A 114970-nucleotide genomic window follows, 5' to 3' on the forward strand; every position below is an offset into this window, starting at 1 on the left:
TTATGTTTGGGGACAATAGCGGTTTGGAACCACCCCTTCCCATCTCGAACAGGGCCGTGAAACGAACTTGCGCCAATGATAGTGTACTCTTCGTATGCGAAAGTAGGTCATCCCCAAGCTCCTTATAAGAAAACCCCGCTAGCAATAGCGGGGTTTTTGCTTTTACAGCGCACAGTGCTTTTACAGTACCTGGCTTTACAACGACCTGCTATCTCAAATACTACAGGCATAAAAAAACCCGGTGCACGCACCGGGCTATCAAAGTCTATTAGGATAAAACATTAAATAGACTGCCATGAAATCTGTGTTGCTGTACTGCTGCTTGCTATTTGCTGTTCTGGTAATGGTCGATCACGCCGCTGCTACAGGTCTAGCCTGCTTGTTACGGCTGTTATGTGAGTCTTCTCCCTCGTTTGCTAGCATGATAAGAAATCCACGCCAAGCTGTCATTGACCCATGTGGGCTATTCAGCAGCCAAGGCGCAGAAAGCTAAGTCGCAGAAGCTGACATGTTAGAATGTCGGCATGGCCAGATATCATGTCTTAATTCCAGGTGCCGGGCATGGCGCACGCATGCAGTCAGAGACACCAAAGCAATATTTAATGCTGAGCGGGAAACCAATCCTGCAACATGCTATCGATATATTCGAAGCCATAGAGCAAATCTCCAGCATTACCATAGTGGTGGCCAAGGATGATGCCTTCTGGCAACCGGCATTGTTGTCGCACTGTAAAAAGACACGCGTTGTCGACTGTGGCGGAGAAACACGCGCCGCCAGTGTACTCAATGGTTTGCAGTCTATGGCTGACACGGTGGCAGCGGCAGACTGGGTATTGGTACACGATGCTGCCAGGCCAGGGATAGATCAGGCTATGATAACGCGCCTGATCAACGCCATTTCTGCAAGTGAAGTAGGCGGGTTGCTGGCACTACCTTTGGCAGATACCTTGAAACGCGCGGATGAACATGGCTTGGTAGACGAGACTATTCCCCGGGTAAAGTTATGGCAGGCACAAACGCCACAGATGTTCCGCCATGCTGAGCTGCAACAGGCATTAAGCACGCACTTGCACCGGCAGCCCACCGATGAGGCACAGGCGATGGAGTGGATGGGGCATCAGCCTAAACTGGTGCTGGGAGATTTGAAGAATATGAAAGTCACTTACCCGCAAGATTTAACTGTGGTGGCTGCATTGATGCAAGCCGTACCAGAGTGAACCTTTAAATCAATTGAGTGAAACAGAAATTATATGACGCCTTTTAGAATCGGCCACGGTTTTGATGTGCACGCGCTGGTCAGTGGCCGCGATTGCATCATCGGTGGCGTACACATCCCGCATCCACTTGGACTGGACGGGCATTCTGATGCCGATGTATTGCTGCATGCCATTTGCGATGCGCTGTTAGGCGCCGCCGCTCTGGGCGATATAGGCAAGCATTTTCCGCCTACAGACATGCGCTACAAAGGCATAGACTCGCGTGAGTTACTGCGCCACGTGGTCGGGCTGCTACAGCAAAAAGGTTTTAGTATAGGCAATGTGGATGCCACCGTTATCTGCGAAGCGCCGCGACTGGGGCCGCATATCCAGAGCATACGCGAGAACATTGCCAGCGACTGTCAGCTGGCTATCGATTTTATTAACGTTAAAGCCACCACCACCGAAAAACTGGGCTTTACCGGCCGTGGCGAAGGCATTGCTGCCGAAGCCGTTGTCCTGATCTATACACAAGTTTAACCATGCGATTGTTTTCCAAGTTTGAGGGCCTGGTCTCTCCGTTTCCGCGCGAAATAATTCAAAACCTGCCTACGCGCTTCTGGCCATTTATGTGGGCCTGTTCATACGGCATGCGCAAGTACATCTTATGCATGACCATACTGACAGCCTGTATCGGTTCTTTTGAAGCCTTGTTATTCGCGCTGATGGGTAAAGTGGTGGATAAGCTGACTGCCATCGCCCCGCAACAGCTGTGGACCACTCACCAGGACACTCTGACCTGGGTGGTCGCTATCCTGATCGGCAGTACCCTGATCATTACGCTGCAAACGCTGATGAAACATCAGACCCTGGCTGGTAACTTTCCCATGCGGCTACGCTGGCAGTTCCATCAGCATATGCTGAACCAGAGTATGGTGTTCTACCAGGATGAGTTTGCCGGGCGCGTGTCGGCCAAGGTCATGCAAACCGCACTGGCGGTGCGTGAGGTTTGGTTCATCCTCGCCGACATCATGGTCTATGTGTTGCTATATTTCACTACCATAGTCACCGTGGTGGGCAGTTTTCATCCGTGGATGGTGCTGCCGTTTCTTGGCTGGCTGCTGTTATATGGCTGTGCACTGCTGTATTTTATCCCCAGGTTAGCCAAGGTCTCGCAACAGCAGGCGGATGCACGGGCACTGATGACCGGGCGTATCACCGATGCCTATACCAATATCTCCACCGTAAAGCTGTTTTCACATGCGGGGCGCGAGGCTGACTATGCCCAGTCTGCCATGCAGGAGTTCCTCAATAGCGTGCACGGACAGATGCGTATGGTCAGCGGCGTAGAGACCATTAACCACTTCCTCAATATGTGCCTGATCATCGCCAGCGGTGGCTTGGTGCTATGGTTATGGTCGCAAAGCCTGGTGGCTGCCGGTGCGGTGGCTGCGGTGATGGCCATGAGCTTACGTCTCAATGGTATTTCGCACTGGGTGATGTGGGAACTGACTTCGCTTTACGAGCAGATAGGTACCGTGCAGGATGGTATCAATACCCTGTCGGTAGAAAACCGCGTGGTAGACACCACCGCGGCGCCTGCACTCGCCGTTCCACGCGGCGAAGTCAGGTTTGACCAGGTAGATTTCGCTTATGAAAAACAGGCGCCGCTGCTGGAAAACTTCAACCTGACCATACAGCCAGGCGAGCGGGTAGGCCTGGTCGGCAGGTCAGGTGCCGGTAAATCCACCATCGTCAATCTGCTGATGCGCTTTTTTGATATCCAGTCCGGCCATATCAAGGTGGACGGACAGTCTATCGCTGCAGTGAAACAGAATTCTTTACGCCAGCAGATAGGCATGGTGACGCAGGATACCTCGTTGCTGCATAGATCGGTGCGCGAGAACATCCTCTATGGCCGCCCTGACGCCACCGAAGAAGATATGATCGCGGCAGCCAGGCGGGCAGAAGCGCATGACTTTATCCAGACCTTGCGCGATGCCAAAGGCCGTACCGGCTACGACGCCCATGTAGGCGAACGCGGCGTGAAGTTGTCCGGCGGCCAGCGCCAACGCATCGCCATTGCCCGCGTCATGCTCAAAAATGCACCTATCCTGGTGCTGGATGAAGCGACCAGTGCGCTGGATTCCGAGGTCGAACAGGCTATTCAACACCATCTGGCACAGTTGATGGAAGGCAAAACCGTGATCGCCATCGCGCACCGACTTTCCACCATCGCTGCCATGGATAAACTGGTGGTGCTGGATAAAGGCCGTATCGTGGAGACCGGCACGCATCATGAGCTGTTGCAGCTCAATGGTATATACGCCAAACTCTGGGCACACCAGAGTGGCGGTTTTCTTGGTGAATAACTGTTTCTGAATCACTCCCGCTGAATCACTGGCGACTCCCCTCCTGCCAATAGCTGTCTAACCTGGCCATGCGCTAACTCATTGATAGTCAAAGCTGTTAATACGGATTTACAACTTTGACTGTCTGTCACATTGCTGCCACTTTTCTGCAATCTGAACTGCTTAATATTGTCATCAATTTTTCATGGAGCAATATTGGATGGCGCATCGTTCAGTCCCAAGCTGTAGCGGCTTTACCTTACTAGAATTATTAGTGGTGATGGTCATCATCGGCTTACTGGCAGGCTATGTCGGCCCCAAATATTTCCAGCAGATAGGCAAGTCTGAAGTAAAAACAGCCAAGGCGCAGATCGCGGCGCTGGAGCAGTCATTAGACCAGTTGCGACTGGATACCGGCCATTACCCGAGCACCGAGCAGGGCTTGAATGCGCTGATGACAAACACCGATAATGATACCCGCTGGAGCGGCCCTTACCTGAAGAAGGGGGTGCCGAATGACCCGTGGGGCAAGCCTTACCAGTACCGCTTTCCCGGCCAGCATGGCGAGTATGACCTGTTCAGCTATGGCAAAGACGGCCAGGCCGGCGGCAGCGACGAGTCACAGGACATTACCAGCTGGTAATTGGCATGCGCTACCAGGCAAAAGTATTGAATGGCTCACTGCTGACTATGGTCGAGCTACAGGCCGACGACGAGCAGGATGCCTATGCCCAATTAAAGTCCAAAGGCCTGCTGGCAGTCTCGCTGCAGCTGGATAAATCCGGCAAAGCGCGTTTGAAAAAAGAGGCTTTTCCGCTGGCCCTGTTCAGCCAGGAGTTACTGGCCTTGTTGCATTCCGGGCTCAACCTGGTCGAAGCGATCGAGGCACTTTCATTACGCCAGGACCATACGCGCACAGTGTTGCAAGCTATCCTGCAATCACTGCAGCAAGGCAAGTCATTCTCTGCCGCGCTGGAGCGTCAGCCCGAGATCTTCCCGCCTTTGTATTTTGCCACCGTCAAAGCCGCCGAGCGGACCGGTGACCTGGGCAATGCCTTGTCGCGCTATATCGCTTATGACAACCAGGTGTCATTGTTAAAGAAAAAAATCGTTAGTGCCTCTATCTACCCCATGTTGCTGATCATCGTCGGCGGCCTGGTGATCGCATTTCTGATGGGCTTTGTGGTGCCCAAATTCAGCAGCGTGTATGAAGGCACAGGCGCCGATCTGCCGTGGATGTCGCAAATGATGTTGCAGTGGGGCACGCTGATCTCGCAACATGGCGAAACCATGCTGGCCATCGTGGTCGGCATGGTCATAGGCCTGGTGGTGTTATTCAAAACCCCGGCCATGCGGCAAGCCATGATCAGGTCCATCTGGCGCATTCCGGCGGTCGGTGCCAAGTTGCAGCTCTACCAGCTGGCACGCTTCTACCGCACTATGGGCATGTTGCTGGCAGGCGGCACGCCGATTATGACGGCGATCGATTCGCTGGGTGGCCTGCTCGATAGCAGCATGGCACTCAGCCTGCAACGGGCGCAAACCATGATCAGCCAGGGGCAGCCGCTGTCGCACGCCTTTAAAACGGCGGGCATGACCACACCGATAGGCGAACGCATGTTGCTGGTCGGCGAGCGCGGCGGCAACGTGGCGCAGATGATGGACAGCATCGCCGGTTTTTATGATGAAGAACTGGCGCGCTGGATAGACTGGTTCACCAAACTATTCGAGCCTTTGCTCATGCTGTTTATCGGCCTGGTCATAGGGGTAGTGGTGCTGCTGCTGTATATGCCTATCTTTGAACTGGCGGGCCAGATCCAATGAACCAGCCTTTACCCAAACACACACCAGCGACGCTGGACGCAGACAGTATCGCCCAGGCGCAAACACTGGCGCAGCAGCAACAGCGCCGCGTCATCGAGGTGCTGGAAGAAGTACTGTCGCTGGACAGTGAGACCCTGGTGCTGCAACTGGGGCAGTTGTTGCATTACCCGGTCGCCAGTATGCGTGAAATGCGCGAGTGGCAGGTGGCATTCGATGTCATCAGCTACAACACGGCCCAGCAAAAGGAATGCCTGGCTTTTTATGATGAGAACCAGGCCCTGATACTGGTATTTGCTGACCCGTTTGATAGACAGCTGGCGTTATGGGCACAACACGCGGTGCAACAGACCTACGCCTGGCGGCTGGCACACCGGCTGGATATCAGCGCCTACCTGGCCGGCGAAGAAGAAACCATGCGCGCCATGGACGGCATGGGCCTGCATGAAGAGCAGGCACAGGAGGGCGAAGAAGAAGTCGTGATGCAGCTTTCGCTGAAATCGATACATGAAGACGCCAACCCTATCATCAAGCTGATCAATTCGACTTTATATGACGCGCTGAAAACCGGCGCCAGCGATATCCACCTGGAATCGCATCCCGGCGGCCTGGCCGTGAAATACCGCATTGATGGCGTCATGGCCAGCATCGCCAACAGCCCGGGGCTGGATAGCGCAGAACAGGCGATCTCGCGTATCAAAGTGATGGCGCAGCTGGATATCGCCGAGCGGCGTATCCCGCAGGATGGCCGTTTCAAAGTGCATGCCATGAACCGCCTAATAGACTTCCGCGTTTCTATCATGCCCAGTGCTTTTGGTGAAGATGCCGTCTTAAGGGTACTGGACCGCAAGGCACTGACTGAACAAGCGCAGGGATTAAGCCTGAAAGCGCTGGGCTTTGACGACGACGTGATCGCCAGATTCAGAAAACTGGCCAGCGAGCCTTACGGTATGGTGCTGGTGACTGGCCCCACCGGTAGCGGTAAAACCACTTCTTTGTATGCGGCGATCTCGGAAGTGAATACCGGTTTTGACAAGATAGTCACCATTGAAGACCCGGTCGAGTACCAGTTGCCAGGCGTATTGCAGATCCCGGTCAATGAGAAGAAAGGCCTGACATTCGCGCGCGGGCTACGCTCTATCCTGCGCCATGACCCTGACAAGATCATGGTCGGCGAGATCCGTGATGCCGAAACCGCACAGATCGCCGTGCAGGCAGCGCTGACCGGTCACCTGGTGTTCTCCACCGTGCACGCCAACAGTGTGCTCGATGTGATAGGCCGCTTTATGCACATGGGGGTAGACCCGTACCACTTTGTGTCTGCCGTCAACGGCATCATTGCGCAGCGACTGGTACGCAGCCTGTGCCCGCATTGCGCAGAACCGTTCGAGCCGGATGACGAGTTATTGCAAGCCTCCGGCCTGACCCCGGCACAGACGATAGGCATGCGCTTTAAACATGCCAAGGGCTGCGGCCATTGCCGCGGTACCGGCTATAAAGGCCGCAAGGCGGTGGCAGAGGTATTGGTGCTCAATGATGAATTGCGCGAAATGATTATTGCGCGTGAGCCTATCCGCCAGTTAAAAGAAGCCGCTGCCAAAAATGGCATGCGAACCATACGCGAAGCGGCCGTCAGCGCTGCCGGCGCCGGTATGACCAGTTTGCAGGAGATCAATCGTGTCACGTTTATTGCCTGATATGTTCAGACAGATACGGTGGTGCGGCCTGACGCGCATATTGGTGACTGCCGACAGCCTGCTGGCCGAGCACTGGCCGGCCGGTATACAAACACGCAAGACCGTGGCCCAGGCACACCTGGAAAGCCCAGAGCCGTTGGCACTGCAGGCCGCCATGGCTGCGCTGATGGCGCAACTGCCAGCCACCGCCTGGCAACGCATAGAAATTTACCTGACAGACCAGCATGTGCACCTCATGCTATTGCCTGCCATACAGGCAAGCGGTCAGGCTTCAGCTTTATCCGGCAGCGAGCGGCTGACCTATGCCCGCGCCATGCTGCTCAATACATATGGCGAGCCCGCAGTGCAATGGCCGTTGCGTATGCAGGATGTGCTGCCCGGCCATGCCTGCCTGCTAGCGACTACGCCGCTGTTGCCAAACATAGCGCTAAAAAACCTGCTGGCGCCGCACAGATATCTGCAACTGTCAGTGCAACCCTATGCCAGCGCACTGTGGGCGCATAGCCGCCTGCCTGACACTGGCACGGTAGTCAGTGCCGAGCCGCATATGCTGCGCTTATTGCAGTTGCAGCAAGGCGAGATCACCCATGTGGCCAGCCTGGTCGCTGAGTTGAGCGATGTGGAGAGCATGGCTGCCTGGTTGTTGCGCGAGCGCACTTTGTTAGGTGTGCAGGCCACGCCCTGTTACTGGCTGGGCGAACCGGCCTGCGAGCCGGTGGCTGCCACAGGGCGGCGGCTGGCACAACATCTGGCAGGCCGGCTGGCCTGCAAAAACCTGTATGCCGCGCACGCCATCACCACCCTTTGGACTGAGGTCGCGCATGTGGCCTGATCCTAACTATCATTTTGAATTTGCTCAGCCCGCGTTTGCCTGGCAAAAGCTGCGCTGGCCAGGTGTATTGCTGTCAGCGCTGTGCGCTGTGCTGGTTTGCACTGCCTGGCATGCGGATGACGAGGTCGAGGCACAGTTGCAGGCCCATGAACAAAGCATTGAACAACGCCTAGCCCAACGCAAGCAGCAACTGCTGCAAGCGCGTGCTGCAGCCAGCCAGTCACAAGCGGCCGTGGCAGCGCAGACCACACCTGCCAGCACCCCGGAACAGCTGGCGCGAAATGCGCATGCGGCGGCACAAAAGAAAGCAGCGATCGCGCTCACGCAGGCGCAGCAAAAACAAGCGCAAACCGTCACCCAGCAATTGAATATCCGCTGGTTTGATTTATTGCAGGCGCTGGAATCCAGGCAGATCAAGGATATCGCCTTGCTACAGCTGTTGCCAGACGCTACGCGCGGGCAATTCACCCTGTCCGGCGAAGCCAAGGATTACACCACCCTGTTGAAATATGTAGGGCAGCTGCAACAAGCGGCGGTGCTGACACAAGTGCATCTGCAAAAGCACCAGGTGATAGAAACGCATCCGCAACGCCCGGTCAGTTTTGAGATACAGGGCGGGTGGCAGCCATGAACCGCCTACGCTTGCCTTCACCCGCCGGGCTGATTTGGCTGGCCAGGCGCAGCGCCTGGTATCTGGGCTGGATCCCTATGCTAGCCAGCTGCCTGCTGCTGGTGGTCTGGCTGTATCTGCTAGCGCAACAACCGGAAAAAACGGCCAGGCTTGCTGCCCTGCAACAAGAACTGCAGCAACTTGCGTTGCCAGCTGACGCTACTGCCAACACCACGCCGCAGCTGAAAAATGCGCTGTTGGCTAAGGCTAAAACGACTGAGCAGGCCAATGAGCCGGTCACGCTGTCTGAGTTGTGGCAACAGCTGCCGGCCAGTAACGAATTATCGCCGCGCATGTTGCAGGTGGCTGCGCTGGCGCAGAAACATCATATCCCGCTCAATGTGGGTGATTATCAATGGCAGGCACATCAGGCCGCCGATACGCCGCAGTCTATACAGCAATTCGATATGCGTTTCACTATCCAGTCCGATTATGTCACCTGCCGCCGCTTTATCAGTGAGGTGCTGCGTCGTTACCCGACCATGGCCCTGACCGCGCTGGAACTGCGCAAGAACGAAACCATGCAGCCGGTGATAGAGGCGACGCTGACATTCTCCATCTTTATCCGCGGCGGGGCTGAGCATGCGTCTTGAAGCAGCCCAGCCACAAAAATCACGGCAGCTACTGTTGTGGGCCAGCCTGCTGCTGACCATGGCACTCGTGTACTGGCAATGGTCAGCCGAGGATGCAGCGGATGAGACCGTGGTGGCTGACAACAGCCTGGCCCAACCTGCCCGGCAACAAAACAATATGCAGTCAGCCGCCGCCACAGTTTCTGAGCCAGCAACCGCCAGCGCACCTGAGCACGCTGCATCTAACCACAACACCCCTGCAGCCGCCCCAGAGACAGGCACACCAGCGTCAGTCACCACTGAGGCAATTACTAGTGTAGTCCTGCCGCGTCAAACACCTGCCAAGGTCAGCCACGCGCTGTTTACCGCACACGAGTGGTTGCCACCGCCACCTAAACCGCAACCGCCGCCACCACCGAAAGCACCACCGCTGCCTTACACCTATGTCGGCAGTCTGCAGGATGTGCCGGAAGGCAATACGGTGATCCTGATGCAGCAGAAAAAAGTGCTGATGCCCAGGCTGAAAAGCCAGGTCACCGCGCAATGGCGGCTGGACAGGGAAGATGAGCAAGCTGTGTATTTCACCTATGTGCCGCTCAACCAGACTGTGGTGTTGAGCAAAGCCAGAACTGCTGCAGCCGGGCTACGCCAGGCCGCGGCGGATACCGAAGACAATATTCCTTTAGAACAATAATTCATGAGTCACTCCAACCATACACCTCTTCGTTCAACCGGTTTATCTGGCCGCTTGCGCACTACAGCCCTGCTGCTGGCGGCGGCCTTTGCGCTGGCTGGCTGCAGCCTGTTCCCGCCCAGGCTTACGGCCACCACGCCCGAGGGTAAAGTACATGAATTGGCCAAACTGGTGGCTGAAAAGCCAGGGGATGTGGAGTTACGCAATCGCTGGTACCGCGAACGCGAACAGGCGATCAATGCCCTCTCTTTCGAGGCGGAAACGGCCAATGCCAAAGGCGATGTTGCAGCAGCGAAACAGATCTATGCGCGCATACTGACGCTGGATGCAAATCATCCCAAGGCACTGGATTATGAGAGAGCGGGCGAGCGCGAGATCATATTGCGCAAGCAACTGGAAGCGGCCAAACAAAAGATGGATCAGCCCAAAGAAGCGCTGAAGATGGTACGCGATATCCTGCTCGAGCAACCGACCAACGAGCAGGCCTTAGCACTGGAAAGACAGCTGATCGCGCTGGAGACCCATGCACGTGCGGCCTTGCCACAATTGCAAACCGGATTAAGCAAACCGGTGACGCTGGAGCTGCGTGACGCCAATATCAAAGTAGTGTTTGAGGCCCTGTCGCGCGCGACCGGCGTGAATTTTATCCTGGATAAGGATATCAAGCCGGAAATGAAAGCCTCGGTATTCCTCAAGAAAATGCCTATAGAAGATGCGATAGACATGGTGCTGACCAGCAACGGCTTGCAGAAAAAAGTGCTGTCGCCCACCAGCCTGCTGGTGTATCCCGCCACCCAGCAAAAGAACAAGGATTACCAGGACCTGCTGATACGCAACTTCTACTTTGCCAATACCAGCGCCAAACAGTGCGCCGACATGTTGCGTACCATACTCAAGATACGTGATGTCTATGTGGATGAGCGCCTGAACATGCTGGTACTGCGGGATAGGCCGGAAGTACTGGCGCTGGCAGAAAAAATGATCAAGGCACAGGACATCGCCGACCCGGAGGTGATGCTGGAGATAGAGGTGATGGAAATCACGCGCGGCAAGCTGACAGACCTGGGTATCATTTACCCTAGCTCACTGACGGTACTCAACAGCCCGCTGACGCTGGAAGCACTGAAAAACCTGAAGTCTTCCGATGTAGGCGTCAGCCCCAACCCCAGCATACGATTCAGGACCACGGACACGGACCTTAACCTGCTTTCCAACCCGCGCATACGCGTCAAGAATAACGAAAAAGCCAAAGTGCTGGTCGGCAACAAGGTGCCGGTGATCACCACCAATACCACGGCCAACGTGGGCTTGTCCGAGAGTGTGTCTTATGTCGATGTCGGCCTGAAACTGGAGGTGGAGCCGCGCATCATGCTGGATGACTTTGTCAGTATCAAAGTCAACCTTGAAGTCAGCTCATTGGGCGAAGCAGTGACCCTGAGCAATAACTCCAGGGTGTTTAACATAGGCACGCGCAATGCCAGCACCATACTGCGGCTCAAACATGGTGAGACGCAGATACTGGCCGGCCTGATCCAGGATTCCGAACGCAAGAATGCAGACAAAGTGCCATTCTTAGGCGAGATCCCCATCCTGGGCAGATTGTTCTCCCGCCATAATGATGAGAAGCAAAAGACCGAGATCGTGCTGGCGATCACGCCTAAAGTGATCAGCAACGTCACCTTGCCGGAAGCGACTTTCTCCGAATACTGGAGCGGCACCGATAGTGTGATCTCTGATAAGCCGCTGCTGAACACCACGCCGCTGGCGCCGCAGACGCGTGGCCAGCAATTGCGTGAGCAGCAGTTACAGCGCCAGCGCGAACTGAATGAACCGATTGAGCCGCCGGTGGTAGAGTCACCTGAAACACCGGTGCCGCCTGAGGCCACTATTCCGGCGCCAGATGCGCTGCCGCCACCGCCCGAGCCGGCCAGTACTTTCCCTTCTTCTAACGTCACCCCTGCGGTGCCTGGCATGTCTAACAATGTCAATGGTGGCAACGTGCAGGAGCAATCACCGACGACCTTGCCATCGCCCAAGGTGATCCCTTAATGCGGCTGATGTCTCGCTACGTGGCAAGGCATAGACGGGCTGTCAGCGTCAGCAGGCGCAGTGGATTCGGCCCTGGATTCACTCCGGGATTCACCTTGGTAGAACTCATGGTTTCGCTGGCTATCATCGCTATCATGGCCAGCGTGGCCACCCCTATGGTGCAAGTCACCTTGCAGCGGCAAAAAGAACAGCAGTTACGTGACAGTCTGCGTGAGATCCGCCGTGCCATCGATGGTTATAAAAAAGCCGCCGATGACGGCCGCATCAAGAAAAATGCCGATGCCAGCGGTTATCCGCCCAATCTGCAGATACTGGCTGAGGGCGTGCAGGATATTAAAGACCCCAAGCGTAAGGTATTGCGTTTTTTGCGCCGGGTGCCGACCGACCCTATGCTCAAAGTTCAGCAGATCGCCGGGGCCAGTGCGGCCATAGGCTGGGGGCTGCGTAGTTATGACAGCCCGCCAGAGTCGCCGCGTTATGGCCAGGATGTTTATGATGTGTATTCCCTGAGTACACAAACCGGAATCAACGGAGTACCGTATGCGCAATGGTAAGTTCAGTGTGGCCAGGCGCATCACCGGTTTCACCCGGGGTTTCAATCTAGGTTTCACCCTGGTGGAATTGCTGGTGGTGCTGTCTATACTGGCGCTGCTGCTGTCGCTGGCAGTGCCGCGTTATTTTGCCGGCGTGCAGCGTGCCAAAGAGCAGGCGCTCAAGCAGCAACTGGCCACCACGCGCAAGGCGCTGGATGAATTTTATTCCGACCAGGGCCAGTATCCCGACACCTTGCAGGAACTGGTAGACAAACGTTACCTGGACAAACTGCCCTTTGATGCGATCGCCGAACGCAATGATACCTGGACCATCACCGCACCGGAGTTACCGCTGGTGGGCGGGGTGTATAGCCTGCATAGCGGCGCCAGCGGCCAGGCGGCGGATGGCAGCTCGTATACGGACTGGTAGCCGGTGCGACGCATAGCTGCACTATCTGTACTGCCGCACACGGCACACGCGCACAGGGCACGCGGATTTTCCTATATAGGCGTGCTGGTGACGCTGGTGATCGCCGCCATAGGCATGCAGGGGGCGGCGGTGATGTGGCAGCAGCAGAGCCAGCGCGCCAATGAAGCCTTGTTGCTGGAGGTGGGTGAGGCGTACCGGCTGGCGATAGGGCGTTATTACGAAGCCACGCCGCAGCCAGTCAAACAGTATCCGGCCACGCTGCTGGAGCTGGTGGAGGATAAGCGCTTGCCGGTGTTGAAACGGCATATACGCAAACTGTATAACGACCCCTTTTATAGCAAACAAGACATGGGCTTAATCGTAAAGAATGGGCGTATCGTCGGCGTGCACAGCCTTTCTTTACAGGTGCCTATCCGCAGTGAGGGGTACCTGGAATTTCAATCAGACTTTAAAGCTGCCAAGCACTATAGAGAGTGGCAGTTTATCTATGCGCCTAACACCCTGGCCGAATTGGAAGAAGCCTGGGCGAAACGCTAGGGAGTGAGATGCTGGTGCAGGGTTAGATGTTAGCGCAGGAAAGCTATTCCAGCGCAGCGCTGTCGTGCGGCAAGCGGCTCTTGAATGCGCGGTAATAGCTCAATACCTTAGGCACATACTGTCGCGTTTCGGCAAACGGTGGCAAGCTGTTTTGCCGTGATTTGACCGCATTCGGCCCGGCATTGTAAGCAGCCAGTGCCAGTGTCACATCGCCTTCAAACAACTCCAGCATGCTTTTCAGGTAGCGTGAACCCCATAAGATCTGCTGGCGTACCGACCATTGTCTGACCGGGATGGCGGAGAGGGTCCTGGCGGTGGCCGGTAGTACCTGCATCAGGCCATAAGCGCCTTTTTTCGATTGCGCCTGCGGATTATAGCCAGACTCGGTGGCGATCACCGCGTGTATCAGCGCCGGGTCTACCTGCGTTGCCTGGGCGACCGCCTGCACTTCAGCCTGATAAGGGATATTGCCGTTCTGCCAGCGCAGTTTAGCGGCTGGCGGCTGGCGACCAGTCAGGTTCACTTCTGGCAGATCGTCATCGCCGGCGACATTGCTGATCACCAGTTCAGACTCGCTGGAATCATCGAGCATAATCTGCTGCGCCAGCTGCCTGACCTCTGCCGCTTCGGCATAGACCATAGCCGGCTGCGCAGCGGCAAGCAGTGTCAGCAGCAGGGGTAGCGTAAGGCGGGTGGACGTGACCATGGCAGCATCATGCCTGGCTTTTATGACAGGCAAAAGACGGGCAGTCTTGCCGGCTAACACGGGGTTGCCGCAGTGGTTCCCTGGCCTGGTCCGCTGTCATCAATTCATCAACTAACTGACATGCGGCAATCATTTTTCTGTCACAAATTCTGCGCAAACTATGCTCCATTTATATAAATGTGATTAACACATGAGCACAACAATAACAGGGACGGATCAGGCCAATGACCAGTGGGGATTGGTGCTGAATGAAGAGCAACGCGTGCTATTTATGGAGGTGATAGAGGAGTCATTGCGTTTGCAGCATAGATCCCACTTCTTTAACTGGCTGCAGCGCGGTTTCCAGTGCCTGATGGCACATGAGGTGGTGATCGTCGGTGTGCGCGGTACAGAGCGGCCTAGTTATGATTACGAGTATCTGACCTCCAGCCGCTATTTCGGTGATACGCAGTTCGACCAGGTCTTGCACGAGGCCGACGGCCTGGTCAGCCAGGCATTCGAGCAGTGGAGCAGACTCGGTATCCCGGTGTTCTACCATACTGAGATCCCCAGCCAGCAAAACAGTCACTTTGCCATAGAGCAGATAGAAGCCGAGCGCATGACTGCTTCAGAGCTCAAGCGCTTTGTCGTGCATGGCTTTGGTAATGAGCATAGCCGCATCGCTACCCTGGTGATGTTCGGCCGCCTGAGTTCTCCCATCAATGCCCAAACCGCGCACCTGCTGGAATTGCTGATGCCGCACCTGCACTGTGCCATTGAAAAAGTCACCGCCAATAAATGCCCGTCCGTGCTTTCTACCCCCGCCCGCAATGGCCGCGTCAAGCCGTTGAGCAAGCGCGAGCTGGAAGTGCTGGAGTGGTTGCAGGCCGGCAAAACCAATTGGGAGATAGGCAGCATCATGGAGATCAGCCCGCTCACCATCAAAAACCATGTGCAAAACATACTCAGAAAGATGGATGTGGAGAATCGTGGCCAGGCCGCGAGCAAAGCACTCAAGATGGGCCTGATCGCACGCAAGCAGTAAGGTTCGTTGTTCTCCTGCATTGTCACCAAAACTTATTCTGCACACCCTTTCCTTTAGTCCGTTAGGACTAGTCTTAAATTCAAAACTGTCATCTTCAGTTTCTACAATAAACGGGATTTTTAGGCATGCCTGCACACGCGAGTGGATTAGGCCCGGGTTGGCTAATCCCAGGTGACTAGTCTAGACGGACTAGGTTTTCAATTCACGCTGTCATGTTGCTACACCATCATGTTTTGGGACGCGATTAAGTCGTTTTTAAAAGCAAGTTTGTAGTTTGTTCTTTTTATTATTTTTGTTAGAAATTTGAGGAGAAGTATATGAAATTTCAATTGAAAGCTTTAGCAATAGCCCTGGCATTATCCGCAACTGTTCCAGCACAAGCTGCTATCAGCCTGGGTAGCAGTGGTGACGGTAGCTTTGTTCTATCAACACTGAACAATGCAAACGGTATTTCTGCCACTTTTGACCTGGGCTTCACCTACAGCCAGTTCGGTGCTTTGGTAGCCAATGCTGACAGCAACGGTGGTTCTTACACCTGGGATCTGACAACCGGTAACTATGCAGATGCATGGAACACTTTCTCATCTATCGCAGTATCTGGTACTTCTAACTGGGCAGTGTTCGCTTCAGACAACGAAGGCGCTCAACGTGGTGCCGCCGCTGTTGGTGCACGTGGTTACTACGTGACAGCAACTGACCTGAACAATGCTGTGACTCAGACTTCAACAGCTGTTAACTCACTGATCAACTTTGACAAGTACCTGTTGAATGCTAACAGCACTGGTAATCACCAGTCTGTTGCTAACGGTGCGAGCACTGCTCCACTGACAGACGCAGGCGGTGCTGGTTCATCTAACGCTTACGGTACTGGCGCAGCTGGCGACGCAGGTGTACGTGCGATCAATCCTTTTGACACTTCAGCTAACTTTTTGCAAACAGTGACTAACGGTGGCAGCACACCTAACACTATCGGTTTCACCGGTAATGCCAATGGTCTGTACTCATTCAAACTGTCTTCAAACGGTTTGCTGACATTCACAACCAGCGTTTCAGCAGTGCCTGAAGCTGACAGCTATGCCATGTTGCTGGCTGGCCTGGGCCTGGTAGGTCTGGTTGCCCGTCGTCGCAAGGCTTAATTAAATACAATTTAAAAACGCCATGAAATGTTGGCCAGCCAAAAGCTGGCCACCTCATCCAAACTTTTACTCAAGGAAGCGAACATGTTAAAACTGAACAAATTGGTTATCGCAATGGCAACTGCTTTTGCAGCTACCTCTGCCTTTGCAGCACCAGTGACTCCAACAGATATCCAGAATGCCGGTGCAAACCTGCAACAAGCCTGGATCACAGGTGCATCAGCACCTAGCTACAACGTATTCCTCGGCTTTGCCAGCAAATGCCAGGACAATACACTGTCAATTTTCCACGCTGGTACTGCAGCTGGTAGCGTACGCCCAGGTTCTAGCTCTGCTGGTAACCACCTGGCTTATGCTTGTGTGATCGCTGGTAAAACTACAGTGCTTTACTTCACTAACCAGGGTGGTTCAGTGAATGCATTCTCACCACACGTTGCCAGCAGCCTGACCGGTGGTACTGTAGTGACTAACCTGAACCGTCTGCAAAACGTTGCGACTGCAACTTGCGCACCGACTGCAACACTGAGCGTGACTACTGCACACCAACCTGCTGCACAGATCTACAAATGTACAGGTGCGACTGTTAATGGTTTCGCTGTGACAGACAACACACCTAAAAAACCAGTAGGCGGTTTCTCTGATGTAGAACCAGCATTGTTCGGTATCGACGTTACAGGTAAAGGTACTGTTGTGAACACTGGCGTGACACAGGTATTCGGTGTATTGGCTTCTGACTCACTGTACCGCGCTTTGCAAGCTCAGCAAAACATCTCTGAATCAAGCACTTTTCTGCCACAGAACGCACCTAACATCACTCGCGCGCAATACGCTGCCCTGATCTCTGACGCTTCTTCAGCCACATGGAAACCATTGTTGCCTAACGATGCTGACGCAGAAGTGATCATTGCACGTCGCGTAGATACTTCAGGTACACAAGCTTCTTCAAACGCTTTCTTCCTGGGCAACCCATGTAACGGTAACCCGGCAACTGGTGGTAGCTTGAACCCAGCTACAGCTGCTGACTCAGCTGAAGGTATCTACACTGTTATCGAAGGTGCAGAAACAGGTAACGTACGTGATGCATTGATCGCTGCTAACGCTGCTGGTAAATATGCTCTGGGTGTAGTTTCACTGGAGAACGCGACTGTTGCCGGTTATCACTATGTAAAACTGGATGGCGTACATCCTGAAACTGGTGCTGCTGTTAACACGACTGACGCTTTCGCACGTTACACCTCTGCACAAGGTAACTATGGCTTCCAGATCGATTTGAAAGCATTCAAGGCCAGCTCTGCTACCGGCTTTGGCGCGACTGTGATCGATGAGATCCTGTCTGGTTTCAACACTGTTGCCTGCTCAGACGTACCACGTGGTCTGTTGCTGAACAACTCTACCTCTGCTTGCGGCGGTACAGCTAACGAAGGTGTTGTTGTGTCTAAAGTGACTCGTCAGGGTAACAACTGCCGTCCTTTGACATCCAAGTTCTAAGATTAAGAAATAAAGTAAATATCGCAGTCAAAAGCTGCAATATCACTTAATAAAAGCACACCCCACCGGGTGTGCTTTTTTGTTTTTCACGCCATTTTTCCGCACCCGCAGCACTGCGAGCGGCCCGTGTCCTCAGGCAGGCTGGCAATAGCCCATTATGGCTAGCAAAAATGGTCAGCGGACTAGTCCGTATTTCATCTTTGTGACACGCGGCTCTTTCAAAATGGCAAGCCGTTATAGAGCGTTTCTGCTTTGAACCCGACTTTGAAAGGTGATGCAATTGTTTCTTCGTGTGCTGTGTATGTTGAGTTGTTTGTGGTGTTTAGCCTTGCACGCGGAAGAGCAGACCCAGCCATCGCCCGAAAAGCTCAATGCCTGGGGTGCGGCTGTCAACGAGCAGGACGCAGCGCAAGCGGCGGATCAGGGCGAGCCATTTAACATCTACGAATATGTGGTGAATGGCAACAGTGTGTTGACAGTCACCCAGATTGAAAAAGCCGTCTACCCGTTTCTAGGTGAAAACCGCTCGATTGATGACGTGGAAAAAGCCCGCAGCGCGCTCGAAAAAGCGTTTCATGACCAAGGTTACCTCACTGTATTCGTCAATATCCCGGAACAGGAAGTCAATGCCGGTGTGGTCAAGCTGGATGTGCTGGAAGGCAAGATCGAAAAGCTGACGGTTGACGGTTCCAGATACTACTCATTAGGCAAGATCAGGCAGAGCGTGACCGAGTTTGCAGAAGGCCACGTTCCGCATTTCCCAACCGTGCAGAAACAGATCGCTTCGGTCAATATCAATGGTGACCGTGTAGTGGCACCAGTACTACGGCCAGGCAAAACACCAGGCATGGTCGAAGTCGATTTAAAAGTGGACGACAAGTTTCCGCTGCATGCCAGCATGGAACTGAATGACAGGTACACGCCTAACACGACAGAAACCCGTCTTTCAGGCAACTTGAGATACGACAATCTGTGGCAGAGCGACCACAGTCTTGGTTTGGGCTTTCAAGTCACTCCGGAAGATACCAATGAAGTAAAAGTGTTTTCGACGACTTATGTGATTCCGCATGACGGTGATTACTGGGCCTTATATGGCGTGGTCTCCAAAAGCGATATCAGTGCTGTTGGCGACTTGAATGTATTAGGTAACGGTAATATTTACGGCCTGCGCTATATCCATCCCATGCCCAGCCCGGTTAAATCGTTTAATCACAATTTAACGCTAGGTGTGGATTACAAGGACTTTGAAGAAAACACCCGCCGTCTCGGTTCCGACCTGGCGAATACGCCGATCACTTACCTGCCTTTCCTGATCGGATACACAGGTAACCTGAACACGCCAGAAAGCAATACCAAGCTTGACTTGAATTTCATATTTTCAACCAAAGCATTGGTCAATGATGAAGACGAGTTTGCACAGAAACGTTTTCTGGGCAGACCTAACTTCTCTTATCTGCGCGGCCAGCTTGAGCATACACAGACCTTGCCTTCGCAATGGCAGCTGTACGGCTCTCTGGGTGGCCAGACCACGGGTGATTCTCTGATCTCTAACGAGCAATACTTTCTGGGCGGGCTGGATACCGTGCGCGGTTTCCTGGAATCCAGCGCGCTTGGCGATACCGGCACCAATGTCACCATGGAACTGCGTACGCCACCGTTACAAAAGTATCTGGCTTCATGGATGAATGAAGTGCGTTTGCTGGCTTTTTATGATTATGGATTTGCAAAAGTGCGCGATCCGATCACGTATGTCAACAATGACGACCTCTCGCAGGTGCAGCGTTACATCTTGTCATCTTATGGGGTAGGCCTGGATATTAAAGCCGCCCATGGTTTATTTATGCGCCTGGATTTTGCGCAGGTGCTGCAATCGCGCTGGACACTGGAAAGCGGACGTACTCATCCCATCAAGCCTATAGGCATGGCTGAAGAAGGTGATACTCGTTTGCATTTCAGAGTGGGTTTTGACTGGTAATCGTATTTTTAATTGAGATAGCTGTTGAGGTGATGACATGAATAAACTGCGTTTTAAACTAGTGTTCAGCAAACGATTAGGCATGTTAGTGCCTATTGCTGAGATTTCACGTACTCACCAAAAAACAGTCACACCTGCTGCCGCTACCACCGCCACAGTCGAACCTGGCGCACAACGTCCTTTCTGGAAGATCTCATCAGGCAGTGCTGCGTTACTGTTCGCTGGCTGTCTGAGCTGGCTGTCTGCGCCAGTCTATGCCATTGATCCTAACACCGTACCAATAAACGGTGTTGTTGTGTCTGGTGCCGGGACTATCAATCCTGCCGGCAATGTCGTAGACGTCATTACCAGAACCAATAATGCGGTCATCCGCTGGGATAGTTTTAATATTGGTTCAAATGCTGCGGTTAACTTCAAAATGCCGGACGCTTCTTCCAGCGTGCTTAACCGGGTGATGGGTAATGGCGCCAGTATCATTAACGGCACATTAACTGCCAATGGCCATGTCTATATTGCTAACCAGAACGGTATTTATTTTGGCGCGGGTGCCCAGGTACATGTAGGCTCTTTAACCGGCCTGACGCTGGATAATCTTGCCAATAATGCGGTTGAGGATATTTATAACCGCGGTATTTTAGCCAACCCCACCGCCCCGGTATTTTCATTTGCTGATGTGGTTGGCGTGATCGATGTTGCCAAGGGTGCCACCATTGAGACTACCAGGGGTGGCCGGGTCATGCTGCTGGCACCGAGTGTCACCAACAGTGGCTTGATCAGAACGCCTGATGGCCAGACCATACTGGCAGCGGGTAAAACCGTCTATTTAAGCAAGGTGGATGACTTTGCCGGTCTGCTGGTCGAAGTCAGCTCAGGCGGTACGGCGACTAATCTGGGTGAGCTGATAGTCGGCAGTGGCAATGCCAGCCTGATCGGTCTGGCTGTCAATCAAAGCGGCAGCATTAAAGCCAACACCACCATACGTGCCAATGGTTCGGTTTTCCTCAAAGCCAAACAGATCACCCAGTTCAATACGCCGCTAACCGATGTATATGGCAAAGTCACGCTAGGTGAAGGCAGCGAAACCAGCGTCACCATAGATAAGAATGACTCTGAGACGGTCAAGAACGCGCAGTCTATCCTGAAATCGAAAGTGGAGATCACCGGCCAGGATATTGATATCGAAGGCAAGATCGTCGCCAATAGCGGTGTGGTGGATGTGCTGGGTAAAAGCAATGTAGGCACCACCTCGCTGTTTTTAGGTGAGCATGCCTCCATAGATGTTTCAGGGGTGGATGCGAACGCACCCATGTCCAGGAACCAGCTGGCGATCCAGCTCTACTCACAACAGCTGAATGATTCGCCAATTTTGCGCGGCGGCGCACTGTTTGGCCAGACACTGTATCTGGATGCACGCAAAGGCACTGGCATCATCAGCCAGGCGGTCATCAATGATGCGCTACTTTCGCAAGAGCGTACCCTTGCTGAGCGCATGGTAGAAGGCGGCAGTATTTCGTTGATAGCCAATAGTGTGGTTGCCAAGTCTGGCTCGGTGCTGGATACCTCATCAGGTACCATCACCTATGCGCCAGGCAACATCCGCGAAAGCCAGCTGTTTTATAACGGCAAGTGGATCAACGCGTCTGATGCTGTTGCTGGCATCGCCTATACCGGAATCAACAACCAGTACAGTATCGAAAGCGCACGCTGGGGTATGACGCGCACCTGGAATCTGAGTGATTCCAGCGGCGGACGTCTGCAGGCGGGATATACCGAGGGTGGTAATGCAGGCTCTGTCAGGGTAGATGCAGACGAGCTGGCTTTCCAGGCGACGGTGCTGGCAAATGTTACGCCAGGGACATTCCAGCGCGGCGATTACGCCAACGTGAGTACGCCGCTGGGCGGCAAATTCACCCTTAATTATGCAGGGACAGGTGCCTTAAACCTGACCAGCAATGTCAACCTGCTGGGCGATGATTTCACCAAGGACTCTGAGCTTAGCACTGAACAAAAACAGCTGAGCGAATTAAACACCTCCATACTCTCAAATGGTGTCAACCGCTTGACCATCAATGCAGTCGCGGCCAAGGTGAATGTACTTGATAGCCTGACTGCAGACCCTAAAGGCGCGCTGGCCATCAGTGCCGTGGGTGGTATCAATGTCAATAAGGATATACATTTTGCCGGCGGCACGATCGCGCTGTCTTCCAACCCGGTCGCCCCAACGGTAGTGGCAGAAGGTGTCAAGATCAGCACGGCAGGCTTGTTCACCAATGACCTGCCAGGCACCCCGGGAGCCATGAGCAGCCCGGTTGCGATAGACGGTGGCAAGATCACGATTTCAGATGGCTTGATTTTAAAAGACAATGCGAAGATCGATGCCAGCGCGGGTGCCTGGATAGCCAATAACGGCCAGGTGAAAATGGGCCATGGCGGCGATGTCGACGTCACGCTTGCTCAAAATCATTTGCCGCAAGGCGCCATCACCTCTTATGGCATGAGCAATGGAGCTACGCAGACCAAGGGCGGGTCACTGACCGTCAATCTGCAGGGGCCTTCAGGCAATAGTGGCGTCACTCAGGTGCAACTGGGCGGCGTGAATCCGCAGGCCGCCAATACCTTGTGGCTGTCCGAATCATTCTTTAAATCCGGTGGCTTCAGCGGCTATGTCATTGATAACCACAACCTGCCATTAGGGTCTATCCTTGTTGGTGATGCAGCCAATAGTGTCGTCACGATTGCGCCACAACAAGCTACCAGGGTGTTAGTGGCTGGCGCACGTGCTCAATCGAATAATGCAAATATTGCCGCATTAACCAATGTCACCACTTTGCCGGATTACGCCAGAGCGCCAACTTCTATCAAGTTGAATGCCGGTGATAAGTTCACATTGAATAGCAATGCCTCGATAGTGACAGATGCACCTACACGGTCAGGTGGCGCCACCGGCGATGTCACTATCAGTTCCAAAGGTCAGATGACCATACTGGGCGATATTATTGCGCCTAGTGCCAATATTCAACTGGCAGTCACCGGCCAGCCTGGTAACGTGAACTTACCAAACGCACAGTTTGATAATACCTTGAGTTTGTTTGTTGGCTCAGACGCAACCATCTCGGCCAAAGCGACCTATACTGCACCACCCTCGGCCGATGGCACCTTGAAAAACAGACAGCTGATCGATGCCGGAAAAATCTCGCTGAAAACAGACAATGGCGTGTTGATACTCAAGGAAGGCAGCAAGATCGATGTGTCGGGGACTTCCGGATTGGTAGATTTGCCCACAGCAACAGGGTATACACGCCAGCAAGTGGATGCCAACGCGGGAACCATCAGCCTGGCTGCCAGAGATGGTATGGCGCTTGATGGTGCGTTAACCGGGCAGGCATCCGGTAACGGCGCGGGGGGTACACTGAATATTACGTTGGGCGGTGTGGATGCGGTGGGTACCGAAGGCAATAGTAACGACCCCTTATACTATCCAGCCGGTCAACGTATATTGACTGTGACTCAGCAGCATGAGGTTTTATCTTCGGCTAATTTGCCAGGCTCATCGGTAAATAACCTGATCGATACCTCTAACCCGCAAAAGCCACTGACCAATGCCGTTGGCAAGGGACAGATTTCTCAGGCACAAATCACAAAAGGTGGTTTTGATAATGTGGGTTTGCGGGTTGACGATGTCGTCGATAATGCGAACAGCGGTATCGTGTTTGCCAATGGCCTGAAGCTGAATGTACCTTCAGCATTGACGCTGGATGCGACAGCCATTAGTGGCGGCGCCAACGTGACTGCTTCAACCATAGTGTTGACCAACAATAACTCCGGCGTGCTGGCCAACCCGGTGGCTGCCAACCAGTCACTGAGCTTCAATGCCGATTTTATAGACGTCATAGGTTCGGTCGCCTTCACCAATATCAACGAACTGCATCTCAACAGCAAGTCGGATATACGCCTGAGTGGCATACGCTCTAAAGTGATCAATACCGGTACCTTATACACGCCGGAGAAGCTGGTCATGGATGCGGCGCAGATCTACCCGGTGACGCAGCATACCTATAACCTCAACCCCACTGGCGCGAACACCTCAATTGAGATCAGAAACAGTGCGCATGCCCAGTCGCAGGTGCCTATGTCGGCACAGGGCACTTTAAACCTGAATGCACAGCAGATCGTGCAGTCTGGCACCTTGCGCGCACCGTTGGGGCAGATCAACCTCAACGCCAGCGACAAGATAGTATTAAGTCCTAACAGTATTACCTCGGTGTCAGCTGAAGGCAGCCTGATCCCATTTGCAGTGACTACCCTGGGCGGCAGCCGTCTGATCCCTGATGCAGGCAGTGTGCAGAGCGATATCGTCTACAACGGCAAGAAGATCACCCTCAACAGTGGCACCATAGATATACAGGACAACGCCAAAGTCGACATTTCCGGGGGCGGCGACACCATGGCCTATGAGTGGATCAAAGGCATAGGCGGTTCGGTAGATATCCTCAATCAAAAGGGTTACTACGCGGTGTTGCCAGGCCTGAATAATCAATATGCGCCCTATGACTTCAACATGCAATCCAGCTCGGATGTCGCACTGGGCCAGGCGGTTTATCTGTCGGGTGGCAATGGCCTGGCGGCGGGTAAATATACCTTGCTGCCAGCGCATTACGCATTATTGCCGGGCGCATTCCTGGTCAGGGCGGATGGTGCGACCTCACAGCCTATCAATACCAGCGTGGCATTGGTGGATGGCTCCATGTCCATGTCTGGTTACCTGACCAAGCTCGACAATACCAGCAGAGGGCAATATGCCAGCTTTAATGTCGTCAATGGCAATGTGTTCTATAACAATGCCAATAGCAAAGACTACAAAGGCCCGGCAGAATACCTGACCACGCGGGGCAATAGCTTTTTCCTCAAACAGGCACAGACCAATAACCAGGCTGTTGCAGAAAGGCCGCTGGATGCCGGGCAGTTATCCATACAGGCCAGCCAGCAATTAAGCCTGAATGGGCAGATTTCAGGCAAGAGTGTCGCCGGTGGTAAAGGGGCGCTGGTCGATATCACTTCCAACCAGATCCAGGTGGTTTCAAATCTGGGCGGTGCAGCGGCGGGTGTATTGCAGCTGAGTGCCGATCAGCTTTCCAATATTGAAGCAGACAGCATCTTGCTGGGCGGTACGCGTCAGTTCAGCGATGGCAAATACGTGGTCACCACCCAGGCTTCTCAAGTGGTGGTCGAGAACGATGCTGACCATGCAGTAGAAAACCAGGAATTGATTTTGACGGCCAAAGACAGCGTGCAGTTGAAAACGGGTGCCGTGATTAAAACGACGCCATCAACCGCCACCAAGGGTAAGGTCGAATTAGCGACCAGTGGCTCAGGCGCACTGCTGGCGGTTTCTGCCAATAATGAACTGGTGCTGACCCGTACCGGTGCTTCTGCCAGCACCGGTGACCTGTCTATCGCCGCCGGTGCCAGTGTAGCGTCCGACTATTCCGCCGTGCTCGATTCGACCAGGAGCTTTGACAAGTCCGGTGATGTGGTTTTAGCTAAAAACGGTATCCTGACGCTGGGTTCTCAGCAGTTTGCACTGGGCACTAACAGCCCGGTGGCCGGCACCAAGATAGATGCGGCTACCTTGCAGGCCTATGGCCAGCTTTCTTCGCTGATACTGAACAGCTATCAGCAGATAGATCTGTATGGCGCACTGGAGTTCGGTACACCACAATTGAACCTGACACTCAACACCACCGGTCTGGCGCATCATGGCGTGGGTGACGTCGTGGTGAACGCGAATACCCTGGTGCTGAAAAACACCCTGGGTAACAGCTTTACGCCTGCGGTGGGTGGCGGTGCGGCGAATCTGGTGTTCAATACCGAGAACACCACTTTCGGCAAAGCCGATCAGGGCTTTAACATCGCCGGCTTTGACCAGGTGGCATTCAATGCCAACCAGCAGGTCAAGTTCAGCGAGAGCGGTGCCCTGAATGTGAATGCCGCCAATACCACCCTGACTTCCGGCGTGGTGACGGCGGATACCGGCGCAAACTATGCCCTGAACGCCAGTGGCCAATTGCAGCTGGCATCCAACAATAAGCCGGTGGCAGAAACCACCGGCCTGGGCGCCAAGCTGACCGTATCCTCTCAGGCAACCACCCTGGATGGCAAGGTTGAACTGCTGGCCGGTCAATTCAAGGCGGTTTCTACCCAGGGCAACCTGGTGGTGGCAGAAAATGCCAATATCAGCACACGGGCGGCGACGGTGCAGTTTGACAAACAGACCGCTAAAACCACCAATGCCGGTGATATCAACCTGGTATCGAATACTGGCAATGTAGAGATCAGGCAGGATGCACTGGTCGATGTATCCGGCGGCGACAAGTCTGGCAATGCGGGTAGTGTGCAGGTCGAGGCCAAACAAGGTCGTTTGCTGGTCGCCGATGGCAGCCTGAAAGGGCAGGCCGCCGCTGGCAATAAAACCGGCTCAGTCAAGCTGGATGTAGCGCAGCTGGATAACTTCAGCGGCGTCAACCAGGCACTGGAAAGTGGTGACTTTAATCAGAGCCGTGATATCCGTGTGCGCAATGGTAATGTCGTGATTGCTGCAGGTGACACGGTCACTGCACAGACATTTACCCTGGGGGTTGATAATGGCAATGCGACCATTGCCGGGCATATCAATGCCGATGGCAATAAAGGTGGCGATGTGGCTATCTATGCCAATGGATTAGTCACGCTGGCGAATACTGCGCAGATCACCGCACGCGGTCAGCAAGCCAACCAGTCTGTTGGTGATCTGCAAACCGGTTCCGGCGGCTCGGTGCTGTTGTCCTCAAACAGCCTGTCGACGACAAATGCTGTTTCTGCTGCCACGGGTGCTGTTATTGATACCAGTGGCTACGATGCCGCAGCGCATGAGCATAAAGGGGTCGATGGCTACGATGGCTCGGTGACGCTCAGGGGCAACCGTGGCACCACAGGCACTGCCAATACCGTGAATGTGGCTTTCAATACCACTGCGGCCATCAAAGGCGCCAGTGAAGTGCGGGTGGAAGGCACACGCAGCTACAACACCCCGAATTTTAATGCGGCCAATATGGCCGGCATGATCGCTGATACCAATAGTTTTTACAATGCGAATACGGGTGCTGGTAATTATTCGGCTACCCAGGATGGCACTGTGGTGAAAGTCTTGCCACATATCGAAGTGCGTAGCAGCAATAGCAATAGCACCAGTGATATGGCAGTCGGGTCAGATGTGAACCTGAGCGCATTTGGCAGCCTGCTGGCCGGGCGTGGCGGTTCACTGACGTTGCGCTCTAATGGCAATCTGGCCATGAACGGGTCACTGAGTGACGGTTTCACTAACGCTTTGAATACGGGTGTGATGCAATCCAACGTACAGACATTCAGTTATAACCTGATTGCGGGTGCCGATTACAGTGCCGCCAATCTGACTGAAACAGTCAATGGTGTCGGCAACTTTAGCCTGGCCAGCAATAAGCTGATCCGCACCGGTGAAGGCGATATCACGATTGCCGCCGGCAACAATATCCAGCTCGATGCCAATGCCAATATTTATACCTTAGGCAAGACGGTTGCCAATCTCGATGGATTCACCCCACCGCCTTCTACCGGCAATGCGCGTAACCGTAACAATATCAATGCCACCGGCAGCTATGTGAATTATGGCGGCAACATCACCCTGTTGGCTGGCCAGGATATCAATGCCGTCACCAGCGGACAGACCGTCAATGAATGGTTGTCGCGCCAGGGTAGCAGCACTGCGGACACCAGCTGGTGGATACGTGCTGACCAGTTCAACCAGGGCGTGGGTGCCCTGGCCGGTGGTGACGTCAATGTCAAAGCGGGCGGCAATGTCAGCAACCTGGGCTTGTCATCTGCCACCAATGCGCAATTTGATACTGCCGGTGCCAATGCCACCAACCAAAGCCTGGTCAATGGCGGTGGCGATATCAATGTGGCAGTGGGCGGCAACCTGACTAACGGTATCTATTACAGTGGCCGTGGTGCTATCAATATCGATGTCGATGGTGCGGTGCAGAAAGTGGGTAACACCGGCACGGTAGTCGCTCTGCAGGATGCCACGGCGACTATCAACGCAGGTACCGGCGCAGTGATAGAGACAGTATTCAACCCTACCTTGTGGATGCAGAATACCAACGTCACTACCGCAGCCAACCTGACATTCTTTAATTCATACACCAGCAACAGTGCGTTCAGCGTGTCATCCCTAGCCGGCAACCTCAGCATAGGCCAGAGTAATCCCGCCAGTTTGAATTACAACACCTTGTTCAATGACACCAACAACTCATTGAACGCGGTGATCGTCAATGACATGGCGGCGGTGCACCCGGGCATAGTCAATGCGACTGCATTCAGTGGCGGCATGAGTGTGAATAAAATGATACTGGTGCCGTCTGCAAAAGGCGCGCTCAACCTGCTGGCGAATCAGAGTATCGTGGCGCCTATCTCTTCAGATGCCAGGGATAACCCGGTGGCGCAGATCCTGATGTCTAACGCCGATGCCAGTGTGTTGAGCATCAACACGCCTTTCACGGGCACGCCTTCAAATAATCTTGAATTGTTCGGTGCGTTAAAAACCAATAATGCCCTGGTTTCCAGCCATGCCAATACGCAGAACATGGCGGTGATAGTCTCCAAAACCGGTGATGTCAACTTGCGCGGTACGCCGCCTGGCTCTATCACTTCGCGTGGTGTGTTTGGCCTGAAAACAGCGATGCCAGCTTATATCTCGGCCGGTAACAACCTGACGTTGAACGCTTCACTCCAGCACAACAACCCTTACGATATCAGTGTGCTGAAAGCAGGTAACGATATCCTGATGGAAGTGAACCAGCCGCTGGCGAAGATCGAGGTCAACGGCCCGGGTGACCTGATCGTCCAGGCTGGCCGCGATATCAACCTCGGTAACTCTGCCGGTATTTTGTCACGCGCCAATAACGTCAACCCCAACCTGCCAGCCAATGGTGCCAATATCATCATGCTGGCCGGGGTCACGGATGACAGTCTGGATCTTGAAGGTTTTGTCGATCAGTATATCAACCCCGAAGGTAGCGGCCCTGCCAATCTCAAAAACAGTGAAGCCTTGGGTGAATACAGGGCGGTCGTGAATCAGGCGGTGGTGAATTTTATGCAAAAGATCACACAAAAAACACTGACGATAGAGGAAGCCATGCCGCTGTTTTTAGCGCTGGACAGCAACAAGCAGGCGCCTTTGGTTTTTGATGTATTCAGTAAAGAAATGACCTTTGCCGTCAAGGATTATGTGCAGACGGTTGATACTGGCCGCGGCGATGCCTTGATCAACCGCTTGTTCCCGTCAAACTATAGTTACAACGGCAACATTTCCATGTATCAAAGCCAGGTGGTGACTGAGCGCGCCGGTAACGTGAGCATCCTGTTACCGGGCGGCGTGCTGAATGCAGGCGTGGCAGCGGATATTACCAACTTGCCGCATGGCATAGGCGTGGTCACTGAGCGCGGCGGTTATATCAATGTTTATGCTGATAAAGGCTTTGAAGTCAATCAGTCCAAGGTGAAATCGCTGTATGGCGGTGATCTGATCGCCTGGGTGAATAACGGCGATATCGATGCCGGACGTGGTTCAAAAACTGCTGTTTCTATCCCTGAGCGCATCATCAATATTGATAATCAGGGCAATGTGGTGGTGGAGGTAAAAGGGGTCGCTTCGGGTAGTGGTTTGGCGACCGAGACTTATGACCCGGATGGCCCGGGCGGCAACCAAACTGCACCTACGGCTGGTAGCGTATATTTAGCAGCACCCAGAGGCGCGCTTGATGCGGGCGAGGCGGGTGTCAAATCGGGAGGTGATTTTTTCGGTGGCGGGCAGGTGATCGTTAACGGCAATAACATCAGTGCCTCAGGTTCCTCAACTATCCCGGTCGCGGATACTGCCAGCCTGGGTGGTGCATTGGCTGGTGTCAGCAGCACCGCGGCTGGCGCCACCAGCGCCATGACTGAAAGCCTGGGCAACCAGTTGGGCAACCAGGAGGTGGCACCTAAAGATCTGCCACCTATAGTGACGGTGAAGACCATACGTTTAGAAGACTAACGGTCTCAAGCTCTAAAGACAAACGCCCACCTATGGTGGGCGTTTGTTTTGCCGCTGCGCCCAGACTAATGGCGCCCGGGTTCAGGGCATCAAGCCGTATCAAATGCCTTGCGCAACTCGGCAATGGCAAACACTTGCGCTTCCCTGGCTTTGGCCACTACATCGGCCATGCCAAAGAACTCATGCACCACACCGGTGTAGTGGCGGTAAGCCACGGGCACGCCATCGCTTTCCAGGCGCTCGGCAAACTCTTTGCCTTCCTCGTACAGCGGGTCTATTTCGGCGGTGATCACCGTGGCCGGCGGCAGGTTGGCCAGTGAGCTGGCTTTGTCGGGCAGCGCATAGGAGCTATAGGCATCCAGCGGCTCGCTATAGTGCTTGAAAAACCAGTTCATCATGGCGGCGTTGAGCGGCTTGGCGTTGGCATTGTCTATATAGGATGAATTGAATACATTGTTGTTCACCAGCGGGTAGATGAGCAGCTGGTGCACAGGCAACGTCACATCTTTATCGCGGGCCATCAATGACACCACCGCTGCCAGGTTGCCACCGGCACTTTCACCGGCCACGGCGATACGCTTGCGGTCACCGTTGAGTTCTTCGGCGTGCGACAGCAGCCACTGGTAGGCAGCAAATGCTTCATTCGGCTGAGTGGGAAACTGGTGTTCAGGGGCCTGATGGTAATCCAGAGACACCACTATGGCCTGCGCACCTTGCGTCAGAGCGATGATAGAACCCTCATAGGTCTTGGTATCGGCGATAACAAAGCCGCCACCATGAAAATAGAGGATGACCGGAAATGGGCCATCACCGACCAGTGGCGTATATACCTGGGCCTGCACACTGCCCAGCGGCCCGCCGGGGATGCTGATGGTGCTGGTGGTGAATAGCTGCGCGCGTGGCGGATGACCGTTGTCCTTCAATATCTTTTTAACCGCATCGGTAGGCGTAGGTTGCTGGCGTGCCTCTTGCGGTGATAGGGTTTCAATCGGCTTGCCGCCCAGTGAGCCCAGTGCATCCAGCACCAGTTGCATATCAGGGTCTGCTTTAGGCGGCTCGCCACCTATGGCTCTTTTGATCGCTTCAACCGGGGCTGAGCCTTCAATGGCAGGAATGATACCGGCTACTTTATTAAGTAAAGGGTCGCTTCTTGAAGTTGTAGTCATGATATGCCTTTCTTGCTAGTGATAACTGAGTGAACCCTTACCTTAGCTGCATAGGTTTGCTGTTCCTATCAGGCATCGCACCAATTTGGTGTAGGACAAGCTTTACCAGCCTGTTTCATGACATATTCAAGCGCAAACCTTTTACCGGCAGGCTTGTGCGTTTGAAATCGCCTGCCGTGACGATCACAAAGCCGCCGGGCTTGATGTATTTGCGCCAGGCGGCATTCACTTGCGCAACTGTCAGCGCCGCAATCGCCTGGTCACGACTGGCGGCCCAGTGCCAGTCCTGGCCGTACTCACGCTGGCGCAGCAACTCATTGACCAGCGCAGTATCATCGCTGCGTTGCTGCGCAAATACATTTTCCAGTAAATCGCGTTTGAAGCGTGCCAGCTCAGTTTCACTGATGCCATCGTTGCCCATGCGCTGCAATTCGTCCGCTATCAGCGCCAGTATCTGTACCCGCTGGTCAGGGGCAAAGCTGGCGGTGATGCACAGATCGGCGGCATTGCCAAAATGCGGCACTTGCAATGTGCCGTCGATGACATAACTGATACCAGCCTGATGGCGCACACGCATCGCCAGCCGACTTTCCATGCCAGTGCCGAAAATATGGGCTGCGGCTGCCAGCGCCAGATAATCGGGGTCACGGTCGCTGAGTGCCAGGCTCTGTTGCATAAACAGCGAGGCCACGCTTTTGCCATCAGCCTGCACATCGAAACGCGCTGGCGCTACCGTCACCGCCGGTGGCGCAGAGGCTACATAAGGCGATAGCTGCGGTTTCTTCCAGTCACCCAGCAACCTTTCCACAGCGCTGTCCAGGCCTGCCGGCACATTGCCAACCGCGACTACTTCGGCCTGATCGGCCGACCAGTGATCCTGGTAAAAGCGTTTGGCATCTGCCAGCGTGGTCGCCCGGATCTCCGCGACAAGTTCTTTAACACTGGGCAAATAGCCAGGATCATCGCGGCCTGCTTTACGTGCCCGGTTGTAGTGCTCGCGCAAGGCCATCTGGCTCAGCACTTCCAGGTTCTGGCGTGCCCCTGTGGTCTCGGCGATGCCACGCTGTTGCGCCCGGTCAAAAGCGTCTGCTGGCAGCCGCGGATGACGTAGTATGTCGGCAGCGATTTCCAGCACTTGCAACAGCGTGTCCTTCTCTGCCTTGATGAACAGGGTGGCCGCCTGCAGATCGCTGTAGAAGATGATGTCCGCCTTGAGCTGCAACAGGCGTTGTTGCAGTTGCTCGCGTGACATGGTCTGGCTGCCTTCTGCCATCAGGTCGGCGATCACACCACTGCCGCGGCGTTGCGGGTAGAGCTGGTGCTGATCACCCCAGCGCAAGCGTATGCCCAGTTGCACCGCTTCGCCGGGGGAGCGTTTGTTCAATGTTGTCAGTACGATGCCAGATGGCAGGCGCTTGCTCAGCGTGCGCCTGGCCAGTTGCTTAGGCAGCGGCTCCAGCAGTTCACCTTGTTCTACTTGCTGCGGCTCTGTGAGTTGATCCAGGCGCGGGTCCAGTGGCGGTGCAGCGGGTATTTCCACCTGTTGCACATGGTTTGCCGGCAGCAAAACGCCCATGGTGCGATTGACCGGGCGCAGGTAGGTGTTACGTACGCGCTGCACATCGGCCAGCGTCACTTTGCTGATTTCCTGCATGATCAGAAAATAAGTGCGCCACTCTGTGCCGCAACCCAGCAGGCGTTTCACCAACAACTCCGGGCTTTTCAGCTCGTCGCGATAGGCCTGCATAGCCGCCGTACGCATGCGCACCAGCGCTGCCTCATCTAAAGCCGACCCTGCATGATCCGGCCTTGCATGGCCTTCGAGCACCGCTAACAGTTTGTGCTCGGTCTGGGCCAGGTCGCTGTCGGGCGCCAGCTGTGCCATGGCAGCGATGCCGCCAGCATCCACTCCGTGCATCAACGACAAGCCAGTAGCGAGTGCCAGTTTTGGCTGCACCAATTGCGTATACAGAGGGCCGCCAGGCTCTGCCTCCAGCATATGGGCCAGCAGCATAAGGGCGGGAATGTCCGGGTGCGTGACCGCTGGGATGTGGTAATACGCCATCAGCATGGGTTTGCCGCCCACGCGCCGCACCACCACCCTGCGCTCACCGTCTTGTGCCGGCTCTACAGTGCCAGGCTGCGGGATAGGCTGTGACGGTGCCTGCAATGGCCCATAGAGAGTGGCGATCTGCCTGAGCGTGGCTTTAGGGTCGAAGCGGCCTGACACTATCAGCGTGGCATTATCCGGCCGGTAAAAGCGCTGGTAGAAAGCCTGCAGACGCGCAATAGACAGCTTTTCAATGTCACTGCTGGCCCCCAGCACATCGTGGCCATAGTTGTGCCACTGATAGGCTGTTGCGGAGACCCGCTTGGATAATAGCCGCGCGGGCTGGTTTTCGCTGAGCTCAAACTCGTTACGCACCACCGTCATTTCCTTGTCCAGCCTGGCCTGGGTAAACAAGGTATTGAGCATGCGGTCTGCTTCCAGCGCCAGGGCGAATTTCAGGGTCGCTGGCTGGGCTTTAAAACGGCTTTGGTAATAGGTGCGGTCAGGAAAAGTAGTGGCGTCGATCTCCATGGCGCGCTGCCTGGTCGCCTCCAGGATATGCGGATGTTTGCGTGTGCCGCTGAACTGCATGTGTTCCAGCACATGCGCTATACCGTACTCTCCGGGTGCTTCATGGCGTGCGCCTACGCGGTAATTGATATGCACTGTCGTGGTGGTCTGTAACTGGTCTGGAAACAATAAGATCTGCAGCCCATTGGCTAAACGGTATTCTTTGATCCCTGCAAATTCACGTATGAATTGCGGCATTTCAGCCTTAGTTGCCCTGACATGTATGGGCGTCATCATGCGCAGGCCCAGGCTAAGGGTAAGAATAAGCAACAAGGCGAGCACCATGCTGGCGCGCAAATACCTGCTGTTGAAACATGCAGTCAGTTTTTTCAGTTTTTTCTTAGTTAAAGCCATGTTCGTTTTCCTGGAGATCGATCACTTGCGTGTGTTTTGGTCAATATGAGTTTCATGCCGCTGAAATAAGGCGACTATATGAACCCAAAATCAGCAACAAAAGCTGACAAAACCCAGCGCGCAGTGATGGCTTGTGCCAAGGCAGCAGAGGGGCTGTTCACGGCATATTCCAGCGCAAGGCTTTAAGCAGCCGCCTGTGGTCGCAATGCCTGTTCAGTCATGCAGTGACTAGTCCTTGGCGCTGGTCATTGACCCGAAACTGTATCAATCGGGCCTGTTTTCAGGCTTTTCCCTAGTCCGACCTACCTAGTGTTGTGGCGGCAAACTTAATAATTCCCCTGCGCTAAATTGATAAATTAATCAGGCTTTTATTCAAGTCAAATACTTGCGGAGTCTGGGAAATGAAAATAAAAAAGTTACAGTGGGTGCTGGCCTTGTCGGGCCTGGTGCAAATGAGCCTGTCAGCACAGGCCGGCGTGGTCATCAGCCAGATCTATGGCGGCCAGGGCAATGTCTACAATCAGGATTATGTGGAGCTGTTCAATAACGGCAGCGCCGCAGTCAATATCGCTGGCTGGTCGGTACAGTACGCCAGCGCTACCGGCACCGGCAATTTTTCTGCCAACGGCGTGACCACTTTGTCTGGTCTGCTGCAACCTGGCCAGTATTACCTGGTGGGTTTGCGCAGCGCGGCCAATGGCTCGTCGCTCACGGCTGACATCAGCAACAATGCCACCGACATGAGCGGCACTAACGGCAAGGTGGTGCTGGTCAACAACAGCAACGGCCTGACCTGTAACGGTAGTTCAGCAGTTTGCAGCCCGGCGCAACTGGCACAGATCGTCGACCTGGTCGGCTACGGCAGCGCCAATTTCTTTGAAGGCGCAGCGGCCCCGGCCATCAATGGCAGCACTGCGCTGTTGAGAAAAAACAATGGCTGCCAGGATAGCAACCAGAACGGCAACGATTTTGCCACCGGCAGCCCTGCACCGCGTAACAGCAGCAGCGCCGTCAATGTGTGCGGCAGCGGGCCGGTGGGCAACCAGCCTATCGTCACTTCCTGCCCGGCAGTCACCTTGCAGGTAGGCGAAGCCGGTTCTGTATTATTGCAGGCCTCAGATGCGGATAGCGTAGTTAATGCCGCAACCTTGCTGGCCACTGCACCCGCAGGCGTGACTTTGAATAACTTTGTTGCCGCCGGCAGCGATGGCCAGTCAGCCATTGCCAGCCTGCAACTGGATGGCAGCCTGCCAGCCGGTAGTTACTCGGTAGATGTGAGGTTTGCCAATAACGAAGCGCAAACCGCGACTTGCAGCGTCAATGTCACGGTGCAGAACAGCAGCATCACCCGTATCTATGATATTCAGGGCAGCGGCCTGGGTGTGGCTTCAACCAGCCCGCTCAATGGCCAGAACGTGACCACCGAAGGTGTGGTCACTGCGGTGTTCCCCGGCCTGAATGGCTACTATATCCAGGACGCCAGCGGCGACGGTAACCCGCTCACTTCAGACGGTATTTTTGTCTACCTGGGTTCTGGCGTGGCACCTACCGTGAGTGTAGGGCAAAAACTGCGTCTTTCCGCCACGGTCACCGAGTTCAACACCATCACCGAGCTGATCAATATCAGCAACGTGCAAGTGTTGAGCAGCAATAATGTCATCCTGCCGACTGATATCAGCCTGCCTGAAGTCACTGAAGGCGATCTGGAAGCCTACGAAGGCATGCTGGTGCGTATCACTACGCCACTCACCGCCTCGCAAAACTACTTCCAGGGCCGTTACGGCCAGGTCACGCTGTCTGCTGAAGGCCGCATGATCAAGCCGACCAATATCCACCCGGCCAACTCAGCGGCTGCGGCACAACTGGCAGATGAGAATGCGCGTCGCCGTCTGGTGCTGGATGATGGCAGCAGTGTGCAAAACCCTAACCCTATCCCGTTTATCGGCGACGACGACACCTTGCGTGCCGGTGATATCGTTGAGAACCTGACCGGGGTGATAGACCATGGCCTGATCACGGCTTCTAACCCGGGCCCACGTGATTACAAACTGCATCCTACCCAGGCAGTGAGCTTCACACGTGAAAACCTGCGCACTGCCACGCCAGCCAGCGTGGGTGGCAATTACAAGGTTGCCAGTTTTAACGTGCTCAACTACTTCACTACCTTTACCAATGGCGCTACCGCCAGTGGCCAGAGCGGCCAGGGCTGCCGTCTGGGTGGCAGCGTGTCTGCCTCTAACTGCCGCGGTGCCAACAACCTGGTCGAGTTCAACCGTCAGCGTAACAAGATCATACGTGCGCTGACTGCTATCAATGCCGATGCCGTCGGCCTGATGGAGATACAGAACAATGGCGCGGTTGCCGCACAAAACCTGGTCGATGGCCTGAATGCGGTCTTGGGTGCCAATACCTATGCCGTGGTAGCTGACCCGGCCACTGGTACCGGTACCGATGCGATCAAGGTGGCGATGATCTACAAGCCAGCCAGATTGACACCGGCAGGGGCGGCACTCTCAGACACCAACAGCATCAATAACCGTCCTACCCTGGCGCAGACTTTCCAGGCGGCCAATGGCGAGAAGTTCTCTGTGCTGGTCAATCACCTCAAGTCCAAGAGCTGCTCTGATGCGGGTGGTGCAGATGCTGACCAGGGCGATGGCCAGGGTTGCTACAACGCACAACGTATCGCCCAGGCTAACCAGCTGGTGCAGTTCATACAAACTGTAAAAAACCAGGCCAATGACCCGGATGTGCTGGTGATAGGTGACCTGAATGCCTACGGTAAGGAACAGCCTGTGCTGGTGCTGGAAAACGCCGGCTTGCAGGACCAGATCGCCCGTTACAACGGCGAGGATGGTTACTCCTACGTGTTTGATGGTGAATCCGGTTACCTGGACCACGCACTGGCAAATGCCGACCTGGCCGCGCAAGTGACAGGCACAGTGCACTGGCATATCAACGCCGATGAGCCGTTCGTCATCGATTACAACACCGAGTTCAAACCGCAAGACCTCTACACAGACTCACCGTACCGTTCTTCTGACCATGACCCGGTGATCGTAGGCCTGCAACTGGTGAAATCGCTGCAAGGCGGCAACCAGCGTGACACCCTGGTCGGTACTGCCGGCGACGACGTGCTGACCGGTGGCATAGGCGCTGACACCCTCACCGGCGGTGCAGGACGTGACCTGTTCGTCTACCAGAGCCTGCGTGACGCCACCGACACCATCACTGACTTTACGCCAACTGAAGACCAGCTGGATATCCGTGAACTGCTGCAAAGCATAGGTTACCAGGGTAATCAACCGTTCGACGATGGCGTAGCGCGCTGGGTCAGCGTCAATGGTGGCACACAGTTGCAGATCACGGCCAAGCCACTGGTGACCTTGAGAGGGGTGACAGCGGCCAGCCTGAATGCGCAGCGCGATGTACGTTGGTAAGCAGCGCGGCTAGCCGCAAATCAATAAGCCGACGTGACCAAAGTATCGCGCCGGCAATCACAGACCATGAAAAAAAGTTGTTATTCAAATTTATCTTGAGAGGATAGAAATCATGAAAAAAATCAGTTTAATCGCAGCCTTGCTGCTGTCTACCCAAGCCAACGCGGCGTTGAATGCCGGTGACATCCTGTTCACCTCATTCAACGCGGATGAAGACGGTCTGTCATTTGTGAGCCTGGTGGATATCGCTGCCAACACCACTATCTACTTCAGCGACAACGAGTGGACCGGCAGTGCCTTCAACACCGGCGAAAGCTATAACCAGTGGGTTTCCAGCAGCGTAGTGACTGCAGGCACAGTGGTACGTTTTGCCGAATATGACAAAACCACCCTGTCAGCTTCTACCGGCGTATTGTCACGCGTTTCAAGCAGCGGTAACAGCAACTGGGGCCTGTCCAACTCAGGTGAGACCGTCTATGCCTATATCGGCACTGGCGCAACTGCACCAACCACCTTCCTTTCTGCCATCACCAACGGTACTTTCGCTGCCCATGGTTCTTTGACCAACACCGGCCTGAGCGCAGGTGTGAACGCCATTGAGCTGACTGCTAAAGCCGGTGCTTCCAGCGAGCCTGACTATGCCGAGTACAACGGCGTGCGCAGCGGCCTGAGCAACTTTGCCGATTACAAGGCGCAAGTCGCCAATGTGAACAACTGGAATGTAGACACAGTTAACAACAGTGTGTCAGCCGGTGTAGTGCCTAACACCACTGCATTCACCATCAGCGCAGTGTCGGCAGTGCCAGAAGCAGACAACGCAGCCATGTTGCTGGCTGGCCTGGGTTTGCTGGGTCTGGTTCGTCGTCGTCAATCACGTTAATACTGAAATGAGTGCCGTGATTTTTTGCGGCACTCCTCATGGAGAAGAGCATGTTTAAACTGAAACAATTAACTGCATGTGTAGCGCTGGCATTCACTGCCGGTGCTGCCTGGGCAGAAGGCGTGACTGTATTGCACGTGGGTGACCAGGAAAGCTGGTTGTTATCTGCACAAGGCAACCTGCGCGATGACGCTGCACAGGCGATTTCTTTTTACGGCGGTGTAGACCGCCTGGCTGCTGTGATCAAAAATGCCGAAACAGCGGCAGTGGCGCAAAACCGCACCGTATTGAAACTGAATGCCGGCGATGCTTTCCTGCCCGGCCCGCGTTTTACTGCCAGCCTGAATAACCTGGCTAACAGCTTTAGCGATGGTGGCCAGGACTATTACGATGCCATCGCCTTGCGTCAGATCGGTTTTGACGCCATGGTGTTCGGTAACCACGAGTTTGACCTCGGCCCGCAAGTGGCTGCCCGTTTTGCCCAGGTATCCGGCAGCACCTACCTTTCCAGCAACCTGAATTTCAACGCGACATCAGAATTCAGCGCCTTGAAAGCCAGCGGCAAAGTCGCCCCTTCTAAAGTCATCACCACTGCCGGCGGCCACAAGATAGGCCTGGTAGGTGCGACTACCCCGTTGTTGCCTAACATCTCTTCGCCAGGTGCGGTGAATGTGATTGGCTATGACGCCAATAATACCGAAGCACAAAACCTGCAGGCACTGATCCCTATCATACAGGCTGAAATCACCCGCCTGCGCAGCGAGCAAGGCGTGACTACCGTGATCCTCATGAGCCACCTGCAAAATGCGGCTAACGAGATCAATGTAGTGGTTCCGGCGCTGACCGGTGTTGACCTGGTGTTGTCCGGTGGCGGCCATGAGTTGATGGTAGACCCTGATGATGCGCTGATCAATGGTGGCGTAGCCGCGACTTTCACCTCACACCCGGTGAATGCAGTGGATGCACATGGCAAGACCGTGCCGGTATTGACCAGCCACTTTGGTAATCGTTATGTCGGCCAGGTGAATTTCAGCATTGATGACAATAACGGCCAGTTTGTGGCGATAGAATCCAGCAAAATGATGCGTGTTACCGGTGCTGCTGCCGATGCAGACCGTGTCGCCAGTGACGCCACCATTAAAGCCCAGGTGATCACGCCGGTGCAGAACTACATTGCTGTGTTGAATGCACAGATCATAGGCACCACCGCAGTGAAGTTGAATGGCCCCACCCACACCACTTGTGCTGCTTTGCCATGCACCTTTGTCGCCGGTGTACGTAACGCTGAAACCGGCCTGGGTGACCTGGTGGCAGATGCGATGCGTTTTGCCGGTAAAACCGAAGTCGCTATCCAGAACAGTGGCGGTATCCGTACCAATATCGCTGCCGCTGGTAATGTGTCTGTCGGTGATACTTTCAATATCCTGCCATTCACCAACCTGGTCAAACGCGCACCTGCAGTGAATGCTACGCAACTGAAAGACCTGCTTGAGCATGGTTATGGCGACACCAGCCCGACTGGCAGAGCCAATGGCCGTTACCCGCAGGTTTCCGGCATGCAAGTGATCTACAACAGTAACAACGTGGCCAGAACCACCAAAGGCACTGGCAACCGCGTGCAACGCGTGGTACTGGATGACGGCACTGTGCTGATAGACAACGGTGTGGTCGTCAACAACACTCGCAGCTTCTCTTTCACCACCATAGACTTCACGGCTGCAGGTGGCGACGGTTTCCCTTTCGCTGCCAACAACGTGGTGTTTGAAGATAGCCCGTTCACCATCACCTACCAGGAAGCCCTGGCCAATTACATCCAGTCACCAAAAGCAGAAGGTGGCCTGGGTAGATTGAGCAATGCCGATGGTGATGAGATCACGGTCAACTACTACGGTCTGGAGAACCAGTACGACAAAGGCGGCCGCCTGATAGACCTGGCCATCGCGACCAGCACCCCTGGCGTGACACGCACTGGCACTGCCAGCCGTGATGTGCTGGTAGGCACTGCTGGTGATGACGTGATCACTGGTGGCCTGGGTGTAGATACGCTGACCGGCGGCGCCGGCAACGACGTATTCGTCTACACCAGCATGCGTGACGCCGGTGACACCATCACCGACTTCACGCCTTATGCCGACAAATTACAACTCAGCGCATTGCTGGCCTCACTGGGTATTTCCGCCAATGTGGCGATCGCACAAGGCTATATCAAGCTGCTGGATGTGACTGGTGGTGTGCAGGTGCAAGTAGATAGCGATGGCGCAGCAGGCCCGGCCGCGGCTAAAACACTGGTCACCCTCAAAGGGCTGACCGCCAAACAAGTGTCTCCTGCGCGTGACTTTATTCTTTAATTTTTGCGACTTATTTTTTAGAAGGAAACTATGATGAAATCTTTGATTAAAAAAGCAGCATTGATCGCACTGTTGAGCAGCGTGTTACCTGCACAAGCGGCTATCCAATCCTGGCAAGTGTCTGGCCAGGTTGATTCCGGCCACTTCAACGGTACCCAGTACAACGGCCAATTCAGCTTTGATGACGCTGGCCTGTTGTCTTCAGGCACCGAACTGCTGAACCTGAGCAGCCTGAACTTTAACTTTGGCGGTAGCCTGTTCAACCTGGGCACACCTGCGCTGGCAGATGCCACTGCCGTATTTCAGGATGGCGTATTTACCGGTATCGAGTGGTCTGTTGATGCGACTAACCCGGCTATCGGCTTCAGCCTGATCACCGGCTGGTCAGATAGCAGCGATGCGTTTTTTGCTTATGACACCCCACTGGGTTTGTCCGGTAGCGGCAACCTGACTTATACATTGTCTGCAGTGCCTGAACCTACCCAATCCAGCCTGGTATTCATGGGCCTGGGTCTGATCGGTTACATTGTGACTCGTCGTCAGTCGAAATAGACATTTTTCTCCAGCCTGCGCAAGCAGGTTTAAATGTGCTTTAAGCCCGGGTTTATCCCGGGTTTTTTATGCGTGATTTGCGGGCAGTGTCAGCGCGCTTGCGAAACGGTTGGTTTATGAGCACATAGTGTGCACCATTCACCCGTCATTCCGGCGGAGGCCGGAAAACGTAGCGTAGCGAAGTTTCGAGGGACGGCCATCCAGGCAGGTTACATGCATAGCTTGGTTGTAATAGGATAAAGATGTAGCGCTTGCTGGAGGGTTTAGTAGGTATTTCTTTGGAAGGTTTAGTGTTTTGTTTCGGCCTTTTATTTCGCCCCTTGGCGAGTGCCTTTTCTTTGCGTGCCCAAAGAAAAGGCACCAAAAGAAAGGGCACCCTAGCATCCGCTTGTTTCCTGCGTTGCTCGTCAACGTGGGCGTCCAACGAAACTCGCCCTGACAAGCCACACAAACCGTGGCTTGTTGCGGAACTCGAACAGACGCTGGCCGACCCCTCCCACGCTGACTGCGCTACTCGGCGCGTCAGATAGGGGACCCGGAAAGGCACTACGCGGTGAATGAGGAGGGTCTTTCTCGAATCATATCCCGCTCGACCAGCGCATAAACAAAACACTGCTGGTAAGCGGGTTGTAATTGGTAGTTCTTCGGATGATTTCACTGTTTTATTTCGCCCCTCGGCGAGTTACTTTTCTTTGCGTGCCCAAAGAAAAGGCACCAAAAGAAAGGGCACCCTAGCATCCGCTTGTTTCCTGCGTTGCTCGTCAGCGTGGGCGTCCAACGAAACTCGCCCTGACAAGCCACACAAAACGTGGCTTGTTGCGGAACTCGAACAGACGCTGGCCGACACCTCCCACGCTGCCTGCGCTACTCGGCGCGTCAGATAGGGGACCCGGAAAGACACTACGCGGTGAGTGAGGTGGGTATTTCTCGAGTCGTATCCCGCTCGACCAGCGAATAAAACAAATCAAAAACCAATACACAGTTGCTAAGCGGCCAGCTGTACATAGTGTTTCACTAATGGCCCATCGTGGTGGTGTTGACTTTGGGCCCCTATCTGACGCGCCGAGTAGCGGAGTCAAAATAAGGAGGAAGGGAGCGACTGTCTGAGTTCCGCGGTGGCCTGCGTAGTGTGCAGGCCGCTAGGGCGAGTTTCGCGACCGCTTATTTTGATGAGCAACGCAGGAAACAAGCGGAAGCTAGGGTGCATTTCTTTTGGTTACGTTTTCTTTGGGCAAGCAAAGAAAAGTAACTCGCCTAGAGGCGAAATAAAATGCTGAAACAGAACACAAAACCATCCAAAGAAATACCTACTAAAACCTCCAGCAAGCGCGACATCTGTACCCTGTTGCAACCAAGCTAAAAATTAACCTTGCCTGGATTCTGGCCTACGCCAGAATGACGAGTTGTGAAAGTGCTCACCATTTGCGCATAAACCAACCATTTCTCATGCGCAGAGCATGCTCTGAACATCTCCAGTTTTAATGATCTAACAGCCCATCAACACTCACCCTAACCACTACATTCTTTTATGAAAATTAAAAAACTAGTCCGCCTAGTCCGTTGTTAATTTCTCTGCCACATTCACTCTATAGACTTGCACCTCGAATTAACTCGACTGCGATGGATATGAAGAAGTCTACCTTTGGTTTAATAGCCAGCCTCTGTTTGATGACCCTTGCTTTACCGGCCAAGGCCGCCTGGAATTCAGACTGGGCCACCCAACAAAAAATCAGCATAGAAACCGCCAGCGTGAAGGAAGCCGTGAACCAGGCGCCGGTGCTGGTACGTTTGCATTCGGGGAATTTCGATTTCACCGGCGCCAATGTCGATGGCTCGGATATCCGCTTTATTGCTGCGGATGACAAGACTGAACTCAAGTTTGCACTTGAAAAATATGATGCGGTGAATGAGCTGGCAGTCGCCTGGGTTGTGTTGCCGCAGTTGTCCTCTGCCAATAAAGACCTGGCTATCAGCCTGTACACCGGTAATGAATCAGGCAAGGCCGCCAGCGACGCACAGGCGCTGAATGACCCTGCGCTGGTGGCACGCTTTGCTTTCTCGGAAAACGCTTTGTTGAAAGACAGCGGCCCCGGCCAGTTGACCGCCAGCGGCAATGCCACCCAGCAAAAAGCCGGTCTGATCGCAGAGAGTGCCGTGCTCAACAATAGTCCGTTGACCATCACCCTGCCAGCCGCGCCGCAATTGGCCAATGGCGCGACCTGGTCAGTGTGGCTGAAAGCGGCCAGCCTGCCGCAAACGGCGACCGTGTTCAAGACTGGCAATATCAGCCTTAACCTCGATGGCAATACCCTGGCCTTGCAGGCTGGTGCTGCCAGCACACGCGGTGGCGAATTGAAACCTGGCCAGTGGCAACATGTGGCGCTGGTATTCCAGGGCGGCCAGGCCATTCTTTATATCAATGGGCAGTCTGTTGCCCAGGTTGCCGCCAGTGATGCACAGGCGGCGGCCAGCCTGACTGTGGGTGAGGCGCTGAGTGCCGAGATCGACGAATTGCAACTGGCAGCTACGGCACGTAGCGCTGCCTGGCTGGGCTTGGTCGCGCAGTCGCAAGGGGCGGATGCCAAGCTGGTAGTGGTGACGCCTGCCGGTGAAAGTGATGCGGAAGAGGGCGGTGAACCCAATTATATGGGCATCCTGATCGACAGCCTGACCGTCGACGCCAAAGTGGTGATAGGCATATTGGCGGTGATGTTCTTTATAAGTGTCTGGGTCATGTTCAGCAAGGCGGTGCTGGTCAGCCGCACGGATAAAGACAATGCTTTGTTCCTGCAACGTTTTCAGAAAGCTTCAGCTGCAGATCTGCTGACACTGGATAAAGCCGGCAATTACCCTAACTCTACCCTGTACGGTTTGTACCAGGCTGGTTTGCGCGAGATCAGAAAGCGGGAGCATGACGGCAAGGTGCAGTTAAGCGGTGCTTCTATCGATGCGATCAAGGCGGCTGTTGATGCCGACCAGGTGCGTGAAACACAGCGTATGAACAGCCTGATGGTGTTGCTGACCATCGCCATCTCCGGTGGCCCTTTCCTGGGTCTGCTGGGTACGGTGGTCGGTGTGATGATCACCTTTGCCGCCATTGCTGCCGCCGGGGACGTCAACGTCAACGCCATTGCGCCTGGTATCGCCGCTGCGTTGCTGGCAACGGTCGCTGGTCTGGCGGTGGCTATCCCGGCCCTGTTTGGTTACAACTATCTGGCCAGCCGTGTCAAAAACATCACCATCGCCATGCAGATCTTTGTCGATGAGTTCATCACCCGCACTGCCGAACTGTACGGTAAGGAATAAGGCAGCGCGATGTCAGAAGGCGTCAAGGAAGAGAACCAGCTTTATGATGAGATCAACATTACGCCCATGCTGGACCTGGCGTATGTGTTGCTGGTGATTTTTATCATCATGACCACCGCTTCAGTACAGGGCGTCAAAGTAGAAATGCCGCATACGGTCAACTCTGCCGCACTGGCCAAGCCGCAAATGCGCGCAATCACCGTCACCAGTGACGGCAGTGTCTACCTCGATGCTTTTCCGGTCGATATGGCACAGCTGGAACAACGCCTGGCCGAATACAAAGGCAATAATCCCGAGCTGCCGGTGGTGCTGAAAGGCGATGCCGCCGCGCATTACGAAAAGATCTCCGAAGTGCTGGAGATCTGCAAACGGCTGGATATCACTGAAGTCGGCCTGGTCACCAAAAAGGTCGTGGAATAAGCATGCAAGTTCAAAACGACGCACAACCCTACGACACCATCAACATCACGCCCATGCTGGACCTGGCGTATGTGCTGCTGGTGATCTTTATCCTGATGACCACGGCAGGCGTGCAGGGGCTGACCATGAATCTGCCCAAGCCTTCCAACAAACCCAGCACCGAGAAACACGACCTCAAGATAGTGCAGGTGCAGCAGGGCGGCACGCTGACTATCAATGGCGTCGGCGTGAACATGGCCGAGCTGGAAACTCAGCTCAACCAGGCCAAGGCCATGGACCCCAAGGTCAATATCATGATCAAGGGCCAGGCACAGGCGCCTTATGCCGGGGTGATCTCGGTGATAGACCTGGTCAACCGGCTGCAGATAGAAAATGTCGGCCTGGTCACCGGCAAGATCGGGACCTAAGCCATGGCATTGCATGAACTAGATTCCGTTGACCAGCCAGCAGCACCCTCTGCGGCACGTGTGTGGCTGACGCGTGTGGCTATTGTTTTGCTGGTTGTGGCGGTGCTGGCCGCTCTCGGCTACGGCTTGAAAAAACTGTTTTCTGGCGGCCAGCCGCATAAAAAGCAGATCACCACCGTCAAGCTGCTGCCGGATACACCACCGCCGCCTCCGCCACCGCCGCCTAAAGAGCCGCCCAAGGAAACGCCTAAAGAGCAACCTAAGGAAGCGCCCAAAGAACCTGAGCCCAAGCCAGTAGAAGCGCCGCCTGCGGAGAGCCTGAAAATGGAAGGTGCAGCTGGTGATGGCCCCAGCCCGTTCCAGTCAGGGGCGGTCAACAATGAATACAAAGGCGGCGATGTCACCACCGGCCCCAGGATAGGTGGCAAAAAGAATATGGCGGCCTTTGCCTGGTTCACCGGCAAGGTGGATGCACAGATTAAAAAAACACTGGCAGCCGAGACTGGTTTGAACAAGACCAAGTATCAGGTCGAAGTCAGGGTGTTCTTGAATGCACATGGCGATATAGACCATGCAGAACTCATAGATTCCACCGGTGACAAGGAGACCGATGCCCTGATACGCAAGGCATTGGCGCACGTGGCACCACTAGGGGAATCAGCACCTGAAGATATGCCACGCAAAGTGGTGATACGGGTGACTTCACAAAATATGTCCTGACCGGGTGCGGCCGGGGTCAGCCCGGACATCGCCATGCAGTGCTCAGGCAGTTGTACAAGATAAGGGTAACAAGGGAAAGATAATGAAAATGAAAGCAAGAAACTGGGTGATCCCAATGATGGTGGCGGCCATATTCGGCTCGCAGACCGATATCGCCAGTGCCAGTGAACGTGAGTCACTGGAAGAGGTGCGGGCGACCACCATGAGCTTGATCGAGCTGCTGGTGCAGGAAGGCGTGCTTTCCAAAGAGAAAGCCGACGCCTTGCTGAAACAGGCGCAGCTGGCCAAACAGAAAGCCAGAGAAGAAGCTGAAGCGGCGGCTGTCGCTACGCCAGAAGGTGCAGTTGCAGAAAAGCCGGCTGAAGGCCAGCCTAAGGCTATCCGGGTGCAATATGTGCCTGAGCATGTCAAAAACGAGATGCGTGCCGAAATCGAGCAGGAAGTCATGAAAAAGCTCAATTACAAAGCGGGTGAACGCCTGGGTGTGCCGGAGTGGATAGATCGTATTGAATGGACAGGCGAGTTGCGCCTGCGCTACCAGGAAGATATGTTCAGCGAGAATAATGCTATCCCTGGCCTGCTAGCGTCATCAGACGTGCGTAATGTGGACGTCAATAACTCAACCGAAGACCGCGAACGCCATCGTATACGCGCACTGTTCGGTGCCAATCTGCATATCAATGAATGGCTGACCGGTGGCATCCGTTTCCAGACCGGTTTGTTGCAGACCCCGGTGACGCCTAACCAGACTGAGGGTTTTTCGCAGGGTAAATTCGTATTCGGCCTGGATAGGGCTTTTCTTGAAGCGAAACCTTATGACTGGCTGACCCTGACTGGTGGCCGTTTCGCCAATCCGTTTTTCACCAGCAACCGTATCTTTGGTACCGACCTGATCTGGGACCCAGACCTGGCGTTTGACGGTTTTGTGGCGAGTGCGAACCCGGTGATCAACAAAAACTGGAAGCTATTCTCCAATGTGGGTGCGTATCCAATTGAAGAAATTGAAAGCTCTAATACCAACAAGGCAAAAGATAAATGGTTATATGCCGCGCAGGGTGGTGTGGAATGGACTTCAAGCAACAATAGCAAGGTCAAACTGGGCGTGGCTTTCTATGACTTTAAAAATGTAGAGGGTGAACTCAACCCGCTAGGGGATCCGACCAGGTATGCGGGCACCGTGCCGCTGTGGCGCCAAAAAGGCAACAACACTTTTAGTGTCGATCGTTTGAACGCCAACCTGTGTAGTACAGGCGGCCCTTGTGGTCTGGCTTCACAGTTCCAGCTGATCAATTTCACCGGTGAAGTGGACCTGGCAGTATTCGACCCCGTACATGTGATTTTGCATGGCGCCTATGTGAAAAATATTGGCTTTGATGCACAGGAGATCGCGCGCCGTACAGGTACGCCACTGAACACTTATAAAGAAGAGAACGAGGGTTACGAGGTATCACTGCTGGTCGGTCATCCAATCATCAAAAAACTGCATGACTGGCAAGTGTCCGGCGGCTATCGCCGACTGGAAGCGGATGCGGTCATGGATGGCTTCACCGATTCTAACTTCCACCTGGGTGGCACAGATGCCAAAGGCTTCTTTATCGGTGCCCAGTATGGCATAGGTAAAAATGCCTGGTTATCCTCAAGGTATATCAGCACCGATGAGATCTCCGGCTTGCCGTTCTCGGTGGATACCTTCTTTGTCGACCTGAATGGCAGATTCTAGGAGCACGCATGAAACTGATCTCATCTATGGTGGTAGGGCTGTTTGTGCTTGGCATGCAGGCACCGCTGCAGGCGGCTGAAAAGCAGGACAAGGCAGCGAAACGCGCTGCTATCCTGATGCAGAAGATGAAGCAGGATATGGAAGCAGAAAAAACTGCACTGCAGACCGAGTTTGAACAGGAAAAGAAAAGCATGGCCGACGCCCTGAGCAACGCCAAAAATGCAGAGCGTGCGCATTCTGCCAGACTGCAGGGCCAGGCGAAACGCGCGCAGCAGCTGCAGGCTGAGGCGAGCAGGCTGGGCAGTGAAAAGGCGGCATTAAGCAGCCAGGTGCAGCAATTGCAGGCGCAACTGGCAGAACAGACGCAAGCCCGCGAAAGCGCAGAGCAGCAACTGCGCTCAGCCAAAGCAGATCTGCAAGTCAATGATGCACAGCGCAAAAAGCTGGTCAGCAATGTGAGTGCTGCACATCAGCAGCTGGTGTCGTGCGAAGAGAAGAACAGCCGCCTGTATGCCTATGGTAATGACCTGGTCGGCCTGTATGCGGATGCGAGTGCCTACCGCAAAGCCATGCGTGAAGAGCCTTTCTTTCAACTCAAGCGCGTAGAGCTTGAGAACCTGTTGCAAAGCAAACGCAGCCAGCTGATTGAAAATAAAGTTGATACAATAGTCAGCCCCTGACCTGGTAGTGCGGTGGGGGAGCTTGCGTGATTTTAACTATAGGCTGACCTGATGTCTTTTCAACTGCGATCCCTGTTCACACTGCACGAGCGGGCCAGGATATTCCCTTTTATAGGCTTTATCCTGTTGCTGGCTTGCGAGCCTTTGCTGGCTTCGGCGCTCAGCTGGCTAGAGCTACCTACCCAGGCTACTTATCTGCTGCGCACGCTGGCTGCAGTGGCGTTGCTGATCCATTACCGTCGTGATTATGTGGAGTTGTCGCAGGCACCGACTGCTTACCAGGGCGTGATCGCCATTGTCAGCGGGCTGCTGGTGTTCGCCATCTGGATATTGCCTTATCCGCAATGGATGGGCGGTTATGTGGCCGCTGATAGCAAAGCTTTACCTTTGCACGATGCGCTGGATATGTTCTGGCTGATTTGCCGCTGGACTGGCTCTGCGCTGGTGGTGCCTGTGATCGAAGAACTGTTCTGGCGCGCCTATCTGCTGCGCAGGCTGGAACAGGCTGAATTCATGGCCGTGTCACCGGCCTCAGTGGGCTATTATGCGGTGGCGGTAAGTAGCGTATTATTTGCCGTTGAGCATCAGCTCTGGTTGGCCGGGTTGCTGGCCGGGCTGGTCTATGCCAGCCTGTATCGCCGCTTCCAGGTGCTGTGGGTCGCGGTACTGGCACATATGGTGACTAATGCCGTGCTCGGCGCATGGGTGGTGCTTGGCGGACAGTGGCAATACTGGTAAATGAGTGTGGTAACATACATTGTGAACAATAGAGCATACCAAAGCTCAGGTGACGATCAGAACATAATGCTGGCGCGCTATAAACATAAGCACAATTTAGATGAATTTTATTAAAGGGTGATGATGAAAAAAATCGCATTAATCGTACCGGCACTGATGCTGGTCATGGCAGGTTGCAGCAAACACGAGGGTTCCGCCAAAGGCTCCACGCAAGTGGTGGCTAAAGTCAATGGTGATGAGATCACGGTGCACCAGCTGAACTTTGCACTTTCCAAAGCGGGCAAGATAGACCAGGCGCAGTTAAAGCCTGCTTCTGAAAAAGTCCTGCAACAAATGGTGGATGTCGAATTGCTCAAGCAAAAAGCGCTGGAAGCCAAGCTGGACCGCGACCCTAACGTGTTGCAGGTGCTGGAAGCGACCAGGCAACAACTGTTAGCGCAAGCCTATATGCAGAAAGTGGCTGCCAAGCAGACGCCGCCATCCAGTGAAGACGTCAAGAAATTCTACGACACGCATCCTGAGTTGTTCAGCGAGCGTAATGTCTATGTGATCCAGGAATTCATGGTCAAAGACGGCAACCAGCACGCCAGCGAGATCGAAGCCGGTATTTCTGCGGCCAAGAGCGGCGACGAACTGGGCAAATGGTTGAAAGACAATAATTATGTGTTCACCGCCAATGCCAGCAGAAAAGCCGCCGAACAGTTACCGCTGGACCTGCTGAAAAAACTGAATACGCTCAAAACCGGTGATACCTTGATCGTTAAAGGCCCGGATGCCCTGGTGCTGCTGTTCCTGGCCAAAGTAGACCGCCAGCCGGTCGAAGTGGATAAAGCCAAACCGGTGATCCAGCAATACCTGGTGAACGCCGGCCAGCAGACCCTGATCAAAAATGAAGTAGCCGCTTTGCGCAAAGAAGCCAAAGTCGAGTTCTTTGGCGATTTCTCAACGCTGACCCTGGATAGCAAGCCAGCAGCAGTACCAGCCACTCCGGCTGCAGCCAAAACAGAGGCACCTGCACTGCCGGCTGCACCAGCCGCACCGGTAGAGGCCGCGCCTGAGTCCGGCAAACATGATAAAGCCATAGAAAAAGGCCTGTCAGGTTTGTAAGCGCTGATCGCGTCATAAACAAAGCCCCGGCATGCCGGGGCTTTTTGTTTGGTCAGCGCTGGTTTGATCAAGACTAGTGATTGATTAAAGCAGGTGTCTGCACCAGCCTAATGCTGATGTTTCCTGCGCCATCTTAGCCAGCCGGCAAACATCAACACGGCAGGCAAGCCAAACTGGAAGCCGTTGAACAGCAGCAGCAACCAGGTTTGTTGTGAGGGTAGCAGTATGACGCTATCGCGCAATGGAGCAACCGGTAAAGTGATGGTTGGCTGGTTGTTGACCACCCATTGCAGGGTCTGCATGCTAAATGCCAGGTTGCCGCCTCTTTGCTGCTGGGCATTGCTGAAAAAGCTATTGCTGGCTATCACCACTATCCTTTGCAGCTCACCGGTAGCCAGGGTTTTTTCCAGCGCCAGCGCAATGGTGGCTGGCCCCTGTCTATCTGTTTGCGCGTTGAAAGCAGGCAGTTTTTCCGGCTGTTCAGTGCGGTAGGCAGTACTGACCCAGCCACGTTCTGCGGCGCCCACCAGCGGCATGCTGCGCCATGGGTCTGCAGGCTGCCGGTCACGCATGATGGCATGTGCCTGGTCAAAAAAAGTGCGTAGGGAGAACTCCTGAGTAGGCCCTTGCCCGGAATAGCGTTGGGTACTCAGCGCATGCAGTGGGATATCGAACTGACGGTTGGCCGGGTCTATCACCATGCCTTTGCTGATATTCAGCCCCAGGCTGGCGGCCAGCCCTTGCAGGTTTTGGCTGGACGCATCGTCTGTCAGCCACACCAGGTTGCCCCCTTTGCTGATATGCGTCTGTATGGCTTGCTGTTGCTGCGATGAATAGGGCTGCGTCGCGCCGGCGAGTACCAGCGTAGGCACTTTTTTATCAGGGCTGGAAAAGTGTTGCAGATCATCACTGCTCATCACCTGTAATCCTGCACCACGTAGCGCTTGTGCCAGATGGCTGGCGCTGCTTTCCAGTGCAAGCTCGCCTTGGCCGCTGGCGAACAGCAGGGGTGCGCGCTCGCCATGCTGCAGTTGCAGCAACACATTGGTGAAGGCTTCTTCGCTGTAAGGCAGGTACATGCGTTGCTGTTGGCCGCGATAGCGTATGATCATTTCGCCTTCTTTTTTGATCTGCTGTTCCCTGGCCAGTGCGGGGGCAATGGATGGGTCGATAAACTGCAGATGCAGCTCAGGATGTACATGCTGGTAACGTTGCACCAGTGACAAAATCGATTTTCTGAAGTAGCGGCCTTTAAACGGCGTGTTACTGCAAAAGGCGGTCACTTCTATCGGTGCCGGCAGTGATTGTACTACCTTGAGACTGGCGTTCGATAAGGTGTTGCGCTGATTGTTGGTGTGGTCAGTGATGATATTGAAGTGCCAGGCCAATGCGCCTAGGGCCAGCGTCACCAGCAATAGCCCCGGCACGACCAAGCGGTGTTGCCACAACTCGGCCGCGAGTGACAGCCAGTTTGTGGATGATCTGCGAAATTTTGTATCAGCCATAGAGTCGGTCTGCATGTAAACGGCGTATGGACAGCAGCACAAAAAACGCCGCGAACAGCACAAAGAATAAAACGTCGTAACTGTTGAGCATGCCCAGTGCGAACTGGCGGTAATGCTGCATCAGTGAAAAGTCGTGGAACAGCAGCTGGTTGTTGTCGGCAAAAAACTTGTCCAGCAACAAGAAGATAGTTAGCGCAGCCAGGCTGCCGAATGCGGCCAGCATAGGGTTGGCGGTCAGGCAAGAGACATACAGGCCCAGCGCGCTACTGGCGACCACTAACAGCCATAACCCCAGCGCGTGGGTGAGCAGGTAAGGGATATCGATTTCAGCCCAAGGCAACAGCATGACTATCATCACCACCATGGTGGCGATCAGCAGGCTGAGGTAACTGACGATGCCGAGCAGCTTGCCCAGTATCAGTTCGCTCATCGACAAGGGCGAGCTCATAAGCAGGGCCATGGTCTGGTTCTTGCGCTCTTCACTGATCAGCTTCATGCTCACCAGCGGCACCACGAACAGCATCAGCATAGAGGCCACGCCAAATACCCCTTCGGCCATAAATTGCGTGATGCCTATCCTCTGCACCTGCCATTGTGCGCTTTGCATGATCTCAAAATACTGGTTAAAACTGAGACTGTAATAGGTGCCGACGATGGCTTGGAAAATAGCCAGTACCAGCCAGCCCATAGGCGTGGCAAACAGGCTGCGTAGTTCTTTGCGGGCAAGGATCAGGATCATGCTGGACTTTGCGGAAAACTGGCGTTATAGCCCTTTGATGATGCCGAAGCGCACGGCGATATGCACCAGCTGGCCGGTGGTTTCCACCCCCAGTTTCTGCCGCACGCTGGTCTGGATATTGGCCACGGTCTTGTAGCCTATATGCATGCCTTTGGCGATCGCCGCCAAAGCTTCGCCCTGCGCGATACGGCGGAATACCTCGAACTCGCGTGGTGACAGTTTCTGGATAGGGTTCTCCTGGCTTTCCAGGTGGTACATGGAAAGGTTCTGCGCCAGCTCATTGTTGATAAAGCGTCCGCCACGCAGTATTTTTTGCACCGCTTCCAGCACCACTTCCGGCGGCTCGGTTTTGGTCACATAACCGCGCGCACCGGCCTGGATGGCGCGTGTGGCATAGATACAGTCATCATGCATGCTGAACACCAGTACGCGCATTTGCGGTTTGCGGTGCAAAATACGTTTCAGGGTCTCCAGCCCGCCTATGCCCGGCATATCCAGGTCGAGGATCAACAGCTCGGGGTGGTGTTTTTCGACCAGCAAACAGGCTTCCTCACCATTGAGGGCATCGGTGGTGACCTGGTGGTTGGCCTGCTCCAGCAATGTGCGTAGACCTTGTCTGAGCATGGCGTGGTCGTCAGCAATCATTACTTTTGCCATAAATCGCTATCCCTTACTTCTTGTTGGCAAACGTGATATTCACACATTTGTCATTGGCAAATGTCAGCTCGGCGGTGTTGAAATACTTGTTAGGCGCGTACTGGATCTTGCCGCGGTAATACCACATCTCCACGTTGTCGCCATTGCCTGCCACCGCCTGACCTTTTTCCTGCAGGATCTGGTCGGCATTATGCGGTTTGACCGCGCTTTCCTTTTTTAGCGGTTTACCCAGATTCTCCTCTACATAGCTGCGCGATTTGCCGCTGTAGGCATCGAGAAAAGGGCGTTCTTCGGTGTTGAGTTCTTTGGCTGGCAAAGATAGCGGCAAAGCCAGTGCCATCAAGGCTAACCATTTACGATGTTGCATAATCATTTACTCCTGATGCTGTGGGTGTAGGGGATGCCTGAGGCAGCTTTTTTCGCTGCACCTGCGCTAAGGGGATCAGTCCGGTGATCATGGTGCCCGCATGCAAACCGCTCATCAGCTTGAAGCTGCCCTGCTGCGACTCTATGCGTTCACGCATGCCGACCAGGCCGACGCCTTCGGTGGATTGCGTGGTATCCATGCCCAGGCCATTGTCACGAATCTCGATTTGCAGCCAGGAGGCACCCTGTCTGCTGACGATGTGGATATCCACCCAGATCTCGCTGGCTTGGGCGTGACGCGTGATATTGGTCAAGGCCTCTTGCACCACGCGAAACGCCACAATGTTGATATCTTCATGCAACACAAGGTCACTGGTATCCAGTTGCAGATGGCACTCCACTTTAGGGTTGAGTTTTTGCCAGTCGTTGACCAGTCTTTCTACTGCGCCTATCAGCCCCAGCGAGTCAAGCGCGGGTGGCCGCAAATGTTTGATCAGTACGCGTATGGATTGCTGTACATGTTGGGTATTGGAAGCGATCCTGACCGCGATGACATTGGCCTGGGCCGGCGTGCTTTTTTGCAGGGCCAGTGCGTCCATGCGTATCGCGGTCAGATACTGGCCAGTTTCGTCGTGGATCTCGCTGGCGATATATTTACGTTCCTGCTCTTGTACCTGCATGGCATGGCGGGCCAGTACGCGGTTTTCTTTCAAGGTGCGCTCCAGGTCCAGCTCCACCAGGCATTGTTCAGTCATATCGACCAGGTAACCATGTATCTGCGCGCTGTTGTCTTTTTCTGCCGGCACATAAACAAACCTGGCGCCTACATAGCACGGCAAACCGTCAGGCCTGCAGATGTGCAGCTTATTGAAATTGATTTCCTGCTGGTGTTGCAGTTGTGTCACAAACTCAGGCCAGTCGAAATCAAACAGTTTTCTGGCATTGCGCTCACTGTTGTGCGGGCGGCAGATACGGTCAAAGGCGCGGTTATGCATACCGATATTGCCATTGGTATCCAGTACCACGTTGCCGGTCAGGTCGCCATCAAACAGGGTCTTATAAAGCTGCTGGCTACTCAGTAACTGGGCTTCGGTCAACTGGCGGCGCGCTATCTCGGCATGGATCTCACGGATGCGGCGCTGGCTGAACCAGGCGCTGAACAAGACAAACACAAACAAGGTGAGCGGGACTTCATCCAGCTGTGCATATTCATAAGTCAGTAGCCAGGCAGTGACATGCTCGGCCAAATCAAACTCGGATGAAAGCGCAAACGTAAGCGCCACGCCCGTCATCACAATGAGCGTGTCCTGGGCAGAGCGGCCTAATTTGCCAAATTTTTGAATAACAGCAATCACAGGGTAGACCAGTTAGTAAGGATGCATGAGTGACAAAATGCTTCAGGAAACTTAAGAAGGGTCAGGCATCGCCGACCCGGTTAATTCAGTGCGACTTTAATTCAGTGGCACTTAATGAGCGCGACCAATACTAGTGGCACTTAACGTAGCGCCACTATAGACCACATCCAGCTCAACTGCCCCGTGAAAAATTCCCGTATATGGCCGGTCTTCAGCAATGAATTGTTGAAGCAATGATAGGGAATCATTCATCTATTGCCTTTGTTACAAATTATTAATAATTCAGGTCGTGCAGTGCGGCATTCGGGGGGGGTGTCGCAACACCACGTGAAACTCATTCTTGAGAGATTAGGAGATAGTATGAAAGTAACATCATCTGGTGCCATTCTTGGCGCTTTGGTCGGAGGCTTGTTTGCAGGCTTTTCTGGCCTGGCTATGGCCGATGCAGATCTGGACAAGCAGGTAAACACACCTGGCGCATGGCCGATCGCAACCGGTGGCTATTATAGCCAGCACAACAGCCCATTGGCTCAAATCAATAAATCCAACGTAAAAAATGTAAAAGCGGCGTGGTCATTCTCCACCGGTGTATTGAATGGTCACGAAGGTGCGCCATTGGTCATCGGCGACATGATGTACATCCACTCTGCTTTCCCAAACAATACTTACGCCCTCAACCTGAATGATCCGGGCAAGATCGTCTGGCAGCACAAACCTAAGCAAGATGCTTCTACCAAAGCCGTGATGTGCTGTGACGTGGTTGACCGCGGTCTGGCATACGGTGCAGGCCAGATCATCAAGAAACAGGCCAATGGTCATTTGCTGGCGCTGGATGCCAAAACCGGTAAAACCAACTGGGAAGTGGAAGTCTGTGATCCAAAAGTGGGTTCTACCCTGACCCAAGCCCCTTTCGTGGCTAAAGACACCATCCTTATGGGTTGTTCAGGTGCCGAGCTGGGTGTGCGTGGTGCGGTGAATGCCTTTGACCTGAAAACAGGTGAGTTGAAATGGCGTGCTTTCGCAACCGGTTCTGATGATTCCGTGCGTCTGGCTAAAGATTTCAACAAAGACAATCCACACTATGGTCAATTCGGCCTGGGTACCAAAACCTGGGAAGGCGATGCCTGGAAGATCGGTGGCGGTACAAACTGGGGCTGGTACGCTTATGACCCTAAATTGAACCTGTTCTACTACGGTTCTGGCAACCCGGCACCATGGAACGAAACCATGCGTCCTGGCGACAACAAGTGGACCATGACTATCTGGGGTCGCGATCTGGACACCGGTATGGCGAAATGGGGCTACCAGAAAACGCCTCACGATGAGTGGGACTTTGCTGGTGTGAACCAAATGGTGCTGACCGACCAGCCAGTCAACGGCAAAGTGACACCATTGCTGAGCCACATTGACCGTAACGGTATCCTCTACACCTTGAACCGCGAGAACGGCAACCTGATCGTCGCTGAAAAAGTCGACCCGGCTGTCAACGTGTTCAAAAAAGTGGACCTGAAAACCGGTACGCCAGTGCGTGACCCTGAGTTTGCCACGCGTATGGACCACAAAGGCACCAATATTTGTCCATCAGCGATGGGCTTCCACAACCAGGGTGTTGACTCTTACGACCCTGAAAGCCGCACCCTGTACGCAGGTCTGAACCATATTTGTATGGATTGGGAGCCGTTCATGCTGCCATACCGTGCAGGTCAGTTCTTCGTTGGTGCAACACTGGCGATGTACCCAGGACCTAACGGCCCGACCAAGAAAGAAATGGGTCAGATCCGTGCTTTTGACCTGACTACAGGTAAGGCGAAATGGACCAAGTGGGAGAAATTCGCAGCCTGGGGCGGTACTTTGTACACCAAAGGTGGCCTGGTCTGGTACGCAACTCTGGATGGTTACCTGAAAGCGTTGGATAACAAAGACGGTAAAGAGCTGTGGAACTTCAAGATGCCTTCCGGTGGTATCGGATCGCCTATGACTTACTCATTCAAGGGTAAGCAGTACGTGGGCAGCATGTACGGTGTAGGCGGCTGGCCAGGTGTTGGTCTGGTGTTTGACCTGACAGACCCTAGCGCTGGTTTGGGTGCGGTTGGTGCGTTCAAAGAACTGCAGAACCACACACAAATGGGCGGTGGCCTGATGGTGTTTAGTCTGTAAGTGATCACAGTAAACCTGTAGCTGTAGTGTGCAGGATGGCCGTCTGACGCAAGGATGCCCGGCCATCCTGTTCTCTCTAATGGAGAAGAAAACCAATGTTTGCTGAAGTTAAAAGAAATAGTCGCCGCTGCCTGGACGTATGTTTGACCCTGACCCTGAGTGTGCTGGCTTTGCCCGCACTTGCTGCCGATGCACTGAATATCTGTGCCGGTAAATCCGAATTACCTTTCTCCAATGACAAAAAAGAAGGCTTTGAAAACAAGATCGCTGCTGTCATTGGCAAATCACTGAATGTGCCGGTCAATTATTTCTGGTGGACCAACCCGTTAACCCTGCAAAAGGACATGCAAGAGGGCAAATGTGATGTGCTGCTGGGCACTGACCCCAACGACCCGCGTGTGCTGGTCACCAAACCCTATTACCGTTCATCCTATGTGTTCGTGACCCGTGTCGACCGCGAGATCGATGTCACCTCCTGGGACCATCCCTACCTCAAGGAAAAGAATTTCCGTATCGGTGTGATGCCGGATAGCCCGGGTAAAAACATGTTGCTGCAGATCAATCGCTTTGACGACATGTTTGATTACTTCACCGAGATCCAGAATTTCCAGTCCACACGTAACCGCTATGTGCATGTAGAGCCGTCACGTCTGGTGAATGATGTATCAAGCAAGCACCTGCATATGGCCATGCTGTGGGCACCTGAAGCCGCACGTTATGTGCGTGCCTCGGAAGTGCCATTGAAGATGGTGAATGTGGAAGACAACGCCAAAAAGACCAATGGCGAAAAGATCCCCATGCATTACAACGTGGTGATGGGTGTCAGCAAAACACGCCCCGAGCTGGTTGAAGCGCTGAATGGCGTCATCGATAAACATGGGGCTGAAATCACCGCCATCCTCAAGGATGAAGGTATTCCTCTGCTGGCCCTGCACTGAATCACAATCCTGATTAATTAGTTTTTGGAGTTTGAATTGAAAGAATCTCAACAATCTCAGTCGCAGCCACTGCCGTTGCGTCGTGTGAAACAACAGCTGGCGATGGCGTTCGGTATCTCCGGCCTGGTCATGGCGACCTTCTTTACCGTGGCTTGTGCCAAGGATGACACGGCTGCGCAAGCAAGCAGTACCAGCAAGAGCGCGCCAGCCAAAGCGGCGCTCAAGGACGGGCCGGCCATCGAGTTCCGCGGCACACTGTCTGGTGATGTGCTGGATATGTCACCTATGGAAGGCGAGACATTCACCGCAGAAGCCAAGCACTTTCTGGCCACCGGTGAGAACCCGTATAGCGGCAACGAAGAAGAAGTGAAAAAAGGCTACACCATTTTTTCTACTGCGTGTTCTGGCTGCCACGGCCACCTGGCTGAGGGCAAGTTAGGGCCGGCACTGGCTGACGATTACTGGACCTACCCCAAGAATGAGACCGATAAAGGCATCTTTGAGACCATTTATGGCGGTGCTGCCGGCATGATGGGGCCGCAACAGGGTCGTATGACCGTCGATGAAATATTGCATGTGATCGCCTGGATACGCCATCAGGCCGAAGAAAACGTCAAGAACGGCGGCGCAGCACCACACGGTTAAACCCATTATCGGATCGTCTGGCTGGTGGGCGGTCTGTTAATTGAAAAACAATACACCAGCTAATTTGTGATTAAGGAGAAAGTGATGAAACACGTATTGACATTACTGGCAGTGGCCGGAGTGTTTGCAGTGTCAAATCAGGCGCTGGCTTACGACGGTCAAAGTTGTAAAGAGCCAGGTAACTGCTGGGAAGCCAAACCCGGCTATCCGGAAAAAATTGCGGGTTCAAAATATGACCCTAAACATGATCCGGTAGAACTCAACAAGCAAGAGGAATCCATCAAAGCGATGGATGCACGCAATGCAAAACGTATTGCTAATGCAAAGTCCAACGGCAATTTCGTGTTTGACGTGAAGTAATCTTAATTCCCCCCAAAAGAGAGCGCTGAATGGTTGCGTGAAGGGGCAAAGTGCCAGGCGCACGGGACGCCGAAACCTGCCGGTCGAACAGACCAGGGTTTCAAGTGCCGCGCCAGCTTGCAGTTTGCACGTATAGCCAATTGTTCAGTGTTTTCCAGACTGGTCACCTTGTTGTGCCCAGTTTCAACCTCCCTGGTATGTGGCAGACCGGTGTCGATTGCAGCTAGTCGGCAGTGGTCTGTTTCATCCTGAATCATGGATAGTGTATGGAAAATAAAATCGAATTAGCCGCCTGGCGTGAACGTGCGCTGGCTTTTGAACAGGCACTCAACAGCGTCGTGGTCGGCATGGCTGAGCAGACGCGTGCCCTGACCATCGCCATTTTTTCACGCGGCCATGTCTTGCTCGAAGGCGATGTAGGCGTAGGCAAAACAACGCTGTTACGCGCGGCGGCGCAACTGCTGGGCGGTGGCTATCAACGTATTGAGGGTGCCATAGACCTGATGCCCAGCGATTTTCTTTACCATGCCTATATCAATGAGCAGGGCCAGGCCGCCGTCAAACCCGGCCCGCTGCTGCAGCATGACGAGGCGCTGGCAGTATTTTTCTTTAACGAGATCAACCGTGCCCGCCCGCAGGCGCATGCCTTGTTCCTGCGCCTGATGGCTGAACGCTCTGTCAACGCCTTTAACCGTGAATACCATTTTCCGCACCTGACCGTGTTTGCTGACAGGAACCGCCTGGAAAGGGAAGAAACGTTTGAGATACCGGCTGCCGCGCGTGATCGTTTCCTGATGGAGATCCCCGTGCACGCACCGGATGCGCGTGAGCTGCAGCGGGCATTGATGTTCGACACGCGTTTTTATGATGTGGATCTGTTGATAGAGACCTTGCCCGCCGGCCTTACCCCTTACAGTCAGTTGAACCTGGTGGCCACCACCATACAGGCTTCAGTGCGGGCTGAGATCGCCCTGCAGGAATATGCGGTCGATCTGTGGCGGGCGCTGAAAGATCCGCTGGCAGCCGGAATCCAGTTGCCAGATGTGGATATGTCACGCTTGCTGGCTGGCGGTGCCAGCCCCAGGGGCACCGCCATGCTGATGCGCAGTGCGCGCACGCGTGCCTGGATAGAAGGCCGCGATTATTTAACCCCGGATGATATCCGTGCCGTGTGGCCATATGTCATGACCCATAGAGTGTTTTTCAACGGTGCCTATGCCTTGCAGCACGCGCGACTGGCGCCGCTGTTGTTGCAGGCGGTCCTGGATAAGGTGTCTGCGCCTTAAGCCTGGCGGCAGTCTGCGTTTACTTTTATGGCTATCCTGTCAGCACCTACTTCATTTACACCCGAGATGACTGCGGCTTCATCGCAGCTGCACGCCGGTTTTGAGCCGCGCCAGTTTTTTTACAATATCAACTGGCGTTCCAGGACCTATCACGCCGGGGCTACCCTGACCGGCCACCACGGCAATGGCAGTGATTTTGCCGGTTTTGTCCCACTGCTGGCGTGCCCGGACCCGAAACGCATAGATATACGCGCCAGTGTGCGCACCGTGCCCAGGCAGTGGCTGGTGCGCACATACCTGGAAAGAGCCGCGGTGCGCGTCTATGCCATCATCGATGTCTCCAGCTCCATGTTCTTCGCCGGCGAAGCCAATATGCGCCAGCAGGTGACCGAGTTTGTTGCCTCGCTGGCCTGGTCTGCCAACCGCCAGGGTGATGCCTTCGCCATGCGTGGCGCAGACGATCATGAACAAGCGGCCTTGCAGTTGTTGCCCAGTTTTCAGCCAGGGACGGCACAGGCAGTGGCCCTACAGCTCACCGCCTACTGGCAACAGGCTGCAACCACGGCTAGCGAGTATGGCCGCAGTGCCAAGGCCATACCGGAAACCATGTCGTCGCTGGGGTCGCAGCGCGCGCTGGTGTTGCTGCTATCTGATTTCTACTGGCCTGAAGCCTTGCTGCAACAGACCCTGCAAGCCGGGCAGCATCATGATGTGGTGCCGGTGGTGCTGCGCGACCGTACCGCGACGGCGGGCTTGCCCGGCTTTGGCTGGGCACGCCTGCGCGATATGGAAAGCGGCGAACAGCGCAGCTGGATGTTGCGGCGCGGCCTGCATCAGCAGATAGACCAGCATGACCAACAGCAAAAACAGGCACTCAATGCACGGTTTTTAAAAGCGGGTACGCGTTCACCATTGTGGTTAAACCCGGGCTGGCGTGCCGAAGAAGTGAGTCGTCATCTGATGGAGAGCATGTCATGACTATGGGCTCGCATGCCATGTATAGGCAAAAACAAAAACACAAATTCCTACTGGTTTGCAGCCTGCTGTGGCTGGCGGGCATGCAGGTATCGGTGGCTGCCAGCGCTATACAGCCGCGCGCTGAAAGCTATACCCGCGAAACCGATTACACCCTGGGCAGTATCGCGCGGCAACATATCAGCGTGCATGTACCGCCCGGTTTTGAACTGGATGCGTCCAGCTTGCCGGCGCCGGCGCAGAATGAAGCCATAGAACTGAGAGAAGCGCACTGGACGCATACTGACAGCAAAAACGAGCGCCTGATACAGCTAGTGATAGCCTGGCAGATATTCGTTGCCGGCGACACGGTCAAGACCCTGCCACTCAAGAACCTGCACCTGCAATTCAAACGCGAGCAGCAGCGTCTGACGCTGGATGTGCCGGCGGACAAGGTCATTGTTTCCAGCCTGCTGCCGGCACGTATCGATGCCGAGCACGTCAAGCTGTATGCGGATGCGCCATTGCCGCAATGGCCGTTAAACAGGCAATTGTGGCAGCTGGCGGGCTGGCTTTCTGTGCTGGCTGCCGGCCTGGTTTACTTTGCCTGGTATCTGGGCTGGATACAATTGCCACAGGAAAAACGTATGCCGTTCAGGCAAGCCTGGCGCGCCATACGCAGCTTCAGGCACGACCACGACCAGGCACGCAGGCAAGCCATGCGGCTGATCAGCCGTGCGCTGGACCAGTTTGCCGGTTATACCGTCACCGCTGAAAACCTGCCGCGGCTGCTGGCCAGCCATCCAGCCCTCACGCCTTACCGCGACCTGTTGCTGGATTTTTACCGGCAGCTTGAGCAGACTTTTTTTGCCGGTCAGCCGTTGTCTTTGTCACTGCATGACTTGCAGCAGCTGGCCAAACGCCTGAGCCAGGTGGAGGTCTCCTGACATGTGGCAGGAAAGTGCGCAAAGCGTAGTGCTGGCTTCTGGCTGGAATGAGCACTGGGGGCTGATGGATCTGTGGCCATTGCTGCTGCTGCCACTGGCGGTGTTGCCCTGGGTATTGCGCGGGCAGATGGATTTTCCGCACCCGGCATTGCAAGGCCTGCCGGCAGACCCGCTGGCGGCCTGGTTGGACAGGCTGTGGAAGATCGCCCTGAGTGTGGCTATCCTGAGCCTGAGCCTGGCGCTCACCGGCCCTTACCTGAAATCTCAATATGCGGAGAAAGTAGGGCGCGGCGCGCATGTGATGATAGTGCTGGACCGCAGTGCCAGCATGAACGAGCCGTTTGCGAAGAAAAGTGACGATGCGCAAGCGCGTGTGCCCAAGATGGAAGTCGCACGCAAGGTGCTGAAAACGCTGGTGGCACAAGGGCACGATGACCTGATGGGCATGGTCACTTTCAGTACCTCGCCTATCCTGGCAGCGCCGCTGGGTAATGACAGGGCATTTGTGCAGGCGGCGCTGGATGCTACCGAAGCCGGTGGCATGGGCTTTACCGCGGTGGCACGCGGCCTGGGCATGGCACTGGATTACTTTGCTGACCAGCCTGTGACCGGCGCGCGCGCCATGGTGCTGGTGTCTGACGGCGGTGCGCACCTGGATGGCAAAACGCAGGATATGCTGCGCGCCATGTTCATGCGCCAGAAAGCCTCGCTGTACTGGATCTACCTGCGCTCGGAGAGCGGTGTCAGCCTTAAGCAAACCCTGGCAGAAGGCGAGAATATCGATGCCTATCCGGAATACGCGCTGCATGAATACTTCCAGACCCTGAATGTGCCTTACCGCGTGTATGAGGCTGAAAACCCACAAGCGGTGATGGCGGCAGTGCGCGATATTTCCACCCTGAAAAATAAACCGACCCGCTACCTGGAACCGGTGTCGCGGCAGGATCTGAGCCAGTACGCCTATGGTCTGGCGTGGCTGGCGGTGGTGTGCTTGATAGCTTTGTATGCATTGGAATTGAAACGGTGGCAGGCATGAATATAAAACTGGCAGGGTGGCTGCGGCGTGGCGTGCTGTGGGCAGGGTTATTGAGTTTGATCGCGCTGGTGATGCTAGTCAGGCAAGCCATCGCTATGTATCAGGCCGAGGTTTACAGAAGCAGTTTGCAGCCACATGTATTGATAGAAAATACGCTGATGGGTGCCAACCAGACCCCGCAGGCCTTGTTTGCCAATGCGGTGTTTTATGACAACCAGGTCAAGCCCGAGCAGGCATTGTCGGCCTATGCCGCACTGATCAGCAAGCTGCCTGAAGGCGACGCCTTACGCCAACAGGCCTATTTCAATTCGGGCAATATCTACCTGCGCACGGCCATACGCTTGCTGGAACAACGTGGCCTGCCTGCCTGGGACGAAGCGGGCCCGCTAGTGGCCCTAGCCAAGGAAAGCTATCAGAAAGCCTTGCGCGTAGAGCCGGACTGGTCCGAGGTGAAATACAACTACCACTTGGCATTGCGCCTGGCGCCGACCACGCATGGCATGTCCGGCCCGCAGCAATATGAAGACGAGCAGATCAAAGCCGAACAGGAACCCAGCGGCTGGCCAGCCATGCCGGGAAACCCCAGGGGTATGCCCTGATGTGGTTGCGTTTTTACCGGGCAGGTCTGGCAGTGTTCAAGCGTCTGGCGGGTGGCGAAACTTCCAGGCTGCAGGTGTGGCGCAAATTGTGCCTGCTGGCGGCCCTGGTGTTACTCAGCATCATCCTGTTCAGGCCACACCTGATGTTACCCAATCGCGTCTATGACTGGTATTTCGTGCTCGATATCACGCAGAGCATGAATGTGACTGATTACCAGCTGGCTGGCAAAAGCATCAGCCGTTTGCAGATGGCTAAACAGAGCATACGCAAAACCTTGTCGGCTTTGCCTTGCGGTTCACGGGTGGCGCTGGGCATGTTCACCGAGCGCAATGTGGTGAATGTGGTAGAGCCGGTAGAAGTGTGTGCCCATTTTGCTGCGCTGGACCAGACCGTGGCCAGCATGGATTGGCGCATGGCCTGGGCGGCGGATTCGTTTATCGCGCATGGTGTGTACCACGCACTGGAACAGGCACCTAAGTTAGGCGAGCAGTTACGCGTCATGTTTTTCAGCGATGGCCAGCAAGCGCCGCCTGCCAACCCCAGATACATGCCCAGCTATGCCGGCAAGCCAGGCGACGTGCAGGGCTACCTGGTAGGCATGGGTAAACCGGTGGCGAGCAAGATCCCCAAACTGGACGAAAAAAATGCGGTTTCCGGCTACTGGGAACAAGAGGAGGTGCAGCGCTACGGCAACTTCGGCATGGCCGAAACGTTGTCGGTGCTGGCGATGGAACAAGGCCAGCATGACCGCAATGCCGGTCACGGCCCCAGTAGCGATCTGCTGAGTAATGCGCACCTGTCGGCGCTGGATGAACAGAACCTGCAGCGGCTTGCTGACAGCACTGGCCTTAACTATGTGCGCCTGGAACAGGCCGGGCAAAGCAGTGGCTGGGCGACCGGCCTGGGCATGACCGCCTGGCGCTGGGCCGATACCGACCTCAGGCCGTGGCTGGCGCTGCCGGTTATCGCCTGCTGGTTGCTGTACCTGCTGCTGAGCTTTGCAGGGAGCAGCAGCCTGCAGTGGCTGGCGCGACGCTGGTCTGCTGTCCGCAAGTCTGTTAGCGCTCAGGCAGTGCGCCAGCAAAAGATTTCGAGTAAGCAACACGTTTAGTTTTTTTGACAAGGAGCAACAATGAAGTGGTCTTTATTACTGGTAGGGTTGATAAGTGCAAATGCCTGGGCGCATGGCCCTACACCGCAGAAAACCGATGAAGCTGTGCAGGTGAATGCCGCGGCAGACGCGGTGTGGAAACGGGTCAGCGCCCCTTGCGGCCTGGCGCAGTGGCACCCGCAAGTCAGCGCCTGCGTCGCTGTGAACGAGAAACAGCAAAAAATCACCCTTAAAAATGGCAAGCAGCTGCTGCAAGAGATAGACGAAGTGTCGGCCGCCGAGATGACGGTGTCTTACCGGCTGTCTGGCGATATAGACCTGGAAGCGCTGCCTGTCAGTTCGCTGAATGGCAAGATCAAGGTCAGCGCCGATGGTGGCAATGCCAAAGTGAGCTGGACCGCCCGCTACTACCGCGCGTTTACCGGCAATGAGCCACCGGCTGGCCAGGATGATGAATCCGCCAAAAGTGCAGTGGATACTTTTGTCAAAGAAGGCCTGCAAGGCTTGAAAGACGGACGCCAGAACGCCGCTGCCGCTGGCAACAGCGGCTGGCGCAAGAAAGTCTGCGTCGCCATGCGGCCGGTGTTCAAAACCCTGGGCATTTCGGTGTGTGCCTGATTTAGCATGTGCCTAACCTGATATGTGTTTAAGTCGGCGGGATCAACCATGGACGTGAATCTATTCAGAAAATGCTTGCTGACGCTCATGGCCATGGCAGCCTGTCAGGGTGGCTATGCGGCTGCAGAAGAAGCCCCAGTCACGCTGGTCGAAAGTCCAGTCACTCAGGCCGAAAGTTTGGTCACGCTGGTGGAAACCGATGATTCCCTGTGCCTGGCACATGGCGGCCAGCTGATCTTAGTCAGGCTGACCGAAGCTGCTTTGAACTCGGCGCAAGCAGCGGTAGAGGTTTGGCAAGTCGAAGTATGGGTAGACAGATGGTTTATGCAGGTACAAACCGCTGACCATACTAGACATGTGCTGACCGCTGAAACACCAGAGCAGGAGCTGGGTTGCTCGCAAAGCCTGGCAGGCCCGCAGCACTGGACGCTGGGTGCCAGCAAACGCCTGCCGGTGGCGGGCGCTACTATAAAACCGACTTCGGGCGTCTCTATACAACCAAAGGAAACACCATGACCACAGCAACCATACCCGCCACCCTGCTGCGCATAGACAGCCAGGCGCAGTTCAACCACTGTGTCACTGAGCATGAATTCCTGCTGGTCTTGTTCAGTGCCAGCTGGTGTGCACCCTGCCAGCCGTTCGCCAAAGTGTACGCCGAGGTAGCCGCCCAGCACCCAGAGTTAATGTTTGCCACGGTAGATATAGATACGGCGACTGACCTGGCGGGCAATTTCCAGGTCACGCAAGTGCCCGCGCTGATGGTGGTGCGTGAGCGTATCGTCATTGATATGGCCAGCGGTGCCATGCATGCGCATGAACTCACCCATCATGTGCAAATGTGGCAGGCGTTCGATATGACAGCTTTCTCAGCGCATTTTGAGCAGAAAGCTATCGTTGAAAATCATGGCTGAGAATTAGGGTTTGTTGCACAACCTGTTCTTCTCTCAAGGTGCTGATCATTCCCGTATCAAGTGTGAAAAATTCCCTGTCCATTGCAGGACGCCCTCTCAAGCCCCTGTTTAAACAAAAGCCTACCATTTGCTGATACAACCACGATTAGAGCAGCCTGTGGCGCAGACATTGAAAGCCTTGTTGTTGTGCGTGCTGGTCTTGTGCATGCCGCTGTGCGGCAAAGCTGCAGATTACGCTTATATCACCAACCAGGGTGCGCACACAGTCTCTGTCGTCGATCTTCAGCAACTGAAAGTGGTGAATACCATCGCAGTGGGCAAGGCTCCGGTGGGGGTTGCCGTGGATAACCGCAATCAGCTCGTGTATGTGAGCAATGTGGAAGGGCATTCGCTTTCTGTGATCGATATGCAGCGCCAGCAGATCAGCCACAGCATCGCTTTGCCGATTGCGCCAGTAGGGCTCACGGTGAGCAAAACAGGCGAGCAGATTTATGTCGCGGACTGGTATCACGATCATTTGCTGGTCGTGGCCGCAAAAAGTGGGCAGGTGCTGGCGCAAATACAGGTTGGCCGCGCGCCCGGCGGTATGCAACTGGCGCAGGATGATGCCACCTTGTATGTAGCCAACCGGGACAGCAATGATGTCAGTGTGATCGATACCCGTACACGCCAGGAAGTGCAAAGAGTCAAAGTCGGGCAGCATCCTTTCGGCCTGAGTTTAAGCCCGGATGGTAAGCAATTATTTGTAGTGAATGTGTATTCAAATGCCATCAGTGTCATAGACACGGCGACTCACAAGGTGGTGAGCACATTGGCAGTCGGCGAGCATCCTTATTGCGCGACGACAGACAGTAAGGGACAGTATTTATATGTCACTAATACCGGTGAAGATAGCGTAACAGTGATAGACCTGGCCAGCCACAAGGTGATACGCAAGATACGCGTGCCGGGCACGCCAGAGGGCATCGCCTACGATGCAGCGCGGCAACAAGTGCTGGTGGCAAGCTGGATGGACAATGTGCTGGCGGTGATCGATGGTCAACGCCTGACGTTAAAGCCATCGATAGAGGTTGGCTCACAGCCACGCGCTTTTGGCCAGTTTATAGGCAGCGTTCCCTAGTTTGTCTGGACACAAAAGACTTCAGTGGCTGCAGCAGCCGGCAAGGCGAAAGCATTACAAGCAAGCGTAGCGTCGGGAATTATTCCCAGATAAATCGGGAAGCATGCCGCTATTGGTTAAAAACCTGAACGCATAAGATGCAACTATCAATTTAAATTCTGAATTTGATTGATTTGCATAAAGTATATCTCCATGTTCAGGCCGGTTGTTGCAGCAACCGGCCGATTTTTTTTAAGGATGCTCTATGCAAAAAAAACTACAACACAGCTTGATCGCCAGTGTATTCGCCTGCTTCTGTTTACCGGTATTTTCCCAGCCATTTGCCTATGTGCCGAATGAAAAAGATGGCACCGTGACTGTCATTGATACGCAGACGGATGTGGTGGTCAAGCTGTTGCCAGCCAAAGGCAAACTGGGTAAAAAAGTCCAGGCGGCGGCCATGCATCCCAGCAATCAGAAACTGTATGTGGTGGTGCGCGATAAAAATGCGGTGGCTGTAGTCGATACGCAAAAAAACAAGCAAACCGCCCTGATCAAGGTGGGCGATGAACCTGAAGGCATAGACATTTCACCGGATGGCAAACTGCTCGCCGCCTGCCTGGAAGAGGAAAATGCCGTCGCCCTGGTCGATTTGCAGACCAACAAGGTCAAACACACCATAGCCACCCAGGGCAAAAACCCCGAACATTGCGTGTTTTCGCCGGACCAGCAATGGCTGCTGGCGAGCAATGAAGAAAGTAATGATGTCGATGTGATCAATCTCAAATCACTCAAGTCCGAACACCTGATCGCCGCCACCAAACACCCGCGCGGAGTTGGTTTCAGCCCGGATGGTCAGTGGGCGTATGTGGCCAATGAAGCCGCCAGCCTGCTGGAGATCGTGTCTACCACAGACTGGAAAGTGCAGGCCAATATCAAGGTCGGCTTACGCTCCAATGGCGTCAAGGTCAATGCCGATGGTAGCCGCATCTACGTCAGCAATGGCGGTGACCATAATGTGAGTGTGATCAATAGCGCCAGCCGCGAAGTGATCGCCACGGTAGCGGTTGGCCAGCGGCCATGGAATATGGCGCTGACGCCGGATGGCAAAAAACTGTATGTCGCCAATGGCCGCAGTAATAATGTCTCGATGATTGATACCGAGACCAATACCAAACTGAAGGATATTGCGGTGGGTAATTTACCGTGGGGTGTAGTGATCCATTAATCTGCTTGTACAGCGAGCCAGTTACTTTGATGCGTTATGCAAGAAATGCATCAGAGTCACCAATGCCTTTTAATGCCATATCCATCAAAAACGGAGTCTGCCGAGATCAGTTGCAGACCTTCTACTTTGACTTGAGCGACAAGCAGCCGGTCAAATGGGTCTTTATGGCAAGTTGGCAGTGTTTCGGTCAGATAGAGATGATCAATCAGAATGGGTAATACTTCAAAGCCATTGTCTGCGGTGTAAGTGGCAAAGAAGTCTGAGACTGCTTGGCCGAGTTTGATTTTTCCTAACCCGGCTTTAATGGCTAACTCCCATGCCGTAGCGGCGCTGACGTATTTGATGTTTTCGGTGTCATAAATAAACTCTCTGGCCACTTTACTTAACTTTGGGTTGTCACTCACCCACCACAAAAATACATGCGTATCTAATCACAGGCGCATTAGATGTATTCCTCAAAACCTGCAGGCGTGGCATCAAAATCATCGGCGAGATAGAGAATTTGGTGCTTGCCGGTCCCCGGCCGTGGTGTTTTTGGTTTGTCCGGCAAAATCGGGGATAGCCTTAGCAAGGGTTTGTTATCTTTCGCAATGATGATTTCTTCGCCCTGCATGGCTTTTTTAACCAGGCTGGAGAAGTTGGCTTTGGCCTCGGCAATATTAAACTGCGTCATCGCAAGTCTTCCTGCATAAAGTTGGTGTTGGTCATCTTAATATGGCCACATTGGAGATTTCAATCTTGTCAGGAGACTCCCACTAAGCGTGCATGAGACGTTACAATCGGCAACTGATCATGTGCTAACAATTTTTTTCTGTAGCTATGAGTAGGGAGAAATTCCCGAAAGTTTTTAGTGAATTCACCTTACAATCCTTTGAGCATGATGAAATCCTTCAGTTTACAGTTCAAACTCAACCTGACTATTACCCTGTTGCTGATCGGGTTGTTGCTGACCTGGGCAGTTTCAGTAGTTAAAAATGCACGCGAAGATGTACTGGCCGAAGTAGAGTCCACCACCAATCTGGTGATTCATTTGCTGGATGCTGAAATCGCGCACTATATGACTGATTTTGGCTGGCTTAACCGCGACGAAAAAGGGGCGATCAATATTTTTCGCCTGGATGAGCTGACCAATATCCGGCATTTGAAAGTGGACTTTTTTGATCCCAGCGGTCATTTGCGTGAGTCTAACCGCTCTACGCGCGAGGAGCATGAGGGGGAAGACCCGCCGACCTGGTTTGTGAAATTGCTGGATATTTCCAGTGTGCTGAATGAACCCAAGCGTAAGAATATTATTTTGAACGGACGCTTTATCGGTGAGCTGGTGATCACGCCAGACCCCAGTTTTGAGTTGCGTGAGATCTGGGAAGATACTTCCGGCCTGCTGGCGATCGTGGGCTTGTTTGGCTTGAGTGTGCTGCTGTTTGTCTACTGGATGGTGAGAGCGACCTTCAAGCCGGTCAAGCAGATCATTCAGGGCTTGAACCAGATCGAGCATGGTGAATATCAGAGCCGGCTGCCTAGCTTTGAGCAGATAGAACTCAGTGAGATCAGCGACAAGTTCAACCGCATGGCCAGCACGCTGGAGCAAAGCATACGCAATAACCACAGGCTGACGCAGCAGATCATACACCTGCAGGAAGAAGAGCGTAAAAAGCTGGCGCGTGACCTGCATGATGAGATTGGACAGTATTTAACAGCAGTGCATATCGATGCCAGTGCCATGGTGGCAGCCAAAAAGCTCTCTGTCGCGCGCGAAAGTGCCACCGCCATCGCACAGATCACCAGGCAGATGATGTTCACTATCCAGGATCTACTGGCCCGCTTGCGTCCACGCGTGTTGGATGAGCTAGGGCTAAGCCTGGCGCTGGCCGAGCTGATACACCACTGGCATGACAGAAACCGCAATATCATGGTGGTGAACGAGATATCCAATCAGCTTTCGCAACCGGATGAGTCAGTGGCGGTGACGGTTTACCGCATATTGCAGGAGTGCCTGACCAATATCAGCAAGCACGCGGCCGCTAGTCGGGTGACGATAGTGGTGAGCGATGCGGAGCAGGGTTTATATATGCGGGTAGAAGATGATGGCCGCGGTTTTGATGCCTCTCTGCCCAGCCGGGGTTACGGTCTGGCTGGCATGCAAGAGCGGGTAGAGGGCTTGATGGGTAGCATGAGCATCAGCAGTGCGCCCGGGCAAGGCACGCGCATAGAAATACGCTTTCAAAACACCGAGAAATTTAAAGAAGAGAGACTTAGAGGTGCCGCACCATGACCGTTAAAGTTGTTTTAGTCGATGATCACACTGTCGTGCGTTCAGGCTTGCGTCGGCTACTGGAAAGCCACAAATCAATAGAAATCGTGGCCGAGGCGGATACCGGCGAAATGGCCTACCAGATTTATGGCGAAGTATCGCCCGATGTCGTATTGATGGATATTTCCATGCCGGGCATGGGTGGGCTGGAGGCTGCCAAACGTATTTTGCAGCGTTATCCGCATGCCAAGATTGTGATTTTTTCCATGCACGAGGCAGTCTCTTTTGCCGCGCAGGCACTCAAAGCGGGTGTCAAAGGCTATGTCACTAAAACCGGCGTCGCTGATGACTTATTGCAAGCCGTGCTCGATGTCTCCAAAGGCCGCACTTTCCTCAGCCAGGACGTGGCGCAAAAAGTGGCGCTGCAAACCCTGATAGGCGAGAGTAATCCTTTACAGCAGCTGACCTCACGCGAGTTCGAAGTGTTTCGCTTGCTGGCAGAGGGTAAAAGGGTGGAGGAGGTGGCAGATATGCTCAAGATCAGCCAGAAAACCGTCGCCAATTACTACACGCTGATCAAGCAGAAATTGTCGGTCAACAGCCCGGTGGAGATGGTGCGCCTGGCCATGAAACACGGCTTGATCGATGCAGAGTGACTGCAGCCTGTTTTATCCTGCATAACCAAAGTTCCCACATTTCCTAAAGTGATCTGGCCACTTCTTCTATCATAGTCCGTAGCCAGCGATGCGCCGGGTCATGCCGGTATCGCACATGCCAGGCCATATCGATAGGGAAAGTCCCCAGGTCCACCGGCGTAGGCAGAATCTTCAGCCGTTTGTCGCCCTGCAGGCGACGGCAGATCTGGCTGGGGAGTGTAGTGCAATAATCGGTAGTGGCGATGACTTCCGGTACCGAAAGAAAATGCGTGACTGACACCGCGACTTCACGTTTGAGGCCATGGCGATCCAGGGCCTGGAACAAGCCTGCGCGCATTTTTCCGGGTGGCATGACATTCACATGTTTCATTGTTTCGTATTGCGCCTTGGTGATGGTGTCGCCTATGTCGGGATGATCGCTCCTGACTACACAAGCAAGGCTGTCATCCATCAAATGTTGCACCACCAGGTTGTCAGGCGGGTCTACAAACCTGCCCATGACCAGCGCAGTCGTGCCCGAGATCACGCCCGTCTCGGCAAGATCATTCCCATAAGGCGTTATCCGTAATTTGATTCCTGGTGCCAGTGCTTGCAACCTGGCGACCACGGCAGGAATCAGCACGTATTCCACATAACTGTTTGGTGCAATAGTGACCAACATTTCCGAGTGCATGGGGTCAAACGCTTGTTGACCGAAAACCAGGCCATCCAATTGAGCAATCGCTTCCATGATCACAGGCGCCAGCTGTTCCGCTTTTGGCGTTGGTTGCATGCCATAGCGCTCGCGGATGAACAATGGGTCGTGCAGGATATCCCGCAGTCTGTTCAGTGAGTTTGATAATGCCGGTTGCGTGATGCCCAGCCGGTCAGCCGCGCGGGTGACGCTGCGCTCTTGCATCAGTGCCAGAAACACGCGTAACAGGTTGAGGTCGTAACGCATCTAGTTATTTCATATATGAATAACTGAAATATACATAATAAATTTCATAAATGGAATCAAAGCGTTCATTATTCCATCACCAACACAGGTAAATACATTTTTAATCAAGACAGGAGCACTCATATGAATATATTGATCGTACTCACCTCGCATGACACCTTGGGCAATACTGGCCGTAAAACCGGATTCTGGCTTGAAGAGCTGGCCGCGCCTTATTACGCTTTTAAACAGGCCGGCGCGCAACTGACACTGGCTTCCCCTAAAGGCGGGCAACCGCCGCTGGACCCTAAGAGTAATGAGACTGCGTTTCAAACCGACGATACCAGACGGTTTGAAAATGACGCAGAGGCTACCCAGGCTTTGGCGAATACTGTGCCTTTGCATTCAGTTTCACACCAGGCATTTGATGCAGTGTTTTATCCAGGCGGTCATGGCCCGTTATGGGATCTGGCCGAAAGCCAGGACTCCATCGCCCTGATCGAGACTACACTTGCCGCCGGCAAACCAGTCGCATTGGTATGCCATGCGCCAGGTGTATTGCGTCATGCCAAAAATGCGGATGGTGGCCCACTAGTGGCAGGTAAAAAAGTCACCGGCTTTACTAATTCTGAAGAAGCCGCGGTGGAGTTGACCGATGTGGTGCCTTTTCTGGTGGAAGATGAATTAACCGCAAAAGGCGGCCATTACTCTAAAGCTGCAGACTGGCAGCCGTATGTGGTGCAGGATGGTTTGCTGATCACCGGCCAGAACCCGGCTTCGTCAGCGCTGGCAGCCGAAACGCTGGTTCACTTTTTAAAAGAAGCACAGTCAGCATGAGTGCCTATGTGGTTATGATGCGTGAAAAAACCACGGATCAGGCTGAAATGGATATTTATGCCAGCCAGGCCCCTCTCGCCCGCGAGGGGCATTCGGTCACGCCGCTGGCAAGATATGGCGCCCTGGATATTCTGGAAGGTCAGTCATTTGAAGGATGCCTGATACACCGCTTTCCCAGCATGGCAGAGGCCCAGGCCTGGTACCACAGCCCCAAATATCAGCAGGCAGTGCAACATAGGCATCAGGGAGCGCAGTATCGGGTATTTATCGTAGAGGGGCTTGATGCTTAAGCCTTAAGCCTGTTTAAGGCCATGACCTGTCAGCTTCAGTTGACTTGCAGCAACTCGTCCCAGCGCGTGGTGTAGCGCGGGCTCATCATTTCCTGCTTCATGCGCCAGGGCTGTTTAATTTCAGCCTGTTTGTGTTTTTGCACGCCTTCACTGGCGAGTTTAATGGTGGCCCTGCCCATTTTTTGATTGATGCTGTCTATGGTCTGCATCAGCCGTACCGACTTGTCATGCGTGTCAGAAATCTCAAACATGTCTTGCTGCTGACCCTGCGCGGTGGCCAGTGCGCCCAGTGAAATGCCCGCTTTCATATAATCATAGCCCGGCCGGTAAATCTGTCCCAGTGCCTTGAATGCGGCTTCAACCAGGCGCATGCTGCTATTGGTCGGCGTATGCAAGTCTATGTTGAAACCATTATCGTATTGCTGCCCGGCGTCGCGGAACGGGCTGGTGCGGATATAGACATGGATAGATCCGGCAAACAGCTGGCGCTGGCGCAGTTTTTCACCTGCACGCGTAGTCAGCAGGGTGACTGCTTCCTGCAAGGTTTGCAGGTCACGCACAGTCTGGCCAAAACTGCGGGTGCTGAGTATCTGCTGCTGCGGGCCGCGTATCTGTTCCAGTTCCAGGCAAGTGGTGCCATTCAGTTCACGCACGGTTTTTTCCAGCACCACACTGAATTTACTGCGCATGGTCGCGGCGTCGCTACGTTTCAGGTCATAAGCGGTGAAAATCTCAAGCTCATGCATTTTTTTGCTTAATGCACGGCCTATACCCCAAACCTTGCCTACCGCAATCTCACGCAAACTGGCATCTACATCAGTTTCAGGCAGTGCATTAAAATTGCACACACCATTTAAAGCCAGCTGTTGTTTAGCGCAATGATTAGCCATTTTTGCCAGGGTCTTGCTGCTGCCTATGCCTACGCATACCGGCAGACCAGTCCCTTGCAGCACGGTTTGCCTGAGCTTTTGTGCATAGTCAGTGAGGTCAACATGCGTGAATCCGCTCAAATCCAGAAACGATTCGTCTATTGAGTAGATCTCCTGCAATGGACTGAATTGACGCAAGATAGACATCACGCGGTTGCTCATATCCGCGTAAAGCGCATAGTTTGATGATAAAACAAACACATTTTCCTGCTCGGCAAACTTGCGGATCTGAAACCATGGTGCGCCCATCGCGATATCTAATGCTTTCGCCTCTGCACTGCGTGAAATGACACAGCCATCATTGTTGCTTAAAACAACCACCGGCCGGTTACGCAGCTTGGGGTTGAACACACGTTCGCAGCTGACGTAAAAATTATTCACGTCCACCAGGGCGATGACGCGCGTTGCCGGCTGTTGCAGGTTTGCTGTCTCTATTTGCATGAGGGTCGTTTCATGAAATTCTTTAAAGCTTGTTCATGGTCTGCAATAGCATGTTTTTTAAACCCCGGGCCGATAATACTTACACGAACCAGACACGGAGTCGGTTCGAAAAATCAATTAAGGAGATCAACATGTGGACTAAACCAGCTGCTACAGAAATGCGTTTTGGCTTTGAAGTGACCATGTATGTGATGAACAAGTAATCTGTTCTGTCGTTCAGAAAAACCGGCCGCCACTGCTTGCATGGGGCCGGTTTTTTATTGCCTGAAACGCCTGAACGAGCCGGTCACCACACCCCATATCTCAAACTGCATTGGTTCCTGGATCAGGATAGGTGAATATTTGCCTGAGGAGTTGGCCGGTAGCAATTTGGGGCTGCCATCTTTTTGTTTCGCCAGCGTTTTGATGGTGAAGCCGCCATCAATCATGACCAGCACAATATCGCCTACCACGGCTATTTTTCCTTTATCTACCACCGCCTTGTCGCCTGGCATCAATCCCGCTTCTATCATGGAGTCGCCCTGTATGGTTACAAAAAAAGTGGTGTCAGCCTGGTCTATCAGGTATTCATTCGGGTCTAGGCGGCCTTCTATATGATCATCCGCTGGTGAAGGAAAGCCGGCGGGTACTTTGGATTCAAACAGCGGCAGTCTGATGCTGTGCAAATGCGGTGCTGGTTGCGTAAATACTGCTACAGGATCCAGGTTTTCTCTGGCCTGGTTAAAACGCTGCTTTTTTGCATAAGCTTCTATCAGGCTGCTCACCACAGGTTTCTGGCTGGCAGGGATACGGATAACGACTGTTTCCTCCAGCCGTGTGGTCGACCCAGGCTTGCGCCCAGCGCCTGGTCTTTTACCGCCTTTTAGTTTTTGAATTTGATTGCTAATTGATTAATTGTAACAAATAATCAAACTGGCGTAAGTGATTTGTCTGGCATTTAGCACAACTTAATTCTTTGCTGTTTTCAATCGCTGCTGGCAGAGCTGAAGCGGCTTTTGCTAATGGAGTTGCGCCAGGCTAGCAGTTATACTATTTTGCTTTGTGATAGCTGGTGCAGGTATGGAGTGGATACAACTTTTTATTGAGCAATACGCTCTGTTTTGCCTGATAGGCGTGGTGGTGGGTGTGTTGTCCGGTTTGCTCGGCATAGGCGGCGGCATCGTGCTGGTGCCCATGCTGCATGCCATCCTGATGGCAAAAGGCTTTTCGGCGGATGTTGCTTTTCATATGGCGCTGGCGACTTCTATGGCTTGCATAGTTTTCACCTCGCTTTCCAGCATAGCCGCGCATCATAAGAACCAGAATATCGTCTGGCCCTATGTGTGGGCCATGGTGCCTATGGCATTCGTCGGTTCGCTGCTGGCTACCCTGGTGGCGATACATCTCAATGCGCTTTATCTGACGCTGTTTTTTGCCGCTTTTACTTTTTATGCGGCGACGCAGTTGTTTCTAGACCGTAAACCCAGCCAGCACAAAGTCCCCGGTAAGGTGGAGATCAGCCTGGTGGCAATGCTGATAGGCGTGATCTCGGCGCTGGTGTCTATAGGCGGCGGCACCTTGACTGTGCCTTACCTGGCCATGCGCAATGTGTCGGTAAAGCAGGCCATAGGAACTTCGGCAGTGCTGGGTTTTCCTATCGCGCTGGCGAGTACGGTCAGCTACCTGCAGGATGCCATCCGCCAGTCTGCCCATGCGCCGGATAGCTTTGGTTTGCTCTACCTGCCAGCCATCATGCTGATCGCCCCGTTCAGTGTGTTGTGCGCCCCGGCGGGGGTGGCGCTGACCAGGCGGTTGCCGGTCAAGGTGTTGAAGCGCATCTTTGCTGTTTTCCTGATGGCGGTGAGTCTCAACTTGCTGTGGTCGCAGCTGGCCTGACTTCACAAGCTTGACTTCACAAGCTCAACTGGGCAAGCGTCAGGCAACAAAAAACCCGCCATTAGCGGGTTTTTGTTACAGCTTAAACTTATAGTTGATATAAGCGCTGATTACTTGTTCATGACGTACATAGTCACTTCAAAGCCAAAACGCATTTCAGTAGCAGCTGGTTTAGTCCACATGATGATCTCCTTTTGGTTGTTAAGTGCATCTCAGTGATGTACTTGTATGACTCCCACTATACGCCGGTGTTTCAAAATGACCCTGAGGCGATCACGTAAATCCTCCTCATGATTTTACGTAGTTTTCCGGGTGGGGCGATTGTAAAAAGTCATGCTTAATCGCAGCAATGGCAAAAAAACTGACATCAATCTGTAATACAATCAAAGCAACCGATTAATCACCTGAGTGTATGTGCATGCTGATTCAAACTGTAGCGACCCAACCATTTGCCGACCAGAAACCCGGTACTTCCGGCTTACGTAAAAAAGTACGCGTGTTTCAGCAGGCGCATTACCTGCACAATTTTGTACAGAGTATTTTTGATACCTTGCAGATCCCCGCTGATGCCATCCTGACCGTAGGCGGCGATGGCCGCTTTTATAACAAAGAGGCGATACAGGTGATCATCAAAATGGCGGCAGCCAATGGCTTTGCCAAAGTGCTGGTCGGCCAGAACGGTATCCTCTCTACCCCGGCGGCGTCGAATATCATCCGAAAATACACGACCTTCGGCGGTATTATTTTATCCGCCAGCCATAACCCTGGCGGGCCTGACGATGACTTTGGCATCAAATACAACACCAGCAATGGTGGCCCGGCCCCGGAAAAGATCACCGATGCCATTTTCGCCAACAGCAAGCAGATCAGCCATTACAAGATAGCCCCTGAGTTGCCGGAAGTAGACCTGTCTGCCGTAGGCATTACTACGCTGGATGGCTTTGAGGTAGAGGTGATAGATTCGGTCAGTGACTATGCCGACCTGATGCAAAGCATGTTTGATTTCGCCGCCATCAAGCGCTGGCTCGCAGCCGGGCATAGCCTCAAGTTTGACGCCATGCACGCGGTGACTGGCCCTTACGCCCAGGAAATATTCGTCAACCGGCTGGGTGCGCCGCCAGACAGCCTGATGAATTGTGTAGTCTCGGAAAATTTTGGTGGCGGTCACCCCGACCCTAACCTGACTTATGCCGAAGACCTGGTGAAAGTCGCCTATGGCCCGCAGGCGCCGGATTTCTCGGCGGCGTCGGATGGCGATGGTGACCGCAATATGATACTAGGCAGTCATTTTTTCGTGACGCCTTCTGACAGCCTGGCGCTGATCGCGGCCAATGCCAGACTGATCCCGGCCTATGCCAGTGGTCTGTCCGGTGTGGCGCGTTCCATGCCGACCAGCGGCGCGGTTGACCGCGTAGCTGCCAAACTGGGCATAGATTGCTATGAGACACCCACGGGCTGGAAGTTTTTCGGCAACCTGATGGACGCAGGTAAAGTGACCTTGTGCGGTGAGGAAAGCTTTGGTACCGGCAGCGACCACGTACGTGAAAAAGACGGCTTGTGGGCGGTGCTGTGCTGGCTGAACCTGCTGGCCGCCACCGGTGAAAGTGTGGAGTCACTGGTGCGCAAACACTGGCAGCAATATGGCCGCAATGTCTATTCGCGCCATGATTATGAAACGGTACCGACCGCACCGGCGCAGGCTGTCATGCAGCATATCAAGCAGCAGTTTGCCAGCCTGCCAGGGCAGGTATTTGGCAGCTATACCGTCAACACTGTCGATGACTTCAGCTACACCGACCCTATCGATGCCTCTGTCAGCAACGGTCAGGGCTTGCGTATCCTGTTCGTGTGCGGCTCGCGCGTGGTCATCCGCTTGTCCGGCACCGGCACCGAAGGCGCAACCATCCGTGTCTATCTCGAAGCCTATACCGAAGACCCGGCCCAGCAGCAACTGGATGCGCAGGACGCCCTGGCGGAGCTGATCACCGTCTCGCACCAGATCTCGCAGCTGCCGCAATTGACCGGCAGGCTGCAACCTACTGTGATCACTTAACCATGGCTGCGCAGCACGCGGGGGTTAAACACATGCTTAAAAAAACCATATTTTGCCCGGTTTTATTGGCGGCGGCTTTGTCGGCCTGCGGCATCAACCCGGTGACTAAAGAGCGCGAGTTCCAGTTTGTCTCGCAGGACAAAGAGATACAGATAGGCCAGCAGAATTACAGTCCTGCGCGCCAGTCACAAGGTGGTGATTACATACTGGACACCGAGCTGACGCGCTATGTGCAGCAGGTAGGGCAAAAACTGGCAGCGGTATCAGACCGTCCGGACCTGCCGTATGAGTTTGTAGTGCTGAATGACTCTGTACCCAATGCCTGGGCCATGCCAGGCGGCAAGATCGCGTTTAACCGCGGCCTGCTGTATGAGCTGCATAGCGAAGCCGAATTAGCGGCAGTGCTGGGTCACGAGATCGTGCATGCGGCGGCACGCCACGGTGCCAAAGGCATGGAGCGGGGCATGTTCATGCAAGGGGCGATGCTGGCGGTAGGCCTGGCTACGCGTGATTCCAATTATGCCAATATGGTGGTGGGCGGGGCGCAACTGGGCGGCCAGCTGATCACCAGCAAGTATGGCCGCGATGCCGAGTCTGAGGCCGATACTTATGGCATGAAATATATGAAGCTGGCTGGCTATGATCCGGCAGCGGCGGTGACTCTGCAGGAAACCTTTGTCCGCCTGAGCGAGGGCAAACGGCAGGATTTCATCAGCGGCCTGTTCGCCAGCCATCCACCTTCACAAGAGCGGGTCGACGAAAACAAGCGCACGCTGGCTGAACTCGGCGCAGGCGGCGAGATGGGCAAACAGGTCTATGCCGAAAAAGTCAGCAAGCTGATGGCGACCAAGGAAGCCTATAAAGCGTATGACGAAGGCAAAGCCGCGCTGCAGAAAGGCGATGCCGACAAGGCAAAGTCTTTAGCCAAAAAAGCCATCAGCATAGAACCTAAAGAAGCCAGGTTTCAGGAGTTGTTAGGCGATATTGCGCTGACGCAGAAAAACACCACCGAAGCGCTGGCCTTGTACGACAAGGCCATACAGTTGCAGCCTGACTATTTCAAGCCTTATGTGCAAAGCGGTATCGCCCTGTTTAATGCAGGCAAGAAAGAACAGGCAGAACCTTTCCTGAAAAAAGCCAATGCTTTGCTGCCAACTGCACCCGGTTATGCTCTACTGGGGCAAATAGCCGAAGGGCGTGGCGAAACTAGCCTTGCCTTGCAGCATTATCAGTTGGCCGCCAGCTCTGATTCAGACATAGGTAAGGAAGCTGCCGGCCGTGCCATGCGCATAGACTTGCCGCGCAATCCGGGCCGTTACCTGCCCTCAGGGCCTATCGCCGATGATACCGGCCTGGTGTATGCCGCAGTGCAGAACAACAGCAATGTGGCGGTAGGCCGCGTGCAAGTGCGCATGCTGCAATACGATAACCGTGGCCGCCTGGTGAACCAGAGCCGATCCATGCTGATCACCGGTGGCATCGCACCAGGCGCGCGTGGTACTGTAGCCACCAGTGTGCGCATACAGGATCAGGCTGCATTACAGTTTTTCCGCGTGGTGGTTGAGGGCGCTGAGTTGGCACGCTAAGACAACTTAAGCGTGTTGCTGAACCTGAAACAGGGTATGTTGGCAATATGGCCTAAGAATTCAAAATCTGATAATGTTTCGTTAGATTGGGTTAACCAATCATTACTTAAATAATTTGAAAGAATAATAATGAAAATAACAAAAAAATTCCTAACTACGGTGTTTGTAACGTTATCTATCCTGGTCTCCGGTTGCTCAACAATGCAGGATGTTGTCAAAGTCAAGCAAAGTGGTTCTGAGGGAACAACGAGGAATTATGCAGTCACCGAAGCGCAAGCTTGGGAAATTGCAAAAACAGTGTTCAGATGGGAAGGGGCTGATGCTATCGAAGAGCATCGTGATCAGCACTACATGCTGACAAGTAGTGGTGTAAATCTGGTTTCATGGGGTGCCGTCATGGGGGCATGGGTAGAGCCTGTGAAAGATGATGAAACAAAGGTGACGGTGGTGACCAAGCGTCGTGTAACAGTGAATGTTGCGACTACATTAACAGAAACAACATTCCATAAAAGATTTGCACAGGCAGTCAGTATCGTCAAAAAAGGCCAGCCATTACCTTCAGAAGCACCGTAATTTCCGATGATGTAGCGCTGCGTGGATAAGCCCACGCAGCCACCCGGTTATATACCTTCATCGGCGTCAACTCATATCCTGTATTGATGTGATCTCAAGGATGGCAGGTTAGCTTGAGTCCATGCTAATTTATTTTTGTGATTGTCTGCTCGACGCCATCTTTTATCGTCATGACCCCGCGATAAAGCCTGACATCCATACGCCCCAAAAAGCTCATTCCCAGTAATGCGTCACCTTCCAGCCCAGGTGTAATCGTAGCCGCGACATCGTTTGCCACTATGCCGCCCAACTGCACCGTTTTTAGCCTGACCAGATAAGAAACGGCGTTGCCGTTGGCAGTATGCGTGTTGATCGCGTCGGTGCTGACCAGCCCTAGGCGGTCAGCCACATGCTGGGAGATGGCCACGCCAGTGGCGCCGGTATCCACCAGCACGCGCACGCGTTCGCCGTTGATCAGGGCTTCGGCGCTGTAATGCCCATCCGGCCCGCGTTTCAGGGTGGCGACACTGAGTTTGCCGACCTGCTCCAGCGTGTTGGGATGCTGTACTCTATCTACCAGCAGCCACACCAGTGCGGCCAGGCCCAGCCAGAGCACGATATAGAGCAGGCTTTGGCCGCGAGAGCGGTAGCGTTTGGGTATTTGTTGAGGATCAGACATGCTCATTGAATGGTGACTCAAAATGGAATTTTCAAGTCTGGTCTGGCATTCAGCAATAATTCTTTAAACGTCTGCTGTATGCGCAGCAAGGCATTTTCATCATCGGCTTCAAAGCGCAGCACCAGCACCGGTGTGGTATTCGAGGCGCGTATCAAGCCGAAGCCATACGCATACTCCACGCGCAAGCCATCAATGGTGATCACCTCTGTCGCGCCCGGGAACTGGGCCGCCTGTTGCAATTGCTCTATCAAAGCGTGCGGCTCGCCTTCACGCATGGCTATCTGTAGTTCCGGGGTGTTGACGCTGTCTGGCAAGGCTTGCAGCAAGGAGCTGGCATCGGCCACGCGACTGACGATCTCGAGTAAACGTGCGGCGCTGTAGAGGCCATCATCAAAACCGGACCAGCGCTGCCTGCCCTGTTTGCTATCGTTAAAAAACAGGTGCCCTGATAACTCGCCACCAATCGCGGCACCGGTTTCGCGTATCTTGGCTTTCATCAGCGAATGCCCGGTTTTCCAGATCACCGGTTTGCCACCATGCTGGCTTATCCAGTGGCGTAAATGGCGGCTGGACTTGACATCGAATACCACGCTGGCAGCGGGCTGCTGCTTGAGCACATCGGCCACAAACAGCATGAGCTGGCGGTCGCTGCGTATGATGTGCCCCTGTTTGGTCACCACACCCAGCCGGTCGCCATCGCCATCAAAAGCCAGGCCTATCTCGGCATCGCCACTTTCCAGCCTGGCGATGACATCCTGCAGGTTCTTGGCTTCTACCGGGTCAGGATGGTGGTTGGGGAAATGACCATCTACCTCACAAAACAAAGGGTCTACACTGCAGCCCAGTGCTGCAAATAAAGCGGGTGCATAAGCACCTGCCACGCCGTTGCCGCAATCGATGACCACACGCATGGGCCGCGCCAGCCGGATATCGGCCACTATCGCTTGCTGGTAGGCAGGGTATATGTCATGGTCGGAGCGCTGGCCAGGCTGGTCGCTGTAATGAAACTGCTGCTGTTCTATCTGCTGCCTGAGCGCCTGTATGGCGGCGCCGGACAGCGTTTCACCACCCAGCACTATTTTCAGGCCGTTATATTGTGGCGGGTTGTGGCTGCCGGTCAGCATGACGCCGCTGCTGCTGTGCGGCAAATGGCAGGTGGCAAAATACAGCATGGGCGTGGTGACCATGCCCAACGCAATGACGTTGACCCCTGTTTTGAGGATGCCCTCAGTGAGGGCTGCCGCCAGCGCCGGGCTGGATAAACGTCCGTCATAAGCAAGGTATAGCGACTGCTCGCCACGGGCGTGCACCTGTGACCCCAACGCCAGACCTATCTGGTAAACAATGTCAGCTGTCAGTGTTTGATCGACAATGCCACGGATATCGTAAGCTTTGAAGATAGAGCCTGGCAGCGTCATTGCAGCCATTTATTCGGCTTCTTCTATCCAGGCCAGTTGTATGCCTTCCAGCACTTTTTCCCCGCAACGCGAGACATCATCATCAAAGCCATCCAGTGCCATCACCCACTGCATGAGATCGGTAAAGCGTATGGTCTTGGGGTCTATGTCCGGGTATTTGTCATACAGTTCTTCAGCGATGCGCTGGCTGTCAGTCCATTTCATTTTTTGCTCTCGTCCAATACTATATGCTTTAAATTATAACCGACTGCTGCGCTTGTGACTCGCTAAACGACACGCTTTGACAGAATCTTCCTACAGCCTTGTCAGACTGGCTGGACTGGTCATGCTACCTGAGCATGGCAAGATGTTGTCATGAATGATCAATCAACAAACAATCCCGTAGACCAGCCGTCATCCGCAAACAGACCCGTGCGCAAGATACTCGCCTGGCTGGCTGGCATTTTACTGGCACTGATAGTCATCATCGTCTGCTGCGAGCTGGCCGGTTGGCCATTTTTACGCCAGCCGCTGCAGGATTTCACCAGCAAGACATTAAAGCGCGAGGTGGTGATAGAACGCCCGTTCCATCTGCAATTGCTGGGTGGGCTGCGCCTGCAGGTCGGGCATCTGAAGATCTCCGCGCCTGAAGAATTCAAAGTGCCTTATCTGGTAGATGCGCATGGCCTGGATCTAAGATTGCGCTATCGCGACCTGCTAGAGCTGCAAGAAGGCCAGGCGTATCGCATCAAAACCATACGTGCCGAGCAGCTGGATGCCTATTTAAAGCGCGACAGCGACAAACATGCGACCTGGGATTTCGAGCTGGATGATAGCGGCCCCTCACGTCCTTTCCCGTTTATTGAAGAGTTATCGGTGAGCAAAGGCCAGGCCAGTATTAATGACGCCGTGACTAAAGCCACCCTGACCGCTACCTTTTATACCGAAGAAGGCGCGCATCTCAAGACGCCGGAATCCAGCGTGAAAGTCAAAGGCGAGTTTGGCAAACGCCCCTTGCAGGGTGAACTGGTCACCCAGGGTTTTCTGCCGGTGGCTACGCAAGGCAAAGATTCTGCGCCCATCAACTCCAAAGGCTGGCTCAAATATGGCGCGGTCAATTTCAAGTTCGATGGCGCGGTATATGATCTGTTCGGCAGCCAGCGCGTGAAAGGCAAGCTCAACGTCGATGGCCCTTCATTAGCCGATGTCGGTGACCTGCTGGACCTGGCTTTTCCACGCACACCACCATTCAGGATAGCGGCCGGCATTGAAAAAAATACCGATCAATGGAAAGTGAATGTCGCGGATGCCAAGATAGGGCAAAGTCAGCTGGCCGGGCAGTTCGTTTATGACTATGGCGATCTGAAACCCAGGCTCACCGGTGACGTCAAAGGTCCATTATTGGTGCTGGCCGATCTGGCCCCGGCATTCGGTGCGCCTGTAGCTACCGCGAAAGGCACCAGCAATAAAAAACCGGGCAAGATTTTCCCGGATGAGTCGCTGGACTTTGCCAGTTACGACCGCATGAATGCCGATATCAAGATCCACTTTGATGCGGCTGACCTCGGCAGTGTGTTCAAAGAACGTATCTCGCCGCTGGACTTTCAACTCACCTTGCAGGACCGCAAGCTCACCGTCGCCAAGCTTTATGCCGGTACTGCGCAAGGCAGCCTGTCAGGGTCGCTGTTGATCGATGCGCCAGAAGCCAGCACAGCAGCGCAAGCTGAAAATCCGCCGTTACCCAAGTGGGATATCCAGCTGGCATTGAAAAATATCCAGCTTGAACAATGGCTCAAGGTCAAACCCGAGGACAGAGCAGCCAATCAGGATAAAGACAAAAAACAGGCCAACAAGGATGCACCGGCCTATATCACCGGCGAGCTGAATGCCAGGGCCAAACTGCAAGGCCAGGGCCGCTCTACGGCCGCATTATTGAGATCGCTGGACGGCCAGCTGGCGTTGATGGTGCGCGATGGCGAGATCTCGCACCTGGTGGTAGAAGCGGCCGGCCTGGATATCGCGCAAAGCGTGGGCCTGCTGTTAAGAGGCGATCACTCTATCCCCATGCAATGTGCTGCCATGGGCTGGCATGCCAAGCAGGGGGTGCTGACACCGGAGGCGGCCCTGATAGATACGCCGGTGACCACGGTTTATATACATGGCAATATGGACCTGGGGCAGGAACAGTTCAACCTCAGGCTGCAGGCTAACCCGAAGAATTTCTCGCCGTTCACCGTACGCTCGCCTATCCTGGTGACTGGCCCGTTTGTTGACCCTGCCGTGTCTATCAGCCCTGGCCCTATCGCTGCCCGCGTGGCCGGCGGTGTGTTGCTGGCACTGGTGACACCATTTGCCGCCATTCTGCCTTTTCTGGACCCGGGCAGCAGTGAGTCGCAGCAAAACAACGGCTGTCAGGCCACACTGAAGCAATTGCAGCAAAAGAAATAAGCAGCTGGTTTAATCAGCTGCCTTGCTGAGGGCCATGCAGTTATCATTTGCATAGACCATCCCAGGTTTTCACTCAGGCAGTGAAGTACCCGATTTAGTTATATTCTGTATTTGCAAGAAAGCAAACATAGCCTAAGCCAAACAGATCATTTTCATGATATGTTTGGCTTATTTGCTTATGGGTCATCATTCCAGCAGGCAGCAAAGCAGAAAATTAAAAAATAACTAATAAAAAGGTACTCGGAAATGATTCTTGGTATTGATCTTGGCACTACAAATAGCCTTATCTGTTATCTCAAACAAGGCGTCCCGGTCGCTATCCCCAACGCAGCAGGCAAGTTTTTAACACCCTCAGTGGTAGGCGTTGATGATGACGTCATGCTGGTAGGCGCCGCTGCCAGGGAGAGGCTGTATAAATTCCCGCAGCTGACCTCGCACTCGTTTAAACGCCTGATGGGTTCTAAGCAGTCGGTCAGGTTGGGCGGCAAGCAATATAGCCCAGAAGATTTATCCGCGCTGGTTTTACGTGCATTGAAGGCCGATGCCGAGATCTACCTGGGTACTGAAGTCAAAGACGTGGTGATTTCGGTGCCAGCCTATTTCAATGAGAGCCAGCGGCGCGCAACAAAAGTGGCCGGTGAACTGGCCGGTCTCAATGTGCGGCAACTGATCAACGAGCCCACCGCAGCAGCCTTGTTCCATGGCATACAGGATTATGAGACCGAAGCCAAATTCCTGATCTTTGATCTTGGCGGCGGCACTTTTGATGTCTCTATCCTGGAGAAGTTTGAAGGGGTGATGGAAGTGCGTGCCACCGGTGGCGACAGCTTTCTTGGCGGTGACGACTTCACCCAGGTGCTGGTAGACCTTTTTGGCAGCAAGACCGAGCTCAGTGCAGCGCAGCTACACAACCCAGCCATAGTGTCAGCCATCCGTTTTGTGGCAGAAGATGCCAAACGTAATTTCAGTGAGCAAAACCAGATCAGCATGCAAGTGCAGGTGGCTGGCGAGCTAAAATCTGCGCTGATCACCCTGGAAGAGTTTGAAACAGCATGCAAGGGGCTGTTGGAAAGGTTGCGTACCCCGATTGAACGCGCACTGCGCGATGCACGCTTGCGGGTGGGCGACCTGGATGAGCTGGTGATGGTAGGCGGTGCCACTCGCATGGGCCTGATACGCAAGCTGGTGAGCCAGTTGTTTGGCCGCTTGCCTGCGCGCTATATAGACCCTGATCAGACCATAGGGCTGGGCACGGCGGTTTGCGCCGGCCTGATAGCGAAAGATATTGCATTCAATGAGATAGTATTAACCGATGTGTGCCCGCATACGCTGGGCACAGAAGTGCTTGATTATGATCAGCAAAACCAGGCCATAGGCCTGACCTTTTTACCTATCATAGAGCGTAATACCATAGTGCCCGCCAGCCGCGTGCAGACGGTGGTGACCAGCAATGATGGCCAGACCCAGCTCAGTATCCGCGTGTTTCAGGGTGAATCGCGCGATTGCAGTAAGAACGTGTTACTTGAAACGCTAGAGCTGGATATCCCGGCCAGACCCAAAGGCGAGATTTCCGCTGCTATCCGCTATACCTATGATATCAACGGCATGCTGGAAGTCGATGTCGATGTAGAGAATGCCGGTATCCATAAAAATCTGGTCATCAGCAAACTGGCCGGCACTATAGATGCGGAAGAGATCGCAGAGCGCCGGAAAGTGCTGGCTGCCTTGAAGGTGCATCCGCGCGATCAGGAAGAGAACCGCTATCTGCTTGAACGTGGTGAGCGCCTGTATGAACAATTCCTCGGTGAGCGCAGGGACCATGTGCGTTTGCTGTTGACACAATTCATAGCCGTCATAGAAAAGCAGGACCCGCTGGAGATACTGAAAGCGCGGGAAGCTTTTTTGCGTGCCCTGAACTCCCTGGATAGAGGCGAGGTTTGGTAAGGCTATGATGAGCACCGATGTTTACCAGATACTCGGCATAGATAGCAGTGCCGATAGCAAGGAGATCAAGCGCGCCTATGCCAGGCTGATCAAACAATTCCGCCCCGACACCCACCCGGTGGAGTTTGGCAATATCAGGCAGGCATACGAGATCGCCAGCGCGCAGTATCTGCATGATCTGGCCAGCCAGCCGCAAACGCGGGACGATCAGGCTGAACCTGCGCAGCCAGCTGGGCATGCAGCAGTTGAATATGCGCCAGCCGAGCAGGGCCAGCTAGCCGACCCTGAGCCGGTTCCGGCACCGCCTGTAGCCAGGGCGGAACTGCCGGTGATGGAATTCCTGGTCCAGCTGTCTCAACTGGCAGAGCGCCATGAAGAGCAATCGGCCCAGCAGCTCACGCTGGCGTTTTTAGGGCGATTAAATGCTTATTCGCTGGATGAGTGTTCACAGATAGAGCTGGAGATCCTGAACTGGATCTTTACCTTCCGTCATCCCTTATTACTGACATTTATCGAGCTTGACCGCTATTACCGCTGGACTGAAACGCAGGGTTTTTCGCTGCGCGAGTTTAGCCCGGGGGAAGTCGCATGGCTGCAAGACTTCAGGCAGCTGGCGTATGATTATCAGCAAGCGCTCAGTCAAAAAAACATCAATCTCAGCACAGTGCATAGCCGGCTACCCGGTTTTTTATTATCCAAAGCTGATATCGCGCAAAGAAAGCAGTGGCAGCGTCGCTGTGATGAGCTCAACCTGGCTGCCTTGAAAACATATTTCAAGCCGCCGCCGGCATCCAGTTATGCCATCACCAGAGAAGATATCTTTTTCTCATTGTTCCCGGCCGGCATTGCCTTGCTGCTAGCCTCGGCCACCAAGCTGGATATCGTTTCCTTTCTGGTGGCCGCGCTGGCATTCCTGGTGACGCTGGCAGCGCGTGCTGTCGTGATTCCGGTGTTGCGGCTGTTGGTCAAATACAATCAGGTCACCTACAGACTCCGCTACTTCATTTATATTTTTGTGGCTATGATGTTTTTTCATGGCGCGGATTATGTGTTGAAGGAGACCGCCGATAGACACAGTATGCAAAGGCAGGCACTTAACAGCATGCAACAACCAGCACTGCATGACGAATCACCGGTCATCTGCAACCAGCAGGAAAAACGCGAAGCCCCGGTCTACCCTGACGAATCACGTCGACTCGGTGAAGAGGGTAAAGTGAAAGTGAAATTCCATGTCGATATGAGTGGTGCCGTTATCAGTGCTGAAATCATGGAGTCCAGTGGTTTTGAACGGCTGGATAACGAGTCATTAAGAGCGGTCAGACGCTGGTGTTTTGTGCCACCTAAACGTGAGTTTTACATGGTTGCTCCGTTCTCATTCCGGATGGACTCTCCAGCTGATCACATGGGGTTTTGAATCACAGCGAACGCAGGCAAAAAAAGAGCCCAACCGAAGTTGGGCTTAGGGAGCGATTTTTGGAGATACGCTTACGAGTTGTATTTAGCATAAGTTGTGCCAGAATATTAATATCAATATAAATCAGTGACCTAGCAGGGTTTTAAGTTTTTTTGCTTGTTGCCAGGGCCACAACTGTTTTGTAATACGCACAGCTTTGGTGCGCCATGAGCAATGCTGGCGCACAGCGATCACCAACTGGTCTGCTGTTCCTGCCGGCCAGAATGATGCAATCACCCTGACTCAAGGCCTGCTTGCCATGGCAGTCTGCACAGCAGAAAAGTGCAGCGATGGTCGCATCATGTTAAAATCGCGCTTTAATTTTTATATCAACGGAAACTTGATCGTCATGTTTAGCTTTTCAAGAAACTTAAATGCTGCCGACCCGGCGTTAGCCCAAATGATCTCGCAAGAGGTTGAGCGTCAGCACCAGCACATTGAATTGATCGCTTCAGAAAACTACACCAGCCCGGCAGTGATGGAAGCGCAAGGTTCGCAACTGACCAATAAATACGCTGAGGGTTACCCTGGCAAGCGTTTCTACGGTGGCTGTGAGTTTGTCGATCAAGTTGAGCAGCTGGCGATCGATAGACTGAAAGCCTTGTACGGCGCTGAATACGCGAACGTGCAACCGCACTCAGGCTCACAGGCCAATCAGGCCGTGTATTTCTCTATCCTGAAACCAGGCGACACCGTGATGGGTATGAACCTAGGCCATGGCGGTCACTTGACGCATGGTTCTCCAGCCAACCTGTCTGGTAAATTATTCAATATCGTGCCTTATGGCCTCAACGATAAAGAAGAGATCGACTATGACGAGATGGAGCGCATTGCGCTTGAATGCAAACCTAAGTTGTTGATAGGCGGTGCCTCTGCTTATGCGCTGCGCTTTGACTGGGCACGCATGGCTGAAATCGCCAAAAAAGTCGGTGCTTATTTCATGGTCGATATGGCGCATTACTCAGGCCTGATCGCCGCCGGTGTTTACCCTAACCCGGTGCCACATGCTGACTTCGTCACCTCGACCACGCACAAGACACTGCGTGGCCCACGCGGCGGTATCATCATGGCCAAAGCCGAGTTCGAGAAATCCATCAACTCCAATGTGTTCCCCAGCTTGCAAGGTGGCCCGTTGATGCATGTGATCGCCGGTAAAGCCACCGCTTTCCTCGAAGCCGCGCAGCCAGAATTCAAGGTCTACCAGGAGCAAGTGCTGAAAAACGCCAGCGCCATGGCCAAGACATTGGCAGAGCGTGGCTTGCGCATTATTTCTGGCCGTACCGAGTCGCACGTGTTCCTGGTCGACCTGCGTCCTAAGAACCTGACTGGTAAGGCGGCTGATGCCTACCTGGGCCAGGCGCATATCACTGTGAACAAGAACGCCATCCCTAATGACCCGGAAAGCCCGTTCGTTACTTCCGGTATCCGTATCGGTTCGCCAGCCATCACTACGCGTGGTTTCAAAGAAGCTGAAGCCGAGCAGGTCGCGCACCTGATCGCTGACGTGCTGGACAACCCGGAAAGCGCCGAAGTGATTGCGGCAACCAAGGCCAAAGTACATGCCCTGGCGGATAAATTCCCGGTTTACGGCAAGTAAAAGCAGCCTGACAGGCTAGATATGAAGTGTCCGTTCTGCGGTGCTGACGATACACAAGTGGTGGATTCCCGTCTGAATGAGGAGGGGAACTCCATCCGCAGGCGCAGGCGTTGCCAGGTGTGTGACAAGCGCTTTACCACCTACGAGACGGCAGAGCTGCATCTGCCGCAGGTGGTGAAACAAAACGGCACGCGTGAAGAGTTCAAACGCGAAAAGCTGCGCCTGTCTTTTACCCGGGCGCTGCACAAACGGCCGGTGCCTACCGAGTATGTAGATAAGGCGCTGGACAGGATAGTGCAGAAGATACTGGGCCTGGGCGCGCGCGAAGTGCCTGCGCGCCTGCTGGGCGAAACAGTGATGCAGGAATTGAAACAAATGGACCAGGTGGCGTATATCCGTTTTGCTTCTGTCTACCGGAGCTTTTCGGATGTAGATGATTTTCATACCGCCATTCGTGACCTGGACAACTAACCGGTAACAAAAATAACCCTAAAGGTGGGCGCATGAAACTGATCAAGATCTCTGCGATTGTGCTGTCGGTGTTTACGCTTATACTTACCATCGTATTTTTTACCTGGTGGGCCTTTAAAGACCAGGCGGTGTTTGGCAGCGAGAAGTTTGACCAGACACGCTGGATAGAGCTCTCTAACACTGTGCAAAAAGATTGCCGGCGTGGGGACATGGCTTATGACCTTAAAAATCATATTCTTATCCGTGGTGCGCAGAAAGAGGCGGTGATGGCATTGCTGGGCCGCCCCAGCCTGGAGGACGCCAATGCGCTGGAATATGATCTTGGTAAATGCATGCATGTGTATCACGCATTGCGGATTTATTTTGATCAGGAAAGTCGGCTGACGCATAGTCAGATATCATCGCATTGAACTAGCTACCTCGGATAGGTAGCTGCGCAACTGGTAGACGCTACATTAACCCGTCATTCCGGCGTAGGGTGTAGCAGGGGTTTCTCTGAGCATGCTCAGAGCCTGCGAAACGGTTGGCTTATGCAGAAGCCAACGCGCCCTGCAAGGGAGAATCCAGGCAAGGTTCATTCATAGCTTGGTTGCAACAAAGAACCGTCATTGCACTTTCTATGAAGTTTTAATCGGTAATTCTTTGGATGGTTTAGTGCTCTGATTCGGCCTTTTATTTCGCCACTCGGCGAGTTACTTTTCTTTGCTTGCCCAAAGAAAATGTAACCAAAAGAAAGGGCACCCTAGCATCCGCTTGTTTCCTGCGTTGCTCAGCTTAGGACTTTCGTCCGTTGCTTTGCCGGACTTAGGCATAAGCGGTCGCGAAACTCGCCCTGACAAGCCACACACTGCGTGGCTTGTTGCGGAGCTCAGACAGTCGCTCCCTTATTTCTTATTTTGCCTGCGCTACTCGGCGCGTCAGATAGGGGCCCGAAGTCAACACCACTACGCAGTTAGTTGGGTGAGCTTCCTTACATTGCATCCCGCTCGACCATCGAATAAAACTAAGCATAAGCAAATACACCCTTACTAAGCTGACCGTAATGATAGTTCTTTGGATGGTTTAGTGCTCTGATTCGGCATTTTATTTCGCCCCTCGGCGAGTTACTTTTCTTTGCTTGCCCAAAGAAAATGTAACCAAAAGAAAGGGCACCCTAGCATCCGCTTGTTTCCTGCGTTGCTCGTCAAAATAAGCGCTCGCGAAACTCGCCCTGACAAGCCACACAAACCGTGGCTTGTTGCGGAGCTCAGACAGTCGCTCCCTTCCTCCTTATTTTGACTCCGCTACTCGGCGCGTCAGATAGGGGACCCTGAAAAGCACTACGCGGTTAGTGAGGTAGGTCTTTCTCGCATCGTATCCCGCTCGACCAGCGGAAGAAAACAAATCAAAAAATACACAGTTGCTAAGCGCCCATTGCACTTGGTGGATTACTAATGGCCCATCGTGGTGGTGTTGACTTTGGGCCCCTATCTGACGCGCCGAGTAGCGCAGTCAGCGTGGGAGTTTTCGGCCAGCGTCTGTTCGATTTCCGCGGTGGCTTGCGTTTTGTGCAAGCCGCTAGGGCGAGTTTCGTTGGACGCCCACGTTGATGAGCAACGCAGGAAACAAGCGGAAGCTAGGGTGCATTTCTTTTGGTTACATTTCTTTGTGCAAGCAAAGAAAAGTAACTCGCCTAGAGGCGAAATAAAAAGCTAAAACAGAGCACAGAACTATCCAAAGAAATACCTAATTACAACTTCCAGCAAATGCGCCACTTCCCTACGCGTACCGCACAGGTCGCGCAAGCAAAGAAAGATACCTCGCCTACAGGCGAATAAGATTCAATCGAATAACTTGTTTCCTTCCAACGATTACAACAAACAAAAGCCCGCCCATGCGAGTTTTTTTGTATCATCTAACTATGCAATGGACAACACAAGATATTGAATGGATGTCGCAAGCGCTCCGGCAGGCCGCGCTTGGTTTGTATAGCACCTCACCTAACCCGCATGTAGGCTGCGTGATCGTCAAAGACGGTCAGTTAGTCGGCGCAGGTGCCCACCTCAAGGCCGGTGAGCCGCATGCCGAAGTGCATGCCTTGCGCCAGGCCGGCAGCCAGGCCAGAGGGGCTACTGCTTATGTGACGCTGGAGCCTTGCAGCCACTATGGGCGCACGCCGCCGTGTGCGCATGCGCTGGTAGAAGCGGGAGTCAGCCGTGTGCTGGTCGCCATGCAGGACCCCAATCCACTGGTGGCTGGCAAAGGCATAGCTTACCTGCAGGCGCATGGCGTTGAGGTCAGCGCCGGTTTGCTGGAAAGCCAGGCGCAGGCACTCAACCCCGGTTTTGTGCTGCGCATGACGCAGCAACGGCCTTATGTGCGGCTCAAGGTGGCTGCCAGCCTGGATGGCAGGACGGCGCTGGCCAATGGTGTCAGCCAGTGGATCACATCAGCGGCAGCACGGCGCGATGTGCATCACTGGCGCGCGCGCAGTTGCGCCATGCTGACCGGGATAGGCACGGTATTGCATGATGACCCCTCACTGACCGTGCGAGATGTGGCCAGCACCAGGCAACCGTTGCGTGTCATCGTCGACAGCCAGTTGCGCATGCCGTTGACGGCAAAAGTGTTGCAGCAAGGGCACGCCCTGATCGCCTATGCAGCGGCAAGCACACCGGCCGCACAAGAAAAACTGGCACGATTGCAGGCACTCGGTGTCCAAACAGTGGCATTGCCGAATGGCGCCGGGCAAGTGGATATAACTGCCTTGCTGCACACGCTGGCACAGCAGCAGATCAATGAGGTCATGGTAGAGGCGGGGGCGGTGCTCAATGGCCCCATGCTGCAAACCGGCCTGGTGGATGAATTGCTGCTTTACTATGCGCCCAAGCTGATGGGCAGTGCTGGCCTGGGCATGTTTGCCTTGCCTGATTACACCGCCATGTCGCAATCGCTGGCGCTGAATATCGTGGATGTCAGGCATTTTGAGCAGGATATACGCATACAGGCCAGCTTGCGCTGAGACCCGCTTTAACCCTAATTTATGAATTAACACCATGCTGATCGATACCCACTGCCATCTGGATGCACCTGAATTTGATGTTGACCGCGAAGCGGTGTGGCAGGCCAGCCTGCAGGCGGGGTTGCGCGCGGTGGTCATCCCCGGGGTGACGGCAGACACGTTTCAACCTATCATGCGCTGGTGTGCAGACCACCCGCAAGCGGTATTCGCGCTGGGCTGGCATCCCTTGTTTGTAGATCAGGCCCCGCAGACTGCGCTGCAGGACTTGCAGCAGACCATAGAACAGGTGCTGGCAGGGCCGCAGGCACATCAGTTAGTCGCCATCGGTGAGATAGGGCTGGATTTCTATATCACGCGCGACAATGAGGCGCACCAGGTGGCCATGCTTGAAGGCCAGCTGCAACTGGCCAAGAAATTCGAGTTGCCGGTGATCCTGCATGTGCGCAGTTCCATAGATACCGTGCTCAAGTATCTGCGCAAGCATGACATACATCAGGGCATTGCCCATGCCTTCAATGGCAGTCGCCAGCAAGCCGATGCCATGGCGGCGCAGGGGCTGAAAATGGGTTTTGGTGGTGCCATGACCTGGCCGCGTGCCCTGAGGATAAGAAAACTGGCTGCCGAATTACCGGTGGAGCACATCGTTCTGGAGACAGATGCACCAGATATTCAACCGGTCTGGATAGGACATCAGGCTAGAAATAGTCCGGATCAATTAAAAAGAATAGCTGAAGAAATGGCATCAATTCGGCGCATTGAAATTTCGCAACTCATTGAAATGACAGGTAAAAATTCTTTGCAAGTTTTTCCTAAATTAGCCCATTTATGCACATGACTTAAAGTGACACATTAAGAATGTGTCGAAAGTGTTCAATTATAGTGCTGCTAAATAAGTCATTGATTTTAAAGGATAAAAAAATAGATTAAAAAATGAACTTTTGGAAAAAACCCTTATAAATTGGTAAGTTACGCTTTTAAGACACAGCAATCCACAAAGTTATCCACAGTTTTTGTGGATGGAAAATTCAGGCTTAGTCCTACAAAAAAATGCAAGCGCTTTTACACACATTTTTGTAAATAAAAATAAACCGTACTGTTTTTGAATTCATGAAAATCAACCACCAGCATTACCGTAGCATCTGGCGCGATGCGCAGTCCGTGCGCATCATAGACCAGACCCGATTACCGTTTGCGTTTGCAGTCGAACGCCTGCACACGCATGAGCAGATGTGCCATGCCATACGCAGCATGCAGGTGCGTGGTGCGCCACTGATAGGTGCCGCTGCTGCCTATGGCATGGTGCTGGGCTGTCAGCAGCAGGCAGATGAGCAGACGCTGCAGAATGTCGCTGCACAACTGCTGGCCACGCGGCCAACAGCCGTTAACCTGGCGTGGGCGCTACAACGCATGTTGCAGCAACTGCTAGCGCTCCCCCTAGAGCAGCGGGCGCAGGTGGCGTGGGCACTGGCACTCGCCATTGCCGATGAAGATGTGGCGCAGAACCAGGCCATAGGTCAGCATGGCCTGGCGCTGATACAGCCGCTGGCGACGGCGCATCCGCAGCGCGCAGTCAATATCCTCACCCATTGCAATGCCGGCTGGCTGGCCACTGTGGATGGCGGTACCGCGCTGGCGCCCATTTATGCGGCGCACGATGCCGGGCTCAGCGTGCATGTGTGGGTGGATGAGACGCGGCCACGTAACCAGGGCGCTAGTCTCACCGCGTGGGAGCTGGCGCAACATGGCGTGCCGCATACTGTCATCAGCGATAATGCCGGTGGGCATCTGATGCAGCATGGCCAGGTGGATATGGTGATCGTCGGTGCCGACAGGGTGACGCGCAATGGTGACGTCTGCAACAAGATAGGCACCTACCTGAAAGCGCTGGCGGCCCATGACCAGCACATCCCTTTCTATACGGCGGTGCCTACGCCTACCATAGACTGGCAACTGGCAGAGGGTGCCGGCATAGCGATAGAAATGCGCGATGCAGACGAGGTGGCCTATATGCAGGGGCAGGATGACCAGGGACAGTTGCAGCGGTTGCGCGTGATCCCGCATGAAAGCCCGGCCTTGAACCCGGCTTTTGATGTCACGCCAGCCAGGCTGGTCAGTGGCCTGATCACCGAGCGCGGCATAGTCACGCCGCAACAATTACCCACTTTAGAGGCCAGCCTATGACCACCCCCGCCCCGGCCACGCAGCTATTACATGCCGCCCGTGAACTCACCCGCCTGGGCCTGAATAAAGGCAGCTCGGGTAATGCCGGCATCCGGCTGGCTGATGGCTTGCTGGTGACGCCTTCCGGCGTGCCGGCCGAACAGTTATCAGAAAACAGCATGGTCTACATGCAATGGGACGGCACGCCGGAACCCGGCAAAAAACCTTCCAGCGAGTGGCGCATGCACAGAGATATCCTGCATGCGCGACCAGAAGTGAATGTGATCGTGCATTGCCATAGCATGTTTGCGACCACCATTGCCTGCCTGGGCCGTGATGTGCCGCCGTTTCATTACATGATCGCGGTGGCGGGTGGTGACAATATACGCTGTGCCCCGTATGCGCTGTTTGGCACACAAGAGTTGTCGGATAGCGCGCTGCCAGCCTTGCAAGAGCGCAAGGCCTGTTTGCTGGCGCACCATGGCATGCTTGCCCTGGGGCAGGATGTCGCACAGGCGCTGGCTATCGCGGTGGAAGTGGAAGACTTGTGCCAGCAATACTGGCGTTTATTGCAGCTAGGTGAACCGCCCTTGCTGAGTGCAGAGCAGATGCAGCAAGTGCAGGCGCAATTCAAAGGCTACGGCCAGTGGCGCCGGTAAGCCCAGCGGCCGCTGCCTGGCTAAGGCTTGGGGAAGAGCGCCAGCGTGGTCAGGCGCAATAGTTTGGCTGGGTCACAGATATACACATCGCCATGCGGCTGACCGGCGACCGGCGCAGCCAGAATAGCTTCAGGCGGCGCATAGCACTTTAATAACACGCCGCCGGACTCTACCGCGTTCAGCCCTTTGGCATAGCTGCTGGCGCTCTCTTCGGCCGGCGTCCAGCAAAAGCCTATGGCATTCTGGTCAAACAGAAACCAGCTCTCGCCTCTATACAGGGTCAAGCCCTCGGCGGCATATCCCGGCAAGGCGGCTTTCAGCACCGCCAGCACCAGTGCATCATCCCTGATCCTGGCGCGTATATCGCCGCCATAGGTCAGCCACAGCGCTTGCAGCTTGTCTTTGGCAAACATGGAATCATCATCGACCGCCGCTAGATAAGCGAATGTTTCGCGCCATAGCGCGGCATCGGGCGTGTTGACGTAAATGCCGCTGCAAAATTGTTTGGCGAGTGACTGGACAGAGTGTTTAGGCATGCGCGGTTCTAGTTGCTGCTTGCTGAGCACTTACCTGACCCATACGCCGTCCACCAGTTTCTCTTGTGGTTGAAACTGCTGCTTGTAAGTCATTTTGTCGCTGTCGGCTATCCAGTAGCCCAGATACAGGTAAGGCAGCGCCAGTTGCCTGGCCCACGCTATCTGCCACAGTATGCTATAGGTGCCATAACTGGCTTTGTCGCGGGTGTCGTAAAAGGTATATACGGCAGACAGCCCGTCTGCGACCAGGTCTATCACACTCACCATTTTGAGCATCTGTTGTGCATCCCTGAATTCGATCATGATGCTTTCAACATTGGTTTGGCACAAGAACTGCTGGTATTGCGCGGCTTCATCTTCGGGCTCGCCTGTATGCTCGGGGCCGTTGCCATGGCGCTGCTTCTGATAGGCGTGATACAAGGCGAAGTGTTCTTCGTGATAGCCGGCTTCTATGATGCTGATCTGCAGGTCTGCATGCTTTTTCAGCGCACGTTGCTGGCTGCGCGTAGGCGTGAATTCGGACACCGGCAAACGCACCGAGATGCAGGCATTGCATTGCTCGCAATGCGGACGGTAAGCGAACTTGCCACTGCGCCTGAAACCTTGCTGGATCAGGCCGCTGTAGACATGGGCGTCGACCAGGTTTTGCGGCGTGGCGATCAGGCTTTGTGCCAGCTTTTTAGGCAGGTAGCCGCACGGGTAGGCCGTGGTCACATAAAACTGCAGTTTCTGCAGCGAGGCATCGGTAGGCAGCGTCATGGCGAGACCCTCATTATGGCAAGACCATCATCATGGCGAGACCATCATCATGGCAATGCCAGGGTAGAGGCGGGCGTGTGGTGCAGGTCATTCATCGTTTCTATAAAGCTGTCTCTAGTGATTTCATAAGCGCCGAAACTGGCCAGCAAAGGCGTGTGCATCTGGCAATCTATCATACCCACTTGTTGGCTGTTTAGCCATTGCACCATATGTGCAAACGCCACTTTTGAAGCATTGCTGACATGGTGAAACATGCTTTCGCCATAAAACATACGTCCTATCTTGACGCCATAACAACCGCCGACCAGGGTGTCGTTTTGCCAGGCTTCTACACTATGCGCATAACCCAGCTCATGCAGCGTACTATAGGCCTGCGCCATTTCTTCGCTGATCCAGGTGCCGTCCTGGCCGGGGCGGGCGGTGTTTGCACATGCCTCTATCACACTGGCAAATGCCGTGTCTATGCGGATCTCGAACAACTGCTGTTGTATCACTTTGCGCAGGGAGCGGCTGATGGTGACTTGCGCCGGAAACAATACCATGCGCGGGTCTGGGCTCCACCACAGGATAGGCTCGCCGGGGCTGAACCACGGGAATATGCCGCGCTTGTAGGCGGCCAGCAAGCGTTGTGCGGTCAGGTCACCACCGATAGCGATCAGGCCGTTGGGTTCGGTGAGTGCCTGTTGCATAGGCGGGAAGGGCGTTTGCTCATCCAGGATCAGCACTGGCCCGCCTGGTAACGGGTAATAGCTATCTTGCATAGACGGTATCAAAGAGATGCATTATCAACGGGTGCATCCATTCTACAGCCTTGTGCGCCGCATGGCACTGATATGCATGCTGCATGGGCGGCTGCGCTTTTCACCTGGGCGCTAAAGGCACAGGGCAATATCAGCCAGTCAGCCGGTTTGTTAAACAGATGTGAACTATCAGTTTTTTTTGAAAAAAATGATTTCAAATCAATCGATTAACGCGTAAAATGCGCAATCCTCAAGCACCCCCGGTCACTCGCGTGGAAACTTACACTTCCCTTACTGCCAAACCTGTCAGCAGTTATCGTCCTTATTGGGCCAAACGCTTCGGCACCGCCGCCATGCTGCCTATGAGCCGGGCCGAGATGGATGAGCTGGGCTGGGACAGTTGCGACATCATTCTGGTCAGTGGCGATGCCTATATCGACCACCCCAGTTTTGGCGTGGCCCTGATCGGGCGTCTGCTGGAAGCGCAGGGTTTTCGGGTAGGTATCATCGCCCAGCCGGACTGGCAGTCGGCCGCCGCATTCAAGGCCCTGGGTGAGCCCAATCTGTATTTTGGCGTGACGGCAGGCAATATGGATAGTATGGTCAACCGCTATACGGCTGACCGCAAGATCCGTTCTGACGATGCCTATACGCCGAATGCTGCCTCGGACAAACGCCCTGACCGCGCCGTGCTGGTCTATTCGCAGCGCTGCAAAGAAGCCTACCCGCATGCGCCGCTGGTGATAGGCAGTATAGAAGCCAGCCTGCGCCGCATCGCGCATTACGATTACTGGTCGGATAAAGTGCGCCGTTCTATTCTGATCGACTCCAAAGCGGATATATTGCTGTACGGCAATGCCGAGCGCGCCATTATTGAGCTCACGCACCGCCTGGCGCGTGGCGAAGATATCAGCGAGGTACAGGATATCCGCGGCACCGCGTTCATACGCAAATTTGTGCCAGACGAATTCGTTGAAGTACCTTCCACACGCCTGGACCGCCCCGGCGTGGTCGATAAACACGAAGACCCCTATGCCATGAAAATGGGCAAGGCAGACGCGAGTTGTGCCACTGATGACAAAGCTGCTGATGGCGCGAGTGCCGCACCGGTGATCAACCTGCCGCTGCCGCTCAAGGCAGCCAAAGTGCCGCGTGACCGCCAGGTGATCCGTATGCCGTCTTATGAAGAGGTGGTCAGCGACCCGGTGATGTACGCACATGCTTCACGCGTGTTGCACCTGGAGGCCAACCCCGGCAATGCGCGTTCACTGGTGCAGCGGCATGGCAACCGTGAAGTGTGGCTGAATCCGCCGCCTATCCCGCTTACCACCAAAGAGATGGATTACGTGTATGACCTGCCATATGCGCGCAAACCGCATCCTTCTTACCAGGGTGCCAATATCCCGGCCTGGGAGATGATACGCTTCTCGGTCAATATCATGCGTGGCTGCTTTGGTGGCTGCACCTTCTGTTCTATCACCGAGCATGAGGGCCGCATCATCCAGAGCCGCTCTGAAGAATCCATACTGCGCGAGATCGAAGAGATACGCGATAAAGTCGATGGTTTCACCGGCGTGATCTCAGACCTGGGCGGCCCCACCGCCAATATGTACCGCTTGTCGTGCAAGTCAGAAGAGATAGAAAAGAACTGCCGCAAGCTTTCCTGCGTCTACCCCGGCGTCTGTGAAAACCTCAATACCGACCATAGTGCGCTGATCCAGCTCTACCGCAAGGCGCGTAACCTGCGCGGCGTGAAGAAGATACTGATAGGCTCAGGCCTGCGTTATGACCTGGCGGTGAAATCGCCGGAATACGTGAAAGAACTGGTGCAGCACCACGTGGGTGGCTACCTGAAGATCGCGCCCGAGCACTCTGAAGAAAACGTGCTCAGCAAGATGATGAAACCAGGCATGGGTGCCTATGACGAGTTCAAACGCATGTTTGAGAAATTCAGTGCCGAAGCCGGTAAAAAGCAATACCTGATCCCGTACTTTATCGCCGCCCACCCTGGCTCTACCGACGAGGATGTGCTCAACCTGGCGCTGTGGCTGAAACGTAACCATTTCAGGCTGGACCAGGTGCAGACCTTCACACCTACGCCTATGGCCATGGCCACTGCCATGTACCACAGCGGCAAAAACCCCCTGCGCAAAGTGACGCCGGATTCAGAAACGGTGCCTGTGCCCAAGGCAGGCAATGTGCGCAAATTGCATAAAGCCTTTATCCGCTACCATGATCCGCAAAACTGGCCCATGCTGCGCGAAGCGCTCAAAAAAATGGGCAGGGCAGACCTGATAGGCAATGGTAAAAAGCATCTGATCCCGGCCTACCAGCCCGCCGTGTTAACAAAAATCGTGCAGTCGGATGGCAGCCGTTTCGTGCCTAAAGCCATGCCTAAAGGCTTTAACCAGACCAAAAGTTTTGCCAGCCCGAAAAAAGGCCCCGGCGGACGCAAGCACTAGTCCTGGCCGCTGGCTGGCAGCGCATGGTTGCTCAGCTAAGGTCTACCCTGGCATCAGTCAGGGTGGGCGGGCGGTAATCAGCCTGTGCCCGCCATTTTGCCTGCACTGAAGCATCTACCGTCACATTCACCGCGGGGATCTTGTCCTGGTTCACTGCATAAGGCCGGTAGACCCGGCCATCGCCTTTTTTGAATAGTCCCTTGAAGAAGCCGTACAAGCCATAAGCAAAGTCTTTATATGAATCAGCCGGCTGGCTCAGGTAAGCATCCACCAGTGGCGCATAGGGTTTCAGCTTGAGACCGGCAGCGCGCGCTTTATCCAGCATCCATGCCAGTGCAATGCCAGCCAGCGGGTCTTTGCCATAACCACCACCTACATTGGCATGTGCACCTATGAACCAGCGTTGCTCCACCATGGTGTTTTCCGGTTTTTTGTGGCCGTCTTCGCTGGTCCACATGGCCACGTTGTAGGCTTCGCGGTGTTCATCCAGCGCCATGGCGTGATAGGCATAGGAGACGATCTTGGACAGCTCGGTATCATGCCAGGAATACAGGCTTTTTTCAGAGATCATAGTGCCTGGAATGCCCAGCGCGCCCACTGTGTCCCACACGCCTATAAAATGCACGCCGACTTCATTGCTATAGGTTTGCCTGAAAGCCAGGCATTGCTCGCCGTCCGGTTTGGCTGATTTGTCTCTATACAGTTTCTCGGCGCGTTCTAACAGGTCCGGCGTGCTGGTTTTGAGCAGGCCGCATTTCCTGATCAGGCCGACTAGGCTTCTGGCGGTATAAGCGCCACGGCTAAAGCCGAATATCCATATCTCATCGCCGGCCTGGTGGCGTTTGACCAGCCAGTCATAACCCTGCAACAGGTTTTTGCTCAGGCCATAACCGAATAAGCCGCCGCGCAGTTTGCTGCCGGTAGAAGTGCCCACGCCGGGCTCATAAAAAAACCGCTGCTTTATATCGCCATCGTCTTCTTCTATCAGGGTCGATAGCTGATACACATTGGTGATGTCTTCGGGGTCGTTCCAGGTGCCGTCAAACAGCACGATCAACCGTTGTTTGTTTCTCATCCTGCTACTCCTGTCAAAAATAGTGTGCCGGGCAACGCTGCCGCGTGCCGGCGGTGTTTGCTAATTGCAATGGTGGGTGCGGGTAACAGGCTAGGGTCATGGCAGTCGCCCCGGTTTTAATGGTTATTATGTAGCTGCATGGTAGCGCTGTAACAGCAGAGTGACAACCCTGTGTATATGGGGGCTGATGATATACAAGCAGAAAGGCAAATGCCGCTTCTCTATCAGGGCCATTATATGAGAGCATGTTGACAGGCCTCTGGCCGGGCTCACCCCGCGAACCGCGGTCATGCATGTAAATCAATAGGGAGTTGTAGATGCGCTTTATCTGCTTATTCATCAGCCTGTGTCTGCTGTGCAGCACTCAGTTGCAGGCAGCCGAAAAAAGCCTGTTCTGGCAACTGCAGTCGCCAGCCGGGCAAGTCAGTTATTTATTCGGCACCATGCATACCGATGATAACCGGGTGACCGATTTTTCGCCTGCGGTGTTGCTGGCCCTGAAAAGCGTAGATAGCTTTATGCTGGAAGTGGCAGAAACGCCCAAGCCCGAACTGTTGCGCATGCCGCAAGGTGATTTAAAACAACTGCTGACAGAGCGCGAGCTGGATCAGGTCGCTGCGCTGGCAGACAAGCATGTGATGCCATTGGCGACAGTACTGCAAATGAAGCCCTGGCTACTGGCGGTGATATTCGATCTGCCCAAACCGCAAACACCATTTGCGCAGGATTTTCTGCTCAAGGCCAAGGCGGAAGAGCTGGACAAGCGTATCCTGGGGCTGGAAACGCCGCAGGCACATTTTGCCGTGATGGATAGCCTGAGCCTGGATGAACAGTTGCTGATGTTGCGCGCAGTGCTGAAACGCAGCGAGACGCAAAAGGAAAAGGATTTTGAGCGGCTGATGCGCGCTTATCTGTCGGGCGACGCCGAACGCGTGGCGCATATCGATGAGGCACTCACCGGCGGCATTTTACCGCCTGCATTGTGGCAACGCCTGCGTGTGAAGTTACTCGATGAACGCAATGTGGGGATGGCCGCATTAGGCATAGCCCGGGCGCAGCAGGAAAAGGTGTTTATTGCGGTGGGGGCCGCCCATCTGGCCGGGCCGACCGGCTTGCTGCAGGCGTTTAAACAGGCGGGTTTCAAACTGACGGCGATCAAGAAATAGCCAGGCAAGAAATAACCAGGCAGTCGTATCAGGCAGCTGCTTTTTTGGGCTCAAGTTCGCGCGCGATTTTGCTGATATGCGCGACAAAATCGGCATCTTCACCGACCAGTAAGCGCGGCAGGTGCTGGCGAAAATCTTCGCGGCCGCACCACTCACGCATGTAGTCTTCCCATGACATCCAGCGGCGCAGCGCCTTGCCGCGCATATCCTGGTCGTAAGCCAGCAGATAAGCGCGTTCAAATAGAGAGATCAATATTTCGAACAGCACCAGCTTGCGCTCTTCCTGTTCGCCGGTCATGGCTTTGGATTGTGAAAGGGAACGTAATTGCAGATCGGGGTTGGCCATCACCAGTTTGAGGAAGTCGGTATAGTTATCAGCCAGCAGTTGGTAAACCTCTTCGTCCTCATTCTCACGTTCTTTACGCTGTTCCAGCATAAAGGTAAGAATAGCCAGCGGCAAGCCCACCACCGTGACTATGTAACTGAGCAATTCCCAGGTTTGAATATTCATGTTGTGTCACACCGCCAGAAAGTGCGTGTGTATCAGTTAGTAACGCCTGCGCGTTGCTGTATCACTTCCATGCACTCATCAAACTGCAATGATTTGTCAAAGAAGTATTCCACACCCATATCTCGCGCCAGGTTGCGATAGTAGCTATTGCCATGGTTGGTGAGCATGACGATATCGGGTGTCTTGAACGGGAAATCCTGCTGCTGGGTATGGCGCACCACGTCAAAACCGGTGCCTTTGGCTAATTCTATGTCCAGCACCACCATGTCGTATTCGCCTGTGTTGAGGAAATTGATGGCTTCGTCACTGGTGGTGGCGATATTCTCTATCGCCAGGTGCTCACAGTCGTGCAACATCTCGACGATGACATCGCGGATCAGAGCAGAATCTTCAACTAACAATAATTTATACATGAGCATTAGCCATTCACAACCCGGTAAGCATGGTATGAAATTTCATTTTGTGTGGCTGAAAGTCGCATGCCTGCAGGCTGACGCCTGAAGAGCATGCTCACTGAAGCACCGCGGTCACTAGTTGAGTAAACCATACTTGATCGCATAGTAGGTTAAGTCAGCATTCGACTTCATGGCCATTTTTTCCAGGATACGGCTGCGGTAAGTGCTGACGGTTTTAATGCTGATAAATAACTCGTCGGCAATTGCAGTCGGGGTCTGGCCGGCAGCCAGCTTTACAAACACCTGGAACTCGCGGTCGGATAAAGTCTCGTGCAATTGTTTTTCTGAAGGGTGGCTGAGCTCGTTGGTCATCAATTCAGCCAGCTCGGCTGAAATATAACGTTTGCCCGCTGCAACCGTGCGTATGGCCTGTATGATCTCGTCAGAATCGGCATTTTTGGAGAGGTAACCTTTACAGCCGTTACGCATCAGGTTGAGCGCATACTGGTCTTCGGCATAACCGCTAAGTACCAGCACCGGCAGGGTAGGGGATACATGCTTGAGTTCATGCAGGGTGTCGACGCCGTTCTTGTCCGGCATGGAGATATCCAGCACCATGGCGTCAAACTCTTTTTCACGCACCAGTTGTATTGCTTCTGCCCCTGAGCTGGCTTCGCCAGTCACTTGCAGATCAGATTCCAGTTCAATCAGATTACGTAGACCATCGCGTACGATACTATGGTCATCCACCAGAAGAATTCTTTTCATTATAATTTTCTCGTTATCGGGTTGCAGAGCTTACAGCATCAGCACGGTCTGCTGGTGCAGGTTGGTCCACTTTTGACTGATCATCTTGTGGCTGATCATCCGCCAATTCGGTTCTAAACAGTTTCCAGTCACTACTGATTATCGAGATCGAGCTCGCAAACAGCGTTTTTTTCTGCCAGACCTTGCGCACGGCAAAATAGGCGATCACACCTATCAGCGCCGGTATCGACATCGCGACCGCCAGGATCAGTGTGCGATTAGGATGTTCCCATAATAGCGAGAACAACCACATCAATCCAAGTAATCCGGTAAAAATAAACATGGAGAATACCACCAGTATACCGATAATACTGGTGGCTAACCGTTCGGTCTCCCCCTGAAAATCCTGCTTGATCTGTTTTGCACGCTCTTCGGTATAGTCTGCAACTTGATGGCGCAGGTGCAACAAATTATCTGTCATAGACGTTATTTTCCGGTTGAAAAATAACATGGTTGCAAATTTAAGGAGGTTAACCCACATACTTTTCCTTACTTACTTAATCACGACGCTTGTTGCCCAACAGGTATCCTAGCAGCAAACCTACACCTGCGGCTACCAGTACAGTACCCAGTGGGTGATCATGCACTGTGTCAGCAGTGCGGTCTTTCAGGCTATTGTAGGTCTCGCTGAACTCTTCTTGTACATGGTCTTTGACACGGTGTGCACCGGAGCTGATCTTGGAAGCGATAGAAGAAGCGCTTTCCTCATTGGTCAGACGGTCTATATTGGTCTTCAGGGTGCGGATCAGCTCCTTCGCTTTGTCCTGAGTGGTGTCGGCAGTGTCTTGCACCGCTTCCAGCAAGTCGTTGGCAGTGGTTTTCACCTGTGCTGCGATATCCTCAATGGCCTGGTCAGACTGTTGTGCCAGACGATCTGTCGTTTGTTCTACATTGTCTTTTGAAAAATTAAACATTATGAACTCCTATGAATTGTGATTACGAATCAAAGAAAACACTCGGTTAATCTGGCCAGCGTTAAGCTAAAGCTTGAATAACACTACCAGTTAGAAAGCCATGCGTAGACAAGGTTTCATTCATCTGCCCGCTGTGTTTTCTACATGGAGCCATGTTACGCATTGCCTGGCGCACACCCTATCAGCTGGTCACCTATATACAAGTCAGAATCGTCTGACAAAGCGCATACACGCTTGCGGCTTGTATCTATGCATTGCTGATATAGGCTAACACCGTTATGATGTACTCAATAATTTATTAACCAGTACAACATAAAAAACGGGTGTCTGTATTGCGGATTTAACACATCCAGCATCAAATAATTGCCATGCAAAATATTAGAGTTTATCTTATCGCGCTGCTTGATCGGATGGAAAAGGTCGGCGAGACCTTCGGCGGGAACACAGTGGCATTATTAACCGTCAGTCTGGTACTGGCTGCCGCCATGCTGGTGTTCAATGACAGATTGATCGTCAACACCAGTGAAAAGACCGATGACCTGACCACACTGGATAAACTGATCACCGAGACCTGGCAGACGCGCGCCAACCTGGCCATCGCAGAGAGCGCACAACGCGGCTACCTGCTGACCCGTTCCGACGCCTATTTCCGCCCTTACGATGAAGCCACCGGCCAGATCACCGCGCATATCCACAATATCAACAAGCTGCTGGACCGCACCAATCTGACCAGGCATCCTGCCATCCAAACCCTGATGACCGAACTGGTCAACAGCATAGCCAAAAAGTCGGCCGAGATGAGTGTGACCATGGATCTGGCCAAGAAACGCCAGTTTGACAAGGCGCTGGCAGTAGTCAAGCTGGATTCAGGCATGAAGGAAAGCCGTAATATACAGATGTTGTCGCGGCAGTTTGAAAAACAGGTGCTCAACTACCGCGCTGAGCTGGCGGATACGCGTAATAATACGCGGCGCATGATGCGCTGGTTCGTCATGGCCTGCCCGCTGATCTTTGTGTCACTGGTGGTGCTGGTGATCAAACGTCTATTGCGCGAGCTGGCCGAAAAAGCCAAGTTGCACGAGCGGCTCACCAATGAAAACACCGAATACGAGCGCAATATACAAAGCCTGCGCACCAAGCTGCAGGGTGAGGCCTTGCAGGCGCAAACCAATGTAGAGCGCGAGCGCTTCCAGTTATCCAGGGAGTTGCACGACGAGCTTGGTTCTTTGCTGACCGCCATTAAAATGGATATTTCCTGGGCCATCAAGCATCTTAAAGATGACCTGCCGCAAGTCACGGAGAAACTGAAAAAAACCAACCAGTATCTGGACCGCAGTATCAATTTCAAACGCGAGATCGTGCAGAACCTGCATCCTTCCATGATCAAGACCTTCGGTCTCAATGCCTCGCTGCAGAACCTGCTTGATGAAGCCGGTGGCCGCAACCAATGGCAAATGGATGTGATCATGCCCGAGCGTGAATTGCTGATCAATGAGACCCTGAGCCTGATCATCTACCGCGTGGTGCAAGAAAGCCTGAACAATTGCAGTAAATATGCCCAGGCGACCAAGGTAGCCGTGCATCTGCTGCACGATGATCAATATATCAAAGTCGAGATCGTCGATAACGGCATAGGCTTTGACACCAGCCACCTGAATAACACCTCTACCGGTATTAACGGCCTACGCAACCGCGTCGAATCTATCGGTGGGCACTACGAGATTTTCAGCTCACCACAACAGGGCGCAAGCACGCGCGTGCTCTTGCCCTACCTCAAAGAAGAAGCGTTGTTTTAATAATTCTTTACATTTGTTGTTTGTAGTCGTATTCTGACACTGATTTCAGTCATTTGACGACTGACCGGCTTTACTCTCATCTTTATCATGGCAACACATGACACCACAACTGAATGTGGGCAACTAAATAAGAAGAGTAAAAGGAGACAACATGTCAATTACAACATTCAAGCAAGCGACTATTTTTGGTGGCTTGTTAGCAGCAACTATCACTTTGAACGCTTTCGCATTTGACCTTAACGAAGTTCAAAATGGCGATAAACCATACCTGGAGCAGTTCAATTCTCTGGACAAGAATGCCAACGAGACCCTGAACTGGTCTGAAGCCAAAGCTGACAAAGGCGTCAAGCAAAAAGATTTTAAATCCTTTGACACTGACAACGATGGCAGCCTGACTTATGAAGAATATGCCGAATTAAAAACCAAGACCGGCCAAAAAGCCGTTAAAACGGCGATGTCTGACAGCTGGATCACCACTAAAGTGAAAGCACGCCTGCTGGAAGAAGAAGCCTTGAAATCATTGAAGATCAGCGTAGAAACGCATAAAGGCGAAGTATTGCTGAGTGGCTTTGTTGCAGACTCCACCCTTAAATCCAAAGCTGAGGAACTGGTTTCCAGCGTTGAAGGTGTGAAATCTGTGAAAAACGCTATCGTAGTTAAAGGTTAACCAAAACACCCTTTGCAAGCTACGTACCTCTCCCAAAGAAGTAGCTTGCTCTTTTTTTTCGGTGGGCTGTCCAAAGAAACACATGTGTTGACGATTCATCCTCGACGACCTGGACAGCCTGCCATCTAAGCAAAGGAAGCATCATGAAAAATACTAAATTTTATATGACAGCTGGTGCACTTATTTCATTGTTATTGAGTGCGAATGTGAACGCCGCATTGCCTGGTGCAGAACCCATGTACAAGTTCTTGCCTAGCGACACCGTGGTTCAGAACGTGAAAACCAATCTGCAAAGCCACGGCATAGACACTACCAACCTGCAAGTGGATTCAGATGCCAAAGGTGTGGTGCAATTGTCCGGCCTGATCGCCTCTAAACAGGATGCCGAAGTGGCTACCCAGATTGCCAAGCAGTCAGACGGTGTATATGCCGTACTTGGCCAGTGGCGCTATGAGCTGGCACCGGTGCCGGTAGATTCTGATGCTGCCCAGGAAAAAACCTCAGCTGCCAGCGATGGCGGGGCGGCAGCGCAAGCTGAAACACAATGAACAGATCGGGAGGGGCAGCCCTCCCGCGGTTCTTCCAAACAGGAGCTGATGCTGTTGGAACACCATATGTCAACCGGGTTTGTGCTCGACCTGGTTGACCTGTCTGATAAAAAGTAATTGCTCGGTGGCAAAGCCCATCTGCTTTGCCTGTGCCACTAATTGCGCTTTGACTGCATCATCAAGTTGGGGCGTGCGTGACAATATCCAAAGATACTGGCGACCGCTACTCACCATTGCATAGCGGTAATCAGCTTTTCCCATCTCATGTCGGTCCGGTTCTGTTTCCCTGTCTAGTGCCAGAATATTGTATTCGCCATAAAACGGCCTGAAAAACGATACTTTCAGCTTGCCGCTACGTTTGCCATCTGCCTGTGCGGCATCTACGAATTGAGCGGTGCCAACCGCCTCATGCCATTCTTTTTCCTGTATATCAAAACCACGGTTGACCACTTTGATGCTGCCATCTGCTTGCAGGCTGTAATGCGCGGTGACTTGTTGCAGGCCTTTTTCAAAAGAATTACCCAGCCTGGCGATCTCATACCATTTGCCCAGATACAGCTCTGGGTTAAAGCTACGTACGATGGCCTGCTCTGCCTGGGGTGGCATGGGTTCTGAGCAGCCTGCCAGATTCAGCATGACCAGTAAAAAAACAGCGCCATTTCTCAAGACTTACAGGTTTCTCAAGGCTGACAGGTTTTGAATATTCATAAATTAATTTAATAATAAATATTAATCTAGCGTTTAAAATACCACTATTTTCAACACAGCGGTTTAATTAAGAAAATGAATAAGTTTTTGAATATGTGCGTATTGGCTGGCCTGCTGGCCGTTGTTTCAACCCCGGCCCTGGCGGATAACCTGGAAACTGGTTTGGGTGGCGGACTGGGTGCAGCTGCAGGTACCGCAGTCGGTGGTGTGCTGGGCGGCAGTACCGGTGAGATCGTCGGTGGTGCAGTCGGTGGCGGTTTAGGCGGTGCAGTCACCACCGGGCGTGCCGGTAAGACCGGTGCCATTATTGGTGGCGCGGCTGGTGGTGCGACCGGTGCAGCGGTAGGCCGCAAAGTCAGCGGCACCACCGCAGGTGCAGTGATAGGCGCGGGTGTAGGTGGTGCCGGTGGTGCGGTGATAGGTAAAGAGATAGATGAGCCTGACCCGTATGTCAAACGCTACCGTGGTAAAAAAGGCAAGAAGCATGGCCATGGCCGTGGCCATCATAAACACGACTAAGCCGGACTGCATAAACAGCCGGGCTGAATGACGCCCGCAGAGCATAGCGGGGTGTTGAGCCAGGCTTTATAAAGCAGTCGGGGCTTTTATCTAGTCTGGCTAGTCAGGCGAGGCCAGTTTCAGGCCTATGATGCCGGCGATGATGAGTAGCAGGCTGATGATACGCAACGGCGACACCGGCTCGTTAAACAGCCAGATACCTAAGATCACGGTGCCTACCGCGCCTATGCCTACCCAAATGGCATAAGCGGTGCCTACCGGCAGTGTTTTGACACTGATGCCCAGTAACCAGACACTGATCACCATTGCGGCTATGGTCCAGAACGAAGGCCAGAAGCGGCTGAAGCCATCAGTATATTTCAGGCCTATGGCCCAGGCGGTTTCAAACAAACCGGCGATCACCAATATCAACCAGGTCATTACTTTCCTTTGTCTAAAATGCAGCTGATTAAATGCGCTTATGAATTTCTTAGTCTCTAGCGCAATGTCAGGGCTTGAGCGCCGCCAGGTCTTGCTCTGATAGCCAGCGCCATTCACCAGGCTGCAGATCTTCGGGCAGCGCCAGGCGGCCGATTTTAATGCGCTTCAGATACTCTACTCGGTTGCCCATGGCGGCGATCATGCGTTTGACCTGGTGGTATTTACCTTCTGCAAGCGTCATATGGATCACGTTTTCTGAAACACGGCTGACTTCCAGCGCGGCTATGGTCTGTTCCTCGTCTATCAGTTTCACGCCTGCCAGCAGTGTTTGCAGGTCGCTGTCGCTGACCGCATGCTTGCAGGTGACGGCATAGATCTTTGGCACATGGTGTTTGGGCGAACTGACCTTATGAATAAACTGGCCATCATCCGATAACAGGATCAGCCCGGTGGTGTCTTCGTCCAGCCTGCCTATACATTGAATATCGCGTTCCACCAGTGGCGGTGGTAACAGCGAGTATATGGTCGGGTGAAACTGGGTTTTGTGCGAGCATTCGTAATGTGCCGGTTTATGCATCATCAGATAGCTGTGTTCGCGATATTCCCAGGCTACACCATCAATAGTGAAGTGCAGGTTTTCAAGCGCGAACAGTGCGTCAGGGTCGTTGCATAGTTCGCCATTGACGGTGACCTGTTCGTTGATGATGAGGATACGGCACATTTTGCGTGTGCCAAAACCTTGCCGTTGCAGTATACGTTCCAGATCGAGTTTTTTAGCCATGGCCGCAATTATACGCGAATCCCGTAGCTGGCTTGCTTTGACTGGTTTTAGCCGGGTTTTGGCATAGTGCGGTTTGGCGGCCTATGGCTGTCATGCTGGCCCCGACTCACGTACAATGCCGGCATGGCTTTCAAACACATCACTTCCCGCGATAATCCCGTTTACAAACACTTGCGCAAGCTGGCCGACAATGCACGCGAACGCAAAAAGAGCGGGCTGACCCTGCTTGAAGGCGTGCACCTGATAGAAGCCTACGTGCAGACACAGGGCGAGCCGCAGCTGATGATCATTCCTGAAGGTAAAAGTAGCCTGGAAGCGACTGACCTTATGCAGCATCTGGTGGACGTAGATACCATCATGCTACCTACGCTGATGTTTGCCGATCTGGCACCTGTCACCAGCAGTAGCGGCATCATGGCGCTGGTGCCGGTGCCTGAGATCGCTGTGCCGGCGACCGTGGATTTTGCCCTGTTGATAGAGGATATCCAGGACCCGGGTAATCTGGGCAGCATGTTGCGCACTGCGGCATCTGCCGGGGTACAGTGCGCCTACCTGACCCAAGGTTGCACCGATGCCTGGTCACCCAAAGCTCTGCGTGGTGGACAAGGCGCGCAGTTGATCTTGCCGCTGGTGGAGAATGTAGTTGCGCGCGAAGTGGTGCAACAGTTTGGCGGGCTGACGCTGGCGTTGACCATGCAGGGCGACAGCCTGTTTGCGCAACCATTGCGCGAGCCGGTGCTGTTTGCTGTCGGTAATGAAGGTGCCGGCATCTCGGCTGCACTGCAACATGCCGTGCAACGTTGTGTCAGCATCCCTATGGCGCATCAGGGAGTGTTGGCGCTGGAATCACTGAATGCTGCCGCGGCCACGGCGATCGCCCTGTTTGAGTGCAGGCGCCAGCGCACGGCAGCCTAAATTCAGCCGGCACTAAACGTGTGCCGGGCAGTTGCCTGCATTGCCTATATATCAGCCTGCCGGCTTAGTGCGTGATCTGGTGGTCATCGTTGCCGTCGAATAAAGCCAGCGCTTCCTGTTCATCAACCACATACTGCTTGTTGCAGAAATCACATTGAATCTGCACGCTGCCTTGTTCTTCGAGGATGCTGCGTACTTCGGCCAGGCCCAGCATTTGCAACATATTGGTCACCGTGGTTTGCGAACAGCTGCAAAAGGCGCGCACCGGGCGGCCCTCAAACAGGCGTAGATCTTCCTCGGCAAACAGGCGTTGTAACAGGGTGGCGGTGTCCAGCTCCAGCAACTCGCTGTCGGTGATAGTCGCAGCCAGATGCTGGATACGGTTCCAGCAATCGAGATCAGACTCCTGTTGCTGCGGAAGTTTTTGTACCAGCAGCCCGGCAGCGCGGTCGCCCTCAGCCGCCAGCCACAATCTGGTGTCTATCTGCTGCGAGCGCAGCATATAGTTTTCCAGCATGCTGGCGATGCTGTCACCTTCCAGAGGCACTATGCCTTGGTAGGGTTCGCCATCTTCAGGCATCAGTGTGATCACCAGCTGGCCTTGTTCCAGCCACTGGCTCAGGTGGTCGCCCTGCAATTCTTCATGTACTTTAGCCGTGGCACGGATATCCATTTCCGAAGTGCACTCCACCACCAGCAATTGCAATGCGCCCTTGCTCTGCAATTGCAGGATCAGTTTGCCCTGCATCTTGAGGGTAGAAGTCAGCAGCACGCTGGCAGCAGTGAATTCGCCTATGACTTTTTTCAGCGCCGGCGGTAAGTGCTGGTGCTCAAGTGCGGTGTACAGGCTTTGATCCAGGTGTACACAGTTACCGCGTACTGCGGACTGTTCGAAAATAAACGGGTGTAGCTGGTCTTGCGGAGAGTGTAGTGTCATGCAGACATTTTACCATTGATGGCCAGGCTTAGTCGTGCTGCACGGGTGGGATCTGTGGCAATCGCCAGTGTGATATGGCCCATTGCCAGATGGCATCTACAGAGTAGCGATCTACATTATCCGGCAGCGTCTGCTGCAAAAATAGCAGTGCCGCGATCAAGGTAGCTTTGACATTGTCGGCAGGCAAGGCTTGCGCCAGCGTCTGCTTGCTGAGTTTCTGGCCGTCGCCATTGGTGACCAGCGGAATATGCGCATATTGCGGTGTGGGGTAGCCCAGCAACTGTTGCAGGTAGATCTGGCGGGTGGTCGAGTTCAACAGGTCCGCGCCACGCACGATATGGGTCACCCCTTGCAAGGCATCATCCACCACCACTGCCAGCTGGTAGCTGAATACGCCATCTGCCCGTTTGAGCACGAAGTCACCAATGGCGGATGCCAGCGCATGTTGCTGGTGGCCCTGTATCGCATCGCTAAAGCTGATAGGCGCCGCCTGCGTTTTCAAGCGCCAGGCGGCCGCGGTGTCCGCCGCAACAGCATGCCTAAGGCAGGTGCCAGGATAAATAGCGCCTTCTATGCCCTGCCTGGTGCTGGAATCAGCGATCTCCTTGCGTGAGCAAGTGCAGGCATACGCTAGTGCCCGTGCCTGCAGTTGTTGCAGCACCTGCTGGTAAAGCGCACTACGCCGGCTCTGGTACACCACCTCGCCATCCCAGGCAAAACCATAGGCTGCCAGGGTGCGCATAATATCGTCACTGGCACCTTTGATAGTGCGCGTGCTGTCTACATCCTCAATGCGTAACAGCCACTTGCCGCCACGTTGCCTGGCGTCGCAATAGCTGGCGACTGCCGCCACCAGCGAGCCAAAATGCAAAGGCCCGGTGGGTGAGGGGGCAAAGCGGCCTCTGGTCATTTATTGCGTGGCGTAAGGAGGAATATGCCAGGACAGCAGTTGCCCGCCACGCAATTGCAAATGGCAGGCCATGCGTTCCAGCCCCTGGCTGGAAACATCAAAACTATAGGTGCGCAGTAATTGCATGCGGCCATTGCCATCCCTGGCAAAGCCCACGCGCGAACAGGCGACTGTCTCATCTAGAAACTGCAACTGCCAGCGCTCGGCGAGTTGCCGCCCCAGCTTGAGCGCGATCTCGCGCTTGGCAACCGAGTCTATCCAGAACCAGGCGCCAGCGACCATCAGTGCCAGTAATAACCATTCAGCCATTTGCTCTCTCCTGTAAACCGGAGCCGCTTTTCAGTGTATGATGCCAGTGAGTCAGTGCCAAAATCTCATTCCTTATTTTCAATTCAGTACAGTGTGCCATGAGTT

104 protein-coding genes, 1 rRNA gene and 1 pseudogene (1 of these 106 cut by a window edge) are annotated in these 114970 nt (G+C 53.9%); 74 read left to right on the forward strand and 32 right to left on the reverse strand.

From position 1 onward, the window contains the following. The first annotated feature begins 5 nt into the window (after positions 1–5). The 15 genes from rrf to ACFQ1Z_RS00075 all read left to right on the forward strand — a co-directional run bounded on the left by rrf (position 6) and on the right by ACFQ1Z_RS00075 (position 13382). Positions 6–119, forward strand: a 5S ribosomal RNA gene (rrf, locus tag ACFQ1Z_RS00005). Between the two features lie 405 nt (positions 120–524). After that, complete coding sequence (ispD, locus tag ACFQ1Z_RS00010; RefSeq protein WP_379054376.1) at positions 525–1217, forward strand: 2-C-methyl-D-erythritol 4-phosphate cytidylyltransferase; 693 nt, start codon at positions 525–527, stop codon at positions 1215–1217. A gap of 33 nt (positions 1218–1250) precedes the next feature. Further along, positions 1251–1736 (forward strand): 2-C-methyl-D-erythritol 2,4-cyclodiphosphate synthase, encoded by a 486-nt coding sequence (gene ispF / locus ACFQ1Z_RS00015; protein ID WP_379054378.1) that lies wholly within the window; start codon positions 1251–1253, stop codon positions 1734–1736. A gap of 2 nt (positions 1737–1738) precedes the next feature. Then, a complete protein-coding gene (locus ACFQ1Z_RS00020) occupies positions 1739–3568 on the forward strand; it encodes an ABC transporter ATP-binding protein (protein WP_379054380.1) in 1830 nt (609 codons plus the stop codon). 199 nt (positions 3569–3767) lie between these two features. Continuing rightward, positions 3768–4190: a type II secretion system major pseudopilin GspG gene (gene gspG / locus ACFQ1Z_RS00025; protein ID WP_379054382.1), complete on the forward strand. Its 423-nt coding sequence runs from the start codon at positions 3768–3770 to the stop codon at positions 4188–4190. Positions 4191–4195: 5 nt separating this feature from the next. After that, on the forward strand, positions 4196–5371 hold the full coding sequence (locus ACFQ1Z_RS00030) for a type II secretion system F family protein (RefSeq protein WP_379054384.1): 1176 nt from the start codon (positions 4196–4198) through the stop codon (positions 5369–5371). Next, positions 5368–7065, forward strand: a complete 1698-nt coding sequence (locus ACFQ1Z_RS00035; RefSeq protein ID WP_379054386.1) for a GspE/PulE family protein — start codon at positions 5368–5370, stop codon at positions 7063–7065. The genes ACFQ1Z_RS00030 and ACFQ1Z_RS00035 overlap by 4 nt, the downstream gene beginning before the upstream one ends. Further along, positions 7046–7897 (forward strand): hypothetical protein, encoded by an 852-nt coding sequence (locus ACFQ1Z_RS00040; RefSeq protein WP_379054388.1) that lies wholly within the window; start codon positions 7046–7048, stop codon positions 7895–7897. Before ACFQ1Z_RS00035 ends, ACFQ1Z_RS00040 begins: the two co-directional genes overlap by 20 nt. Then, positions 7887–8528 (forward strand): hypothetical protein, encoded by a 642-nt coding sequence (locus ACFQ1Z_RS00045; protein WP_379054390.1) that lies wholly within the window; start codon positions 7887–7889, stop codon positions 8526–8528. Before ACFQ1Z_RS00040 ends, ACFQ1Z_RS00045 begins: the two co-directional genes overlap by 11 nt. Next, positions 8525–9160: a hypothetical protein gene (locus ACFQ1Z_RS00050; RefSeq protein WP_379054392.1), complete on the forward strand. Its 636-nt coding sequence runs from the start codon at positions 8525–8527 to the stop codon at positions 9158–9160. The genes ACFQ1Z_RS00045 and ACFQ1Z_RS00050 overlap by 4 nt, the downstream gene beginning before the upstream one ends. Further along, a complete protein-coding gene (locus tag ACFQ1Z_RS00055) occupies positions 9150–9833 on the forward strand; it encodes a hypothetical protein (protein WP_379054394.1) in 684 nt (227 codons plus the stop codon). The genes ACFQ1Z_RS00050 and ACFQ1Z_RS00055 overlap by 11 nt, the downstream gene beginning before the upstream one ends. Positions 9834–9836: 3 nt before the next feature. Beyond that, the gene (locus tag ACFQ1Z_RS00060; RefSeq protein ID WP_379054396.1) at positions 9837–11882 is read left to right on the forward strand and encodes a secretin N-terminal domain-containing protein; all 2046 of its coding nucleotides are present in this window, start codon (positions 9837–9839) and stop codon (positions 11880–11882) included. Beyond that, positions 11882–12436, forward strand: coding sequence for a type II secretion system protein (locus ACFQ1Z_RS00065; RefSeq protein WP_379054398.1), 555 nt, complete (start codon positions 11882–11884; stop codon positions 12434–12436). Before ACFQ1Z_RS00060 ends, ACFQ1Z_RS00065 begins: the two co-directional genes overlap by 1 nt. Continuing rightward, positions 12423–12845: a type II secretion system protein gene (locus tag ACFQ1Z_RS00070; protein ID WP_379054400.1), complete on the forward strand. Its 423-nt coding sequence runs from the start codon at positions 12423–12425 to the stop codon at positions 12843–12845. The genes ACFQ1Z_RS00065 and ACFQ1Z_RS00070 overlap by 14 nt, the downstream gene beginning before the upstream one ends. Before the next feature lie 3 nt (positions 12846–12848). After that, positions 12849–13382, forward strand: coding sequence for a type II secretion system protein (locus tag ACFQ1Z_RS00075; protein WP_379054402.1), 534 nt, complete (start codon positions 12849–12851; stop codon positions 13380–13382). Between the two features lie 43 nt (positions 13383–13425). Here ACFQ1Z_RS00075 and ACFQ1Z_RS00080 read toward each other — a convergent pair whose 3' ends face one another. Beyond that, positions 13426–14088 (reverse strand): lytic transglycosylase domain-containing protein, encoded by a 663-nt coding sequence (locus ACFQ1Z_RS00080; protein WP_379054404.1) that lies wholly within the window; start codon positions 14086–14088, stop codon positions 13426–13428. 190 nt (positions 14089–14278) lie between these two features. On the opposite strand from ACFQ1Z_RS00080, the gene epsA reads away from it, so the two are divergent. The 5 genes from epsA (at position 14279) to ACFQ1Z_RS00105 (ending at position 29819) form a co-directional block, all read left to right on the forward strand. Beyond that, positions 14279–15112: an XrtB/PEP-CTERM-associated transcriptional regulator EpsA gene (epsA, locus tag ACFQ1Z_RS00085; protein ID WP_379054406.1), complete on the forward strand. Its 834-nt coding sequence runs from the start codon at positions 14279–14281 to the stop codon at positions 15110–15112. A gap of 317 nt (positions 15113–15429) precedes the next feature. After that, positions 15430–16248 carry a PEP-CTERM sorting domain-containing protein gene (locus ACFQ1Z_RS00090; RefSeq protein ID WP_379054408.1) on the forward strand — a complete coding sequence of 273 codons (819 nt, stop codon included), beginning with the start codon at positions 15430–15432 and terminating at the stop codon, positions 16246–16248. An 84-nt stretch (positions 16249–16332) separates the two neighbouring features. Continuing rightward, positions 16333–17736: a hypothetical protein gene (locus ACFQ1Z_RS00095; protein WP_379054410.1), complete on the forward strand. Its 1404-nt coding sequence runs from the start codon at positions 16333–16335 to the stop codon at positions 17734–17736. 274 nt (positions 17737–18010) lie between these two features. Next, on the forward strand, positions 18011–19711 hold the full coding sequence (locus tag ACFQ1Z_RS00100) for a ShlB/FhaC/HecB family hemolysin secretion/activation protein (protein ID WP_379054412.1): 1701 nt from the start codon (positions 18011–18013) through the stop codon (positions 19709–19711). 37 nt (positions 19712–19748) lie between these two features. After that, the gene (locus tag ACFQ1Z_RS00105) at positions 19749–29819 is read left to right on the forward strand and encodes a filamentous haemagglutinin family protein (RefSeq protein ID WP_379054414.1); all 10071 of its coding nucleotides are present in this window, start codon (positions 19749–19751) and stop codon (positions 29817–29819) included. An 89-nt stretch (positions 29820–29908) separates the two neighbouring features. Here ACFQ1Z_RS00105 and ACFQ1Z_RS00110 read toward each other — a convergent pair whose 3' ends face one another. After that, positions 29909–30985, reverse strand: coding sequence for an alpha/beta hydrolase (locus ACFQ1Z_RS00110; RefSeq protein ID WP_379054416.1), 1077 nt, complete (start codon positions 30983–30985; stop codon positions 29909–29911). Between the two features lie 115 nt (positions 30986–31100). Beyond that, positions 31101–33959, reverse strand: coding sequence for a M16 family metallopeptidase (locus ACFQ1Z_RS00115; RefSeq protein WP_379054418.1), 2859 nt, complete (start codon positions 33957–33959; stop codon positions 31101–31103). A 401-nt stretch (positions 33960–34360) separates the two neighbouring features. On the opposite strand from ACFQ1Z_RS00115, the gene ACFQ1Z_RS00120 reads away from it, so the two are divergent. From ACFQ1Z_RS00120 to ACFQ1Z_RS00175, 12 genes are all read left to right on the forward strand, one after another. Further along, positions 34361–37399, forward strand: coding sequence for an ExeM/NucH family extracellular endonuclease (locus ACFQ1Z_RS00120; protein ID WP_379054420.1), 3039 nt, complete (start codon positions 34361–34363; stop codon positions 37397–37399). 112 nt (positions 37400–37511) lie between these two features. Next, positions 37512–38279, forward strand: coding sequence for a PEP-CTERM sorting domain-containing protein (locus tag ACFQ1Z_RS00125; protein WP_379054422.1), 768 nt, complete (start codon positions 37512–37514; stop codon positions 38277–38279). A 50-nt stretch (positions 38280–38329) separates the two neighbouring features. Then, a complete protein-coding gene (locus ACFQ1Z_RS00130; protein ID WP_379054424.1) occupies positions 38330–40627 on the forward strand; it encodes a 5'-nucleotidase C-terminal domain-containing protein in 2298 nt (765 codons plus the stop codon). 33 nt (positions 40628–40660) lie between these two features. Beyond that, a complete protein-coding gene (locus ACFQ1Z_RS00135; RefSeq protein WP_379054428.1) occupies positions 40661–41179 on the forward strand; it encodes a PEP-CTERM sorting domain-containing protein in 519 nt (172 codons plus the stop codon). Between the two features lie 1668 nt (positions 41180–42847). Next, complete coding sequence (locus ACFQ1Z_RS00140) at positions 42848–44485, forward strand: DUF2341 domain-containing protein (protein ID WP_379054430.1); 1638 nt, start codon at positions 42848–42850, stop codon at positions 44483–44485. A gap of 9 nt (positions 44486–44494) precedes the next feature. Then, positions 44495–44905: an ExbD/TolR family protein gene (locus ACFQ1Z_RS00145; RefSeq protein WP_379054432.1), complete on the forward strand. Its 411-nt coding sequence runs from the start codon at positions 44495–44497 to the stop codon at positions 44903–44905. A 2-nt stretch (positions 44906–44907) separates the two neighbouring features. Then, on the forward strand, positions 44908–45312 hold the full coding sequence (locus tag ACFQ1Z_RS00150; RefSeq protein ID WP_379054434.1) for an ExbD/TolR family protein: 405 nt from the start codon (positions 44908–44910) through the stop codon (positions 45310–45312). A gap of 3 nt (positions 45313–45315) precedes the next feature. Next, positions 45316–46032: a TonB C-terminal domain-containing protein gene (locus ACFQ1Z_RS00155; RefSeq protein WP_379054436.1), complete on the forward strand. Its 717-nt coding sequence runs from the start codon at positions 45316–45318 to the stop codon at positions 46030–46032. 82 nt (positions 46033–46114) lie between these two features. Continuing rightward, on the forward strand, positions 46115–47752 hold the full coding sequence (locus ACFQ1Z_RS00160) for a putative porin (RefSeq protein WP_379054438.1): 1638 nt from the start codon (positions 46115–46117) through the stop codon (positions 47750–47752). 8 nt (positions 47753–47760) lie between these two features. Beyond that, positions 47761–48432, forward strand: coding sequence for a hypothetical protein (locus ACFQ1Z_RS00165; RefSeq protein WP_379054440.1), 672 nt, complete (start codon positions 47761–47763; stop codon positions 48430–48432). Between the two features lie 51 nt (positions 48433–48483). After that, complete coding sequence (locus ACFQ1Z_RS00170) at positions 48484–49170, forward strand: CAAX prenyl protease-related protein (RefSeq protein ID WP_379054442.1); 687 nt, start codon at positions 48484–48486, stop codon at positions 49168–49170. 123 nt (positions 49171–49293) lie between these two features. Beyond that, on the forward strand, positions 49294–50277 hold the full coding sequence (locus ACFQ1Z_RS00175) for an EpsD family peptidyl-prolyl cis-trans isomerase (protein WP_379054444.1): 984 nt from the start codon (positions 49294–49296) through the stop codon (positions 50275–50277). 107 nt (positions 50278–50384) lie between these two features. Here the strand turns inward: ACFQ1Z_RS00175 and ACFQ1Z_RS00180 are convergent, their stop codons facing one another. From ACFQ1Z_RS00180 to ACFQ1Z_RS00200, 5 genes are read right to left on the reverse strand one after another with little or no spacing between them, the layout of a single operon-like run. Beyond that, complete coding sequence (locus ACFQ1Z_RS00180; RefSeq protein ID WP_379054446.1) at positions 50385–51782, reverse strand: DUF4350 domain-containing protein; 1398 nt, start codon at positions 51780–51782, stop codon at positions 50385–50387. Beyond that, on the reverse strand, positions 51775–52521 hold the full coding sequence (locus ACFQ1Z_RS00185) for an ABC transporter permease (protein WP_379054448.1): 747 nt from the start codon (positions 52519–52521) through the stop codon (positions 51775–51777). Before ACFQ1Z_RS00185 ends, ACFQ1Z_RS00180 begins: the two co-directional genes overlap by 8 nt. Positions 52522–52545: 24 nt before the next feature. After that, on the reverse strand, positions 52546–53178 hold the full coding sequence (locus ACFQ1Z_RS00190) for a response regulator transcription factor (RefSeq protein ID WP_379054449.1): 633 nt from the start codon (positions 53176–53178) through the stop codon (positions 52546–52548). A gap of 13 nt (positions 53179–53191) precedes the next feature. After that, positions 53192–53545 carry a hypothetical protein gene (locus tag ACFQ1Z_RS00195; protein ID WP_379054451.1) on the reverse strand — a complete coding sequence of 118 codons (354 nt, stop codon included), beginning with the start codon at positions 53543–53545 and terminating at the stop codon, positions 53192–53194. Continuing rightward, positions 53532–54899, reverse strand: coding sequence for a histidine kinase (locus tag ACFQ1Z_RS00200; RefSeq protein WP_379054453.1), 1368 nt, complete (start codon positions 54897–54899; stop codon positions 53532–53534). Before ACFQ1Z_RS00200 ends, ACFQ1Z_RS00195 begins: the two co-directional genes overlap by 14 nt. A gap of 360 nt (positions 54900–55259) precedes the next feature. Between ACFQ1Z_RS00200 and ACFQ1Z_RS00205 the strand changes: the two genes are divergently transcribed. The 15 genes from ACFQ1Z_RS00205 to ACFQ1Z_RS00275 all read left to right on the forward strand — a co-directional run bounded on the left by ACFQ1Z_RS00205 (position 55260) and on the right by ACFQ1Z_RS00275 (position 68792). Next, positions 55260–57056, forward strand: coding sequence for a methanol/ethanol family PQQ-dependent dehydrogenase (locus ACFQ1Z_RS00205; protein WP_379054455.1), 1797 nt, complete (start codon positions 55260–55262; stop codon positions 57054–57056). Positions 57057–57151: 95 nt separating this feature from the next. Next, positions 57152–57994 carry a methanol oxidation system protein MoxJ gene (gene moxJ, locus ACFQ1Z_RS00210; RefSeq protein WP_379054457.1) on the forward strand — a complete coding sequence of 281 codons (843 nt, stop codon included), beginning with the start codon at positions 57152–57154 and terminating at the stop codon, positions 57992–57994. 69 nt (positions 57995–58063) lie between these two features. Next, entirely contained in the window at positions 58064–58639 is a 576-nt protein-coding gene (gene moxG / locus ACFQ1Z_RS00215) for a cytochrome c(L), periplasmic (protein ID WP_379057144.1), read from the forward strand. Positions 58640–58723: 84 nt separating this feature from the next. Further along, complete coding sequence (locus ACFQ1Z_RS00220) at positions 58724–58999, forward strand: methanol dehydrogenase (protein ID WP_379054459.1); 276 nt, start codon at positions 58724–58726, stop codon at positions 58997–58999. A gap of 266 nt (positions 59000–59265) precedes the next feature. Next, positions 59266–60285, forward strand: a complete 1020-nt coding sequence (locus tag ACFQ1Z_RS00225) for an AAA family ATPase (RefSeq protein ID WP_379054461.1) — start codon at positions 59266–59268, stop codon at positions 60283–60285. Between the two features lie 27 nt (positions 60286–60312). Then, positions 60313–61263, forward strand: coding sequence for a DUF58 domain-containing protein (locus tag ACFQ1Z_RS00230; RefSeq protein WP_379054463.1), 951 nt, complete (start codon positions 60313–60315; stop codon positions 61261–61263). After that, the gene (locus ACFQ1Z_RS00235; RefSeq protein WP_379054465.1) at positions 61260–62186 is read left to right on the forward strand and encodes a hypothetical protein; all 927 of its coding nucleotides are present in this window, start codon (positions 61260–61262) and stop codon (positions 62184–62186) included. The genes ACFQ1Z_RS00230 and ACFQ1Z_RS00235 overlap by 4 nt, the downstream gene beginning before the upstream one ends. Position 62187: 1 nt before the next feature. After that, positions 62188–63222: a vWA domain-containing protein gene (locus ACFQ1Z_RS00240; protein ID WP_379054466.1), complete on the forward strand. Its 1035-nt coding sequence runs from the start codon at positions 62188–62190 to the stop codon at positions 63220–63222. Then, on the forward strand, positions 63219–63821 hold the full coding sequence (locus ACFQ1Z_RS00245) for a hypothetical protein (RefSeq protein ID WP_379054468.1): 603 nt from the start codon (positions 63219–63221) through the stop codon (positions 63819–63821). Before ACFQ1Z_RS00240 ends, ACFQ1Z_RS00245 begins: the two co-directional genes overlap by 4 nt. Continuing rightward, entirely contained in the window at positions 63821–64933 is a 1113-nt protein-coding gene (locus ACFQ1Z_RS00250) for a VWA domain-containing protein (protein ID WP_379054470.1), read from the forward strand. Before ACFQ1Z_RS00245 ends, ACFQ1Z_RS00250 begins: the two co-directional genes overlap by 1 nt. A gap of 21 nt (positions 64934–64954) precedes the next feature. Beyond that, the gene (locus ACFQ1Z_RS00255) at positions 64955–65551 is read left to right on the forward strand and encodes an SRPBCC family protein (RefSeq protein WP_379054472.1); all 597 of its coding nucleotides are present in this window, start codon (positions 64955–64957) and stop codon (positions 65549–65551) included. Between the two features lie 48 nt (positions 65552–65599). After that, positions 65600–66067: a hypothetical protein gene (locus ACFQ1Z_RS00260; protein ID WP_379054474.1), complete on the forward strand. Its 468-nt coding sequence runs from the start codon at positions 65600–65602 to the stop codon at positions 66065–66067. Further along, on the forward strand, positions 66064–66465 hold the full coding sequence (locus ACFQ1Z_RS00265) for a thioredoxin family protein (protein WP_379054476.1): 402 nt from the start codon (positions 66064–66066) through the stop codon (positions 66463–66465). The genes ACFQ1Z_RS00260 and ACFQ1Z_RS00265 overlap by 4 nt, the downstream gene beginning before the upstream one ends. A 157-nt stretch (positions 66466–66622) precedes the next feature. Then, entirely contained in the window at positions 66623–67585 is a 963-nt protein-coding gene (locus ACFQ1Z_RS00270) for a YVTN family beta-propeller repeat protein (RefSeq protein ID WP_379054478.1), read from the forward strand. Positions 67586–67829: 244 nt separating this feature from the next. Beyond that, a complete protein-coding gene (locus tag ACFQ1Z_RS00275; RefSeq protein ID WP_379054480.1) occupies positions 67830–68792 on the forward strand; it encodes a beta-propeller fold lactonase family protein in 963 nt (320 codons plus the stop codon). Positions 68793–68848: 56 nt separating this feature from the next. Here ACFQ1Z_RS00275 and ACFQ1Z_RS00280 read toward each other — a convergent pair. After that, positions 68849–69211 (reverse strand): annotated as a pseudogene (locus tag ACFQ1Z_RS00280) (type II toxin-antitoxin system VapC family toxin); the annotation flags it as partial. Positions 69212–69234: 23 nt separating this feature from the next. Beyond that, positions 69235–69465 (reverse strand): type II toxin-antitoxin system Phd/YefM family antitoxin, encoded by a 231-nt coding sequence (locus ACFQ1Z_RS00285; RefSeq protein ID WP_379054482.1) that lies wholly within the window; start codon positions 69463–69465, stop codon positions 69235–69237. Between the two features lie 204 nt (positions 69466–69669). Here ACFQ1Z_RS00285 and ACFQ1Z_RS00290 point away from each other — a divergent pair, with 204 nt between their 5' ends. After that, entirely contained in the window at positions 69670–71064 is a 1395-nt protein-coding gene (locus ACFQ1Z_RS00290) for an ATP-binding protein (protein ID WP_379054484.1), read from the forward strand. Then, on the forward strand, positions 71061–71699 hold the full coding sequence (locus ACFQ1Z_RS00295) for a response regulator (protein ID WP_379054486.1): 639 nt from the start codon (positions 71061–71063) through the stop codon (positions 71697–71699). Before ACFQ1Z_RS00290 ends, ACFQ1Z_RS00295 begins: the two co-directional genes overlap by 4 nt. A gap of 43 nt (positions 71700–71742) precedes the next feature. Here ACFQ1Z_RS00295 and ACFQ1Z_RS00300 read toward each other — a convergent pair whose 3' ends face one another. Further along, complete coding sequence (locus tag ACFQ1Z_RS00300; protein WP_379054488.1) at positions 71743–72639, reverse strand: LysR substrate-binding domain-containing protein; 897 nt, start codon at positions 72637–72639, stop codon at positions 71743–71745. A gap of 123 nt (positions 72640–72762) precedes the next feature. Here ACFQ1Z_RS00300 and ACFQ1Z_RS00305 point away from each other — a divergent pair, with 123 nt between their 5' ends. Together ACFQ1Z_RS00305 and ACFQ1Z_RS00310 are read left to right on the forward strand one after the other, a co-directional pair. Then, complete coding sequence (locus tag ACFQ1Z_RS00305; RefSeq protein ID WP_379054490.1) at positions 72763–73455, forward strand: type 1 glutamine amidotransferase domain-containing protein; 693 nt, start codon at positions 72763–72765, stop codon at positions 73453–73455. Continuing rightward, positions 73452–73745, forward strand: a complete 294-nt coding sequence (locus tag ACFQ1Z_RS00310) for a DUF1330 domain-containing protein (RefSeq protein WP_379054492.1) — start codon at positions 73452–73454, stop codon at positions 73743–73745. The genes ACFQ1Z_RS00305 and ACFQ1Z_RS00310 overlap by 4 nt, the downstream gene beginning before the upstream one ends. A gap of 35 nt (positions 73746–73780) precedes the next feature. Here ACFQ1Z_RS00310 and ACFQ1Z_RS00315 read toward each other — a convergent pair whose 3' ends face one another. After that, a complete protein-coding gene (locus ACFQ1Z_RS00315) occupies positions 73781–75115 on the reverse strand; it encodes a Y-family DNA polymerase (RefSeq protein WP_379054494.1) in 1335 nt (444 codons plus the stop codon). 131 nt (positions 75116–75246) lie between these two features. Between ACFQ1Z_RS00315 and pqqA (ACFQ1Z_RS00320) the strand changes: the two genes are divergently transcribed. After that, complete coding sequence (pqqA, locus tag ACFQ1Z_RS00320; RefSeq protein ID WP_081624291.1) at positions 75247–75318, forward strand: pyrroloquinoline quinone precursor peptide PqqA; 72 nt, start codon at positions 75247–75249, stop codon at positions 75316–75318. Between the two features lie 54 nt (positions 75319–75372). Here pqqA (ACFQ1Z_RS00320) and ACFQ1Z_RS00325 read toward each other — a convergent pair whose 3' ends face one another. After that, on the reverse strand, positions 75373–76002 hold the full coding sequence (locus ACFQ1Z_RS00325; RefSeq protein ID WP_379057145.1) for a LexA family protein: 630 nt from the start codon (positions 76000–76002) through the stop codon (positions 75373–75375). A gap of 172 nt (positions 76003–76174) precedes the next feature. Here ACFQ1Z_RS00325 and ACFQ1Z_RS00330 point away from each other — a divergent pair, with 172 nt between their 5' ends. Next, positions 76175–76990, forward strand: a complete 816-nt coding sequence (locus ACFQ1Z_RS00330; protein WP_379054496.1) for a sulfite exporter TauE/SafE family protein — start codon at positions 76175–76177, stop codon at positions 76988–76990. 110 nt (positions 76991–77100) lie between these two features. On the opposite strand, the gene pqqA (ACFQ1Z_RS00335) is transcribed toward ACFQ1Z_RS00330, so the two are convergent. Continuing rightward, the gene (pqqA, locus tag ACFQ1Z_RS00335) at positions 77101–77172 is read right to left on the reverse strand and encodes a pyrroloquinoline quinone precursor peptide PqqA (protein ID WP_081624291.1); all 72 of its coding nucleotides are present in this window, start codon (positions 77170–77172) and stop codon (positions 77101–77103) included. A 236-nt stretch (positions 77173–77408) separates the two neighbouring features. On the opposite strand from pqqA (ACFQ1Z_RS00335), the gene ACFQ1Z_RS00340 reads away from it, so the two are divergent. From ACFQ1Z_RS00340 to ACFQ1Z_RS00350, 3 genes are all read left to right on the forward strand, one after another. Next, positions 77409–79043, forward strand: coding sequence for an alpha-D-glucose phosphate-specific phosphoglucomutase (locus ACFQ1Z_RS00340; RefSeq protein WP_379054498.1), 1635 nt, complete (start codon positions 77409–77411; stop codon positions 79041–79043). A 32-nt stretch (positions 79044–79075) separates the two neighbouring features. Continuing rightward, the gene (locus ACFQ1Z_RS00345) at positions 79076–80629 is read left to right on the forward strand and encodes a M48 family metalloprotease (protein ID WP_379054500.1); all 1554 of its coding nucleotides are present in this window, start codon (positions 79076–79078) and stop codon (positions 80627–80629) included. A gap of 129 nt (positions 80630–80758) precedes the next feature. Beyond that, entirely contained in the window at positions 80759–81202 is a 444-nt protein-coding gene (locus tag ACFQ1Z_RS00350) for a hypothetical protein (RefSeq protein WP_379054502.1), read from the forward strand. Positions 81203–81326: 124 nt separating this feature from the next. Here ACFQ1Z_RS00350 and ACFQ1Z_RS00355 read toward each other — a convergent pair whose 3' ends face one another. The 3 genes from ACFQ1Z_RS00355 to iscX are packed head-to-tail and all read right to left on the reverse strand — an operon-like array spanning position 81327 to position 83482. Then, complete coding sequence (locus ACFQ1Z_RS00355) at positions 81327–81860, reverse strand: retropepsin-like aspartic protease family protein (protein ID WP_379054504.1); 534 nt, start codon at positions 81858–81860, stop codon at positions 81327–81329. Between the two features lie 17 nt (positions 81861–81877). Next, a complete protein-coding gene (locus tag ACFQ1Z_RS00360; RefSeq protein ID WP_379057146.1) occupies positions 81878–83278 on the reverse strand; it encodes a phosphomannomutase/phosphoglucomutase in 1401 nt (466 codons plus the stop codon). Positions 83279–83287: 9 nt separating this feature from the next. Beyond that, the gene (gene iscX / locus ACFQ1Z_RS00365) at positions 83288–83482 is read right to left on the reverse strand and encodes a Fe-S cluster assembly protein IscX (protein ID WP_379035354.1); all 195 of its coding nucleotides are present in this window, start codon (positions 83480–83482) and stop codon (positions 83288–83290) included. A gap of 150 nt (positions 83483–83632) precedes the next feature. Between iscX and ACFQ1Z_RS00370 the strand changes: the two genes are divergently transcribed. The 10 genes from ACFQ1Z_RS00370 to ACFQ1Z_RS00415 all read left to right on the forward strand — a co-directional run bounded on the left by ACFQ1Z_RS00370 (position 83633) and on the right by ACFQ1Z_RS00415 (position 96990). Then, complete coding sequence (locus ACFQ1Z_RS00370) at positions 83633–85705, forward strand: AsmA family protein (RefSeq protein ID WP_379054506.1); 2073 nt, start codon at positions 83633–83635, stop codon at positions 85703–85705. A gap of 246 nt (positions 85706–85951) precedes the next feature. Then, a complete protein-coding gene (locus ACFQ1Z_RS00375; protein WP_379054508.1) occupies positions 85952–87649 on the forward strand; it encodes an Hsp70 family protein in 1698 nt (565 codons plus the stop codon). A 4-nt stretch (positions 87650–87653) separates the two neighbouring features. Continuing rightward, a complete protein-coding gene (locus ACFQ1Z_RS00380; RefSeq protein WP_379054510.1) occupies positions 87654–89063 on the forward strand; it encodes an energy transducer TonB in 1410 nt (469 codons plus the stop codon). 388 nt (positions 89064–89451) lie between these two features. Continuing rightward, positions 89452–90699, forward strand: coding sequence for a serine hydroxymethyltransferase (gene glyA / locus ACFQ1Z_RS00385; protein ID WP_379054512.1), 1248 nt, complete (start codon positions 89452–89454; stop codon positions 90697–90699). A gap of 21 nt (positions 90700–90720) precedes the next feature. Further along, complete coding sequence (gene nrdR / locus ACFQ1Z_RS00390; protein WP_379054514.1) at positions 90721–91170, forward strand: transcriptional regulator NrdR; 450 nt, start codon at positions 90721–90723, stop codon at positions 91168–91170. A 32-nt stretch (positions 91171–91202) separates the two neighbouring features. After that, positions 91203–91580 (forward strand): hypothetical protein, encoded by a 378-nt coding sequence (locus ACFQ1Z_RS00395; RefSeq protein WP_379054516.1) that lies wholly within the window; start codon positions 91203–91205, stop codon positions 91578–91580. A 1490-nt stretch (positions 91581–93070) separates the two neighbouring features. Further along, positions 93071–94171: a bifunctional diaminohydroxyphosphoribosylaminopyrimidine deaminase/5-amino-6-(5-phosphoribosylamino)uracil reductase RibD gene (gene ribD / locus ACFQ1Z_RS00400; protein ID WP_379054518.1), complete on the forward strand. Its 1101-nt coding sequence runs from the start codon at positions 93071–93073 to the stop codon at positions 94169–94171. 34 nt (positions 94172–94205) lie between these two features. After that, positions 94206–95006 (forward strand): TatD family hydrolase, encoded by an 801-nt coding sequence (locus ACFQ1Z_RS00405; protein ID WP_379054520.1) that lies wholly within the window; start codon positions 94206–94208, stop codon positions 95004–95006. Positions 95007–95278: 272 nt separating this feature from the next. Continuing rightward, positions 95279–96352, forward strand: coding sequence for an S-methyl-5-thioribose-1-phosphate isomerase (mtnA, locus tag ACFQ1Z_RS00410; protein ID WP_379054522.1), 1074 nt, complete (start codon positions 95279–95281; stop codon positions 96350–96352). Then, positions 96349–96990 carry a class II aldolase/adducin family protein gene (locus tag ACFQ1Z_RS00415; RefSeq protein WP_379054524.1) on the forward strand — a complete coding sequence of 214 codons (642 nt, stop codon included), beginning with the start codon at positions 96349–96351 and terminating at the stop codon, positions 96988–96990. The genes mtnA and ACFQ1Z_RS00415 overlap by 4 nt, the downstream gene beginning before the upstream one ends. Before the next feature lie 20 nt (positions 96991–97010). Here ACFQ1Z_RS00415 and ACFQ1Z_RS00420 read toward each other — a convergent pair whose 3' ends face one another. Genes ACFQ1Z_RS00420 through aat form a run of 3 tightly spaced genes read right to left on the reverse strand, consistent with a single transcriptional unit; the run spans position 97011 to position 99046 of the window. Next, a complete protein-coding gene (locus tag ACFQ1Z_RS00420) occupies positions 97011–97526 on the reverse strand; it encodes a hypothetical protein (RefSeq protein WP_379054526.1) in 516 nt (171 codons plus the stop codon). Positions 97527–97556: 30 nt separating this feature from the next. Further along, positions 97557–98285, reverse strand: coding sequence for an arginyltransferase (locus ACFQ1Z_RS00425; protein ID WP_379054528.1), 729 nt, complete (start codon positions 98283–98285; stop codon positions 97557–97559). A gap of 47 nt (positions 98286–98332) precedes the next feature. After that, a complete protein-coding gene (aat, locus tag ACFQ1Z_RS00430) occupies positions 98333–99046 on the reverse strand; it encodes a leucyl/phenylalanyl-tRNA--protein transferase (RefSeq protein WP_379054530.1) in 714 nt (237 codons plus the stop codon). A gap of 218 nt (positions 99047–99264) precedes the next feature. Here aat and ACFQ1Z_RS00435 point away from each other — a divergent pair, with 218 nt between their 5' ends. Further along, positions 99265–101487 (forward strand): YgiQ family radical SAM protein, encoded by a 2223-nt coding sequence (locus tag ACFQ1Z_RS00435; protein WP_379054532.1) that lies wholly within the window; start codon positions 99265–99267, stop codon positions 101485–101487. 31 nt (positions 101488–101518) lie between these two features. On the opposite strand, the gene ACFQ1Z_RS00440 is transcribed toward ACFQ1Z_RS00435, so the two are convergent. Beyond that, complete coding sequence (locus ACFQ1Z_RS00440; protein WP_379054534.1) at positions 101519–102562, reverse strand: DUF2235 domain-containing protein; 1044 nt, start codon at positions 102560–102562, stop codon at positions 101519–101521. A gap of 317 nt (positions 102563–102879) precedes the next feature. Between ACFQ1Z_RS00440 and ACFQ1Z_RS00445 the strand changes: the two genes are divergently transcribed. Next, positions 102880–103728 carry a TraB/GumN family protein gene (locus tag ACFQ1Z_RS00445; protein ID WP_379054536.1) on the forward strand — a complete coding sequence of 283 codons (849 nt, stop codon included), beginning with the start codon at positions 102880–102882 and terminating at the stop codon, positions 103726–103728. Positions 103729–103756: 28 nt separating this feature from the next. Here ACFQ1Z_RS00445 and ACFQ1Z_RS00450 read toward each other — a convergent pair whose 3' ends face one another. The 5 genes from ACFQ1Z_RS00450 to ACFQ1Z_RS00470 all read right to left on the reverse strand — a co-directional run bounded on the left by ACFQ1Z_RS00450 (position 103757) and on the right by ACFQ1Z_RS00470 (position 106355). Beyond that, positions 103757–104239, reverse strand: coding sequence for a hypothetical protein (locus ACFQ1Z_RS00450; RefSeq protein WP_379054538.1), 483 nt, complete (start codon positions 104237–104239; stop codon positions 103757–103759). A gap of 32 nt (positions 104240–104271) precedes the next feature. After that, a complete protein-coding gene (locus tag ACFQ1Z_RS00455; RefSeq protein WP_379054540.1) occupies positions 104272–104652 on the reverse strand; it encodes a response regulator in 381 nt (126 codons plus the stop codon). A 117-nt stretch (positions 104653–104769) separates the two neighbouring features. Continuing rightward, complete coding sequence (locus ACFQ1Z_RS00460; RefSeq protein ID WP_325238889.1) at positions 104770–105402, reverse strand: response regulator transcription factor; 633 nt, start codon at positions 105400–105402, stop codon at positions 104770–104772. A 13-nt stretch (positions 105403–105415) separates the two neighbouring features. Then, positions 105416–105862, reverse strand: coding sequence for a hypothetical protein (locus ACFQ1Z_RS00465; RefSeq protein ID WP_379054542.1), 447 nt, complete (start codon positions 105860–105862; stop codon positions 105416–105418). A gap of 76 nt (positions 105863–105938) precedes the next feature. After that, on the reverse strand, positions 105939–106355 hold the full coding sequence (locus tag ACFQ1Z_RS00470; RefSeq protein WP_379054544.1) for a glycine zipper domain-containing protein: 417 nt from the start codon (positions 106353–106355) through the stop codon (positions 105939–105941). 368 nt (positions 106356–106723) lie between these two features. On the opposite strand from ACFQ1Z_RS00470, the gene ACFQ1Z_RS00475 reads away from it, so the two are divergent. From ACFQ1Z_RS00475 to ACFQ1Z_RS00485, 3 genes are all read left to right on the forward strand, one after another. Further along, on the forward strand, positions 106724–108151 hold the full coding sequence (locus tag ACFQ1Z_RS00475; protein WP_379054546.1) for a sensor histidine kinase: 1428 nt from the start codon (positions 106724–106726) through the stop codon (positions 108149–108151). 151 nt (positions 108152–108302) lie between these two features. Next, the gene (locus tag ACFQ1Z_RS00480; protein WP_379054548.1) at positions 108303–108818 is read left to right on the forward strand and encodes a BON domain-containing protein; all 516 of its coding nucleotides are present in this window, start codon (positions 108303–108305) and stop codon (positions 108816–108818) included. Between the two features lie 143 nt (positions 108819–108961). Further along, positions 108962–109366 (forward strand): BON domain-containing protein, encoded by a 405-nt coding sequence (locus tag ACFQ1Z_RS00485; RefSeq protein ID WP_379054550.1) that lies wholly within the window; start codon positions 108962–108964, stop codon positions 109364–109366. A 69-nt stretch (positions 109367–109435) separates the two neighbouring features. Here the strand turns inward: ACFQ1Z_RS00485 and ACFQ1Z_RS00490 are convergent, their stop codons facing one another. Continuing rightward, the gene (locus ACFQ1Z_RS00490; protein ID WP_379054552.1) at positions 109436–109972 is read right to left on the reverse strand and encodes a lipocalin family protein; all 537 of its coding nucleotides are present in this window, start codon (positions 109970–109972) and stop codon (positions 109436–109438) included. Positions 109973–110149: 177 nt separating this feature from the next. On the opposite strand from ACFQ1Z_RS00490, the gene ACFQ1Z_RS00495 reads away from it, so the two are divergent. Continuing rightward, the gene (locus ACFQ1Z_RS00495; RefSeq protein WP_379054554.1) at positions 110150–110593 is read left to right on the forward strand and encodes a glycine zipper domain-containing protein; all 444 of its coding nucleotides are present in this window, start codon (positions 110150–110152) and stop codon (positions 110591–110593) included. 99 nt (positions 110594–110692) lie between these two features. Here the strand turns inward: ACFQ1Z_RS00495 and sugE are convergent, their stop codons facing one another. Both sugE and ACFQ1Z_RS00505 read right to left on the reverse strand, forming a co-directional pair. Continuing rightward, entirely contained in the window at positions 110693–111013 is a 321-nt protein-coding gene (gene sugE, locus ACFQ1Z_RS00500; protein ID WP_379054556.1) for a quaternary ammonium compound efflux SMR transporter SugE, read from the reverse strand. Positions 111014–111080: 67 nt separating this feature from the next. Then, positions 111081–111794, reverse strand: coding sequence for a pseudouridine synthase (locus tag ACFQ1Z_RS00505; protein WP_379054558.1), 714 nt, complete (start codon positions 111792–111794; stop codon positions 111081–111083). Positions 111795–111917: 123 nt separating this feature from the next. Here ACFQ1Z_RS00505 and ACFQ1Z_RS00510 point away from each other — a divergent pair, with 123 nt between their 5' ends. Next, positions 111918–112709: a TrmH family RNA methyltransferase gene (locus ACFQ1Z_RS00510; protein WP_379054560.1), complete on the forward strand. Its 792-nt coding sequence runs from the start codon at positions 111918–111920 to the stop codon at positions 112707–112709. A 64-nt stretch (positions 112710–112773) separates the two neighbouring features. On the opposite strand, the gene hslO is transcribed toward ACFQ1Z_RS00510, so the two are convergent. Genes hslO through ACFQ1Z_RS00525 form a run of 3 tightly spaced genes read right to left on the reverse strand, consistent with a single transcriptional unit; the run spans position 112774 to position 114865 of the window. Further along, a complete protein-coding gene (gene hslO / locus ACFQ1Z_RS00515; protein WP_379054562.1) occupies positions 112774–113646 on the reverse strand; it encodes an Hsp33 family molecular chaperone HslO in 873 nt (290 codons plus the stop codon). Positions 113647–113674: 28 nt separating this feature from the next. Continuing rightward, positions 113675–114556, reverse strand: coding sequence for a tRNA glutamyl-Q(34) synthetase GluQRS (gene gluQRS / locus ACFQ1Z_RS00520; protein ID WP_379054564.1), 882 nt, complete (start codon positions 114554–114556; stop codon positions 113675–113677). Continuing rightward, the gene (locus ACFQ1Z_RS00525; protein ID WP_379054566.1) at positions 114557–114865 is read right to left on the reverse strand and encodes a DUF3301 domain-containing protein; all 309 of its coding nucleotides are present in this window, start codon (positions 114863–114865) and stop codon (positions 114557–114559) included. A gap of 98 nt (positions 114866–114963) precedes the next feature. On the opposite strand from ACFQ1Z_RS00525, the gene ACFQ1Z_RS00530 reads away from it, so the two are divergent. Further along, on the forward strand, positions 114964–114970 hold the 5' end (the start) of the coding sequence (locus ACFQ1Z_RS00530; protein ID WP_379054568.1) for a hypothetical protein. The gene runs 668 nt beyond the window's last position; 7 of the gene's 675 nt are visible here — the first part of the coding sequence; the start codon lies at positions 114964–114966; its stop codon lies beyond the right edge, outside the window.

The organism is Methylophilus luteus (genome assembly GCF_042676265.1).
GTDB lineage: Bacteria > Pseudomonadota > Gammaproteobacteria > Burkholderiales > Methylophilaceae > Methylophilus > Methylophilus luteus.

Excerpts from the sequence above, each read along its gene's own strand:
- ispD (WP_379054376.1), top strand. The coding sequence starts at position 525 with ATGGCCAGATATCATGTCTTAATTCCAGGTGCCGGGCATGGCGCACGC.
- ispF (WP_379054378.1), top strand. The coding sequence starts at position 1,251 with ATGACGCCTTTTAGAATCGGCCACGGTTTTGATGTGCACGCGCTGGTC.
- ACFQ1Z_RS00020 (WP_379054380.1), top strand. The coding sequence starts at position 1,739 with ATGCGATTGTTTTCCAAGTTTGAGGGCCTGGTCTCTCCGTTTCCGCGC.
- gspG (WP_379054382.1), top strand. The coding sequence starts at position 3,768 with ATGGCGCATCGTTCAGTCCCAAGCTGTAGCGGCTTTACCTTACTAGAA.
- ACFQ1Z_RS00030 (WP_379054384.1), top strand. The coding sequence starts at position 4,196 with ATGCGCTACCAGGCAAAAGTATTGAATGGCTCACTGCTGACTATGGTC.
- ACFQ1Z_RS00035 (WP_379054386.1), top strand. The coding sequence starts at position 5,368 with ATGAACCAGCCTTTACCCAAACACACACCAGCGACGCTGGACGCAGAC.
- ACFQ1Z_RS00045 (WP_379054390.1), top strand. The coding sequence starts at position 7,887 with ATGTGGCCTGATCCTAACTATCATTTTGAATTTGCTCAGCCCGCGTTT.
- ACFQ1Z_RS00050 (WP_379054392.1), top strand. The coding sequence starts at position 8,525 with ATGAACCGCCTACGCTTGCCTTCACCCGCCGGGCTGATTTGGCTGGCC.
- ACFQ1Z_RS00055 (WP_379054394.1), top strand. The coding sequence starts at position 9,150 with ATGCGTCTTGAAGCAGCCCAGCCACAAAAATCACGGCAGCTACTGTTG.
- ACFQ1Z_RS00060 (WP_379054396.1), top strand. The coding sequence starts at position 9,837 with ATGAGTCACTCCAACCATACACCTCTTCGTTCAACCGGTTTATCTGGC.
- ACFQ1Z_RS00065 (WP_379054398.1), top strand. The coding sequence starts at position 11,882 with ATGCGGCTGATGTCTCGCTACGTGGCAAGGCATAGACGGGCTGTCAGC.
- ACFQ1Z_RS00070 (WP_379054400.1), top strand. The coding sequence starts at position 12,423 with ATGCGCAATGGTAAGTTCAGTGTGGCCAGGCGCATCACCGGTTTCACC.
- ACFQ1Z_RS00080 (WP_379054404.1), bottom strand. The coding sequence starts at position 14,088 with ATGGTCACGTCCACCCGCCTTACGCTACCCCTGCTGCTGACACTGCTT.
- epsA (WP_379054406.1), top strand. The coding sequence starts at position 14,279 with ATGAGCACAACAATAACAGGGACGGATCAGGCCAATGACCAGTGGGGA.
- ACFQ1Z_RS00090 (WP_379054408.1), top strand. The coding sequence starts at position 15,430 with ATGAAATTTCAATTGAAAGCTTTAGCAATAGCCCTGGCATTATCCGCA.
- ACFQ1Z_RS00095 (WP_379054410.1), top strand. The coding sequence starts at position 16,333 with ATGTTAAAACTGAACAAATTGGTTATCGCAATGGCAACTGCTTTTGCA.
- ACFQ1Z_RS00100 (WP_379054412.1), top strand. The coding sequence starts at position 18,011 with ATGCAATTGTTTCTTCGTGTGCTGTGTATGTTGAGTTGTTTGTGGTGT.
- ACFQ1Z_RS00105 (WP_379054414.1), top strand. The coding sequence starts at position 19,749 with ATGAATAAACTGCGTTTTAAACTAGTGTTCAGCAAACGATTAGGCATG.
- ACFQ1Z_RS00110 (WP_379054416.1), bottom strand. The coding sequence starts at position 30,985 with ATGACTACAACTTCAAGAAGCGACCCTTTACTTAATAAAGTAGCCGGT.
- ACFQ1Z_RS00115 (WP_379054418.1), bottom strand. The coding sequence starts at position 33,959 with ATGGCTTTAACTAAGAAAAAACTGAAAAAACTGACTGCATGTTTCAAC.
- ACFQ1Z_RS00120 (WP_379054420.1), top strand. The coding sequence starts at position 34,361 with ATGAAAATAAAAAAGTTACAGTGGGTGCTGGCCTTGTCGGGCCTGGTG.
- ACFQ1Z_RS00125 (WP_379054422.1), top strand. The coding sequence starts at position 37,512 with ATGAAAAAAATCAGTTTAATCGCAGCCTTGCTGCTGTCTACCCAAGCC.
- ACFQ1Z_RS00130 (WP_379054424.1), top strand. The coding sequence starts at position 38,330 with ATGTTTAAACTGAAACAATTAACTGCATGTGTAGCGCTGGCATTCACT.
- ACFQ1Z_RS00135 (WP_379054428.1), top strand. The coding sequence starts at position 40,661 with ATGAAATCTTTGATTAAAAAAGCAGCATTGATCGCACTGTTGAGCAGC.
- ACFQ1Z_RS00140 (WP_379054430.1), top strand. The coding sequence starts at position 42,848 with ATGACCCTTGCTTTACCGGCCAAGGCCGCCTGGAATTCAGACTGGGCC.
- ACFQ1Z_RS00145 (WP_379054432.1), top strand. The coding sequence starts at position 44,495 with ATGTCAGAAGGCGTCAAGGAAGAGAACCAGCTTTATGATGAGATCAAC.
- ACFQ1Z_RS00150 (WP_379054434.1), top strand. The coding sequence starts at position 44,908 with ATGCAAGTTCAAAACGACGCACAACCCTACGACACCATCAACATCACG.
- ACFQ1Z_RS00155 (WP_379054436.1), top strand. The coding sequence starts at position 45,316 with ATGGCATTGCATGAACTAGATTCCGTTGACCAGCCAGCAGCACCCTCT.
- ACFQ1Z_RS00160 (WP_379054438.1), top strand. The coding sequence starts at position 46,115 with ATGAAAATGAAAGCAAGAAACTGGGTGATCCCAATGATGGTGGCGGCC.
- ACFQ1Z_RS00165 (WP_379054440.1), top strand. The coding sequence starts at position 47,761 with ATGAAACTGATCTCATCTATGGTGGTAGGGCTGTTTGTGCTTGGCATG.
- ACFQ1Z_RS00170 (WP_379054442.1), top strand. The coding sequence starts at position 48,484 with ATGTCTTTTCAACTGCGATCCCTGTTCACACTGCACGAGCGGGCCAGG.
- ACFQ1Z_RS00175 (WP_379054444.1), top strand. The coding sequence starts at position 49,294 with ATGAAAAAAATCGCATTAATCGTACCGGCACTGATGCTGGTCATGGCA.
- ACFQ1Z_RS00180 (WP_379054446.1), bottom strand. The coding sequence starts at position 51,782 with ATGGCTGATACAAAATTTCGCAGATCATCCACAAACTGGCTGTCACTC.
- ACFQ1Z_RS00185 (WP_379054448.1), bottom strand. The coding sequence starts at position 52,521 with ATGATCCTGATCCTTGCCCGCAAAGAACTACGCAGCCTGTTTGCCACG.
- ACFQ1Z_RS00190 (WP_379054449.1), bottom strand. The coding sequence starts at position 53,178 with ATGGCAAAAGTAATGATTGCTGACGACCACGCCATGCTCAGACAAGGT.
- ACFQ1Z_RS00195 (WP_379054451.1), bottom strand. The coding sequence starts at position 53,545 with ATGCAACATCGTAAATGGTTAGCCTTGATGGCACTGGCTTTGCCGCTA.
- ACFQ1Z_RS00205 (WP_379054455.1), top strand. The coding sequence starts at position 55,260 with ATGAAAGTAACATCATCTGGTGCCATTCTTGGCGCTTTGGTCGGAGGC.
- moxJ (WP_379054457.1), top strand. The coding sequence starts at position 57,152 with ATGTTTGCTGAAGTTAAAAGAAATAGTCGCCGCTGCCTGGACGTATGT.
- ACFQ1Z_RS00220 (WP_379054459.1), top strand. The coding sequence starts at position 58,724 with ATGAAACACGTATTGACATTACTGGCAGTGGCCGGAGTGTTTGCAGTG.
- ACFQ1Z_RS00225 (WP_379054461.1), top strand. The coding sequence starts at position 59,266 with ATGGAAAATAAAATCGAATTAGCCGCCTGGCGTGAACGTGCGCTGGCT.
- ACFQ1Z_RS00230 (WP_379054463.1), top strand. The coding sequence starts at position 60,313 with ATGGCTATCCTGTCAGCACCTACTTCATTTACACCCGAGATGACTGCG.
- ACFQ1Z_RS00235 (WP_379054465.1), top strand. The coding sequence starts at position 61,260 with ATGACTATGGGCTCGCATGCCATGTATAGGCAAAAACAAAAACACAAA.
- ACFQ1Z_RS00240 (WP_379054466.1), top strand. The coding sequence starts at position 62,188 with ATGTGGCAGGAAAGTGCGCAAAGCGTAGTGCTGGCTTCTGGCTGGAAT.
- ACFQ1Z_RS00245 (WP_379054468.1), top strand. The coding sequence starts at position 63,219 with ATGAATATAAAACTGGCAGGGTGGCTGCGGCGTGGCGTGCTGTGGGCA.
- ACFQ1Z_RS00250 (WP_379054470.1), top strand. The coding sequence starts at position 63,821 with ATGTGGTTGCGTTTTTACCGGGCAGGTCTGGCAGTGTTCAAGCGTCTG.
- ACFQ1Z_RS00255 (WP_379054472.1), top strand. The coding sequence starts at position 64,955 with ATGAAGTGGTCTTTATTACTGGTAGGGTTGATAAGTGCAAATGCCTGG.
- ACFQ1Z_RS00260 (WP_379054474.1), top strand. The coding sequence starts at position 65,600 with ATGGACGTGAATCTATTCAGAAAATGCTTGCTGACGCTCATGGCCATG.
- ACFQ1Z_RS00265 (WP_379054476.1), top strand. The coding sequence starts at position 66,064 with ATGACCACAGCAACCATACCCGCCACCCTGCTGCGCATAGACAGCCAG.
- ACFQ1Z_RS00275 (WP_379054480.1), top strand. The coding sequence starts at position 67,830 with ATGCAAAAAAAACTACAACACAGCTTGATCGCCAGTGTATTCGCCTGC.
- ACFQ1Z_RS00285 (WP_379054482.1), bottom strand. The coding sequence starts at position 69,465 with ATGACGCAGTTTAATATTGCCGAGGCCAAAGCCAACTTCTCCAGCCTG.
- ACFQ1Z_RS00290 (WP_379054484.1), top strand. The coding sequence starts at position 69,670 with ATGATGAAATCCTTCAGTTTACAGTTCAAACTCAACCTGACTATTACC.
- ACFQ1Z_RS00295 (WP_379054486.1), top strand. The coding sequence starts at position 71,061 with ATGACCGTTAAAGTTGTTTTAGTCGATGATCACACTGTCGTGCGTTCA.
- ACFQ1Z_RS00300 (WP_379054488.1), bottom strand. The coding sequence starts at position 72,639 with ATGCGTTACGACCTCAACCTGTTACGCGTGTTTCTGGCACTGATGCAA.
- ACFQ1Z_RS00305 (WP_379054490.1), top strand. The coding sequence starts at position 72,763 with ATGAATATATTGATCGTACTCACCTCGCATGACACCTTGGGCAATACT.
- ACFQ1Z_RS00310 (WP_379054492.1), top strand. The coding sequence starts at position 73,452 with ATGAGTGCCTATGTGGTTATGATGCGTGAAAAAACCACGGATCAGGCT.
- ACFQ1Z_RS00315 (WP_379054494.1), bottom strand. The coding sequence starts at position 75,115 with ATGCAAATAGAGACAGCAAACCTGCAACAGCCGGCAACGCGCGTCATC.
- ACFQ1Z_RS00330 (WP_379054496.1), top strand. The coding sequence starts at position 76,175 with ATGGAGTGGATACAACTTTTTATTGAGCAATACGCTCTGTTTTGCCTG.
- ACFQ1Z_RS00340 (WP_379054498.1), top strand. The coding sequence starts at position 77,409 with ATGCTGATTCAAACTGTAGCGACCCAACCATTTGCCGACCAGAAACCC.
- ACFQ1Z_RS00345 (WP_379054500.1), top strand. The coding sequence starts at position 79,076 with ATGCTTAAAAAAACCATATTTTGCCCGGTTTTATTGGCGGCGGCTTTG.
- ACFQ1Z_RS00350 (WP_379054502.1), top strand. The coding sequence starts at position 80,759 with ATGAAAATAACAAAAAAATTCCTAACTACGGTGTTTGTAACGTTATCT.
- ACFQ1Z_RS00355 (WP_379054504.1), bottom strand. The coding sequence starts at position 81,860 with ATGTCTGATCCTCAACAAATACCCAAACGCTACCGCTCTCGCGGCCAA.
- ACFQ1Z_RS00360 (WP_379057146.1), bottom strand. The coding sequence starts at position 83,278 with ATGACGCTGCCAGGCTCTATCTTCAAAGCTTACGATATCCGTGGCATT.
- iscX (WP_379035354.1), bottom strand. The coding sequence starts at position 83,482 with ATGAAATGGACTGACAGCCAGCGCATCGCTGAAGAACTGTATGACAAA.
- ACFQ1Z_RS00370 (WP_379054506.1), top strand. The coding sequence starts at position 83,633 with ATGAATGATCAATCAACAAACAATCCCGTAGACCAGCCGTCATCCGCA.
- ACFQ1Z_RS00375 (WP_379054508.1), top strand. The coding sequence starts at position 85,952 with ATGATTCTTGGTATTGATCTTGGCACTACAAATAGCCTTATCTGTTAT.
- ACFQ1Z_RS00380 (WP_379054510.1), top strand. The coding sequence starts at position 87,654 with ATGATGAGCACCGATGTTTACCAGATACTCGGCATAGATAGCAGTGCC.
- glyA (WP_379054512.1), top strand. The coding sequence starts at position 89,452 with ATGTTTAGCTTTTCAAGAAACTTAAATGCTGCCGACCCGGCGTTAGCC.
- nrdR (WP_379054514.1), top strand. The coding sequence starts at position 90,721 with ATGAAGTGTCCGTTCTGCGGTGCTGACGATACACAAGTGGTGGATTCC.
- ACFQ1Z_RS00395 (WP_379054516.1), top strand. The coding sequence starts at position 91,203 with ATGAAACTGATCAAGATCTCTGCGATTGTGCTGTCGGTGTTTACGCTT.
- ribD (WP_379054518.1), top strand. The coding sequence starts at position 93,071 with ATGCAATGGACAACACAAGATATTGAATGGATGTCGCAAGCGCTCCGG.
- ACFQ1Z_RS00405 (WP_379054520.1), top strand. The coding sequence starts at position 94,206 with ATGCTGATCGATACCCACTGCCATCTGGATGCACCTGAATTTGATGTT.
- mtnA (WP_379054522.1), top strand. The coding sequence starts at position 95,279 with ATGAAAATCAACCACCAGCATTACCGTAGCATCTGGCGCGATGCGCAG.
- ACFQ1Z_RS00415 (WP_379054524.1), top strand. The coding sequence starts at position 96,349 with ATGACCACCCCCGCCCCGGCCACGCAGCTATTACATGCCGCCCGTGAA.
- ACFQ1Z_RS00420 (WP_379054526.1), bottom strand. The coding sequence starts at position 97,526 with ATGCCTAAACACTCTGTCCAGTCACTCGCCAAACAATTTTGCAGCGGC.
- ACFQ1Z_RS00425 (WP_379054528.1), bottom strand. The coding sequence starts at position 98,285 with ATGACGCTGCCTACCGATGCCTCGCTGCAGAAACTGCAGTTTTATGTG.
- aat (WP_379054530.1), bottom strand. The coding sequence starts at position 99,046 with ATGCAAGATAGCTATTACCCGTTACCAGGCGGGCCAGTGCTGATCCTG.
- ACFQ1Z_RS00435 (WP_379054532.1), top strand. The coding sequence starts at position 99,265 with ATGCGCAATCCTCAAGCACCCCCGGTCACTCGCGTGGAAACTTACACT.
- ACFQ1Z_RS00440 (WP_379054534.1), bottom strand. The coding sequence starts at position 102,562 with ATGAGAAACAAACAACGGTTGATCGTGCTGTTTGACGGCACCTGGAAC.
- ACFQ1Z_RS00445 (WP_379054536.1), top strand. The coding sequence starts at position 102,880 with ATGCGCTTTATCTGCTTATTCATCAGCCTGTGTCTGCTGTGCAGCACT.
- ACFQ1Z_RS00450 (WP_379054538.1), bottom strand. The coding sequence starts at position 104,239 with ATGAATATTCAAACCTGGGAATTGCTCAGTTACATAGTCACGGTGGTG.
- ACFQ1Z_RS00455 (WP_379054540.1), bottom strand. The coding sequence starts at position 104,652 with ATGTATAAATTATTGTTAGTTGAAGATTCTGCTCTGATCCGCGATGTC.
- ACFQ1Z_RS00460 (WP_325238889.1), bottom strand. The coding sequence starts at position 105,402 with ATGAAAAGAATTCTTCTGGTGGATGACCATAGTATCGTACGCGATGGT.
- ACFQ1Z_RS00465 (WP_379054542.1), bottom strand. The coding sequence starts at position 105,862 with ATGACAGATAATTTGTTGCACCTGCGCCATCAAGTTGCAGACTATACC.
- ACFQ1Z_RS00470 (WP_379054544.1), bottom strand. The coding sequence starts at position 106,355 with ATGTTTAATTTTTCAAAAGACAATGTAGAACAAACGACAGATCGTCTG.
- ACFQ1Z_RS00475 (WP_379054546.1), top strand. The coding sequence starts at position 106,724 with ATGCAAAATATTAGAGTTTATCTTATCGCGCTGCTTGATCGGATGGAA.
- ACFQ1Z_RS00480 (WP_379054548.1), top strand. The coding sequence starts at position 108,303 with ATGTCAATTACAACATTCAAGCAAGCGACTATTTTTGGTGGCTTGTTA.
- ACFQ1Z_RS00485 (WP_379054550.1), top strand. The coding sequence starts at position 108,962 with ATGAAAAATACTAAATTTTATATGACAGCTGGTGCACTTATTTCATTG.
- ACFQ1Z_RS00490 (WP_379054552.1), bottom strand. The coding sequence starts at position 109,972 with ATGCCACCCCAGGCAGAGCAGGCCATCGTACGTAGCTTTAACCCAGAG.
- ACFQ1Z_RS00495 (WP_379054554.1), top strand. The coding sequence starts at position 110,150 with ATGAATAAGTTTTTGAATATGTGCGTATTGGCTGGCCTGCTGGCCGTT.
- sugE (WP_379054556.1), bottom strand. The coding sequence starts at position 111,013 with ATGACCTGGTTGATATTGGTGATCGCCGGTTTGTTTGAAACCGCCTGG.
- ACFQ1Z_RS00505 (WP_379054558.1), bottom strand. The coding sequence starts at position 111,794 with ATGGCTAAAAAACTCGATCTGGAACGTATACTGCAACGGCAAGGTTTT.
- ACFQ1Z_RS00510 (WP_379054560.1), top strand. The coding sequence starts at position 111,918 with ATGGCTTTCAAACACATCACTTCCCGCGATAATCCCGTTTACAAACAC.
- hslO (WP_379054562.1), bottom strand. The coding sequence starts at position 113,646 with ATGACACTACACTCTCCGCAAGACCAGCTACACCCGTTTATTTTCGAA.
- gluQRS (WP_379054564.1), bottom strand. The coding sequence starts at position 114,556 with ATGACCAGAGGCCGCTTTGCCCCCTCACCCACCGGGCCTTTGCATTTT.
- ACFQ1Z_RS00525 (WP_379054566.1), bottom strand. The coding sequence starts at position 114,865 with ATGGCTGAATGGTTATTACTGGCACTGATGGTCGCTGGCGCCTGGTTC.